This is a genomic window from Lujinxingia vulgaris (assembly GCF_007997015.1).
Classification (GTDB): domain Bacteria; phylum Myxococcota_A; class Bradymonadia; order Bradymonadales; family Bradymonadaceae; genus Lujinxingia; species Lujinxingia vulgaris.
Window position 1 is genome coordinate 113,128 of the sequence record NZ_VOSM01000003.1, and the last position, 114,535, is coordinate 227,662.

94 protein-coding genes and 2 tRNA genes (2 of these 96 running past the window's edge) are annotated in these 114,535 nt (G+C 64.4%); 62 read left to right on the plus strand and 34 right to left on the minus strand.

The window, feature by feature from the left end; genetic code table 11:
• From FRC98_RS07480 to FRC98_RS07560, 17 genes are all read left to right on the plus strand, one after another.
• Positions 1-1,477: the 3' portion of a Kelch repeat-containing protein gene (locus tag FRC98_RS07480; protein WP_146980681.1), read on the plus strand. The gene continues 236 nt to the left of window position 1, outside the view; only the last 1,477 of its 1,713 coding nucleotides appear in the window; its start codon lies off the left edge, out of view; its stop codon occupies positions 1,475-1,477.
• A gap of 126 nt (positions 1,478-1,603) precedes the next feature.
• A complete protein-coding gene (locus tag FRC98_RS07485) occupies positions 1,604-1,786 on the plus strand; it encodes a hypothetical protein (protein WP_146980682.1) in 183 nt (60 codons plus the stop codon).
• Positions 1,787-2,558: 772 nt separating this feature from the next.
• On the plus strand, positions 2,559-3,017 hold the full coding sequence (mraZ, locus tag FRC98_RS07490) for a division/cell wall cluster transcriptional repressor MraZ (RefSeq protein ID WP_146980683.1): 459 nt from the start codon (positions 2,559-2,561) through the stop codon (positions 3,015-3,017).
• 225 nt (positions 3,018-3,242) lie between these two features.
• Complete coding sequence (gene rsmH, locus FRC98_RS07495; protein WP_230467397.1) at positions 3,243-4,208, plus strand: 16S rRNA (cytosine(1402)-N(4))-methyltransferase RsmH; 966 nt, start codon at positions 3,243-3,245, stop codon at positions 4,206-4,208.
• Between the two features lie 11 nt (positions 4,209-4,219).
• Positions 4,220-4,576 (plus strand): cell division protein FtsL, encoded by a 357-nt coding sequence (locus FRC98_RS07500; protein WP_146980684.1) that lies wholly within the window; start codon positions 4,220-4,222, stop codon positions 4,574-4,576.
• Between the two features lie 35 nt (positions 4,577-4,611).
• Positions 4,612-6,681, plus strand: coding sequence for a penicillin-binding transpeptidase domain-containing protein (locus FRC98_RS07505; RefSeq protein ID WP_146980685.1), 2,070 nt, complete (start codon positions 4,612-4,614; stop codon positions 6,679-6,681).
• Between the two features lie 11 nt (positions 6,682-6,692).
• Positions 6,693-8,249 (plus strand): UDP-N-acetylmuramoyl-L-alanyl-D-glutamate--2,6-diaminopimelate ligase, encoded by a 1,557-nt coding sequence (locus FRC98_RS07510; protein ID WP_146980686.1) that lies wholly within the window; start codon positions 6,693-6,695, stop codon positions 8,247-8,249.
• Positions 8,246-9,715: a UDP-N-acetylmuramoyl-tripeptide--D-alanyl-D-alanine ligase gene (locus FRC98_RS07515; protein ID WP_146980687.1), complete on the plus strand. Its 1,470-nt coding sequence runs from the start codon at positions 8,246-8,248 to the stop codon at positions 9,713-9,715. Before FRC98_RS07510 ends, FRC98_RS07515 begins: the two co-directional genes overlap by 4 nt.
• A 3-nt stretch (positions 9,716-9,718) precedes the next feature.
• Entirely contained in the window at positions 9,719-10,858 is a 1,140-nt protein-coding gene (gene mraY / locus FRC98_RS07520) for a phospho-N-acetylmuramoyl-pentapeptide-transferase (RefSeq protein WP_146980688.1), read from the plus strand.
• A gap of 48 nt (positions 10,859-10,906) precedes the next feature.
• The gene (ftsW, locus tag FRC98_RS07525; RefSeq protein WP_146980689.1) at positions 10,907-12,172 is read left to right on the plus strand and encodes a putative lipid II flippase FtsW; all 1,266 of its coding nucleotides are present in this window, start codon (positions 10,907-10,909) and stop codon (positions 12,170-12,172) included.
• A gap of 27 nt (positions 12,173-12,199) precedes the next feature.
• On the plus strand, positions 12,200-13,324 hold the full coding sequence (murG, locus tag FRC98_RS07530) for an undecaprenyldiphospho-muramoylpentapeptide beta-N-acetylglucosaminyltransferase (RefSeq protein WP_146980690.1): 1,125 nt from the start codon (positions 12,200-12,202) through the stop codon (positions 13,322-13,324).
• Between the two features lie 280 nt (positions 13,325-13,604).
• Positions 13,605-14,552, plus strand: a complete 948-nt coding sequence (gene murB / locus FRC98_RS07535) for a UDP-N-acetylmuramate dehydrogenase (protein ID WP_283809648.1) — start codon at positions 13,605-13,607, stop codon at positions 14,550-14,552.
• Positions 14,553-14,558: 6 nt separating this feature from the next.
• The gene (locus FRC98_RS07540) at positions 14,559-15,539 is read left to right on the plus strand and encodes a D-alanine--D-alanine ligase (protein WP_146980692.1); all 981 of its coding nucleotides are present in this window, start codon (positions 14,559-14,561) and stop codon (positions 15,537-15,539) included.
• 73 nt (positions 15,540-15,612) lie between these two features.
• Positions 15,613-16,491, plus strand: a complete 879-nt coding sequence (locus FRC98_RS07545) for a cell division protein FtsQ/DivIB (protein ID WP_146980693.1) — start codon at positions 15,613-15,615, stop codon at positions 16,489-16,491.
• A gap of 124 nt (positions 16,492-16,615) precedes the next feature.
• Positions 16,616-17,848 (plus strand): cell division protein FtsA, encoded by a 1,233-nt coding sequence (gene ftsA, locus FRC98_RS07550; RefSeq protein ID WP_146980694.1) that lies wholly within the window; start codon positions 16,616-16,618, stop codon positions 17,846-17,848.
• A 216-nt stretch (positions 17,849-18,064) separates the two neighbouring features.
• Positions 18,065-19,375: a cell division protein FtsZ gene (gene ftsZ / locus FRC98_RS07555; RefSeq protein ID WP_146980695.1), complete on the plus strand. Its 1,311-nt coding sequence runs from the start codon at positions 18,065-18,067 to the stop codon at positions 19,373-19,375.
• A 70-nt stretch (positions 19,376-19,445) separates the two neighbouring features.
• Positions 19,446-20,228 (plus strand): RNA methyltransferase, encoded by a 783-nt coding sequence (locus tag FRC98_RS07560; protein WP_146980696.1) that lies wholly within the window; start codon positions 19,446-19,448, stop codon positions 20,226-20,228.
• Between the two features lie 12 nt (positions 20,229-20,240).
• Here the strand turns inward: FRC98_RS07560 and FRC98_RS07565 are convergent, their stop codons facing one another.
• Positions 20,241-20,579 (minus strand): hypothetical protein, encoded by a 339-nt coding sequence (locus tag FRC98_RS07565; RefSeq protein WP_146980697.1) that lies wholly within the window; start codon positions 20,577-20,579, stop codon positions 20,241-20,243.
• A 140-nt stretch (positions 20,580-20,719) separates the two neighbouring features.
• On the opposite strand from FRC98_RS07565, the gene FRC98_RS07570 reads away from it, so the two are divergent.
• The 5 genes from FRC98_RS07570 (at position 20,720) to FRC98_RS07590 (ending at position 27,863) form a co-directional block, all read left to right on the plus strand.
• Positions 20,720-22,207 (plus strand): hypothetical protein, encoded by a 1,488-nt coding sequence (locus tag FRC98_RS07570; RefSeq protein WP_146980698.1) that lies wholly within the window; start codon positions 20,720-20,722, stop codon positions 22,205-22,207.
• Positions 22,208-22,350: 143 nt separating this feature from the next.
• The gene (gene rpsO, locus FRC98_RS07575) at positions 22,351-22,620 is read left to right on the plus strand and encodes a 30S ribosomal protein S15 (RefSeq protein ID WP_146980699.1); all 270 of its coding nucleotides are present in this window, start codon (positions 22,351-22,353) and stop codon (positions 22,618-22,620) included.
• Between the two features lie 367 nt (positions 22,621-22,987).
• The gene (gene pnp / locus FRC98_RS07580) at positions 22,988-25,093 is read left to right on the plus strand and encodes a polyribonucleotide nucleotidyltransferase (RefSeq protein ID WP_146980700.1); all 2,106 of its coding nucleotides are present in this window, start codon (positions 22,988-22,990) and stop codon (positions 25,091-25,093) included.
• A gap of 361 nt (positions 25,094-25,454) precedes the next feature.
• Positions 25,455-26,438 carry a hypothetical protein gene (locus FRC98_RS07585; RefSeq protein ID WP_146980701.1) on the plus strand — a complete coding sequence of 328 codons (984 nt, stop codon included), beginning with the start codon at positions 25,455-25,457 and terminating at the stop codon, positions 26,436-26,438.
• Between the two features lie 105 nt (positions 26,439-26,543).
• Positions 26,544-27,863 (plus strand): hypothetical protein, encoded by a 1,320-nt coding sequence (locus tag FRC98_RS07590; protein WP_146980702.1) that lies wholly within the window; start codon positions 26,544-26,546, stop codon positions 27,861-27,863.
• A 111-nt stretch (positions 27,864-27,974) separates the two neighbouring features.
• On the opposite strand, the gene FRC98_RS07595 is transcribed toward FRC98_RS07590, so the two are convergent.
• Positions 27,975-28,901 carry a PDZ domain-containing protein gene (locus FRC98_RS07595; protein ID WP_146980703.1) on the minus strand — a complete coding sequence of 309 codons (927 nt, stop codon included), beginning with the start codon at positions 28,899-28,901 and terminating at the stop codon, positions 27,975-27,977.
• A gap of 94 nt (positions 28,902-28,995) precedes the next feature.
• On the opposite strand from FRC98_RS07595, the gene FRC98_RS07600 reads away from it, so the two are divergent.
• The 6 genes from FRC98_RS07600 (at position 28,996) to FRC98_RS07625 (ending at position 34,435) form a co-directional block, all read left to right on the plus strand.
• Positions 28,996-30,411 carry a cytochrome c biogenesis protein CcdA gene (locus FRC98_RS07600; protein ID WP_146980704.1) on the plus strand — a complete coding sequence of 472 codons (1,416 nt, stop codon included), beginning with the start codon at positions 28,996-28,998 and terminating at the stop codon, positions 30,409-30,411.
• 260 nt (positions 30,412-30,671) lie between these two features.
• Positions 30,672-30,902, plus strand: a complete 231-nt coding sequence (locus tag FRC98_RS07605) for an FmdB family zinc ribbon protein (protein ID WP_146980705.1) — start codon at positions 30,672-30,674, stop codon at positions 30,900-30,902.
• A 158-nt stretch (positions 30,903-31,060) separates the two neighbouring features.
• Entirely contained in the window at positions 31,061-32,953 is a 1,893-nt protein-coding gene (gene dnaK, locus FRC98_RS07610) for a molecular chaperone DnaK (RefSeq protein ID WP_146980706.1), read from the plus strand.
• Positions 32,954-33,125: 172 nt separating this feature from the next.
• The gene (locus FRC98_RS07615) at positions 33,126-34,001 is read left to right on the plus strand and encodes a hypothetical protein (RefSeq protein WP_146980707.1); all 876 of its coding nucleotides are present in this window, start codon (positions 33,126-33,128) and stop codon (positions 33,999-34,001) included.
• 113 nt (positions 34,002-34,114) lie between these two features.
• Positions 34,115-34,186, plus strand: a tRNA-Gly gene (locus FRC98_RS07620).
• A gap of 177 nt (positions 34,187-34,363) precedes the next feature.
• Positions 34,364-34,435, plus strand: a tRNA-Gly gene (locus FRC98_RS07625).
• A gap of 477 nt (positions 34,436-34,912) precedes the next feature.
• On the opposite strand, the gene FRC98_RS07630 is transcribed toward FRC98_RS07625, so the two are convergent.
• Positions 34,913-36,667, minus strand: a complete 1,755-nt coding sequence (locus tag FRC98_RS07630) for a peptidylprolyl isomerase (protein ID WP_146980708.1) — start codon at positions 36,665-36,667, stop codon at positions 34,913-34,915.
• Positions 36,668-37,047: 380 nt separating this feature from the next.
• Here FRC98_RS07630 and FRC98_RS07635 point away from each other — a divergent pair, with 380 nt between their 5' ends.
• Genes FRC98_RS07635 through FRC98_RS07660 form a run of 6 tightly spaced genes read left to right on the plus strand, consistent with a single transcriptional unit; the run spans position 37,048 to position 44,209 of the window.
• Entirely contained in the window at positions 37,048-38,085 is a 1,038-nt protein-coding gene (locus FRC98_RS07635) for a rod shape-determining protein (RefSeq protein ID WP_146980709.1), read from the plus strand.
• Positions 38,086-38,139: 54 nt separating this feature from the next.
• Positions 38,140-38,973 (plus strand): rod shape-determining protein MreC, encoded by an 834-nt coding sequence (gene mreC / locus FRC98_RS07640; RefSeq protein ID WP_146980710.1) that lies wholly within the window; start codon positions 38,140-38,142, stop codon positions 38,971-38,973.
• Between the two features lie 5 nt (positions 38,974-38,978).
• Complete coding sequence (locus FRC98_RS07645) at positions 38,979-39,494, plus strand: hypothetical protein (protein ID WP_146980711.1); 516 nt, start codon at positions 38,979-38,981, stop codon at positions 39,492-39,494.
• Positions 39,495-39,528: 34 nt separating this feature from the next.
• Positions 39,529-41,454 carry a penicillin-binding protein 2 gene (mrdA, locus tag FRC98_RS07650; protein WP_146980712.1) on the plus strand — a complete coding sequence of 642 codons (1,926 nt, stop codon included), beginning with the start codon at positions 39,529-39,531 and terminating at the stop codon, positions 41,452-41,454.
• A 2-nt stretch (positions 41,455-41,456) separates the two neighbouring features.
• Positions 41,457-42,563 carry a rod shape-determining protein RodA gene (gene rodA, locus FRC98_RS07655; protein ID WP_230467399.1) on the plus strand — a complete coding sequence of 369 codons (1,107 nt, stop codon included), beginning with the start codon at positions 41,457-41,459 and terminating at the stop codon, positions 42,561-42,563.
• 11 nt (positions 42,564-42,574) lie between these two features.
• A complete protein-coding gene (locus FRC98_RS07660) occupies positions 42,575-44,209 on the plus strand; it encodes an ABC transporter ATP-binding protein (protein ID WP_146980714.1) in 1,635 nt (544 codons plus the stop codon).
• 21 nt (positions 44,210-44,230) lie between these two features.
• Here FRC98_RS07660 and FRC98_RS07665 read toward each other — a convergent pair whose 3' ends face one another.
• Positions 44,231-44,566, minus strand: a complete 336-nt coding sequence (locus FRC98_RS07665; protein ID WP_146980715.1) for a nucleotide pyrophosphohydrolase — start codon at positions 44,564-44,566, stop codon at positions 44,231-44,233.
• 42 nt (positions 44,567-44,608) lie between these two features.
• Between FRC98_RS07665 and FRC98_RS07670 the strand changes: the two genes are divergently transcribed.
• Positions 44,609-44,941, plus strand: a complete 333-nt coding sequence (locus FRC98_RS07670) for a Rieske (2Fe-2S) protein (RefSeq protein WP_146980716.1) — start codon at positions 44,609-44,611, stop codon at positions 44,939-44,941.
• Positions 44,942-44,944: 3 nt separating this feature from the next.
• Here FRC98_RS07670 and FRC98_RS07675 read toward each other — a convergent pair whose 3' ends face one another.
• Entirely contained in the window at positions 44,945-46,678 is a 1,734-nt protein-coding gene (locus FRC98_RS07675; RefSeq protein ID WP_146980717.1) for an aldehyde dehydrogenase family protein, read from the minus strand.
• Between the two features lie 624 nt (positions 46,679-47,302).
• Between FRC98_RS07675 and FRC98_RS07680 the strand changes: the two genes are divergently transcribed.
• Positions 47,303-48,196: a PfkB family carbohydrate kinase gene (locus FRC98_RS07680; protein ID WP_146980718.1), complete on the plus strand. Its 894-nt coding sequence runs from the start codon at positions 47,303-47,305 to the stop codon at positions 48,194-48,196.
• Between the two features lie 84 nt (positions 48,197-48,280).
• Here the strand turns inward: FRC98_RS07680 and FRC98_RS07685 are convergent, their stop codons facing one another.
• From FRC98_RS07685 to fsa, 3 genes are all read right to left on the minus strand, one after another.
• Positions 48,281-49,114 carry a PHP-associated domain-containing protein gene (locus tag FRC98_RS07685; protein ID WP_146980719.1) on the minus strand — a complete coding sequence of 278 codons (834 nt, stop codon included), beginning with the start codon at positions 49,112-49,114 and terminating at the stop codon, positions 48,281-48,283.
• Between the two features lie 111 nt (positions 49,115-49,225).
• A complete protein-coding gene (locus FRC98_RS07690) occupies positions 49,226-49,780 on the minus strand; it encodes an FxsA family protein (RefSeq protein ID WP_230467400.1) in 555 nt (184 codons plus the stop codon).
• A gap of 60 nt (positions 49,781-49,840) precedes the next feature.
• A complete protein-coding gene (fsa, locus tag FRC98_RS07695; protein ID WP_146980721.1) occupies positions 49,841-50,491 on the minus strand; it encodes a fructose-6-phosphate aldolase in 651 nt (216 codons plus the stop codon).
• A 272-nt stretch (positions 50,492-50,763) separates the two neighbouring features.
• Between fsa and serS the strand changes: the two genes are divergently transcribed.
• A complete protein-coding gene (gene serS, locus FRC98_RS07700) occupies positions 50,764-52,041 on the plus strand; it encodes a serine--tRNA ligase (protein WP_146980722.1) in 1,278 nt (425 codons plus the stop codon).
• 176 nt (positions 52,042-52,217) lie between these two features.
• On the opposite strand, the gene FRC98_RS07705 is transcribed toward serS, so the two are convergent.
• Entirely contained in the window at positions 52,218-54,599 is a 2,382-nt protein-coding gene (locus tag FRC98_RS07705; RefSeq protein ID WP_146980723.1) for an efflux RND transporter permease subunit, read from the minus strand.
• Positions 54,600-54,735: 136 nt separating this feature from the next.
• On the opposite strand from FRC98_RS07705, the gene ruvX reads away from it, so the two are divergent.
• Positions 54,736-55,188, plus strand: a complete 453-nt coding sequence (gene ruvX, locus FRC98_RS07710; protein WP_230467401.1) for a Holliday junction resolvase RuvX — start codon at positions 54,736-54,738, stop codon at positions 55,186-55,188.
• 25 nt (positions 55,189-55,213) lie between these two features.
• On the plus strand, positions 55,214-56,305 hold the full coding sequence (mltG, locus tag FRC98_RS07715) for an endolytic transglycosylase MltG (RefSeq protein WP_230467402.1): 1,092 nt from the start codon (positions 55,214-55,216) through the stop codon (positions 56,303-56,305).
• A gap of 71 nt (positions 56,306-56,376) precedes the next feature.
• On the opposite strand, the gene FRC98_RS07720 is transcribed toward mltG, so the two are convergent.
• The gene (locus tag FRC98_RS07720; protein ID WP_230467403.1) at positions 56,377-56,934 is read right to left on the minus strand and encodes an AgmX/PglI C-terminal domain-containing protein; all 558 of its coding nucleotides are present in this window, start codon (positions 56,932-56,934) and stop codon (positions 56,377-56,379) included.
• A gap of 145 nt (positions 56,935-57,079) precedes the next feature.
• Between FRC98_RS07720 and FRC98_RS07725 the strand changes: the two genes are divergently transcribed.
• Together FRC98_RS07725 and FRC98_RS07730 are read left to right on the plus strand one after the other, a co-directional pair.
• Positions 57,080-58,627 carry a sigma-54 interaction domain-containing protein gene (locus FRC98_RS07725; RefSeq protein WP_146980726.1) on the plus strand — a complete coding sequence of 516 codons (1,548 nt, stop codon included), beginning with the start codon at positions 57,080-57,082 and terminating at the stop codon, positions 58,625-58,627.
• A 19-nt stretch (positions 58,628-58,646) separates the two neighbouring features.
• A complete protein-coding gene (locus FRC98_RS07730; protein WP_230467404.1) occupies positions 58,647-59,972 on the plus strand; it encodes a BamA/TamA family outer membrane protein in 1,326 nt (441 codons plus the stop codon).
• A gap of 16 nt (positions 59,973-59,988) precedes the next feature.
• Here the strand turns inward: FRC98_RS07730 and FRC98_RS07735 are convergent, their stop codons facing one another.
• Positions 59,989-62,208: a lytic transglycosylase domain-containing protein gene (locus tag FRC98_RS07735; RefSeq protein WP_146980728.1), complete on the minus strand. Its 2,220-nt coding sequence runs from the start codon at positions 62,206-62,208 to the stop codon at positions 59,989-59,991.
• A 69-nt stretch (positions 62,209-62,277) separates the two neighbouring features.
• Positions 62,278-62,925 carry a hypothetical protein gene (locus FRC98_RS07740; protein ID WP_146980729.1) on the minus strand — a complete coding sequence of 216 codons (648 nt, stop codon included), beginning with the start codon at positions 62,923-62,925 and terminating at the stop codon, positions 62,278-62,280.
• A gap of 99 nt (positions 62,926-63,024) precedes the next feature.
• Here FRC98_RS07740 and FRC98_RS07745 point away from each other — a divergent pair, with 99 nt between their 5' ends.
• From FRC98_RS07745 to FRC98_RS07770, 6 genes are all read left to right on the plus strand, one after another.
• Positions 63,025-63,570: a hypothetical protein gene (locus tag FRC98_RS07745; RefSeq protein WP_146980730.1), complete on the plus strand. Its 546-nt coding sequence runs from the start codon at positions 63,025-63,027 to the stop codon at positions 63,568-63,570.
• Positions 63,571-63,769: 199 nt separating this feature from the next.
• Positions 63,770-65,548: a hypothetical protein gene (locus tag FRC98_RS07750; RefSeq protein WP_146980731.1), complete on the plus strand. Its 1,779-nt coding sequence runs from the start codon at positions 63,770-63,772 to the stop codon at positions 65,546-65,548.
• Positions 65,549-65,768: 220 nt separating this feature from the next.
• Positions 65,769-66,551, plus strand: coding sequence for a Stp1/IreP family PP2C-type Ser/Thr phosphatase (locus FRC98_RS07755; RefSeq protein WP_146980732.1), 783 nt, complete (start codon positions 65,769-65,771; stop codon positions 66,549-66,551).
• 46 nt (positions 66,552-66,597) lie between these two features.
• Entirely contained in the window at positions 66,598-67,803 is a 1,206-nt protein-coding gene (locus FRC98_RS07760) for a DNA-processing protein DprA (RefSeq protein WP_230467405.1), read from the plus strand.
• A 102-nt stretch (positions 67,804-67,905) separates the two neighbouring features.
• The gene (locus FRC98_RS07765) at positions 67,906-69,060 is read left to right on the plus strand and encodes a pyridoxal-phosphate-dependent aminotransferase family protein (RefSeq protein ID WP_230467406.1); all 1,155 of its coding nucleotides are present in this window, start codon (positions 67,906-67,908) and stop codon (positions 69,058-69,060) included.
• Between the two features lie 96 nt (positions 69,061-69,156).
• The gene (locus tag FRC98_RS07770; protein WP_146980735.1) at positions 69,157-69,792 is read left to right on the plus strand and encodes a hypothetical protein; all 636 of its coding nucleotides are present in this window, start codon (positions 69,157-69,159) and stop codon (positions 69,790-69,792) included.
• 3 nt (positions 69,793-69,795) lie between these two features.
• Here FRC98_RS07770 and FRC98_RS07775 read toward each other — a convergent pair whose 3' ends face one another.
• From FRC98_RS07775 to FRC98_RS07785, 3 genes are read right to left on the minus strand one after another with little or no spacing between them, the layout of a single operon-like run.
• Positions 69,796-70,545, minus strand: a complete 750-nt coding sequence (locus FRC98_RS07775; protein ID WP_146980736.1) for a peptidylprolyl isomerase — start codon at positions 70,543-70,545, stop codon at positions 69,796-69,798.
• Entirely contained in the window at positions 70,542-71,318 is a 777-nt protein-coding gene (locus tag FRC98_RS07780; RefSeq protein ID WP_146980737.1) for a DUF8740 domain-containing protein, read from the minus strand. Before FRC98_RS07780 ends, FRC98_RS07775 begins: the two co-directional genes overlap by 4 nt.
• A complete protein-coding gene (locus tag FRC98_RS07785; protein WP_146980738.1) occupies positions 71,308-71,946 on the minus strand; it encodes a hypothetical protein in 639 nt (212 codons plus the stop codon). Before FRC98_RS07785 ends, FRC98_RS07780 begins: the two co-directional genes overlap by 11 nt.
• A 622-nt stretch (positions 71,947-72,568) precedes the next feature.
• Here FRC98_RS07785 and FRC98_RS07790 point away from each other — a divergent pair.
• Together FRC98_RS07790 and FRC98_RS07795 are read left to right on the plus strand one after the other, a co-directional pair.
• Positions 72,569-75,928: a sigma 54-interacting transcriptional regulator gene (locus FRC98_RS07790; protein WP_146980739.1), complete on the plus strand. Its 3,360-nt coding sequence runs from the start codon at positions 72,569-72,571 to the stop codon at positions 75,926-75,928.
• A 4-nt stretch (positions 75,929-75,932) separates the two neighbouring features.
• Complete coding sequence (locus tag FRC98_RS07795) at positions 75,933-76,757, plus strand: hypothetical protein (protein ID WP_146980740.1); 825 nt, start codon at positions 75,933-75,935, stop codon at positions 76,755-76,757.
• A gap of 65 nt (positions 76,758-76,822) precedes the next feature.
• Here FRC98_RS07795 and meaB read toward each other — a convergent pair whose 3' ends face one another.
• Genes meaB through FRC98_RS07825 form a run of 6 tightly spaced genes read right to left on the minus strand, consistent with a single transcriptional unit; the run spans position 76,823 to position 82,041 of the window.
• Positions 76,823-77,788 carry a methylmalonyl Co-A mutase-associated GTPase MeaB gene (gene meaB / locus FRC98_RS07800; RefSeq protein ID WP_146980741.1) on the minus strand — a complete coding sequence of 322 codons (966 nt, stop codon included), beginning with the start codon at positions 77,786-77,788 and terminating at the stop codon, positions 76,823-76,825.
• Positions 77,788-78,750, minus strand: coding sequence for an acyl-CoA dehydrogenase family protein (locus FRC98_RS07805; protein WP_146980742.1), 963 nt, complete (start codon positions 78,748-78,750; stop codon positions 77,788-77,790). Before FRC98_RS07805 ends, meaB begins: the two co-directional genes overlap by 1 nt.
• 32 nt (positions 78,751-78,782) lie before the next feature.
• Complete coding sequence (locus FRC98_RS07810; RefSeq protein ID WP_146980743.1) at positions 78,783-79,208, minus strand: cobalamin B12-binding domain-containing protein; 426 nt, start codon at positions 79,206-79,208, stop codon at positions 78,783-78,785.
• A gap of 33 nt (positions 79,209-79,241) precedes the next feature.
• Entirely contained in the window at positions 79,242-80,369 is a 1,128-nt protein-coding gene (locus tag FRC98_RS07815; RefSeq protein WP_146980744.1) for an acyl-CoA dehydrogenase family protein, read from the minus strand.
• Positions 80,370-80,384: 15 nt separating this feature from the next.
• A complete protein-coding gene (locus FRC98_RS07820) occupies positions 80,385-81,170 on the minus strand; it encodes an enoyl-CoA hydratase/isomerase family protein (protein ID WP_146980745.1) in 786 nt (261 codons plus the stop codon).
• Positions 81,171-81,180: 10 nt separating this feature from the next.
• Positions 81,181-82,041: a 3-hydroxybutyryl-CoA dehydrogenase gene (locus tag FRC98_RS07825; RefSeq protein ID WP_146980746.1), complete on the minus strand. Its 861-nt coding sequence runs from the start codon at positions 82,039-82,041 to the stop codon at positions 81,181-81,183.
• Between the two features lie 196 nt (positions 82,042-82,237).
• On the opposite strand from FRC98_RS07825, the gene FRC98_RS07830 reads away from it, so the two are divergent.
• A complete protein-coding gene (locus FRC98_RS07830) occupies positions 82,238-83,584 on the plus strand; it encodes a serine/threonine protein kinase (RefSeq protein ID WP_146980747.1) in 1,347 nt (448 codons plus the stop codon).
• Positions 83,585-83,586: 2 nt separating this feature from the next.
• Here FRC98_RS07830 and FRC98_RS07835 read toward each other — a convergent pair whose 3' ends face one another.
• Positions 83,587-84,570 (minus strand): NAD(P)H-quinone oxidoreductase, encoded by a 984-nt coding sequence (locus FRC98_RS07835; protein ID WP_230467407.1) that lies wholly within the window; start codon positions 84,568-84,570, stop codon positions 83,587-83,589.
• 95 nt (positions 84,571-84,665) lie between these two features.
• Between FRC98_RS07835 and FRC98_RS07840 the strand changes: the two genes are divergently transcribed.
• Together FRC98_RS07840 and FRC98_RS21400 are read left to right on the plus strand one after the other, a co-directional pair.
• On the plus strand, positions 84,666-85,964 hold the full coding sequence (locus FRC98_RS07840; protein WP_146980748.1) for a CBS domain-containing protein: 1,299 nt from the start codon (positions 84,666-84,668) through the stop codon (positions 85,962-85,964).
• 95 nt (positions 85,965-86,059) lie between these two features.
• Positions 86,060-86,206 (plus strand): hypothetical protein, encoded by a 147-nt coding sequence (locus tag FRC98_RS21400; RefSeq protein WP_230467408.1) that lies wholly within the window; start codon positions 86,060-86,062, stop codon positions 86,204-86,206.
• A 3-nt stretch (positions 86,207-86,209) separates the two neighbouring features.
• Here the strand turns inward: FRC98_RS21400 and FRC98_RS07845 are convergent, their stop codons facing one another.
• The 3 genes from FRC98_RS07845 to FRC98_RS07855 are packed head-to-tail and all read right to left on the minus strand — an operon-like array spanning position 86,210 to position 89,020.
• Positions 86,210-86,896 (minus strand): deoxynucleoside kinase, encoded by a 687-nt coding sequence (locus FRC98_RS07845; RefSeq protein WP_230467409.1) that lies wholly within the window; start codon positions 86,894-86,896, stop codon positions 86,210-86,212.
• A gap of 59 nt (positions 86,897-86,955) precedes the next feature.
• Positions 86,956-88,161, minus strand: a complete 1,206-nt coding sequence (locus tag FRC98_RS07850) for an MFS transporter (RefSeq protein WP_146980750.1) — start codon at positions 88,159-88,161, stop codon at positions 86,956-86,958.
• Positions 88,139-89,020 carry a hypothetical protein gene (locus FRC98_RS07855; protein WP_146980751.1) on the minus strand — a complete coding sequence of 294 codons (882 nt, stop codon included), beginning with the start codon at positions 89,018-89,020 and terminating at the stop codon, positions 88,139-88,141. The genes FRC98_RS07850 and FRC98_RS07855 overlap by 23 nt, the downstream gene beginning before the upstream one ends.
• Positions 89,021-89,298: 278 nt before the next feature.
• Between FRC98_RS07855 and lon the strand changes: the two genes are divergently transcribed.
• Complete coding sequence (gene lon / locus FRC98_RS07860; protein ID WP_230467410.1) at positions 89,299-91,695, plus strand: endopeptidase La; 2,397 nt, start codon at positions 89,299-89,301, stop codon at positions 91,693-91,695.
• A gap of 93 nt (positions 91,696-91,788) precedes the next feature.
• Here the strand turns inward: lon and greA are convergent, their stop codons facing one another.
• The 4 genes from greA to FRC98_RS07880 all read right to left on the minus strand — a co-directional run bounded on the left by greA (position 91,789) and on the right by FRC98_RS07880 (position 98,542).
• Positions 91,789-92,262, minus strand: a complete 474-nt coding sequence (greA, locus tag FRC98_RS07865; RefSeq protein ID WP_146980753.1) for a transcription elongation factor GreA — start codon at positions 92,260-92,262, stop codon at positions 91,789-91,791.
• A gap of 177 nt (positions 92,263-92,439) precedes the next feature.
• Positions 92,440-95,688 carry a carbamoyl-phosphate synthase large subunit gene (gene carB, locus FRC98_RS07870; protein WP_146980754.1) on the minus strand — a complete coding sequence of 1,083 codons (3,249 nt, stop codon included), beginning with the start codon at positions 95,686-95,688 and terminating at the stop codon, positions 92,440-92,442.
• Positions 95,689-95,810: 122 nt separating this feature from the next.
• Positions 95,811-97,700 carry an alanine/glycine:cation symporter family protein gene (locus tag FRC98_RS21405; RefSeq protein WP_230467411.1) on the minus strand — a complete coding sequence of 630 codons (1,890 nt, stop codon included), beginning with the start codon at positions 97,698-97,700 and terminating at the stop codon, positions 95,811-95,813.
• 248 nt (positions 97,701-97,948) lie between these two features.
• The gene (locus tag FRC98_RS07880) at positions 97,949-98,542 is read right to left on the minus strand and encodes a hypothetical protein (protein ID WP_146980755.1); all 594 of its coding nucleotides are present in this window, start codon (positions 98,540-98,542) and stop codon (positions 97,949-97,951) included.
• 203 nt (positions 98,543-98,745) lie between these two features.
• Here FRC98_RS07880 and FRC98_RS07885 point away from each other — a divergent pair, with 203 nt between their 5' ends.
• Positions 98,746-99,546, plus strand: a complete 801-nt coding sequence (locus tag FRC98_RS07885) for a tetratricopeptide repeat protein (protein ID WP_146980756.1) — start codon at positions 98,746-98,748, stop codon at positions 99,544-99,546.
• Positions 99,547-99,604: 58 nt separating this feature from the next.
• Positions 99,605-100,750 (plus strand): outer membrane protein assembly factor BamB family protein, encoded by a 1,146-nt coding sequence (locus FRC98_RS07890; RefSeq protein ID WP_146980757.1) that lies wholly within the window; start codon positions 99,605-99,607, stop codon positions 100,748-100,750.
• A gap of 94 nt (positions 100,751-100,844) precedes the next feature.
• Here FRC98_RS07890 and trmB read toward each other — a convergent pair whose 3' ends face one another.
• Positions 100,845-101,462 (minus strand): tRNA (guanosine(46)-N7)-methyltransferase TrmB, encoded by a 618-nt coding sequence (gene trmB / locus FRC98_RS07895; RefSeq protein WP_146980758.1) that lies wholly within the window; start codon positions 101,460-101,462, stop codon positions 100,845-100,847.
• Positions 101,463-101,556: 94 nt separating this feature from the next.
• Positions 101,557-102,489, minus strand: a complete 933-nt coding sequence (locus tag FRC98_RS07900; RefSeq protein WP_146980759.1) for an MBL fold metallo-hydrolase — start codon at positions 102,487-102,489, stop codon at positions 101,557-101,559.
• A 224-nt stretch (positions 102,490-102,713) separates the two neighbouring features.
• Here FRC98_RS07900 and FRC98_RS07905 point away from each other — a divergent pair, with 224 nt between their 5' ends.
• The 5 genes from FRC98_RS07905 (at position 102,714) to FRC98_RS07925 (ending at position 107,644) form a co-directional block, all read left to right on the plus strand.
• Positions 102,714-103,499: a hypothetical protein gene (locus tag FRC98_RS07905; RefSeq protein ID WP_146980760.1), complete on the plus strand. Its 786-nt coding sequence runs from the start codon at positions 102,714-102,716 to the stop codon at positions 103,497-103,499.
• A gap of 43 nt (positions 103,500-103,542) precedes the next feature.
• A complete protein-coding gene (locus tag FRC98_RS07910; protein ID WP_146980761.1) occupies positions 103,543-105,405 on the plus strand; it encodes a sensor histidine kinase in 1,863 nt (620 codons plus the stop codon).
• Positions 105,406-105,408: 3 nt separating this feature from the next.
• The gene (locus FRC98_RS07915; RefSeq protein WP_146980762.1) at positions 105,409-106,161 is read left to right on the plus strand and encodes a DUF72 domain-containing protein; all 753 of its coding nucleotides are present in this window, start codon (positions 105,409-105,411) and stop codon (positions 106,159-106,161) included.
• Between the two features lie 107 nt (positions 106,162-106,268).
• A complete protein-coding gene (locus FRC98_RS07920; RefSeq protein WP_146980763.1) occupies positions 106,269-106,883 on the plus strand; it encodes a hypothetical protein in 615 nt (204 codons plus the stop codon).
• A gap of 2 nt (positions 106,884-106,885) precedes the next feature.
• Complete coding sequence (locus FRC98_RS07925) at positions 106,886-107,644, plus strand: SDR family oxidoreductase (protein ID WP_146980764.1); 759 nt, start codon at positions 106,886-106,888, stop codon at positions 107,642-107,644.
• Positions 107,645-108,225: 581 nt separating this feature from the next.
• On the opposite strand, the gene rarD is transcribed toward FRC98_RS07925, so the two are convergent.
• From rarD to FRC98_RS07940, 3 genes are all read right to left on the minus strand, one after another.
• Positions 108,226-109,143 carry an EamA family transporter RarD gene (gene rarD, locus FRC98_RS07930; RefSeq protein ID WP_146980765.1) on the minus strand — a complete coding sequence of 306 codons (918 nt, stop codon included), beginning with the start codon at positions 109,141-109,143 and terminating at the stop codon, positions 108,226-108,228.
• A gap of 186 nt (positions 109,144-109,329) precedes the next feature.
• On the minus strand, positions 109,330-110,493 hold the full coding sequence (gene moeB, locus FRC98_RS07935) for a molybdopterin-synthase adenylyltransferase MoeB (protein WP_347342157.1): 1,164 nt from the start codon (positions 110,491-110,493) through the stop codon (positions 109,330-109,332).
• A gap of 100 nt (positions 110,494-110,593) precedes the next feature.
• Positions 110,594-113,467, minus strand: a complete 2,874-nt coding sequence (locus tag FRC98_RS07940) for a HEAT repeat domain-containing protein (RefSeq protein WP_146980767.1) — start codon at positions 113,465-113,467, stop codon at positions 110,594-110,596.
• A gap of 112 nt (positions 113,468-113,579) precedes the next feature.
• On the opposite strand from FRC98_RS07940, the gene FRC98_RS07945 reads away from it, so the two are divergent.
• Both FRC98_RS07945 and FRC98_RS07950 read left to right on the plus strand, forming a co-directional pair.
• Complete coding sequence (locus FRC98_RS07945; protein ID WP_146980768.1) at positions 113,580-114,218, plus strand: Maf family protein; 639 nt, start codon at positions 113,580-113,582, stop codon at positions 114,216-114,218.
• Positions 114,215-114,535, plus strand: the beginning of a protein-coding gene (locus FRC98_RS07950; protein ID WP_230467413.1) for a YggS family pyridoxal phosphate-dependent enzyme. It continues 408 nt past the right edge of the window; the window shows 321 of its 729 coding nt (coding positions 1-321); the start codon lies at positions 114,215-114,217; the stop codon falls past the right edge of the window. Before FRC98_RS07945 ends, FRC98_RS07950 begins: the two co-directional genes overlap by 4 nt.

Consider the following 114,535-nt stretch of genomic DNA (forward strand, 5'->3'; position numbering starts at 1 on the left):
GCAGAGTACCTTTGATTTTGCCGCCGGCAGCGCGTCGATGCCCGAGATCACGTACGGGGAGCGACTGCGACTTGATTTCGAGGTCTTTGACGCCTCGAACAACCTCCTGGCCGCCGGCGCCACGCCGATCTTCACTTTCCAGGCCGGTAGCCCGCTGCGCAACTTCCGCGCGATGGTCGCGCCGGTCGATGAGGCATCGCCAGTGGGCTCGCTGATCCTCGATAGCGAGACGCAGCAGACCCAGTTTGTGCAGAGCGCCTTTGATTACCGTGGTGAGACGCGCGACTGGCTCGGACGCATCGGCCACGCCTCGGCGACGACCTCCGATGGCGAAGTGCTCATCGTCGGTGGCGGTAACCCGGGCAGCTTCTATCAGCCCTTCACCACCCCGAACCTCACCGAGGTCTATGACGACATTCAGGTCTTCTCGCCAGTAACCGGCTACTTCACCAGCCTGGCTCAGGATGACGCCGCTGAAGCCGTCGGTGTGCTCGGGCGCGATAAGTTGGCCGAGCCCCGGGCCTTCCACACGGTGACGCCCCTGGGCGATAAGCGCTATCTGGTTGCGGGCGGGTTCACGTTGCGCGATGGCGTGGTGCGACCGGTTGACTCGCTGGAGCTTATCGACCTCAATGAAGCACCCGGAACTCGGGTTCGCAGCATTGTCGACTTCAACGGCAATGCGATTCGCCTGGAGACGCCTCGTGCGCACCACACCGCAACTCGTCGCACCTCCGACGGTGCGGTGGTGATCGCCGGCGGGCTCGGCCGCGACAACGCGGTGCTCAATACCTTTGAGGTGGTCAATGTGCAGGCCGCTCAGGTGAGCTCGGGCCTGCAGATGACCGACGCGCGTGTGGGGCACTCCGCGGTCTTGCTCCGAGATGGCCGCACGGTGTGGCTGGCCGGTGGCCGCAGCGCCAGCCAGGTGCTCTCAAGCTCCGAAGAGATCGTACCCACCGAGGCCAGCTCGGTGACCACCGAGAGCGTGCCGCTTAATATGGCGCGCTTTGGCGCCTCGGCCCGCCGCATCAGCAGCGGGGGAGGGGACCTGGTGATTGTGATCGGCGGTTTCACCGGCCTGACCGATGGCGGCACGGCCAACTTCGAAGTGGGGCGGCCGCAGCAGGGCCAGATGCTCAGCGAGAGCACCTGGCGCATCAATCAGGCACGTGGTGGGGCGTCTCTGGTGGAGCTTCCCCAGAGCGGCGACCTCCTCCTTGTCGGAGGCATTGGGCCGGGCCGCGAGCACGTCAGCAACGCCGAGCGCCTCGTCTTCCAGGGGCTCACCGCCGTGCCGCCCTTCAACGTGAGCCTGCTGGGCGATTTGCACCAGGAGCGCTTCGACGTCACCGCCGATGTGACCTCCAACGGACGCGTGCTCATCACCGGCGGTATGAGCCGCACCAACAACAACGTCGCGCGCCACGATGCCGAGTATTTCAACGCTTACGACCCGGTTCGTCCGCCCCTCTAAGTGCCGTGCAGAGTTGACGGCGTCATCGATGCCTGTTAGCTCATCCGGCCTGCCTGACCCGTTCTCCCTCGCTTATGGCGCGGGAGACGCCCACAGCCCAGTGCTATAGATTTTAAGGAGATTACCATGGCTGAAGAGACCACCAACGCGCCCGCCGAAGGCGAAGCCACCAAGCTCAGCGGCGAAAAGATCATGTGCTTCGTGTCCAAGCAGATGGTCCCGATTGAAGATACCGTCGAGCTGGAAGTGCAGGAGCACAAGAAAGTTCGCGTGCTTCCGAAGTACATCAAGTACGACCAGGACGCCTGAGGTTTGAGAGCGGCGCATCGCGGCGCTCCCATCCTTAAAGCCCGCCTCCCATCAGGGAGGCGGGTTTTTTTGCTCTGATGCCACGTCATCCCCCCTGTGGCACGTCATCCCCCCTGTGGCACGTCATCCCCCCTGTGGCACGTCATCCCCCCTGTGGCACGTCATCCCCCCTGTGGCACGTCATCCCCCCTGTGGCACGTCATCCCCCCTGTGGCACGTCATCCCCCCTGTGGCACGTCATCCCCCCTGTGGCACGTCATCCCCCCCGTGCCACGTCATCCCCCCTGTGGCACGTCATCCCCTCTGTGCCACTTCATCCCCCTCGTGCCACTTCATCCCCCAGGTCCGATGGTGTGAGGCGCCGCGGCGAGCTGCGTGATGCGGTGGGTGTACGCCGGGTTGTTTGTGGCGATGGGATTGGATCCCACTCTTCCTTCCCACCTTCTCCCACAGATCGCTTTTCGGTCTATGGCGGACAGTGTTGAAGTTCCGTGTAGTTGGGTTAAGTTGTTGTTTTTTAAGGGGTATTTTGGTGTTATTTGCATGGGTGTGGATCGTCGATCGGCCACGTTTTATGCGGGTGAGCGCGTCAAATACTTTTCTTGACGGGGGATCTGCCCACCCCTATAGTGGCCTCAGTGGGATGAATTCCCATCCGGTGGCACGAGGTGGTGGAGCACGGGTTGACCGGCACGCGCCAGGGACGGCGCAGCCGGTGTTGAGATGGGTTCCATGGATGGAGTGTGGTTGGTGATGTGAGCCGGGTGTCGCGATGTTTCGAGGTCAGTACGAACACACGATGGATGGGAAGGGGCGTATCAGCGTCCCGGCTCGCTATCGTGAGGTGCTGGCCGCTAACGATCCGACCGGCGAACATGCTGACCGCCTCATCTTGACGCGCACCTTCGAGCAATGCCTGGTGGTCTATCCCATGGACAAGTGGTTGGCCTTTGAGGAGAAGGTTCGTTCGCTCCCTCAGTTCAACCCCAACGTCCAGCAGCTCAAGCGGGTCTACATTGCCGGAGCGGTTGAGTGCTCCATCGACAGCCACGGTCGGCTGTTGGTGCCGCAGGCGATGCGAGATTTCGCGCAGCTCGATCGTGAGTGTGTCTGGGTGGGTCAGCTCGACACCGTCGAGCTCTGGTCGCGGGCCAAGTGGGACGGCGCAGTCGAAGACGCGCTGGAAGACCCCCAGGCGCTCTCCGCGGCGATGTCGGAGCTTGGTCTTTAAGGTCAGACCTTCGTCTTAACGCTCAAGGATGAGCGGACCGCGCATTGAGCGAGCGCGCGGTAAGACTCAGGGATGAGAAGGCCGGGAGCTTCATGGATGAAGCATGGGTTGTGGCGCTCGTGAGAGCTCCGCGGCTCAACACGCCCAGGGAAGGGCGAGCCGTCCCGGCTTCAGGTGCAGCCGACGACGTGGCGGCGTCAGTGTTTGCAGTCAGCGAGGTCGCCAGTGTCGTCCAATTCTTACGCCAGTGATTACCACGCCCCGATTATGGTCGAGGAGGTGCTGCACTGGCTCGATGTCAAACCCGGGGGCTTCTACGTCGACGGGACCGCCGGTGGAGGCGGTCATAGCGCGGCGATCCTCGATGCGAGCGCCCCCGATGGGCGTCTTATCGCCATCGACCGTGATCCCGAGGCGTTGAGCACCGTGCGCGCGCGTCTGGCCGAGAAGGCCGGCGAGCGCCTGACGCTGGTCAACGCCAACTACTCCCAGGCCGCCGAGATCATCGCCGAACGTGGCGAGCGTGCTGACGGATGGCTGGTCGACGCCGGGGTGAGTTCGCACCAGCTCGATGAGCCTTCGCGCGGCTTTAGTTTTCAGCAGCCCGGCCCGCTGGATATGCGCATGGGCCCGGATGTGCCCACGCTCGCTGAGTACCTGGAGTCGACCTCCCGCGAGGAGCTCGCCCGGGTGATCAAAGTCTACGGTGAGGTGCGAGGCTCGTGGGGTGTGGCCGGGGCGATCCTCGGGGCGTTCTCCCGCGGGGAGCTCAAAACCACGACCGATCTCGCCGACCTCGTCGCCGCTAAGCAGCGCGGGGGCTCGCGAAAGATTCACCCCGCCACGCTCGTCTTTCAGGCGCTTCGCATCGCGGTCAACCGCGAGCTTGAGCACCTGGAGGCGGCCGTGCGCCAGATCCCAAAGGTGGTCAAGCCCGGCGGGCGCGCGGTCTTTATGAGCTTTCACTCGCTCGAAGACCGCATCGTCAAACACACCTTCCGAGAGCTTGCCGATCCGTGCACCTGCCCGCGCGATTTTCCGCGCTGCGCCTGCGGCAAAGAGCCGCTGGTCGAGGTGCTCACCCGTCAGTCGGTCGTCGCCGGCGACGAGGAAGTTCAAGCAAACCCCCGCGCCCGAAGCGCGCGCTTACGCGCGCTTAAGGTGTTGCCCCATACACACAGCGACGTGTGATCAGGAGTTGTATGAAGTCTCATATCATTGGCGCGCTTCGCGATCTTATGGAGGTCTCCAAAGTGCTGGTGCTCGTCGGGGTGCCCGGCGCGCTCTTGCTCTTTCACGTCTGGCAGGAGTATCAGATCACGCAGACCGGCTACGCCATCGCCGAGGTGACCGAGGAGCATCGCGAGCTGCTCGAAGAGCATAAGCGGCTGACCGTGGAGGCCAGCATGCACGGTCGCGCTGATCTTGTGGCGCAGACCGCCCGCGAGCAGTTCGGGCTGGAGCCGGCGCGCCCCGAACAGGTCATTGTGATCGACCTCGAAGCCGGCGATCTTCAGGAGCACGCAGCGCTCTTTGACGCGAGCACCGCCACGCGCTGAAGTTCCGATCTTAGGCTGCCGCCTGGAGCACGACGATGGAGCACATCAATGAGCCGCGAGAGCGCTTCTGGCTGAAGGCGCGCTTTTTGATGGTGGGGGTCTTTTTTACGCTGGGTTTTGTGGCCGTGGCCGGGCGCGTTTATTACCTGCAAACGGTCGAGTCGGAGAAGTTGCAGGAGCGCGCGGCGATCGAGTGGAACCGCGAGGTCACCAAACAGGCGCGTCGCGGTGATATTGTCGATCGCAACGGCGCCGAGCTGGCCGTCTCCGTCGAGGTTCCCAGCATTCACGCCAACCCCCGACGCATTGAGAATCCGGAGCGGGTTGCGCGCCAGCTGCAACCTCATCTTAAACTCAGTTATGACGATTTGGTCGCGCGCTTAAGCCGCGACTCGAGTTTTGTGTGGCTGGAGCGCCAGACTCGCCCGAGCGCCGCCGAGGCGATCCGCGGCCTGGACATCGCCGGGGTGCATATCACCCGCGAGTACAAGCGTTATTACCCCCTGCGCGAGATCGCCGGGCAGCTGGTGGGCTTTGTCGGCATCGACGGGCAGGGGCTCGAGGGGCTGGAGCGACAGCTCGACCGCACCCTGGCCGGCGGAACCTACGAGATGCGCGTGACGCGCGACGCCAGCGGGCGCGCGATGCTCTTGAGCGATGCGCCCCAGTTCGGAAAGTTCGAGGGGCACAGCGTCAGGCTGACCATCGACGAGAAGATCCAGCGGGTGGCCGAGCAGGCACTCGCGGACCAGGTCAATGAGTTTGAAGCCAAAGGCGGCTGGGCGGTGGCGATGGACGTGCGCACCGGCGACATCCTGGCGCTGGCCAACACCCCGGGCTTTGATCCTAACCGTTTTCGCCATCATACCAGCGCCGACTGGCGACTTCGTTCGGTCACCGACACCTTTGAGCCCGGCTCAGTCTTTAAACCTTTTGTGCTCGCCGCGGCACTCCAGGAGCAGGCCACCACCCTGGACAAAGTCTACGACATTGAGGACGGGCGCCTGCAGATCGGCCGCAATATGATTCGCGACACCAAGCGCCGCGATGAGCTCACCGCCGCCGAGATCATTCAGGTCTCCAGTAACGTCGGCTCCTACAAGTTGGCCCAGGAGATCGGCAAAGAGTCGCTCTACAACTACATTCGCGCCTTTGGTTTTGGTCAGCGCACCGACGTGGGACTTCGCGGTGAACAGCCCGGGCTTGTGTGGCCGGCGGATCGCTGGCCGGAGATCACCTTTGCCAACGTCTCGTTCGGGCAGGGCTTGACCACCACGCCACTTCAGCTGGCGGCGGGTACCGCGGCGCTGGCCAATGGCGGGCTTTTGATGAAGCCCCGCATCATCGACGCGGTGCTCGACCGCGATGGCAATATTGTTGAGCGTGAAGAGCCCACGCTCGTGCGACGCGTGGTCTCGGAGCAGGTTGCCGAGCAGGTCTCCTGGGCGATGTCGCTTGTCACCATTGAGGGAGGTACCGGCACCAAAGGCGCCATCCCGCATGTGACGGTCGCCGCAAAGACAGGCACCGCCCAGAAGGTCAACCCGGAGACGCGCCGCTACGATCCGGATATGTGGATCGCGGGTTTTGTGGGCTATGCCCCGGCTGAGGCCCCCGAGGTTGCTGTGGTGGTCTTTATCGATGAGCCCCAGAAGACCCACTACGGGGGAACGGTGGCCGGCCCGGCCTTTGCGCGCATCACTGCCGAGGCGCTGCGCGTGCGCGGGGTGATGCCTCTTGCGCCGGACGCGCGTTTTCAACTTCAGGAGGAGCCTCCCGAAGCGCTCGCCAGCCAGGCCGCCGCGCCGGCGCCCCAGCACGTGGTGACCCTGCCGACGATGCGCGTCCTCGACCCGACCGACGATGAGGTCGCCGAGGGGCAGCTGCCCAACTTCACCGAGTTGACGCTGCGCCAGGCTATCGATCGTGCCCGGGAGTTCGGCTTTGTGCCCGAGGTCACCGGTTGGGGGCGCGTCATCAACCAGGACCCGCCGCCGGGCACGCCCCTGGAAGAAGTCGCTGCGCTCAACCTTGCGCTTGCGCCCGGCGGAAGGCATGGGATGCTCGCCGAGGAACCCTCGGCAGGTGGACGAGATCAGCAGTGAGGTCGGCGTCAATGAAGTTGAACGAAGTTCTTACAGCATTGAGAGAGCAGGGCGTGCGGCTGCGCAGTGGCGCAGCCGATGTCGCTCTGAGCGCGGTGACGCAGGACTCCCGTCAGGTGGCCCCGGGCACGCTCTTTGTAGCGGTGCGCGGGGAGCGTTTTGACGGGCATGCGTTTGTCGAAAAGGCCATCGACCAGGGGGCCTCCGCGGTACTCGTCGATGAGGGGTTTGACACCTCGGCGCTCTCAGGCCCGGTGCTAAGCGCGCCGGATACCCGCGCCATTCTTGGACATCTGGGCGCCACTTTTTACCGACATCCCTCCCGCGAGCTCGACGTGGTCGGTGTGACCGGCACCAACGGAAAGACCACCGTGTCGTATCTGGTGGAAGCCATCGCCCGCGAGGCCGGTCGCGAGGTCGGCGTGATCGGCACGATCAACAACCGCTGGAAAGACAGGGTCGAGCCCACCGTCAACACCACACCGGACGGGCTGGCGTTGCACCGGCGCCTGCGGGAGATGGCCGACGACGGCGTCGATCTTGTGATCATGGAGATCTCCAGCCACGGCCTTGCCCTCGGACGCGTCGACGGGGTGGCTGTGGACGTGGCGATCTTCACCAACCTCACGCGCGACCACCTCGACTTTCATAAGACGATGGAAGCCTACCGCGACGCCAAACGCCTGCTCTTTACCCGGGTGTTGCCCGAACGTCTGGAGGTTCGCGGCGTGCCGGGGGAAGCCATCATCAATACCGACGATGACGAGGGGCAGGCGTTGGCGGCGATTTTGAGTGACGATCCTCGCCTCAAGGTGACCACCTACGGCACCACCGCGCCGGGCAAAGATGATCTGGTTAACACCACCCAGCTCCGGGCGACCCTCGTGCAGATGCGCATCGACGGCACTTCGCTGACCGTCGCGTCCTCCGATGCAAACCTCCGCATTGAGACCTCCCTTCACGGGGAGTTCAACGTCTCCAACATCCTCGCCGCCACCGGTGCGGCCCGCGCGCTCGGGCTGGCCGACGAGGCGATCGCCGCAGGGCTCCGCAACCTCTCCGGGGTGCGCGGGCGTCTGCAACGCGTCGAGGGCCCCGAGGGCACCCCGGCGGTCTTTGTCGACTACGCCCATACTCCCGACGCGCTAAAGCGGGTGCTCGAGACCCTGCGACCGATGGTCGAAGGAAAGCTCCGCGTCGTCTTCGGCGCCGGCGGCGATCGCGACCGCGACAAACGCGCCCCGATGGGCCGCATCGCCTCCGAGCTGGCCGACCACGTCATCATCACCTCCGACAACCCCCGCTCCGAGGCGCCCGCGGCGATCATCGCGCAGATCGAAGACGGCGTGATCTCCCGCGAAGGGCTCGAGGTTCAGACGGAGGTGGACCGCCAGGCGGCGATTGAGATCGCGGTCGGCGACGCGGCGCCCGACGATGTTGTGCTCATCGCCGGCAAAGGCCACGAGACCTACCAGGAGATTGCCGGGGAGCGCCGTCATTTCGATGACGCCGCCCTCGCTGCGACCGTCCTTAAAACCCGCAGACCGGCGGCCAGGGGGAAGTCATGAGCACGCTTCGAATATCAACCTGGACCCTCGAGAAGATCGCAGAGCATGCGGGCGCGACGCTGCATGGCCCGAGCGATGGTGACGTGAGCGGCGTCAGCACAGACACCCGCTCCATCGCTCCCGGCGCGCTCTTTGTGGCGCTGCGCGGCGAGCGTTTCGACGGTCATGGCTTCGTACAATCGGCCTTTGAGCGGGGCGCTGCCGCCGCGCTCGTCGACGCCGACTGGTGGAATGCCAACGCCGAATCGCCAGCCGGGCACATCCTCCTGGTCGTTGACGACACACTTGAGGCCCTCACGCGTCTGGGCCACGCCCTCTGGCAGGAGGCCACCGCCGGAGGCATGCAGACCGTCGCCGTGACCGGCTCCAACGGCAAAACCACCACCAAAGAGCTGCTCGCTGCGCTCTGGTCGACCCGGGGCAAAGTCTGGGCGACACCCGGAAACTTAAACAATCACATTGGGGTTCCGCTCACCCTCTGCGCACTCCCCGAGGACTGCGACCACCTGATCTGCGAGATGGGCGCCAATCACGTCGGCGAAATCTCCCAGCTTGTGCGCCTGGCGCCGGGCTTTGCGCGGGTGATCACCTCGATCGGCAGCGCGCATCTGGAGGGGTTTGGCTCGATGGCGGGCATCCGGCGCGGCAAATCTGAGATCTTTGAGACGGCCGACGGCGACACCCACGCCATCTTGCCCTTTAGTGAAAAAGATAAACTGATACTTGAGGGTTTTCCCGGGAAGGTCTGGACCTTCGGCTCCGAGGAGGGCGCGCGGGTGCGCGTGATAGCGCTGCGTGAGCATGCCCCCGGCGAGCCTCCGGGGATGGACGTAAGTCTTGAAGTTGATTCTAGAAAGCTCAGCCTGTCACTTCCGCTCCTGGGCATGCACAATGCGACCAACCTCGCCGCGGCGCTGGCCACGCTGGCGGCTGGCGAGGTTGAGCTTGATGAGACGCGACTCAACGAGGCGCTCTCCCGGCTGATTTTGCCCGGCGGACGTTTTCGCCAGCTCGTGGTCCGGGGTGTGCACATCCTGGATGACGCCTACAACGCCAACCCCTCCAGCGTGCGAGCCTCAGTGGAGGCTTTTGAACGCTGGGCCACGTCGCGCCACTGCGAGGGCCGCTTTGCGGTGCTCGGCGAGATGCTGGAGCTGGGGGAGGGCGCCGGCGATGCCCACGCCGAACTTGCGCGTTGGGTGGCAGCCCGTGAGGCGATCGACGGGCTGGCCTTTGTGGGCGGTTTCTCGGAGCGGATGGCTCAGAGCGCCCTTAAGGTGCAGCCGGAGCTCGATGTGCGCGCCTTCAGTAGCATCACCGATGACCTCATCGCGTGGGTTGGCGCTCGCAAGGGCGGGGCGGTTCTGCTCAAAGGCAGCCGGGGCGGACGCCTCGAAACGATCGTCGACGCTCTTACGAACGACCCCGCGTCTGGCCGGCCGGGCCCATACTCCAGCGAGGCATAAGCCATGCTTTTTGAACTCTTCTTCATGCTCAAAGACGAATTCACCTGGCTGAACGTCTTTCGTTACGTCAGCTTCCGGGTCGTCGCCACGATGCTGACCTCGCTGATGGTCAGCTTTCTGCTTTACCCCTGGTTTATCCGAAAGCTGCAGGCCCAGCAGATTGGCCAGGTCATCCGCGATGACGGACCTCAATCCCACTTCAGCAAAGCCGGCACCCCGACGATGGGCGGGGTGCTCATTCTCTTCGCCGTCGTCGTCTCCACGCTTTTGTGGGCCGACCTCAAAAACCCCTATGTGGGCGTGGTGCTGGGGGTGACGGTCTGTTTTGCGGTGGTCGGATTCTTCGACGACTACATGAAGATCCGCGGTCGCTCCAGCGCCGGACTCAGCGGCAAGGCTCGCCTGGGCATTGAGTTCGCTGTGGTGCTGGCGATGATGCTCGTGATGTTTAAGAGCAACGTTTTTAGCTACTCCACCGAGCTTTACCTGCCCTTTGTGAGCACCGAGAAGTTCAGCCTGACGCTGCCGCTGTACGTCTATGTGCCCTTTGCGATGCTCGTGATTGTGGGCACGGCCAACGCCGTCAACCTCACCGACGGGCTCGATGGCCTGGCCATTGGACCTGTAATCATCGCCGCGGGCACCTTCTTGATCCTGGCCTGGAGCACCGCCACGGTGCTCCATTACACCGAAGTTGTGGACGGCGTTCAGGTCGTCTCGCGTTTCGATGTCGCAAAATACCTGATGATCCCGAAGGTGGAGGGGGTTCAGGAGTTGGCCATCTTCTGCGCGGCCATCATCGGCGCGGGGGTGGGCTTTCTCTGGTACAACTCCTTCCCGGCACAGGTCTTTATGGGCGATGTGGGAAGTCTCTCGCTGGGCGGCGCGCTGGGCACCCTGGCGGTGGTCACCAAACACGAGCTGCTCTCGACCATCATCTTCGGCATCTTCCTGGTGGAGGCGCTCAGCGTCATCACCCAGACCACAAGTTACAAGCTCACCGGAAAGCGCGTCTTTCGCATGGCCCCGATTCATCACCACTTTGAGATGAAGGGCTGGCCGGAACCAAAGATTATTGTGCGCTTCTGGATCATCGCCATTATGCTCAGCCTGGTGGCGCTGGCGAGCCTGAAGCTGCGCTGAGCAGCGCCAGCCTTTGTTGTTGAACGACGCCGTGGCCACGGAGGGCCCATGTCGAGCGATCTTCTCTCCAACCTGACTCGCCGGGCGAGTGGCGAAAGCCGCGATAGCGTTGCCGGCCACAGCGAACGCCGCTGGGATATCTGGCTGCTCTTCTTCGTAGGGGCGCTGGTGACCTACGGGCTGGTGATGCTCTATTCGGCCAGCGCCGTGATGGCCAGTCAGCGCATGGCGGCGCACAACGTGCTCCTCTGGAGCCAGACCCAGCGTGTGGTGCTCGGGGTGGGGCTTTTGATCTTCGCGCTGCAATTCGACTACCGCTGGTACAAGCGCCTGGTCTACCCGATCCTGCTGGGCACGGTGCTCCTGCTGACCCTGGTAGCCATCCCGGGCATCGGGGTGGTGCAGAACGGCGCACGGCGCTGGTTTAGCCTGGGCGGGCTCTCCTTTCAGCCGGCCGAAGTGGCCAAGCTCACCGCCGTGATCTTTATGGCCTACTCGGTGAGCAAAAAAGCCAAACGAATGGGCTCGTTCACCATCGGGTTTTTGCCCCATCTGGTGATCATTGGACTTATGGTGGGGCTTTTGATGCTGCAGCCTGACTTCGGCAGCTCGGTGATCCTCATCAGCATGATGATGCTGCTGCTCTTTGTGAGCGGGGCGCGCTTCTCTTACCTGCTCGTGATGACCCTCTGCGGGGCGGGGCTGGCCTATGTGGCGATCAGCAACAGCGAGTATCGCATGAAGCGCATCCTGGCCTTCCTCGATCCGTGGAGCCACCGCCAGGACATCGGCTACCAGATCAGCGAGTCGCTCATCGCCATTGGCGCCAGCGGGCTCTCCGGCCGGGGGCTGGGGAACGGAGCCGGGAAGCTGGGCTATGTGCCCGAGCTCTGGAACGACTTCATCGGCACGATCATCGCCGAGGAGCTCGGTTTTATCGGCGTGGTGGTGTTGCTCTCGCTCTTTATCGGCATGCTCTGGCGCGGCTACCGGGTGGCGTTCAACGCGGTTGATCCTTTTGGCATGTACCTGGCGTTTGGCATCACTTCGCTCTTTGCCCTGCAGGGGATGGCCAATCTCTTTGTGGTCACCGGCATGTTGCCCACCAAAGGGCTCACCTTGCCCTTCGTGTCCTTCGGGGGCACCTCGATGATTATCAGCCTCTTTGCGATCGGCATCGTGCTCAACATCTCGCGCAATGAGGAAGATACCTGGGAGCGCGAGCGCGATCTTCGCGCCGCGCGCCGTGAAGAGCGCCGCTGGGAGCGCAAGCGCCGCAACATCCTCAAGCGCCGCGATGATCTTCGAAGCTAACTCGCTCACTGATGCACGGAACTCCTCATGACATCTCATTCGCAGACCCCTCCTCATCTGGTGATCGCCGGAGGCGGCACCGGTGGTCACCTCTTTCCCGGGGTCGCCGTGGCCCAGGCGTTTGAGCGCCTCGCTCCCGGGGCGCGCGTCACCTTTGTGGGCACGGAGCGGGGCATTGAGGCTCGCGTCATCCCGAAGCTGGGCTACGATCTGGAGCTCGTCGATGTGGTGGGCCTTAAGGGCAGCGGGGCGCTGGGGCTTGCGCGAGGGCTCGCGCGCCTGCCTCGAAGCGGTCTTCAGGCCCGAGGCATCGTCAAGAGGTTGGCCCCCACTGCGGTGGTGAGCGTCGGGGGCTATGCGGCGGGGCCGATCACGCTGGCCGCCGCGCTCAGCGGTGTGCCCGCCGCGCTGATGGAACAAAACGCCATCCCGGGGCTCACCAACAAGCTCCTATCCCGGGTGGTAGACCACGCGTTTTTGACCTTTGAAGAGAGCGCCGAGCATCTCGGTGGCGTCTCGCACTCGGTGCCGGGAAATCCGGTGCGTGAAGAGCTGCTGACGCTGGCCCGCACCTTTACCTACGAGCCCCCGGCGGCTGCGGGGCCCTTTCGCGTCCTCATCATCGGCGGCAGCGGCGGGGCAGGGAGCTTCAACGAACACCTCCCCGGGTGGTTTAAGGCGATGGGGGCTCTGCAGTCGCGCCTTGAGGTGCGCCACCAGGCCGGTCGCAATCGCGCCGATGCGGTGCGCCCGCGCTACGAGGGCTTTGAGGGCAAGGTCGTGGTCGAAGAGTTCATCGATGATATGGCGGAAGCCTACCGCTGGTGCGATCTTCTGATCTGCCGGGCCGGCGCCACCACCATCGCCGAGGTTCTTAACCTGGGCCTCCCGGCGATCTACGTTCCCTTTCCCCAGGCCGCAGATGATCATCAGCGCTTCAACGCGCGCTCGGTGGTCGAGGCCGGCGCCGGCGTCATGCTCGACGACTCCGAGTTGGGATCCGAGCGATCCGTTAACCTGCTCGCCGGCCTGATGCGAAACCCCGAATCGCTCGGTCGCGTCGCTGCAGCGGCGCGCCGACGAGGACGTCCGGACGCCGCAGAGACCATCGCGAGCGCTTTGCTGGCCATGGGACGCGGTGAACTACCCTGAACGGGGCTTAAAGTAATACTTTTGAGGCAAGATTTCAGGCCTAAGAACCCTCTTGAGGGTCGCCTGAAAATCTGAATTTTTGCTTCAGGTCTTTCGTGTATCGTATTGAAAATTAAGGGGAAATTGTGTGGCAAAGAACGGGTTGCGACGCCTGCGTGCTCGTGTATTCTTTGCCTCGTCTTAAAGGCGGAACCTACGAACACACCAACGACGGGCGGCCACGCTGAGCGAGTACAAAACCATAGCCTGGCAGCACCCGTCAGCGCCGCTGGACGAGCGTCTGGAGCGTTTTGCCAGCGAGGCTCGCCAGAGCAGCGTGAGCGCCGACGAGCCTCTTTATCGTCGCTCGTCGTTGCGCATCGGTGGCGCGGCCAGGCGTTTCGTAGAGGTGGGTTCTCTCGAAGATGCGATGCTCTTGCTTGCGGCGGTCGGGCCTGACTGGCGCCGCCTGGTCTGGGTCGGGCTCGGAAGTAACACGCTCTTTCCCGACGAGGGCATCGACGGCGTTGTGGTTCGCATGAGCGGAGAGCTGGCCACCTGGCAGCTTGACGCTTCGAGGGCAACGGTCGGAGCCGGCGCGGTGAACGCGCACCTTGTGCGTGGATTGCTGCGCGAGGGTTGGGTAGGCGCGGAGTTTCTCTCGCTTATCCCGGGCACCTTCGGCGGTGCCGTCGCGCTGAATGCAGGCACCCGCGAGCGTGAGCTCTCGGAAGTGCTGGAGAGCTGCACGCTGGCTCGCGTCGACGAAGAAAAGGGCGCCTGGCACGTGGGAACGTACCCGGCCTCCGAGTTGAAGTTGAGCTACCGCCATGCCGGTCTAAGCGACGGCGATGTGGTGCTCAGCGGAGTGTTAAAGGTGGAGCGCGGCGACGTCGAAGAGGCGAAGTCGCGGGTGCGGCAAGACAAGGAACGTCGCAATCGCACCCAGCCCTACCGCCTGGCCAGCGTCGGCAGCACCTTTGCGAACCCGCAGGGTGATTTTGCCGGCCGCCTTATCGAGGCCGTCGGGCTTAAGGGACACCGCGTTGGCGGAGCGCAGATCAGTGAGCTGCACGCCAACTTCTTTATCAACGCCGGTGACGCAACGGCGGCCGACTTCATCGCCCTGATGGCGTTGGCCCGACACCGGGTACGAGAAGAGTTTGGAGTGGAGCTTCGCCCGGAGGTCCGCTTCGTCGGGTTTGACGGGTGGGCGCAACTTATCGAGCAGGAAAAATCGCTAAGGTGAACACGGATGTTCAGCGAGCTTGATGTCACAACATTTCGGGGAAAGCCCGTCGGTGTCATTACCGGCGGCGACTCGCCAGAGCGCGAGATCAGCCTGAAGACCGGCGCTGCGTTTGAGCAGGCGCTGCGCGCTCGCGGCTACGAGGTCACCGTCTACGATCTGGCCACCGACGTGGCGCGTCTGGTGGGCGATAAGCCGGCAGCCGTGATCATCGGAAGCCACGGGGGGCTTGGCGAAAACGGCTCTCTGCAGGGTCTGTTGGAGTGCGTGGGGATTCCCTACACCGGAAGTGGGGTGCTGGCCTCGGCGTTGGCGATGGACAAGGCACGGGCCCGCGAGGCGGTTGCGGATGTGGGTGTGCCGGTCGCACGCGGCCTGGCGCTTCGCATGGGTGACATCGGCAAAAGCGATGCACGGGAGATCGTAAGCCGCATCGAAAATGCAGGGCTGCAACTTCCGATTGTCGTCAAACTCAATGACGCCGGCAGCAGCTTCGGCGTGGCCATCTGCAACACCTCGGAGGAGCTGCAGGCGGCGGTCAGCGATCTTCGCACCCACCTCAGCGATGATCCGGCCTCGGCGCTTCTGGTCGAAGACTATATCGAAGGCCCCGAGTACACCGTGGGCTTCTTTGGTGAGGTGTGTCTGGGCGCCATTGAGATCACCGCCGCGAAGACCTTTTACGATTACGAAGCCAAGTACCAGAGCCAGCAGACGCGCTATGACGCGCTGGAAGCGGGGCCGCTGCACGCGCGCCTCGAAGAGCTCGGGCGCCTGGCGTATCACGCGCTGGGGTGCCGGGGCGTGGCTCGCGTGGACTTCAAAGGGGATGTGACCACCTCCCAGGGACGTTTTCTGGAGGTCAACACCATCCCGGGGATGACTGCCACAAGCCTCGTGCCCAAGATGGCCGCGGCTCAGGGTGTGTCTTTTGAAGCGCTTGTGGAGTTGATGCTCTCCGGCGCAAGACTCGATCGCCGTCGCTAGGCAGCGTTGAGACTTCGACGTTACGCAGGTTGTGTTGCCGCATCGATTGCGGCGGATGTTGTGGGAGTAGGTAGTGTTTCAGAGACGTGCACATAATCGGCGAAAGCCGAGCCGGGAGCAGCGCGCTGCCAGCCGTAAAGAGACGGCATGGCTCTGGGCGCGTCGCCTGGGCACGTCGCTGGCGGTGATTGCCGTGGGCCTGGGGCTGCCCTACCTGGTGCTTCAGGGCTACAGCCACACCATGCAGAGCGAGTACTTCCAGGTGAACTACCTCGATGTTGAGGGGCTCAACTACCTGGAGGAGCGCGAACTTCTCGAAGCCGCCGAGCGCATCGCTGGCGAGAACATCCTCAACGTCGATCCGCGCCGCATTGAGAGCGCGATGAGCGGGCTTCCTTTCGTGCGCTCAGTCGATGTGGAGCGCCGCCTGCCCGACCGTCTGCGCATCACGATTGAAGAATACGAGCCCGCAGCCCTGATCGCCGATGAGGGGATCTGGCTTGCGGATACCCGTGGTGAGGTATTTCTGGCGATGGACAGCGCCCGTAGCATCGAGGGGCTCTGGGACCTTCCGCTGGTGACCGGGCTGACGCGTGCCGACCTCGTCGAAGATGAGGCCCGCCAGCGTCTGCTTGAGGCGCTCTCGGTGTGGGAGCTCTACCACGCGATGGAGCTCGATGAGCAGCAGCCCTTAAGCGAGCTGCACCTCGACGCGGCGCTGGGACTTTCCCTTGTGACCGCCGAGACGGGCACGGAGATTCGGTTGGGCTGGGGCCGCTGGCAAGATCGCCTCAGCCGATTGAAAGTCGTTCAGACCTCGCTGATTCGGCGAGGGATGGACGCGGAGTATGTGTTGATTGACCAGGAGCGCGACTTGAGTCGCGTGACTGTGGGGCCGCGCACCGAGCCATGGATGCGCGAGGACGCGGCCTCGACCGGATCGTCGCCATAGGCGTGGCGACGACCGCTTGTAAGATGTGATGGACGTTCGTTTGTAGATGTTTCTGGACTCGTGATGGTCGCTACGTGGGGTGGCGAGGGCACGGGGTTCGGGCCGAGACCAGGGAAGGTGCGGTATGGCGAATCGACGAAATGGTGAGATTGTTGTTGGGCTTGATATCGGGACGACCAAGATCGCCTGCATCATCGGCGAGGTGACTCCCGAGGGGATCGATGTCATCGGGATCGGCTCGCACCCCTCCAAGGGGATGCGAAAAGGCGTGGTCATCAACATCGACGCCACGATCAACTCGATCAAGAAGGCCGTGGAAGAGGCCGAGCTGATGGCCGGCTGCGAGGTGAACACGGTGCACGCCGGCATCGCCGGGGGCCACGTGTTGGGCTTTAACTCCCACGGCATCGTGGCGATCAAAGACAAAGAGGTAAAAGGCGGCGACCTCGATCGCGTGGTCGATGCGGCCCGCGCGGTGGCCATCCCGATGGATCGTCAGCTCCTGCACGTGATCCCGCAGGAGTACATCATCGACGAGCAGGACGGCATCAAGGAGCCGCTGGGCATGACCGGCGTGCGCCTGGAGGCCAAGGTCCACATTGTGACCGCCTCGGTGACCAGCGTTCAGAACATCGTCAAATGCGCCAACGCCTGCGGTCTCAATGTGGCCGACATCGTGCTGGAGCAGCTCGCCAGCAGCGAGGCGGTGCTCGGCTCCGATGAGAAAGAGCTCGGCGTGGCCGTGGTCGACATCGGCGGGGGCACCACCGACATCGCCATCTACAGCCAGGGCAGCCTCGTGCACACCGCGGTGCTCTCGGTGGGCGGCAACCACCTGACCAACGATATCGCCGTGGGCCTTCGCACCCCGATGGCCGAAGCCGAGCGCATCAAGCAGCGTTACGGCTGCGCGATGACCGGCAAGGTCAGCGCCGAAGAGACCATCGAGGTGCCCTCGGTGGGCGGGCGTCCCCCGCGGATCTTGAGCCGCCAGATCCTCAGCGAGATCATCGAGCCGCGCGTCGAAGAGATCTTTGCCTATGTGGCCCGCGAGATCAAAGAGTCGGGCTGTGAGGATCTTATCTCCGGCGGGGTCGTGATCACCGGCGGCACCACGCTGCTGGAGTGCATGCCGGAGCTCGCCGAGGAGGTCCTCGGGCTGCCGGTGCGACGCGGTGTGCCGCGCAACATCGGCGGGCTGGTCGACGTGGTGCGAAACCCGAAGTTCGCCACCGGTGTGGGCCTTGTGCAGCACGGCGCCAAGGCCCCCGAGCGGCTGCCCTTCGGCGATAACAACGGCAACCTCTACCAGCGCCTCACCACCCGCATGCGCGAGTGGCTCGCCGAGATGTTCTAAGTCGCTTGCTGGCCACCGGGCCCGGTGCTATCGTCGCGCGAAGTCTCAGCTTTATGTGGAAACAAGGCGCGGGGTACCACCGTTGTTCGTTGGCAAGAAGAGGGCGCGACGACCAAGTCCGTCCTTGCGGTAAGCGCGCCTTGAGGCGTATCATCTGCGCCCGCCCACGGGTGGGCGCAGATGTTCAGTTCTGACTCAGGAGTCCAGGGAAAAGGTATGCTCGAGTTCGATGACGCCGATGTCTCAAACGCGGCAAATATTAAAGTGATCGGCGTGGGTGGGGGAGGTGGCAACGCCATCAACACGATGATCACCGAGGGGATCTCCAGCGTGGAGTTCATCGCGGCCAACACTGACCTGCAGGCGTTGGAGACCAACCTCGCCACGGTCAAAATTCAGCTTGGCGGCGCGCTGACCAAAGGGCTTGGCGCCGGCGCCAACCCGGACGTCGGTCGCAACTCGGCGCTCGAAGACCAGACCCGCATCGCCGAGGCGCTCAAGGGCGCCGATATGGTCTTTGTGACCGCCGGGATGGGCGGTGGCACGGGTACCGGTGCGGCGCCGATCATCGCGAGCATCGCCCGCGAGCAGGGCGCGCTGACGGTCGGCGTGGTCACCAAGCCCTTCCAGTTCGAAGGGCGCCGCCGCCGTCGCTCCGCCGATGAGGGCATCCGCAACCTGGCCAGCGCGGTCGATACGCTGATCACGATCCCTAACCAGCGCCTGCTGGCGATCGCCGGCGAGCAGACCACGATCCTGGAAGCCTTCAAGAAGGCCGATGAGGTGCTGCTGCATGCGGTTCAGGGGATCTCCGATCTCATTACCGTGCGTGGTCTGGTCAACGTCGACTTTGCCGACGTGCGTACGATCATGACCGGCAAGGGGCTGGCGCTGATGGGCACCGGACGCGCCTCCGGCCCGACCCGCGCCCTGGAAGCCGCCGAGATGGCGATCTCCTCGCCGCTGCTCGAAGATGTCTCGATAGAGGGCGCCACCGGCATCCTCGTCAACATCACCGGCGGCGTCGACATGACGCTCACCGAGATCAACGACGCGATGATGCTCATCGAGCAGGCCTCGCACGAAGACGCCAACATCATCTTCGGTAACGTCATCGAAGAAGATATGCGCGATGAGCTGATGGTGACCGTCATCGCTACGGGCTTTGATAAGCCGCGGGCCGAGAGCTCGGACTTCAGCGAGATGAGCCGTCGTCGCGAGTCGACCACGCGTCAGTCGGCCCCGGTGGCCGCTGCTCCCCGTCAGGCTGAGCCGCCCCGTGCGCCGGCCCCCGTGGAGGAAGAAGAGGTGGTTGAGAGCGTGCCTGCGCAGCGCGGCGCGCCCGCCTACCAGAGCAGCCCGCGTTACGATCGCGGCGCGCAGGACTCGGTTACCGAACGTCGCGCGTCCTTCCTGCGCTCGAACACCGGCAGCCATGCGGTTCCCGGCGGGTTGAGCGCCACGGAAGAGGAAGAGATCGATACGCCGACCTTCCTTCGCAACTCGCGTCGCCGCAACGACTCCTGATCTTCGGGCGACGCGGTCGCTCCAAGCCCGCTCTCAATGGGAGCGGGCTTTTTTTGTCTTCGAGAACGCTATGACGAGTCTTACTGAGAACGTGTCCGTGGTGCTGGTGGAGCCCCAGGATGACATCAACATCGGCAACGCCGTGCGCGCCTCCAAGAACTTCGGCATCGAGGACCTGCGCCTGGTGAACCCGGCGCATGCCGATCGCGATCGCATTGCTATCAGCGCCCCGCGCGCCCACGAGACGATCGACCGCATGGGGCGTTTTGAGACGCTCGATGAGGCGCTCGATGATTGCGTGATGACCGTGGGGCTGACCGCCCGGGCGCGCTCGGCCCACTGGCGGGTGGTGGAGCCGGAGCAGGCCGCCGCCGAGCTCATCGCCGAGGCCGCAAAGGGCCGCCGCGTGGCGATGCTCTTTGGGAGGGAGGACAGCGGGCTTCCGAACAGCGCGCTCGATCGCTGCCAGGCGGTGGTCACGATCCCCACCAACCCGGATTACAGCTCGATTAACCTGGGCCAGGCGGTTTTATTGATGGCCTGGGAGGTGTCCCGCGCCGCCCGAAAGATGCAGGCCGGCGAGGTGGTTGCAGCGCCGGTGAGCGCCCCGCAGAACGCGTGGCACTCCGAATTTGAGCCGGCGCCGATGGCCGGGCTCACGCGGATGTTCGGTCAGGCCGAGGCGGCGCTCGAAGCCATTGAGTTTGTGAAGGGCAGCAGCAACGATCACATCATGCGCAGCCTGCGATCGGTGTTTCTGCGCGCCCGCCTCGATACCCGCGAGCTTGCGATCTGGCACGGGATCTTCAAAGAGATCGTGGCCTACATGCGCCGAAAGGGCATTGAGCCCTGAGCGTCATGAGCTTCAGTCAGCCGAGAAGCAATAGTCCGTCTCGGCCTGACCGCCGGCCTCGTAGCAGCGATGGCCCTCACGGCAGGCGTCGTCGCTCTCGCAGCTCTTAAGGCAGAAGCTGGTGTGGCGGTCGAGCACCACGCAGGTCGACTCATCGGGGCATTCGCCCGGGCGACAGCCGCGCACCGTGCAGATGCCACCTTCGACGGAGAGGTCGCAGCGAGCCCCGGAGGGGCATTCGTTGTCGGAGGCGCACTCCGAGCCGATCTGCGGCGCGCAGCCGACGAGCAGCAGCAATGTCAGGGTGAGCATGGCCGGGAGCACGCGCGTCTTTGGGAAGAATGAGAGCATGGGGCAACGTTCTGGCTGGAGTTCAGGTGGGCGCGGCGCGCTGAGGCTGGCAGGATGCCAGCGACCGGGTCGTTCTACCGCCGCATCGAGATGCTGACAAGATGAAGCCAGGCAGCACAAAGAGAGCAGGAGGGATGCTCGTGGGGGTCTCTGCCTCGGTGCTTACGCATCTGCTGGCAGCGGCAGCGCTGGCCTGGGTGGTGGTTCCGCCCCCGGAGGAGCCACCTGAGGAGGAAGCCGTCGAGGTTGTGCTCGAGGAGTGGGAACCTCAATTCGATGAGCCCGATGCCGACCTTCCGCCAGAAGATCCTCCCCCGCGCGAGAATCCGCCGCCGGAAGAAGAAGTTCCTGCCCCGATCGAGCCTGTGCTCCCTGAAGAGCCGCCGCCCGAAGAAGAGCCCGAGGAAGAAGAAAACGACGAGTCACCGGAGCCTCCAAAGCCCACCAACGAAGCGATCGCTGTGGAACTGCAGAACCCCGAGCCGGCCGACGAGGAGCCTGAAGACGCCGAATTTGTCGCCGAGGTCGCCCAGAGCACCGATGTGCAGATGGTCGCCAGTGAGACGACGCTCGAAGATGCCGAGCCTCCTGAGCCCGAAGAGGAGGCCAGCGCCCCGGAGCAGCAAGCTCCGCCGGATGCGCCGGAGTATCTTGCCAGCGAGAGCGAGGTCACTGACGAGGACCTGGAAGGCGCCCGCGAAGATGAGGGAGCGGAAGATGCCGCCATCGCCCGGGCGGAAGAGCCTTCGAACATCGACAGGGAGGCCAGCGCGCCGGCGTCGCAGGCAGCAAGCGCGCCGAAAGAAGATGTCGCGCCTGAACGTGAGCCGCCAGAGCCGTCGTCGGACGAGATCGCCATGAGGTTGCCCGCCGAAGAGCCCGCCGAGGCGCCGCTTTTTCCCGAGCGTACCGCCGAGTCGGCAGACGCGCCCGAGTCTCAGGAGGAGCCGCCCGTCGCCCCTCAACCCGAGCCGGAGTCTGCCGGTGTGGCCGATGAGACGCTGGGGCCGGCGCGCCTTTTCGGGCGAGATATGAAGGCGTACCAGGAGGTGTTTGAGGAGAGGGATGCGGAGCGCGCCGAAGAGATCGCCGACGCGCGCGCCTCCCAACGCCGGCGCTTGCTCAGCGGCTGGCAGGGCGACAGCGCGAAGTTGCGCGCCAGTCTGCAGAACTTCGTGCCCCATATTCAGGTCGGGAATCACACCCAGGTCAACGCCGCATCGGCCGCGCACGCCACGATGATCGCGCGCATGCACCGGCGCTACATTCATCCGCAGTGGGCCGAGGGTTTTGTGCGTCGCATCGAATCCGATCTTCCCGTCTGGGATCCGCTCAACAACCTCGAGCTGATGGCTCGCCTCGAGATCGTCATCGACGCGGAGAAGGGGGAGGTGGTGGATGTCGTTCGCCTGGAGAGCTCCGGCAATGAGTTCTTTGATGGCCAGGCGATCATCGTCGCCTGGAACGTCACCTCGGTCTCGCCAGTGCCCGAGGAGGTGGTCAGCCACGATGGCCGTGTCTACATCCACTGGGAGTTTGCGCGCGGGCCCAGACTCTGCGGTACCTTTGGCGCGCGGATCTTCAAGCTGACGGAGCCCGGGGCCGAGCGCCAGCTGGAGTCGCCTTGAAGCCCTTGCGAGCTTGACTTTAGGCCGGGGCGCCCCTAGTGTCCCGCGCCGTACGCAGCCTCGGCCTACTCTCCATGGGTGGGTTGCCGGGGAGTTGATGCGTACCGGAGCAATTCATTTTACTTTTGACCATAAGGAACCCCATGGCCCTGCATCCGGATCGCAAAGCGGAGATCATTGAACAGTTCAAGCGCGGTGAAGGCGACACCGGCAGCCCCGAAGTTCAGGTGGCGCTGCTGACCAACCGCATCAATGAGCTGCAGACCCACTTTGAGAGTCACAAGCACGATCACCACTCGCGTCGCGGCCTGCTTAAGCTCGTTGGCCAGCGTCGCCGTCTGCTTGCGTACCTTCGCAAGACCGACGTCAACCGCTACCGAGAGCTGATTCAGGCGCTCGGCCTGCGTAAGTAAGACCTTTTGCCCCCGCTGAGATGGCTCGGCGGGGGCAATTTCGTTACGAGCCTGAGTCGACACGACGATTCAGGGAGAGGACAACGACGACGTTGGCTTCGATAGGGTAGCCTGTAACAGGCCCCCTCAGCGCAGATTGAGCGTTGGTGAGTCCTGTTACATGCTACGCAATCGCGCCCTACCAAAGTTGTTCGAGTCCCCCCGTCACATTGTTCTCGACGATGCTCTGGTGTCCACTCGCCGGCCCGTAGGCCGGGGCAGGGTGCCAGGGTTCATCTGCGGGGCAGGGCTCAACGGGCTCGTTTTTTGAACTACCGCAGCGCGGGGATCGGCCCTGTGTGCGGCGACAATGTTTGAGGAGAAAGATATGGCGATTATTCGTGAAGGCGCAAAGTTTGGGGACCGTGAACTGATCATCGAGACCGGCCGCATGGCCCGTCAGGCCAACGGCTCGGTGGTGGTGCAGTACGGCGATTCGATGGTGCTCTGCACCGCGACCGCCGGTGGCGAGCGTCCCGATCTGCCCTTCTTTCCGCTGATGTGCGACTACGTCGAGAATATGTGGGCGGCGGGCACCATCCCCGGCGGCTACTTCAAGCGCGAAGGCAAGCCCAGCGACAAGGCCGTGCTCAGCAGCCGCCTGATCGACCGCCCCTGTCGTCCGCTCTTCCCCGACGGCTACATGAACAACACCCAGCTTATCGCGTGGGTGATCAGCGCCGACCGTATCCACGACACCGACATCCTGGGCATCACCGGCGCCTCGACCGCGCTGATGATCAGCGACATCCCCTGGAACGGCCCGGTGGCCGGCGTGCGCGTGGGCCTGGTCGATGGCAAGTTCATCGCCCACCCGAGCTTCGAAGAGCGCGAGCGCTCCTCGCTGGATCTGGTCATGGCGATCAGCCCCACCGCCGTGGTGATGGTCGAAGGTCTGGCCGATGAAGTTCCCGAAGACGTGATGGTGGAAGCGCTTGAGTTCGGCCGTGAGTCCGTCCAGGACGTGCTCGACCTGCAGCTGAAGCTGGCGCGCTCGATCGGCAAAGAGAAGATGGTCGTCAACGTCACCAAGCGCGACGACGCCATCGACAAGGCCGTCAAGAAGGCTGCCGGTACCAAGCTCAAGAAAGCTCTGGCGGTGGCCGACAAGCTCGAGCGTTATAAGGCGCTCGATGCTCTTAAAGACGAGATCGTCGCCAAGCTCGAGAAGGACTACCCGGAGAACCTGGGCGATGTGAAGGACGCCTTCGGTGATCTTAAGAAAGACGTCGTGCGTAAGGCGACCGTCAAAGACAAGATCCGCATCGACGGCCGTGGTCCCAAAGATATCCGCCAGATCACCTGCGAAGTTGGCGTGCTGCCCATGGCTCACGGCTCGGCGCTCTTCACCCGCGGTGAGACGCAGGCGCTTGTGACCACCACGCTGGGCACCGAGCGCGACGCGCAGCGCATCGATACGCTCGAAGGCGACATGACCCGCAACTTCATGTTGCACTACAACTTCCCGCCCTTCTGCGTGGGTGAGGCCAAGCCGCTGCGCGGCACCTCGCGCCGCGAGACCGGTCACGGGACGCTGGCCGAGCGCTCCATCTCGTCCTCGCTGCCCGATCAGGCCTCGGAGTTTCCCTACACCATCCGCATCGTCAGCGATGTGCTTGAGTCCAACGGGTCGAGCTCCATGGCCAGCGTCTGCGGCGGCAGCCTCGCGCTGATGGACGCCGGTGTGCCGGTCAAGCACGCCACCGCCGGCATCGCCATGGGTCTTATCAAAGAGGGCGACGACCTGGTCATCCTCAGCGACATCCTCGGCGATGAAGACCACCTGGGTGATATGGACTTCAAGGTCTGTGGCACCGAGAAGGGCATCACCGGCTTCCAGCTCGATACCAAGATCGAGGGGCTGAGCAGCCAGACGATGGTCGACGCGCTGATGCAGGCCCGTGAAGGTCGCCTGCACATCCTCAACATCATGAATGAGGCGCTGAGCACTCCGCGCAAAGATCTGGCGGCGACCGCCCCGCGCATCCTCACCATCCAGATCCCGGTCTCCGAGATCGGCACGATCATTGGCCCGGGCGGCAAGACCATCCGCGCCATCCAGGAGACCACCGGCACCACCGTCAACGTCAGCGACGACGGGACCGTGCGCATCGCCTCGACCGGTCAGGCCGCGGCCCAGCAGGCTATCGAGATCATCGAAGGTCTCACCGAGAAGCCCGAGGTCGGCAAGATCTACCTGGGTACGGTTAAGACGGTCGTGGACTTCGGCGCGTTCATCGAAGTGCTCCCGGGCGTCGATGGCCTCTGCCACATCTCGGAGCTGACCGAGGGTCGCGTCAACAAGGTCGAAGACGTGCTGCGCGAAGGCGATGAGTGCCTGGTCAAGGTCATCGCCGTCGACAACCGCAGCGGCAAGATCAAGCTCAGCCGCAAAGAAGCGCTGGCTGAGCGCGGCGAAGACGCCGGCGAGTGATGCGTGACGCGAAGGAGGCTCGACGCTCCTCGCTGATCGGCATCATTGCGTGATTAAAAAAAGCCCGCACCGACCTCCCCGTCGGTGCGGGCTTTTTTACGTTGAGCGACGTTCACGATGGCGTCCTGATGCGCCGAGGGTGACTATCGTGGTGGAGGCCGTCGTGTTGAGCGCAGCACAGGTCGGCGACCGGGTGAACTTTAGAACTCTTCGATGAATCGACGGTGCAATCCCCCCGTCAGACCCGGGACGCCTCGGTGGTGCGGGTTGTTGAGGCCCGGGCCATTTGATAGTTTGAGCGCGTCGACGTCGGCGCGCCATCAGGCCGCGGCGTCTCTTCAATCTCCGGTGGAGGATTGCGATGCGAAAACTCAGTTTCCTGGCCATGCTCACCTTTGTGTTGCTCGCGTTCTCGTCTCAGGCCACGGCCGAGGAGGGGATCGCCGGGATGCTCGGGGCGATCGAGTGGGGCGACAGCCGCGATGAGGTCGTTGAGAAGTTGCGCGAGCAGATGATCCAGGAGGTGCGCGACGATGAGAGCCTGCGAGGCGACCGGGTGGCCATGCAGCGTGCGCGCCAGCGGGCGCTCGACCGCGCTCGTGCCGTCGAAGACAGCCACACCCCGCTTCGAGGTGCGCGTACCGGCTACGAGGTCAGCATCATCTCCGGGGAGTTCAATAAAGATAATAACGAGGAGCTTCTGCGCGTTCGCGACGAGGTTGCCCAGCGCTACTACCTCTTCGTGGACGGCAAGCTCTACCGGGTGGTCGTGGCCTACAACAGCGACTATGTCGAGAACGTGGGCTTTGAGACCTTCCTGGCGCAGGCCAGTCGCCGCTACGGTCGCGCCGTCTCCTCGGATTACGGGGAGGTGTTTGGTGAGGAGGTGCTGGTACGTGCAACCTGGGAAGACCGGGATTCGGAGCTGCGCGTGGAAGATAAGCGCGAGTTTTTTGGGACCTTCGCCATGATCTTCAGCGACCGCAGCATGCTCTCGGAGCTGCGTGCCGCCAACCGCCTGGCGACAGGTGAGCAGGCTCAACAGGCCGAAGTCTCCGAACGGGTGCGTGCGCTGCAGCGCTCGGAGGCCGTCGATCGCCACGCCGGCGCGGTCGACTCGCTGCTCGGCGGCGATACCACCGTCGATCTTTCGGCGGGCCGGCCTGATTACAGCGAAGAAGACGCTGCAGCGGCCGAGGCTCAGGCCCGTGCCGAGGCCGAAGCCCGGGCCGAACGTGAGCGCGAGGAAGAGAAGAAGAAAAAGAAGAAGAAAAAGCGTCGTCAAGAGCGTACCGACTTCAGCGACCTGGAAGCCGGCGGTGGCGACGACCTGATCATTTACTAAAGCCTCGACGCTCGCCACACTGGCGAGCCATCGATGCGATCCTCGCGGGCCGGGGCTGCAAACGCGGCGCTCGGCCCGTGGTGTATCAACCTCTGGAGTTATGTGATGACCTTTTCGAAGTCCCCGAGATTGCAGCGTTCCACCTCGAACTACCGCGCCGGAGCGCTGGTTGCGGCCGGCCTGGCCCTGGGAAGCCTGATGGCGTGTGGGGGAGATGAAGATCCCTTTGCTGAGTTGGAGCCGGCCGCGCCGCTTTCCCTGGATAAGTCGCAGATCGGCGTGGGCATCCACCACGGCGATGCGCTGGCACTGGCCGCGAACCGCTCGGAGTCGGTGGAGGTGGTCAACGCCACGGCGGCGCACGGCCTGTTGCGGGTGAAGTCCTACGATGAGATCGCCACGGTTGTTGGCGAGTACCACGCGCACCCCTTATCGCGTTTTGAACCGCGCGACGCCAACGCGTTCCCCACCAGCGGTACGCCTGCCGGGCGTCTGGCGGCTCGCGCCGATGATCTTGTCGCGGAAGTAGACCTGGCCGGTCAGGAGGCCGAGGTGGAGCTCGTTTCCGAACTGAGCATTGTGGTGGACTTCTGGCGCGAGCGCGGCGACTGGCTGGTGCGCTGGGATGGTCTGCTCAACCAGGGCACCAACATCGAAGGGGAGGGCACCTACGGGTTCACGCGCCAGGAGATGGTCGACGATCTCATCGCCGATCTTACGGAGGTCGCCGAGACCCATCAGCCCACCTGGATCATTGTGGGCGACGCGATGGATGGTCTTCTGGCCGGGCCCGACGGGGAGCCCATCTCGGAGGCCGAGTTCGAGGCGTTTGAAGACTTCTTCGGACAGGCGGTCGACGCCATCAAAGAGGCTTCGCCAGAGACGAAGGTGGCAGCCGGTTTCCACTGGGAGAACATCACGGGTGTGATCGCGGCGCGCTACGCCGATGGCGAGGTTGACGAGGCGGCGATCGACCAGGCCTTTGCCGAGGTCGTGCTTCCCTTCGTCAATGCCGGTGATGCCGTGGCGCTGCGCAGCTACGCGGTGCCCCAGGATATGGTGGAGTCGCACTACCAGTATCTGCGCCGCATTGAAGTGCGCCACGGGGTGACCAAGCCGGTGGTGATTTACTCGGCGTCGAGCCCCATCAGCTCGCAGACGGCGTATGCGCAGCAGGCCAACTACTTCACGCGTCTGCTCGAATACATGGGCGGGGTGAACGTGGAGCTTCTGGCCTGGGAGCGACTCACCAACATCGACGGCGTCGACACCACCGACCAGACGATCATGGGACGTTGCCGCACGCTCACCAACCCGGAGAACCGCGTGGTGGTGATGGAGCAGAGCCGCTGCTTCGACGGGCTCTTCTCGCTCTTTCGGCCCAAGGCGGTGATGGATCTGCTGAGCGCGCAGGCCGCTGAGTGAGACTTTTTGAGTAAGTGAAACATGCCGAAGGCCGCGCGTTTGCGCGGCCTTCGGCGATCTGGATGTGCTTTTGCCCGGCGATGCTCCGCCGGTTCCGGAGGTGCTGCGCGCTCAGGGCGACGTGTCGCCGGGGTCGGTGTTGGGGCGCTCTTCGGTGGCCGTATCTGGCGAGTCCGTTTTGCGGGACTCCGCGGCCTCCGGTGAGGCGGTTGGGGCGTCGGAGGAGGGAAGCGCGCGCGAGAGGGCTTCCTCGATGCGATCGATCTCGTCGACGCCAAAGGCCACCTCCAAAACGCGGCCGTCGGCACCGACCAGCGCGTAGGTAGGGAGCGCGCGCACCAGAAAGGCCTCTGTGAGCGCGCGGTCGGTGTCGAGGTAGACCGGGGAGTGACGCGCGTCGTTGCCCTGGAGGTAGTCACGAACGACCGCGGGCTCCTCATCGCTGATGGTGAGGATGGTGAGGCGCTCATCGTAGCGTTCCGCGATGGCGGCGATACGCGGCTCGGCCAGCTTGCACGCCTGGCACCACGTGGCCCAGAAGTCGAGGAGGTAGGGTTTGCCATCCAGGCTTTCGGCTGGAAGCGGCGCGCCATCTGCGGGCTGAAGTTCGTGGGCGGGAGCGGCAGCGCCCACCAGGTGGCGGCGCGCGACCTCATCGGGGGTGGGGGAGGCGGGCAGCTGCAGGCTGCGCGTTAAAACCTCTTCGCCGCGCCGCACGGTGATGTCGACGGTGGAGTTGATGCGCTTTCCCCGCACGAGTGCCAGAAGTTTGCCGGCGGTGCGCACCGGCTCACCATCGACGGCGATGACGCGATCGCCCTGACGAAGCTCGGCCTGATCGGCCGGTGAGGTGCGCAGCACAAGCTCGACCTCCACGCCGGTGCCGTCGCTTGCGCCCAGGATGATCCCCAGCCAGGGCCGGGCCAGTGGCCGGGCAAACTCCGACTCCTGGGCAAAGGCCACAGGCGCCGTGAGGCTGAAGGGGGCCAGACTCAAGACGATGAGAAGGAGGCTTCGGCGGAATAGCTTGGTGTTCATAGGATTTCTGCTCTAGGTTCGGCCAGCGCGCCCCTTAGTATCATGCTGGCGAGGCGGTCGCGAGGTTGCCGTGAGATGAAGAAGACGAGCGAGAATGCCGATGTGTTCAAAGGCGAAGTTACACAGGGTCTGGGTGGGGTTGAGTCTGCTGGTGGCGCTGGCGTGGCCTGATCTGGTGTATGCCAGCGAGGGAGCTGCGGTGGCGCCCCGGTGGCCTATGCTTGCCGCCGGGGGGCTTCTGGTGGTGGCCGGCATGGCGTTGATGACCCTGCGCCGCGCCTGGTTTGAGCTGTCTTCTCGCGCAAAGGTCTGGCGCGTGATCGGTGTGACGCTCGCCGGGGTCGGGTTCTACGCGTTGACCTTCGGGGTGACCGAGCCCCCGCCCGGCGGGGAGCGTGTGGGCTGGATCACCTCGTACTCCGAAGCTCAGGCGCTTGCCCGAGCCCAGAATCGCCCGATCGTGCTCGACTTTACTGCCGACTGGTGTCTGGCCTGCGGGGAGATGGAGCGGGAAGTTTTCGAGCACCCGCAGGTGCGCCAACGCCTCGAAGAGGAGTTTGTTACCCTGAAGCTCGACTATGAGGCCGGAGACGCCGAGACAATTGCGGCCATTCAACGCTTTGAAGTGTCAGGCCTGCCTCGAATCGCGTTTGAGAGCCCCGATGGGGAGTTCCTCCGCGGCCCCAGCTTTGAGGGTAAGCTCGGTGTGGAGGAGTTCAACGAGCGCCTGGACGCAGCGATTGAGGGGCGCGACGCGGGCTCCGAAGGGTGGCTCTCCGACGCGCTCAAAGAGCGCGGGCTCTGGGCGGTGTTTATGCTGGTCTTCGGAGCCGGGGTGCTCTCGAGTTTTGCGCCCTGTGTCTATCCGCTGATTCCCATCACCATCGGTGTCTTCGGCGCGCGGCAGGCCGCCACGCGGCGAGAGGCGTTTTTACTCAGCCTGACCTACGTATTCGGCATCGTGGTGACCTATTCGGTGCTCGGAGTGATGGCGGCGAGTCTGGGGACGGTGTTTGGCGGATTCTTGCAGCACCCGGGGGTGCAGCTGGGCATCGCGCTGCTCTTTGTGGTGCTGGGGCTGGGCACGCTGGGCGCCTGGGATATGCGACTTCCCGGCGGGCTGCAGACGCGTCTGAGCCAGGCCGGCGGGGCCGGCTTCGGCGGTGCTTTTGTGATGGGGCTTGTGGCCGGGGCGATTGCTGCGCCCTGCATCGGTCCGGTGGTCGCGGGCATCCTGGTGTACGTCGCTCAGCAGGGCGATGTGCTGCTGGGCTGGTCGTTGCTCTCGATCTTCGCGCTGGGTCTGGGGCTGCTCTTTCTGGTGCTTGGCACCTTCTCCGGCCTTATTCAGCGGTTGCCGCGCGCCGGCGGTTGGATGGAGGGCAGCAAAGCGGTCTTCAGCGCGGTCTTCTTCGGGCTGGCCCTCTTTTATGCGCGTCTGGCGCTGCCGGTGCTGGTTACGCAGACCGAGCGGATCTGGTGGGCACTCTCCAGCGCGCTGGTAGGCTGAATCAATTCTCCTCTACGTCCGGTCGCAGGTGGGGCAGGGGCCGATGCGCGACCGGCCGGAATCAATGCTTGACGCTTGGTGACCTGTGTATACCTTGGGCGCGATCTGGCCCGGTCGTGCCTGTCATCTGGCAGTGTGATGGCGAACGTCACACGAATCGAAGCGGGTCACCCTCATCCAAACTGGCGCAAGCTCGGGCGCGTTGTCTGCGTTCCACAAAGAGGCTTGCGCGAGCCTGAGCTATCAGGAGGTAAGAGCTCATGCCTATCTACGAATACCGTTGCGCCGGCTGCGGCCATGTTTTCGAAGAGATCCAGCGTTTTTCGGATCCCGATCCGGAGGCTTGCCCCAAATGCGGGAGTCCGCAGGTCGGGCGGATGATCTCGGCCAACTCCTTTCAGCTCAAGGGAGGGGGCTGGTACGCGCAGGACTACGCCGGCTCCTCTTCGTCGTCCTCGAGTAAGCCTTCGGGCGGCGGGGGCGAGGGTTAGAGAACGCTTACTGAAAAAACGTTTGGTGATGAATGAAGTGTGCCTAGGATTGGCGCTGACAGATGAAGAGGGCCAAAAAGGCCGTCGGCTCGCACGCTGAGGTGACGGGCGGTGGCCGGGCCCCACGGACCTATTGTTCCAGCTTAAGGAGAACCAAAATGGGCAAAATGATCGGAATTGACCTGGGTACGACCAACTCGGTTGTGGCAGTGATGGAGGGCAAAGAGCCCAAAGTGATCGCCAACCAGGAAGGTTCGCGTACGACTCCCTCGGTGGTTGCGTTTGACGACAAGGGCGATGTGCTGGTGGGCCGCGTGGCCAAGAACCAGGCGATCACCAACCCGGAGAACACCATCTTCTCGGTGAAACGCTTCATGGGCCTGAAGTTTAAGGAGCTCAAGAACGAAGCGGATCGCGTACCTTATAAGGTCGTGTCTTCGGATAACGGCGACGCGCACATTGAGCTTCGCGGCAAGAAGCTGAGCCCGCCGGAGATCTCCTCGAAGATCCTGATGAAGCTTAAAGAGGCGGCCGAGAGCTACCTCGGTGAGTCGGTCACGGAGGCTGTGATCACGGTGCCGGCGTACTTCAACGACGCTCAGCGTCAGGCCACCAAAGATGCCGGCCGCATCGCAGGTCTCGACGTCAAGCGCATCGTTAACGAGCCCACCGCCGCGGCGCTGGCTTACGGTCTGGAGAAGACCGAAGAAGAGCTCATCGCGGTCTTCGACTTCGGTGGCGGTACCTTCGATATCTCCATTCTGGAGGTCGGCGAGGACGTCGTTGAGGTGAAGAGCACCAACGGTGACACCCACCTCGGTGGTGATGACGTTGACCAGGAGATCATCGACTGGCTCATCGCGGAGTTCAAGAAGGACACCGGCATCGACGTCTCCGGCGACAAGATGGTGCTCCAGCGCCTCAAGGAAGCTGCTGAGAAGGCCAAGATCGACCTCTCCAGCGTGCTGGAGACCGACATCAACCTTCCCTTCCTCACCGCGGACCAGAGCGGGCCGAAGCACCTCAACATCAAGCTGAGCCGCGCGAAGCTCGAGGCGATGATCGAGCCGATCATCGACCGCACGCTTGAGCCCTGCCGCAAGGCCCTGGAAGACCGCAACCTCAAGGCCAGCGATATCGATGAGGTGATCCTTGTCGGTGGCTCCACGCGCATCCCGCTGGTGCAGAAGAAGGTTGCCGACTTCTTCGGCAAAGAGCCCCATAAGGGCGTGAACCCCGATGAGGTGGTGGCCCTCGGCGCGGCGGTCCAGGCCGGCGTGCTCAGCGGTGACGTCAGCGACATGCTGCTGCTCGACGTGACCCCGCTCTCGCTGGGTATCGAGACCAAGGGTGGCGTGATGACCACGCTGATCCCGCGTAACACCACGATCCCCACCAAGCGTAGCGAGGTGTTCAGCACGGCCACCGATAACCAGACCTCGGTGACGGTGCACGTGCTCCAGGGTGAGCGTCCGATGTCGGGCGACAACCGCACGCTCGGGAAGTTCAACCTCGACGGCATCCCGCCGGCTCCTCAGGGTGTGCCGCAGATCGAAGTTGTCTTCGATATCGACGCCAACGGCATCGTGCATGTCTCGGCGAAGGATAAGGCCACCGGCAAAGAGCAGAAGATTCGCATCGAGTCTTCCAGCGGCCTGGCCGATGATGAAGTCGAGAAGCTGGTGCGCGAGGCCGAAGAGCACCGCGAGGACGACAAGCGCAAGCGAGAGCAGGCCGAGCAGCGTAATAAGGGCGAGGCGATGGTCCACTCCGCCGAGAAGACGCTCAAAGAGTTCGGCGATAAGCTCGACGCCGAGCAGAAGAGCGAGATCGAGGGCAAAGTGGAGGCGCTTCGTAAGGCCATCGACGCCTACGACGATGCCGCGATTGCCTCGAGCATCGAAGAGCTCGAAGCGCTGATGCACAAGGCGGCCGAGAAGATGTATGAGGCGACCGGTGGCGAAGCGCCCGGTGCCGACGCCGGCTCAGACACGAAGGGCGGCGATGATGACGACGATGTCATCGACGCTGAGTTCGAAGAGGCGAAATAATCACGGCGAGTACGTGATTGCCTGGAGGTAGGCGCCCCTGGCGCTCTACCTCCCCTTCGGGCTACAGAAGCCGGCGAGGTGATCCTCGCCGGCTTTTGTTATAGTAGGAGAGGCCGTTAGGATGCGTTTCCGAGCAAGACCCTCGAGTCTGTGAGTTGCTGGAGTAGCAGGTATGAGCACGAAGAAACCCAACACCGGTAGAAACGGTGCGGTGGAAAGTCACCAACTTGACGATGGCGCCTTTGAGCTTGTGGTCGATGAGGTGAGCACAGCGTCGGCCAGGGCCGCTGGAGGCACCAGCACGTCAAAGAGCGCTCCGAAGGAGGGAGGGGGCAGAGGCAAGCTCCTGGCACTTGGTGGCGTGGCGGCGCTCGGGATCGGTGCGGTTGTCGCAGCGACTATGATGTTCGGTGATACTGCGGAGCCCGGCAAAGACGACGTGGAGCTCGAGGAGGTTCCGTCGTTTCGCCCCTACGAGGGCTCGGGGGCGGTGGCTGAGCCTTCTCCAGAGCCTCGGGTTCGCGAGCGCCGGCCATCGCAGGGCTGGGAGGTCGAAGAGCAGGGCGATGAGCTCCTGGTCAACGGTGAGCCGGCTGAGGCGGATTGGCGCATCACGGAGAGGGATGTCATCGGCAAGGAGATCGATGGAGAGCGGATCATCGCCGACTCCAAGGGCGAGCCGATGTCCAAGATCGAGGCCGAGATTCGTGCTCAGAAGATGGTCGAGTCGATCGACAACGCTGAGTATGAGTTTGAGCGGCGCGGGCGAATTCGCGATGCGCTCAACTCCCGCATTATGGTGCCCAGCCGCGAAGGGATTGGACGCGTGGAGCTGGCTCCCGGCGTCACTCTGGGGGAGGAGCTGCAGGAGAAGCTGATCCAGCGTTACGGTAGAAGTGGGGGGGCGCTCAAAGGAAGCTCGGAAGAAGAGGTGATCGTCGAAGACGAGGAGTACTACGACGACCTCGATGAAGCGTATGACGAGGAGTTTTACCCGGAAGACGAGGAGTACCTTGAGGATGAGGCGTGGGAAGATCCGACGTACTGAAAGAATGACGCGCTGAGTCATTATGCGTCATTTTTGTGCGAAAAGCTGTTGACAGCATTCACGCTCTGACTTAAAAACCTCCTCGTTGTCGCCGAGGTGGCAGCGACTCCCAGGCGGGAGTAACTCAGTGGTAGAGTGCAACCTTGCCAAGGTTGAAGTCGCGGGTTCAAATCCCGTCTCCCGCTCTAAGAAAGCCCCGAATCGCCAAAAGCGATTCGGGGCTTTTTCGTTGTGCGGCCCGTCGCAGCGAGGCATTTGGGCGAACTCGCGAAGTGATTATTTTTGCAGAAAAGTGTGTTGACACCTTTGTCCGGTAGCTCTATAAACCTCCTCGTTGTCGCCGAGGTGGCAACGACTCCCATGCGGGAGTAACTCAGTGGTAGAGTGCAACCTTGCCAAGGTTGAAGTCGCGGGTTCAAATCCCGTCTCCCGCTCTAAAAAGACCCCGAATCGCGAAAAGCGATTCGGGGTCTTTGCGTTTCGGAACTTTCCGTCCATGCGCTCTTCTCAGCGGTGGGGTGCACGCGAAACGCGGTGGCTTTCCTGGCCGTCTTTGGTTGAGGACGCTTATAGGGCTGTGGGGGCTCCAGGTGCGTCTAGATGGCCGATTGGGGAAGTTGGGTGCAGCCGGGCAAGGGAAGTGGACAGAGCTGCTTAGCGTGGTCCCGGTGGCGTCCCAGGGAGGGCGCGGGGAGAGGGGGGCTTGTTGGTCCGCATGAGTTAGGGAGGTAGGGGAGGGCGAGTGGCTTAAGGGGGTGCTGGTGGGCATCTCCACGCTGTCGTGCCGTGTGCCGGGGCGTGCAGGTCGCGTGGTATGGATTCGGTTGACGTTGAAGGGGAGCGGGCTGTGGCGCGCATAAAAAAGCCCCCGACCCAGTGTGGGGCGGGGGCTAATTTTTAAAGCGCCAGGGTCAGTTCGCGGCGCCAACGAGGTCGGCCAGCGGGTCATCCTGGGTGATCATGGTGCGGACCTTCTCGGCGGCGGGGCTGGACTTCTCGTAGAGCTTGATGGTGCCGTTCTCCAGGCCCTCTTCCAGTGCGGCGTCGACGTAGTGGCCGGCGCTTTCAAGCGGATTGACGAAGAGGAAGCGCCAGGGGCCGAGGAACTCGGAGACCTTTTCAGCGCGCAGCTCCGAGGAGATTTCGGCGCGGGCGTCGGCTTCCAACTCGGCGGCATCTTCGCGCTCCTTGAGGCGGATGACGGCCAGGGTGTTGTCGACGCGGGCGACGCGGGGGAGCAGCGCATTGTCTTCGGAGAGGTTGAAGGTCTCGGTGAGAAGCTCGGTGTTCTGGCCGAGTTTGGGGATCTCGTTCCAGCTGCGGCCGAAGTTCATGCCGGCGAGCTGGGCGCGGAACATCGCCGGGATCTGCTGCCCCTCTTTGTTGAACATGCCGGTGGTCTCGACCGAGAGGCTGTTCCAGAGAGCGGCTTCGGTGCTCGGAGCTTCGCTGCCTTCGGTTTCCGCGGCGACTTCGGCCTGGATGGCGGCCAGCGCGTCTTCGAGCGAGCTGTTATCGGCTTTGGCGCGGGCGTGGAGGCGCTGAGCCATCTGAGCGCCGCGCTGGTCGACGAGGTCTTCGCGGAGCAGGGTGGAGGCGATGTCGTTCTGCACCTCGCTGAGTTCGGGCACGCCGGCTTCTTCGCGCTCTTCGACTTTGACGAGCATGCGGGCGAAGTCGGTCTCGACCTCGCGGACTTCGCCGACCTCGGCACCCTCGATCGCGGAGGCGATGGCGGCGTCGAGGTTTTCGGGGGTGGTCCAGTCCATCAGGCCACCCTGGCTGCGGGCGTAGTCTTCGGAGAGTTCGGTGGCCACCGCGGCGAAGTCTTCGTTCTGCTCCATGACGCGGGTCTTGGCCTGCTCGTAGCGGGCCAGGGCGTCGGCGTCTTCGGCGGCTTCGGCCGGCTTGGTGATGTAGATGCGGCGAATGCGAACACGCGCGTCGGTCTCAAACTCTTCGCGATTTTCTTCGAAATAGGTCGAGATGCGCTCGCCGTTGTTGGCGACGAACTCGGCGATGGCCTCGTCGCTGAGATCGAGGGCTCCGGCCAGGGTCTCCTGGGAGAACTTCACAAGTTCCAGGTTGATGCGGGTGTTGCGGAGCTCATGGAGCTCCGCCACTTCAGCCGGGGCGACGATAACCTGCATGTCGAGCATGGCCAGGTATTTGCGGGCGAGGAGCTCGCGGCGCTTGAAGGCCTCATAGCGCTGAAGGGGCACGCTGAGGCCGAATTTGACGTAGCGCTCGTAGAAGGGGCCGTCGAACTGGCCGGTGCGGCCGTAGCTGCTCAGGAACTCCACGTTGCGCGAGCCGTCGGTGATGTACTCGGCGAACTCTTCATCGCTGACACGCAGTCCGGCGTCTTCGGCGCGGTCGGCGAGCAGGTAGATGGCCAGCACGGCTTTGAGCGCGGTGGCCTGCTGCTCGTAGTAGGTGTCGTCGAGGGTCGTGGAGCGGTTGGCGCCGTAATAGCGGTTGTAGATGACGTTGACATCTTCGGTGAAGATGTCGGTGCCATCGACGCTGGCCATGAGCGCGCGGGAGCCCGAGGGGCGGCAGCCGTCGGCGGGAGCGCCGAAGAAGACCGCGAAGACGACGATCAGCAGACCGACGAGGATGTAAGAGAAGCCGCTTTTGGTGGAGCGGCGCATTTGATCGAGCATGGGGAAGTAACTCCTGCGACAATTCTTAACGAGGGCCGACGGCGCGCTCGTGTCTCCAGGACAAGGCGCGCGCACCAGTGCAGGTGGAATCAATGCCTGGTGCAATAGGTTCAATTCCGCCGGGCGGCTCAAGGCGGGGGATGTTAACGAGTCGGGATCGGGTTGGCAAGCTCGCCGCACTCGCGATGAGGTGGCCTGTAACGCGATGTAAAATCGCTATGAAAGCGGGCTATCGCGAGGGTGTGACGGTGGTCTTTTCGCTTGTGTTACTTTAACGATCTTTGTTAGCAGACGAGCTGCTTACGCGCCGCATCCAGGGCGCGGGTCGACTCCCACGTGGCGGGTCGACCGTCGAAGCACGTCACCTACAGGAAAGGCGCATGTTCAACAAGCTCCTCGGCCTCTTCAGTGATGATCTGGCCATCGATCTGGGCACGGCCAATACCCTTGTATATGCCAAGGGCAAGGGCATTGTGTGCTGTGAGCCGTCGGTCGTGGCGGTGCAGCGCGACGCGCGCGGGGGAAAGCGCGTTAAGGCGGTGGGGCGCGTGGCCAAAGAGATGCTGGGGCGCACGCCCGGGAGCATCGTGGCGATTCGTCCGATGAAAGACGGCGTGATCGCCGACTTTGAGATCACCGAGGCGATGCTGCGCTACTTCATGGGGCGGGCGCATAACCGTCGCAAGCTCTACTCACCGCGGGTCATTATCTGTGTGCCCTACGGCATCACCGAGGTGGAGAAGCGGGCGGTGCGCGAGTCAGCGCTTCAGGCAGGTGCGCGCGACGTGTACCTGATCGAGGAGCCGATGGCCGCGGCGATCGGGGCGGGGCTTCCGATTGCGGAGCCCTCCGGCAATATGATCGTCGATGTCGGCGGGGGTACGACCGAGGTGGCGGTGATCAGCCTCTCGGGCATCGTGTACTCGCAGTCGGCGCGCGTCGGTGGCGACAAGATGGATGAGGCGATCATCCAGCACATGAAGCGAAAGTATAACCTGCTCATTGGCGAGCGGACCTCGGAGATGATCAAGTGCACCATCGGCACCGCCTACCCGACCGAGGAGGTGATGACGATGGAGGTTAAGGGGCGAGATCTGGTTGCAGGTTTGCCCAAGACGCTTGAGGTCAACTCCGATGAGATCCGCGACGCGCTGCAGGAGCCGATCAACGCGATTGTTGAGGCGGTGCGCATCGCGCTGGAGCGAACCCCGCCCGAGCTGAGCGCGGATATCGTCGACAAGGGTATCGTGCTTGCGGGCGGCGGCGCGCTGCTCAAGAATCTGGATATTCTCATTCGAGAGGAGACCGGTCTTCCGGTGCTGATCGCCGACGATCCGATGTCGGCGGTGGTGCTTGGAAGTGGCCAGGCGCTCGATGAGATGGAGCTGCTCAGTGAGGTTGCCGACCACTCGTATTGATGCGTGTGGTGGAGCCTCTTCGTCCAATTCCTTCATCGAAAGCGAGAGCCCCGGATGTTGCTCGCATGGCTTGAACATCATCGTCGCAAGGTTGTGGCGATGGCGCTGTTGTTGGTGCCGCTGGTGATGTTCGCGACATCAGCGGGGGCGACGCCGGGCCATGAGGTCGGCGCGCCGGCGCGCTATGCGGCGGTGCCGATGGGGTGGGTTCAGACGCAGATCAGCGCGATGCTCGGTGTTACGGGCTTTTTCGGGGGAGCGGGCAGTGGCGAGCTTCGTGAGGAGAACGAGCGGCTTCGCCAGGAGGTCGATCGGTTGCGCGAAGAGAACACGCGCCTGATCGGTGTGCTGCAGGAGAACGGGCGGTTGCGGGAGCTCGTGGGGTTTCGCGAGCAACATCCCGAGTATGAGCTGATTCCGGCGCGTGTGATCGCGCGGGATACCTCTCCGTTTTTTCGTGTGTTGAAGGTTCAGATCACCACCGACGTGGAGCTTAAGCCCCGGATGCCGGTGGTGAGCGCGCAGGGCGTGGTGGGTCAGGTGCACCAGGTCTTTGAGGGCTATGCCGACGTGGTGATTGTGTCGGATCCGCGCAGTCGCATCGATGTGGTGAGCCAGCGAAACCGGGCGCAGGGGGTGGTTGAGGGGTTGGGGCATGAGCGCGACTATCAGGGGCGCATCTCGTACCTCTCGGAGCGCGATGAGGTGGTGGTGGGCGATGTGATGGTGACCAGCGGAATGGGCGGGATCTTTCCGCGGGAGCTTGTGGTGGGGACGGTCTCGGAGGTGCAGGCCTCGCAGAGGGGGCTCTTTCAGGAAGCGGTGGTGGAGCCCTCTGTGGACTTCTCGCGGCTGGAAGAGGTCTTTGTGATCGCCGGGGCGGAGTAGCCAGGATGTCGACTCTGATCGTGGTGATGGTGGCCTGGCTGATGCTTGTGGCCCAGGGGGCGATCGGTGGCTGGTTCGGGGAGTGGTTGGTGCCCCAGCTGGCGATATCGGTGGTGGTGTATCTGGGGCTGGAGCGGACGATGGTGGCCGGGGGTGTAGCGTTGCTGCTTTTACTCTGGCCGATCGAGTGGCTGGTCGGTGGCGTGGGGGGGATCTACAGCCTGGGGCTTGTGGCGGTGTTTTTTATGATGCAGCTCTTTCGGGGGAGGGTGCAGGGGAGTTGGGGGCTGTCGCGGGGAATTGTGGCGGCGCTGGCGACGCTTGTGCATAGCCTGGTGATGCTGCTGGTGCTCACGCTCTCGGAGTCGGGTGAGGGGGTGATGGCCTCGATCGCCTGGCAGATGTGGACGAGCTGTGTGGCGACGGCGCTTGCGACCCTTGTGGTGGGGCGTGTGCTGGGACGTCTGGATCGTTTGATGGATCCCCGGCGAGGGCGTAACGTGTTGGAGTTCCGGTCCTGAGGCCACTGGCGAGGACCGATGCACAGGCAGGTAGATGGGATTAGGCGACCTTCCAACACGGGGGAGGCACGGTGAGCTGGCGGAGTACGGCGCGCGCTACGGCTGGACGCTGGTACTGGTGCTGATGGCCTTTGGCATCATCGCGCTGCGGCTGTGGCAGATTCAGGTGATCGAGGGGGATCGCTACTACCGCGCCGCCACCGAGAACATCATTCGGCAGGTGGAGGTGTCGGCGCCGCGCGGTCGGATTCTCGATCGCTACGGGGTCGCGCTGGCGGAGAATCGCCCCTCGTTTGATGTGTATATGGTGCCGCATATCTTCCGGCGCCACGCCGACGAGGAGGCCTACGCGCTGCTCAAGCGTTACATGAACCTTTCGGAGGCGGAGCTCGGGCGGATTCGCAAGAGCGTGGAGTCGAATCGCGGCGAGGTGCTGCTGCGGCGCGATGTCCCGCGTCTGGAGGTGGCCCGTCTGGAGGAGGATCGGCTGCGTCTTCCGGGGATTGAGGTTCGGGCGACGGCGCACCGGCATTATCCCCTGCACCATGTGGGCGGCCACGCCGTAGGCTTTGTGGCCGAGGTGGGACGCAGTGAGCTTCGCGAGCTGCGAGCCTATGGCTACCGTCCCGGCGACCGGGTGGGGCGGATGGGGCTGGAGAGCGCCTTTGAAGAAGTGCTTCATGGTTCGCCGGGGTTGGACCGCGTGGTGGTCGACGCCCGCGGTAACCGCCAGGGGGAGTCGCAGACGCGTTTTCTGATCGGGGAGTACCAACGCATTGAGCCGGTGGCCGGTCGAGATGTGGTCTCGACGCTGGATGCCGACCTGATGGTCATCATCGATGAGGCGATGCGACGCCATGCGGCCGGTGCGGTGGTGGCGGTGGACCCGCGCGATGGGGCCGTGCGGGGGCTCTACAGCAAGCCCCACTTCAACCCGAACGCCTGGTCAGGAAGGCTCTCGGCGATGGAGAAGATGCGCAGCGATAACGACCCCTTTAAACCGATGCTTGATAAAAGCGTGAGCGCCTACTTCCCCGGGTCGGTTTATAAGATCGTGGGGACGTGGGCAGCGCTGCACGACGGAATCTATGAGCCTCATGATGAGGTGGATTGTCCGGGCTACTACCACTTCGGCGGGCGGCGCTGGCGTTGCCACAAGCGGGGCGGGCACGGCGATGTCGATGCGTTTACGTCGATGGCAATGTCGTGTGACGTGTATTTCTATCAGCTGGCCGAAGAGATGGGGATGGATCGGATGGCGGAGTTCGCTCGGCGCTTCGGGTTTGGGGAGCGGACGGGGTTGCCGATTAATCATGAGTCGGCGGGCCGAATCCCGGACACGGAGTGGTACCGGCAATACGGGCCCGACGGGTATACGCGGGGGATGGACTTGAACTCGGTGCTGGGGCAGGGCGATACGCTGACGACGCCCCTGCAGGTGGCGATGGCGTACGCGGCGATCGCCAACGGTGGGGACCTCTACTATCCGCGGATGGTGGAGGAGATCCGCAATCAGAGTGGCGAGGTTGTGTTTGAGTACGAGCCGCGGGTGAGGAAGAAGGTGGGGATTGATGAAGAGTCACTTGAGGTGTTGCGCCGCGGGTTGTGGATGGGGGTGGAGGACGATATGGGGACGGCCTCGCATGTAAAGCTGGAGCATAGCGAGGTGGCCGGAAAGACGGGTACCGCGCAGGTGGCGAAGATCGGGGCGGTGCGGGTGGCGAATAGCGATAAGGAGATTCGCCTGAGGGACCACGCCTGGTTTGCGGCGTACGCGCCCTATGAGGATCCGGAACTCGTGCTGGTGGTGTTTCTGGAGCACGCCGGTCACGGGGGGGCGGAGGCGGCGCCGGTAGCCATGGAGATCTTTGATCGTTACCTGACGCGGGATCAGGAGTTTGATGCGCTGGAGGTGCGGTTGGGGAGCACGCCCCTGGAGAGTGTGGGAGGGGCGCGATGAGGATGGGAGCAAAGACAGGTGGCGCGGCGCTCATCGAGCGCATCGAGTGGCCGCTGGCGATCGTCGTCATCCTACTCGCCGCGCTCGGTCTCTTTAATCTACGCAACGCTTCGCTCAACTCGCCGGCGTCTTTCCACCTGGCGCAGGCGGTCTGGTATATGGTCGGGGTGGGAGCGATCACGTTGGTGACGTTGATCCACACGCGCTTCTTTCAGCGCTGGGCCTATGTGGGGTTTGGGGCGGTGGTGCTGCTGCTGGTGGCGGTGGCGCTGTTCGGGACGGAGCTCAACGGATCGAAGCGCTGGCTGAACTTCGGGGCGTTTCTGGTGCAGCCCTCGGAGTTGTTGAAGCTGGCGGTGATTGTGGTGACCGCCCGTTATTTTAATGATCGTAATAAGGAGGGGAGCTATTCGCTGCGGGAGCTTGTGGCGCCGACGGCGATTGTGCTCTCGGGGGTGTTCTGGGTGTTTAATCAGCCGGACCTGGGGACGTCGCTGGTGATCCTGGCGATCTTCGGGACGATGGTGCTCTTTGAGGGGGTGCGCTGGCAGAGCGTTGTGGCGCTGGCGGTGGCCGGGGTGATCGCGCTGCCCTTCGGGTATGCGTTCGGGTTGAAGGAGTACCAGCGCGATCGGGTGATCTCGTTTATGAACCTGGATGCGGATACGCACGGGCAGTCCTGGCAGGTGCGTCAGTCGATGATCGCGTTTGGTTCGGGGCGAGTGTGGGGGAAGGGGCATGAAGAGGGCACGCAGATCCAGAAGGGTTTTGTGCCGGAGCATGAGAATGACTTCATCGCGGCGAACTGGGGCGAGGAGCGTGGCTTTGTGGGGATGCTCTTGTTGCTCGGGCTGTACTTTGCGTTTATCGCGGCGGCGCTCAATGTGTCTCGCAAGGCCAGGGATCGCTACGGAGTGTTGGTAGGGGTGGGGGTGGCGGCGCTTTTCTTCTGGCATACGGTGGTCAATCTGGGGATGGTGACCGGGATGTTGCCGGTGGTGGGGCTGACCTTGCCGATGCTCAGCTACGGGGGGAGTAGTCTGTTGACGATGATGGTGGCGATTGGGTTGCTCTTTAATGTGAGCTTTCACCGGCCGTCGTACGGGTAAGGGAGTGGGCAGTGGCGGAGCAAAGTGAGGCGACGGAGGAGCGCGAGAACCTGCTCTTGCCCGGGGAGGCACGCTGGGAGGGGGAGGATGGCGAGCCGATCATCGAGCTTGTCGATGTGTATAAGAGTTTTGGGGAGGATCACGTCTTAAAGGGGCTGAGCCTGAAGGTGATGCCGGGGAAGATCACGATCATTATCGGGGCGTCGGGCTCGGGTAAGAGCGTGTTGATCAAGCATATGAACGGGTTGTTGAGGCCGGATAAGGGGAGTGTGCGGCTCTTCGGGCAGGATGTCTCGGAGCTCGGTGATCAGGCGCTCGACCGGTTGCGCAAGCGGGTAGGGACGATGTTTCAGAACTACGCGCTCTTCGACTCGTTGACGGTGCGGGAGAACGTGGCCTTTGCGCTGGTGGAACACGGGGCGATGGCGCGGGCGAAGGCCGAGGAGCTGGCGGAGACCATTATCAAGGAGCTGGATCTGGGGCATGCCCTGGACCAGTACCCGGCGACGCTCTCGGGGGGCATGAAAAAGAGGGTGAGTCTGGCGCGGGCGATCGTGTCGAACCCCGAGGTGGTGCTCTTTGATGAGCCTACGACCGGGCTTGATCCGGTGATGATGGAGTTCGTCGATAAGCTCGTTGAGGAGATCACGCATAAGTACCAGCTGACCAGTGTGCTGATCAGCCATGACCTGGCGACGATCTTTCGGATCGCCGACCAGGTGGCGGTGCTGGCCGACGGTCAGATCATCTGCGTGGGCCGGCCGGAGGAGATTCGCGAGAGCGAGGACCCGCGGGTGCAGGAGCTGATCGGGGGGAAGGCGAAGTCGCAGATCGAGGTGCACGCGTCAGATGATTCCGAGCAGGCCGAGATGATCGTGCGGATGGAGGGGGTGCATAAGGGGTGGGGTAATAATCAGGTGCTGCGCGGGGTGGATTTTGAGGTGCCCACCGGCAAGCTGACCACGCTCATCGGGGGTTCGGGGTCGGGGAAGAGCGTGATGATGAAGCACCTGCTGGGGTTGCTCAAGGCCGACCGTGGGACGGTGGAGGTGTTTGGCCAGGATCTCTCGAAGCTGAGCGAGGGGGAGTTGCGGGAGTTGCGCACGAAGGTGGGGATGCTCTTTCAGCATGCGGCGCTCTTTGACTCGATGAGCGTGCGGGAGAATGTGGCGTTTCCGCTGGTGGAGCGGCGCGTGTGCAGCAGGAAGGAGGCGCACGAGCGCACGGACCGGCTGCTGGATCAGCTCAAGCTGATGGATATCGCCGAGCAGGTGCCGGTGCAGATCTCGAGCGGGCAGCAGAAGCGGGTGAGTCTGGCGCGGGCGCTTGTGACGGAGCCGCAGCTGTTGATTTACGACGAGCCGACCACCGGTCAGGACCCGATCATGTCGTTGTATGTCGAGGAGATGATCATGGAGGTCCAGGAGAGCTTCGACGTGACGAGTATCGTGATCAGTCACGATATGGCGTCGGCGTTTCGCACCGCAGACATGATCGCGATGTTGCATAAGGGGGAGATCATCGCCTGCGGGCCACCTCAGGTCATCGCGGACTCGGAGGATGAGCGGGTGCGCAACTTTGTATACGCCGCCGATGTGGCGGCGCAGGAGCGTGAGGCGGCGTCGCGGCGTGAGGGCGGGGGGTGAGTCCTGGGCGGAGGCCGGTGCTCAGGGTTCGCGCGGGGTGAAACGCCCGGCGTCGCGGACGTTGTATTTTTTAAAAACCTGGTTGAGGGCCTCGTCGAGATCGATGTCGAGGGAGTTTGCCAGGGCCAAGATCACAAAGAGCATGTCAGCGAGCTCTTCGGCGGGGTCTCCTTTGCCTTCGGTGGACTTGGGGGGCTTGTCGCCGTGGAGGTGGTTGATGGCGCGGGCGAGCTCTCCGAGCTCTTCGGTGAGCCTGGCGAGGTTGGAGAGGGGGCTGAAGTAGCCCTCGTCCCACTGGTTGATCCAGGCGTCAACTCGGGCTTGTAAGTCGGGGAGGGTTGGGGGAGTTTTCTTCATGTGAGTTCTGAGGGTATCGAAGGAAAGCGTTAAGGAGTCGACGTGGCTGGACCGATCGTAGAGGCGACGCGTTATGTGGACGTGTCGGATGTGGAAGCGGTGAAGGAGGGGGAGGGGACGATTGTGTTTGTGGGGGTGAGGCGTCTTGCGCTGTTTCGGGTGGGGGATGAGGTGCATTGCATTGAGAACCGCTGCCCGCACGCCGGCGGGTTTCTGGGGCTGGGGCGAGTGGAGGGGTGTCAGGTACGGTGCCCTCGGCATGACTGGGCGTTTGATTTCACCACGGGAGATTGCCTGAGCGACCCCCGCTACGACGTGCGGCGCTATCCGGTGCGCGTCGAGGAGGGCCGGGTGCTGGTGGGCGTGGCGGAGTGAAGCTTAGCCTCGCAGTGCCTGGGTGAGGACGCCGGCGAATCTGGCCAGGCCGGGGTTGAGCTCGAAGCGGGTGAGGCGCTCGGCGATTTTCGCGGTGTTTTTGGTGGTGACGAACCAGGGGGGCTTAGGGAAGGCCTTGAAGGGGCCGCGGATGACACTTTTCTGGGGTTTGTCGAAGAGGAAGGTGTTGTGGACGACGCCGATGCCGGAGCCGATGTCCTGGTAGGTGTGTCCGGGGAAGGCGCCCCAGGGGGTGACGCCGAGGCCGTAGCTGACGGCGGGCCAGTGGTTGATGACGACGCTGCCGTAGCGCAGCTCAGAGATGGCCTGCTCCAGCGCGGCGGCATCTGCGCGCTGGGTGCGCGGGTCGATGAGGATGGAGGCGCTGAGTGTGCCCCAGAGGCGTTCGTTGCAGAAGTCGGTGGCGCGTTTGAGGAACTCGGAGGGGGAGGAGGCGTCGAGGGAGGTCTCGCACATCACGCCGCAGAAGGACTCGGTGGTGAAGCAAACATTGTCGGTGTCGTCGGCGGGGACGTTGGGGATGAGGCCCCAGGGGAGGACGCCGCCTTCGCGGGGGCCGAAGAGTTCGGCCTGGTCGTTGGCGTTGATGAAGGTGTCGAAGCGTTCTTCGGCGCCGGGGTAGTAGGCGAACCGTTTGTCGATGTCGCTGAGCACGCTGCGGAGCTTGTTGAGGAAGGCCTCGCGCTGGGGCCAGTCCTTCTGCGTGATGAGGACGCGGGCGGCGTTGCAGTTGAAGCCGCCGTTGTTGGCGAGCTGGGTGACGACGTTTTCGGCCTGGAACTGAAGCTCACTCTCGGACCAGGTGCCGGGGGTGACGATGATGGGGCTAACGTTGCCGAGCTCGCTGGTGATGCGTTTGTTGAGGAGAGGCTCGTCGTTGGCTTTGCGCTTTTCCCCTTCGGGGCCGGTGCCGTAGACGATGGCGTCGTGGGTGAGGTCGCTGCCGGTGATGTGGATCTCATCGACGGTGGGGTGGTGGCAGAGGTAGGCGCCGACGTCGGCGCCGCCGTAGGCCATTGCGAGGAAGCCGCGTTCGATGAACTCGGCGAAGGCCTCTTCGATGAAGGGGCCCAGGTAGTCGTTGACCGGGTTCATCTTGAGGATGCAGACCTGGCCTTCCGCAAAGAGTTTGTAGACGACATCGAGGGGGCCGATGCTGGCGACGTTTCCGGCGCCGAGCACCAGGGCGACGTGGCCATCGGGGAGGTCCTGGTCGTAGAAGCTGGCGGTGTGGCTGGCGAGGTTTGAGGGGGTCACCTCGGGTTGCATCCAGACTTCGGCGGTGAAGCCCTGGTACATGAGCTTGTCGAGGGTTCCCAGGGGGAAGACGTCGACGATAACCTGGCCGTCGTGGCGGGTGCGTAGGGCGCCGTTTTTGAGTTGGGGTTTGCCGTGACGGTCGATGTCTTCGAGGGTGTCGATGAGCAGGCGCAGGTTGCGTGCGGTGATCACGGGGCCGCCCAGCCACTCTTCGCCGGCCAGGGGGGAGTTCTGGGGGATGCGCTTGGCGCGCAGCGCTGCTTCGACCTGTCGGGGGGCGACCTCGACGGTGCGCTCCAGCAGTCGGCGAGCCATGGCGATCTTTTCAGATAGGGGGAGCCTGGCCCAGGTGTGGCGGTTGTCGTGCAGGGTGTTGAGGTGCGCATTGAGTTGCGCGGCGTTTGCGGGGGCAGGGGGCGTGGTCGGGGCAGGCGTCGTGGAGGTGGAGGTGGCCATGGCGGTCTCTGGGTGTGGGAGCGCTGCGTTAAAGGGCGCGAGTTCCGTGGTAGTGGGGAGAGGTTAGGACGGAAATCCTGGCGAGGCAACGGGCTCCGGAGTGGAGGTCGCCGGGAGGAGGGCGGTGCGTGTGTTTGTGGTCGGCTGGCGGTGAGGTGGGAGGGGGAGGCAAGGGAGAGGCGAAAGGTCGGGGGGCGGGTGTGAAGTTGAGGGGGGGACGGTATACCTCGGATGAGTGGTTATCCCTCATTCGGGGGCATGTCAGAGGGGTCCGGGTGAGGGTCGAGTGCCAGCCGGAGGGGTGTGAGAGGGGTCCGGGTGAGGGTCGAGTGCCAGCCGGAGGGGTGTGAGAGGGGTCCGGGTGAGGGTCGGGTGCCAGCCGGAGTATAGGAGGGTGGAAAGCGCCGAGGGTTGAGTGGCAGGTGGTGTAGTCGGCCAGGGGTGAGCAAGGGGGGGAGGTCCGGATGGCGGGGATGGGGAGAGGGGCAGCGCGAGTGGCGAGTATGACCATCGTTGTTCGGGGCGGATGAGGCGCTTCCGGTGAGGAGGGTGATTCTTTATAGTGGGACGCATAGATGGAGAGAGAAGCGCCGTGAGACGGGGCGATGCGAAGGGAGTGACGTGATGCGAGTATTGTCGGCAGGCTATTGCACACTGGATCAGATCGGGGTGGTCGAGTCGCGGGGGAGAGGGGAGACGCGCAGGGAGCTGTCGACGTTTTCGGTGCAGGGAGGGGGGACGGCGGCGACCGCGGCGGTGGCGCTGGCCAGGTGGGGCGTCGAGGTGGGGATGGTTGGGGTGGTGGGAGATGATGAGCGGGGGGCGCAGATCGAGCGGACGCTTACGGCGGCGGGGGTGGAGACGCGGCATATGCTTCGGCGTAAGGGGGGGATCAGTCAGTTGACGATGGTGCTTCTCGATGCGGAGGTGGGGCGGCGGCTCTATGTGACGCCGGGCAATGTGGCGCCGCTGGAGGAGGGGGAGGTTAGCGAGGGGATGCTGGAGGGGGTCGATCTGCTGCTGCTCGACGGGGCGTATCCGGCGGCGCAGTTGGCGTTGGCCCGGAGTGCGAAAGCGCGGGGTGTCTCGGTGGTGGGGGAGCTTAAGCGAGGGGGGCGAGCGGTGGCGGAGATGTTGTTGCCCTGGCTTGATGTTGTGGTGACGTCGGAGCGTGTGGCCAGCGATTTGACGGGGGTGGGGGCGTTGCAGGGGATCTGCGAGGGGTTGTTGAAGCGAGGGCCGCGAGTTGCGGTGGTGACGCTGGGGGAGGAGGGGGCTGCGGGGATGGGGGAGGATGGGGAGTTGTTGCGAGAGGAGGCCAGCTCGATTGAGGAGGTGGATGTTACGGGGGCGGGAGATGTGTTTCTGGGTGCGGTGACGTTGGGGGTGGGGGAGGGCTGGCCCTTGTGGCGAGTGCTTCGTTTTGCCAACGCCGCGGCGGCGCGGGCCTGTGAGGGGCTCGGGGGGCGCAGTTCGATTGGTACCCGGGAGCGGATTGAGGCGATGATCGAGGGGTAGTTCTACGATCGGATGGACGTGAAAACGCAAAAAGCCGCCCCCGAAGACCGGGGGCGGCTTTTTGTCAGGAGCTATGGCGAGGGCTCAGGAGCGTTTGGAGCGACCGCCACGGGAGCGTCCACCGCGGCTGGAGCGACCTCCGCCTTTGGATCCGCGGCGACCGCCACCCTTGGAGCCGCGGCGTCCGCCGCCGCCTTTGGAGGAGCGACCGGAGCGGCCGCGTCCGGAGCCGCCCTTGGAGGGGCGTCGGGCGCGGCTGGATGCCTGTTGTTCGACGTCGCCGATCTGGACGGCCCAGAACTCGGCGTTTTTGAGGGCGTCGACGAGTTGTTTCTGGGTGCGGATCTCGTCGTCGAAGAAGGTAGCGAAGCGTCCGACGGCGTCGAGGTCGTCGGAGGGGTCGGAGCCGCCGATGGTGCCCAGGCCCATGAAGGTGGCAGCTTCGAGGGCGAAGTTGTTCTGGAGGGCGCCGACGCGGGGGGTGAAGACTTCGACGGCGCTGAGGCGGTCGAAGGTGAAGATATGATCGCCCATGTTGAAGGGGATCTCGAGATCGTAGGGTCGGGCCGCGATGGTGACGCCGTTATGCTTGTCGAAGAGCTGCATGACGGCTTCGGCGGCCGGGGTGGTCATGTAGGTGATCGCGCGCCACTCTTCGGCCAGGTAGAAGGCGTCGACTTCGGGGACAAAGCCCAGAAGGATGCCGCGATCGGTGGGGATCTCGACGCCGATGAAGACGTTGAGATCGGGGAACTCGTCTCGAGCAAGCGCGAGGATGTCGGCGCTGCGAGCGGTCGAGAGGGTCTCACAGAAGGCGACGGCGTCGAGGCCTGAGTCGCGGGCTTTTGTGAGGATCTGGCGGGGGGAGAGCTTAACACCTTCGGAGATGTCCGACTTGGCGTGGAGATCAATCAACATAAATCAAAGCCGTGTGTGCGGTCCGTCGGCGTCGACGAGGGCGCCGAGAGGTAGGGTTCGTCATTGCGCTGTGACGCAGTGCATGCAGCCTCTGGGCGGCAAGGTTTCGGGTCAGCGCTGTCGAGGCAGGCTAGCGTCAGAGTCGTTGTCTGTCGAGTCTCCGGGGCGATCCGGGGTGATATCGATGATGTCACCCTGGTCGGCGCCACTGAAGGGGGATCGGGAGGCGTGGGAGCCGGGGTCGAAAGGGGAGCCGCCGAAGACGTTGGAGGACTGAGAGATAAAGAAGGTGGAGGTGCCGCTCTCCAGGGCTGCTTTGAAGCGGGCGCGGATGGCGTTTTTGAGGGGGCGTCGCAGGGCGGGGATCAGGAGGATGAGGCCGGCGACGTCGGTGAGGACACCGGGGGTGATGAGGAAGACGCCGGCGATGAAGACGGCGAGTCCATCGAGGAGGCTGTCGGCGGGGATTTTGCCCTGGCTTAAGTCGCTCTGGATGGCGTGCCAGGCGCGCAGGCCTTCGAGTTTACCGAGGACAGCGCCGAGCAGACCGGTGGCGACGACCAGGCCGATGGTGGGCCAGAGGCCGATGAGCTGGCCCAGGGGGATGAGGAGGGCAAGCTCGATGAGGGGGATGACGGTGAAGAGGAAGAGCAGTTTGAGTAGCACGATGCCTCTCAGTGGGGCGGCGCCAGCGTTGGTGGGGGCTGGCGCCGCCGCGCAAAAGGATCAGGCCTGCGGGACTTTCTCCCAGTCTTTAAGGAACTTCTCCAGGCCGATGTCGGTCAGGGGGTGTTGGAACATCTTGTCGATGATGTTGAAGGGAATGGTGGCGACATGCGCGCCCAGGAGTGCGGACTCGGCGACGTGTCGGGGGTGGCGGATGGAGGCCACGAGGACCTGGGTGTGGATGTTGGGGTAGTTGGCGTAGGCGGCGACGATCTCTTCGATGAGGTCCATGCCGGACTGGCCGAGGTCGTCGAGGCGGCCGATGAAGGGGCTGATGTAGGTGGCGCCGGCGCGGGCAGCGAGCAGGGCCTGGTTGGTGGAGAAGCAGAGGGTGACGTTGACGCCGATCCCCTCGTCGGTGAGCGTTTTGCAGGCCTTGAGGCCGTCGGGGGTCAGGGGGATCTTCACCACGATGTTGTCGGCCCAGCTGGCGAATTCGCGGCCTTCACGGATCATGCCTTCGGTGTCGGTGGCGGTAACCTCGGCGCTGACCGGTCCGTCGACGAGCTCGCAGATCTCGAGGATGACTTCTTTGAAGGGGCGACCACTTTTAGCGATGAGGCTGGGGTTTGTGGTGACGCCGTCGAGGATGCCGAGCTGGGCGGCGGTGCGGATTTCGGAGGTGTCAGCGGTGTCGATGAAGAATTTCATAGGGCTCACTCGGTCAAGGGGTAGACACAAAGGGCGAAGAGAGACGCAGGCTCCCTAACATTGAGGGGCTCGCGGGTGCAAATTGACTCGGAGTCCACCGGCCTTGTTCTGACGTAGGGATGAACAAGGTGGGGAGCGATGCGATTCCCCCGGAGGGAGGGGCTGGCGAGGCTGGAAAAGCGCGCGGGCGATGTGCTATTCGGACGCGACGATCTTAGAGCGCGAGCCCTCGCGGTCGCTCTCCCTGTTTAAGCACCCAAGAGGCCTTCACCATGCTGGATATTAAGTTCATTCGTGAGAACGTCGAGACGGTCAAGGAAGCAGCGCGCAACAAGCGCTTCGACGTGGATATTGACCGGTTGTTGGAGCTGGACGAGCGTCGTCGCGATCTGATGAGCAGCTCTGAGAAGATCCGGGCGCGTCGCAACGAGGTGGCCCAGGCGATTCCGAAGGCGTCTAAGGAAGAGCGTCCGGCGTTGATCGAAGAGGGCAAGCAGCTCAAGGAGGATCTGGCGAGCTATGAGGAGGAGCTGGTTGAGGTGCAGGCGGCCTATGAAGGGCTGCTGCTGATGGTGCCCAACGTGACTCTTCCGGAGGTTCCGATCGGGGAGACGGATGAGGATAATGAGGTGATTCGGCATGTGGGCGAGCCGCGCACCTTTGATTTTGAGCCTCGGGACCATGAGGAGCTCGGCGAGCTGCTGGGGATCATTGATAAGGAGCGGGGGATCAAGGTGGGCGGGGCGCGCTCGTATGCGTTGCGCGGGGCCGGGGCGCTCTTGGAGATGGCGGTGATGCGGCTGGGGATGGACCTGATGGTGGAGCGGGGTTATGAGCCGATCATCGGGCCGTTGATGGTCAATGAGAGCGCGTTGGTGGGGACGGGGTTCTTCCCTTATGGCAAGGAAGACACGTACCACCTGGAGAAGGATGATAAGTACCTGGTGGGGACCAGTGAGGTGATCCTGGTGAGCCTGAATGCCGATGAGATCCTGGAGCAGGACTCATTGCCGCGGCGTTATTGCGGGTTTTCGCCCTGTTTCCGTCGGGAGGCGGGGAGCGCGGGGCGGGATACGCGGGGTGTGTACCGGGTGCACCAGTTTACGAAGGTCGAGCAGGTGATCATCTGCGAGGCCGATGAGGCGAAGTCGCGGGCGTTGCACGAGGAGTTGCTGGGGAACTCGGAGGCGCTGATGCAGAAGCTGGAGCTTCCGTATCGGGTGGCGCTGGCATGCACTGGCGAGATCGGGCTGGGGCAGGTGCTCAAGCATGAGATCGAGACGTGGATGCCGTCGCGGGGGATGTACTCGGAGACGCATAGCTGCTCGAGTCTCTATGACTACCAGGCGCGTCGCAGCGGGATTCGTTACCGCAATGAGGAGGGGCAGATGCGCTACTGCTACACGCTCAACAATACGCTGGCGGCGAGCCCGCGGATCCTCATTCCGATCCTGGAGCATTATCAGAATGAGGATGGGTCTGTGACGGTGCCCGAGGCGCTGCGTCCGTATATGCACGGTATCGAGGTGATTCGGCCGAAGGGGGCCTGAGGTCGAGCCGGGAGGGGGGAGGCCGTGGGCCCGTGTTGAGGTTGGGTCTGCAGCATCACGAGTGAGAGCACCGCGTGCGGCGTTGCAGCGCTATGACCATGCTTATGCATGGTCTGCGTTGCGCGCACTGCCCACGGTGCTTTTTTTCGTTCGAGGGGGTCCGCAACTCGCCGGGGTCAGGTTGTGGTGATGAGCTGCTTTCGCACTTTGAGGGGGAAGCGGCCGAGCACCAGGTAGAGGAGCACCGGGAGGACGATCAGGTCGGCCAGGAGGGCGCCGGCGATGGTCATGGCGGTGAGGGTGCCGAATTGTTGGGTGGGGACGAAGTCACTCAGGGTGAGCACGCTCAGGCCTATCAGGAGAAGGACGCTGGTCAGGAGGATGGCGCGTCCGGCGCCGAAGTAGGTGTTGAGGATGGCTTCTTTGAGGGAGTCGGTGCGGGGGAGCTCTTCGATGAAGCGGGCGAAGAAGTGGATGGAGTCATCGACGGCGATGCCCAGGCTGATGGCGAAGATGATGATCGTGGTGGTGTTGATATTGATGCCGGCCATCCCCATGTAGCCCAGGGTCATGAGCAGGGGCAGGGCGTTGGGGAGGAGGCTGATGATGCCGATTTTGATGGATCGGAAGACCAGGGTGAGGAGCACCAGGATGATGCCCATGGCCAGGAAGATGCTGACGATGAGGTCGCGGATGAAGGAGTCGAGGGCGGCGGATGCGACGTAGGCGTCACCTGTGAGGCGGTAGGTGATGTTGGTCTCGAGGGGGAAGAAGTCTGCGAGGTTGGCGTGGAGTTCTCTGGCGAGCTTGAGGTTGGCTTTGGCGCCGGCGTCCCGCACACGGAGGAGGATGCGGGCGTTGCGGTAGTCGCTGGTGACGAAGGCGTGGATGCCGGAGCGTGAATCGGGGGCGTCGGCGATGAGGAGGAGGAGCTGCTCGACCTGTTCGGGGGTCTCGGGGAGGAGGTTGCGTTGTTCGGGGTCGCCGGTGAGGGCGGCGCGGGCGGCGCCGAGGTAGTCGAGGGGGGATTCGGTGCTGAGCACGATGCTGTGGAGGGCGGCGGATTGTTGGAGGAGTGCGATTCTGGAGAGAACGTCGGGGTCTTTGAAGCGGTCTCGCTCGGGGGACTCCAGACTGATCTCGATGGGGAGGATGCCGCTTAAGTCCTCCTCGAGGGTCTGGGTGGAGACGAAGGTGGGGTGATCTTCGGAGAAGACTTCGAGGATCTTGGTGTCGATGACGACGTTGGAGGCCTGGGCGATGAGGGTGCCGCTGGCGAGGAGTGAGATGGTGAGCACGGTCCAGGGGCGGGCGAGGAGGGCTTCGCCGGCTCGCATCAGGAGGCGTTCCAGGGCGGGGATCGGGCGTGGTGAGGTGGGGGAGTCGGGGGAGGCTTGAATGCGGCGCGCGGGGCGCATGAAGCTGAGACCGGCGGGGAGAAAGAGCATGGTGGCGAGGTAGGCGAGCATCACGCCGCAGGCGGCCTGCCATCCGAAGTTGCGGAGGATGGTGGTCTCGGCGCTGAAGAGGCTCAAAAATCCCACGGCGGTGGTGCCGGTGGTGAGGAGGCAGGCCACGCCGGTGTGGCGGATCATCTGTCGGATGGCCTCGGAGTGGGAGCGTCCGGCTTCGACCTCCTCGGCCTGTCGGGTGAGCATGTGAATGCTGTCGGAGATGCCGATGACGAAGATCAGGGTGGGGAGCACATTGTTGATGATGTTGATGGGGTAGTCGGTGAGGACGAGCATCGCCATGGTGGTGAGTAAGGCGATGAGGACGGTGCCCAGGGGAAGGATCACACCGCCGGGGGAGCGAAAGAGGAAGATGAGGACGAGGAGGTAGATGAAGGCGGTGAGTGGGACGAAGATGAGTTGTTCGTGACGCAGGCTGTCGACGATCTCCACGCGCAGGGGGGGGACGCCGGCGAGTGTGGCGGTGGTGTTGGCGGGGAGTTCGTAGAGGGCGAGCTTTTCGGCGACGCGCTCATTGAGGGTGCGCAGGTCTTTGACGTCCTGGAAGCGGGTGTTGATTCGGGCGGCGACGATGGCGCTGGAGGAGTCGAGGCTGATGAGGCGGCCGGCGATGAGGGGTTCATCGAGGGCGAAGTCGCCCAGTTCGCGAGCCTGGTCGGCGCTGACCGGGGGGGCCTGGAAGGGAGACGGGGCGTTGGCGAGCTGGTTAGAGAGATCGCCGAGGAAAGGCTCGGAGCTGAGACTTTCGGGGCGCGGGATGGCGATGGTGGCCAGCGACTGGGCGTCGACGATGTCTTCGACGCGGCGAAGTTCGTAGGTGAGGTCGCGGATGAAGGAGACCACCGGCGGGGCGAGGACGTCGGGGGCTTCGATCAGCACGATGATGAGGTTATCTTCGCGACCAAAGCGTTCGGCGAAGGTTTCGCGGTAGGAGGCGTCGTCGCCGCGGCCCTCGAAGAGTTGTTGAGGGGTGAAGTTGAAGTTGATGCGGGGGGCGAGTGCCAGGCTTGCCAGGGTGATGAGGGCGAAGGCGATGATGGTGGCCAGGCGGTGTTTTAAGACGAGCGTGGCGAGTCGATCGAACATGGGGTAAGTCCCGGTCAGGAGCGCGCGGTGGCGAGGGGGAGGGGAAGGCAGACGCCGGGGCGAAGATTACTACCGTGGGGCCGAGGTCAACAACCGGGCCACAGGGCGTGTTAAAGCGGCGATTGAAGGAGTGAGGATGATAGCGAAGCGCATGTTGGGAGTGGACGTGGGGACGCGGCGGGTGGGGGTGGCAGCGAGTGATCCGCTGGGGACGATGGCGATGCCGGTGGAGACGATTGAGGTGAAGGGGGTATCTGGGGCGGCGCAGCGGTTGGTGGAGCTTGTGGTGCAGTACGAGGCGGGGGTGGTTGTGGTGGGGTGGCCGTTGGATATGCGGGGGCGAGAGGGGGTCGCGGTCGATCGGGTGCGCAAGTTTATGGGAGCGTTTGAGAAAGCGATGGTTCGGGAGGGGCGTGAGGTCGAGGTGGTGCGTTGGGATGAGCGGCTGACCACGACGGCGGCGGAGCGAAGTTTGATTAAGGCCGATGTGTCGAGGCAGCGACGCAAAGAGGCGATCGACCAGGTTGCGGCCTGCCATATTCTGCAGGGATACATGGACCGCCTTCGGATTGAGGCGGAGCGAGGGTGAGGCGATGAGCGCGGCGAGGCGACAGGTGAAAAAGGCGAAGGGCGGGGGAGGTGGCTGGGGGAGGTTCTGGCGCTGGGTTGCGGCGCTGGCCGGGGCGGCATTGATTGTGGCGGGGGCGGCTGCGGCCGGGGTGTATGTGCATTATCAGAAGGTGATCTCGCGGCCGGTGTTGGAGGAGGGCGAGACGCGCACGCTGGTGATCCCGGAGGGGACGGCGTGGCCGGGGGTGGTGAGCCGGGTGGCGGATGCGGGGCTTGTGGAGCCGGCGCGGTATTTTGATCTGTGGGGGCGCCAGAGTGGGTTGGCTCATGAGGCGAAGGCGGGAACCTTTCACCTGGCCGGTCCGATGAGTCTGGAGGAGCTAGCGGCCGTCGTGCGGCGTGGCGGGTTGGCGGAGGAGGTGGCGGTGACCATCCCGGAGGGGTGGACGATCTTCCATATCGCCGATCGCGTTGAGGCCATCGGGCTTGCTAGCCGTTCGGAGTTTCTGGAAAAGGCGCGGGATCCTGCGTTGTTGGAGGAGCTCGGGATCGAGGGGGAGAGCGTGGAGGGGTACCTCTTCCCCGATACCTATCGCTTTCATCAGGGGGCGTCGGCCGAGGAGGTCATCCGTCGGCTGCACGCCAGGTGGGAAGAGGTGATCTCTCCGCTTGTGGACGTGCACGGCCCGGCGCTGGAGGCGTTGAAGTCCAGTTACGGGTTTACGCTTCATGATGTGGTGATCATGGCCTCGCTGGTGGAGCGCGAGACGGGCGTGAAGAGTGAACGGGAGCGGGTGGCGCGGGTGTTTTACAACCGGCTTGACCGGGGCATGCGTCTGCAGACGGACCCGACCTGTGTCTACGGGGCGGAGACTTATCGGGAGGTGCCGCATCCGCGCTATTGTCACGACAAACTTAACCGCTACTCCACCTACGTGATCGATGGGCTGACGCCCGGGCCGATCGCGAACCCGGGGCAGGCGTCGATTCTGGCGGCGCTCAAGCCCAGTGAAGATCCGGAGGATCTGGCGTTTCTGTACTTCGTAGCGCGGCGCGATGGGCAGGGAGGGCACCACTTCTCGAAGACGTACCAGGAGCATCGGGAGGCGATACGCAAGTACTTGCTCGGCAAGTGAGCGTGGGAGGGCGCTGACGGGACGGAGGAGGCCCGGCGCGATGAGCGCCGGGCCTCGGGGAGTAACCCGGGTTAGCCCTGCTCGGCGCGGAAGGGCAGGAAGAGTGCTTCAAAGCGGACCACCGAGATCTGGGAGGTCTCGGGGGCGGGGAAGCGCCACTTCTTCAATTCGCCGGTGACGCAATCGGCAAGGGCTTCGCTGTTGGTGTAGTTGTCGCGTGTGACCGCGGCGATCACTTCGCCGGTGGAGCCGGAGACCGTGAATTGCAGGGAGAGTTCACCACGGACATCAGGGGTTTTGTCGAGCACGCGCTGGTAGCAACGCTGAAAGGCGGAGCGTTCGTTGGTGATGCGGGTGCGGACGCTGCCTTCGTCGATTTTACCCTGGAATTGCAGAGTGTCGGTGATGGGGTAGGCCATCGCGTAGACGTCGTCGGAGCCTGACGACGAGGGAGGAGCGGGCTGTGCGTCTGTGGAGGCGCTTGCGAGGTTGAGGCGCTCCAGACCGTCCGCGCTCTGGGAGAGGTAGAGGTAGAGACCGCCGGCGCCGGTCATCACGCCCAGGGTTCCACAGAAGATGGCGATGAGAATGACAACCAGGGGGCCGCAGCCTGAGGATGAGGTGCTCATAGATGGCTCGTTGGGAAGTGTCTGATGGGAAGACGGAAGGGCGCGAAAGCGGGGTATTCCAGGGTCGCGGCCTTTGTTATAGTCGCGGCGAAGCCGACACAAGATCATTTGATGGGCGAACGAAAACCCGAGGCAAGTGGCCGAGATGAGTAGCATCGTAGACTGGAACGCGTTGAGCCTCAACGCAGCGGTAGGAGAGCTGGCGGCGCTGCTGGGTGAGAACCTGCAGGTGCGCGTGGTGCTTGTCAGTGGATCCGGAGAGGTCGTGGAGTTGGGCGGAACGGGACGTGGGGATGCCACGCTTTTCGACGTGTTTGCCGACACCCGAGGGCGCTGGGGAAGCGAGTCGGAGCGGGTGACCTACGCGCAGACGGTGCGCAGCTGGGTGCAGGCGTGTCAGGAGGTCGACGAGGAGGTGGGGCGGGTTGTGGTCGACAGCGCGCCGGGGTTTTGCGCGCACCTCTATCCGTTACGCTATCAGGGGGAGCGGGCGGCAGTGGTCTGCGCCGGCTTTGTGAATGCCGAGAGTGCTGCCGGTGCGTTGGAGTCGATTCGAGCGGTGCTTCCGCGGCATGTGCTTGAGGCGATTGAGAGCGGGGAGGGCCCTCGGGTGCCCCAGCTGGGAAGGGAAGACCGGCGTTGGATGGATCGTATTGGCGAGCGTATTGCGCAGGTGATGACGTTGGCCTTGAGCGATGAGCAGGCACCGACCTATGAGCCAGGGGCGCAGCGCTTTGCGGGGATGCTCGGAGCCAGTGAGCCGATGACTCGTCTCTTCGGGCAGATCGAGCGGGTGGCGCGGACCAACTCCACGATTCTGGTGACCGGCGAGAATGGGACAGGCAAGGAGCTCGTGGCGCGTGCGGTGCATCGGCATAGCCGGCGACGTGATGAAGCGTTTGTGGCGGTGAATTGTGCGGCGATCCCCGGTGACCTGATCGCCAGTGAGCTCTTCGGGCATGTCAAAGGTGCCTTCTCCGGGGCGCATCGCGATCGGGCGGGGCTCTTTGAGGCGGCCAACCATGGCACGCTCTTGCTCGATGAGATCGGCGATATGGAGCCGATGCTGCAGACGAAGTTGCTGCGGGTGCTTCAGGAGGGGACGTTTCTGCGGGTGGGGGATAACCAGGTGAGAAAGGTCGATGTGCGGGTGATCTGCGCCACGAACTGCGACCTGGAGGCGATGGTCGCACGGGGGCAGTTCCGCCAGGATCTCTACTATCGTATTCGCGTGATCGAGCTGAAGATTCCGGCGTTGCGAGAGCGGGGTGATGATGTCGAGTTGCTGGCGCGCCATTTTCTGAGCGCGACGGCCAAGCGACATGGTCGCGGGGTGAAGCGCTTTAGCGATAGCTGTATGACTTACCTGCGGCGCTACAAGTGGCCGGGGAATGTGCGTGAGTTGGAGAACGAGATTGAGCGTCTGGCGATCCTCTCGGGTGATGAAGAGGTGATCGATGAGACCTGGCTGAGCCGCCGCATCACAGGGGAGGTGGAGGCGACGCCGGTGGTCGACCTCAAGGGGTACAACCTGCCGGAGGCGATGGCGCTGCTGGAGCGGCAGATGATCGTGGAGGGGCTGGAGCGCACCGGCTGGAACAAGACGCAGGCGGCAAAAGACCTGGGGATCTCTCGTCGGAATTTGATTCGCAAGGTTGCTCAGTATGCGTTGGAAGACGACCGGAATGGCTAAGGGACGAACATCAAGGGGGTTGGTCGCACTTTGTGCGCTGGTCTGCTTCGCGTTGGGCGGGCAGGCGCAGGCGCAGGAGGCGGCGGACGCCCCGGGGGGCGGGGAGTACCGGGTCGATGCGATTGTGATCGAAGGGTTGTTGCGCACCCGGCGCTCGGTCATCGAGCAGGAGCTGCTCTTCGGGGAGGGCGACCGCATCAACCAGGCGCAGCTCGATGAGAGCGTGCAGCGGTTGCGAAATACCGGATTGTTTCGGGCGGTGACCGTCGACGTTGTGGATACCACGGTGGCTGCGGTCGGCGGCGTGAACTCGCATGTGGAGTCCGGTCGCCTGTTGCGGGTGCGGGTCGATGAGCGCTGGACCCTGCTGCCGAACTTCCGCTTTGGGCGCGGGGGTAATGACGTTGAGTTGATGGTGGGGTTGCAGGACGCCAACCTCTTCGGGAGTTATCTGCAGCTGGGGGGGAGCTTTCACCGCCTTGCCGGGGTGAACTCGTACTCGTTGTGGTTCCGGGACCCGCGGTTTCTGTCGCGGCGCCAGGCCCTCTTTGTCGAGGGCTCCCTGGGGAACCGCGTTGATGCCGTCTACGATATCGAGGGCAACCTCGACGGCGGCTACTCGTTGTCGAGGCGATATTTCGGGAGTTCGCTGGAGAGGGAGTGGCGTCGGTGGCTGAAGACCGGGGCCTACCTCTCGTTTTCCGATGATTCGTTTAGCTACAGCCGAATCGGAGAGACTCGGCGTGCGGCGCAAGAGGCGCGAGGCGGGTTGCCCGAGGCGATGCAGACGTTGACGCTGGGAGTGTCGACGTCGTTCGGAAGACTCGATAGGGATAGCTACCTGCGCGACGGGACGCTGCTGAGCTTAAGGCTCAACCAGAGCTTTCACTTTGGTGGGCCGCAGGATCGCTCGAATCGATTTGAGGCGAGTCTGCTGCAGTTCTGGACGCTTCCGTGGCGCTCGAATGTCGGGGTGCGGGCGATTCTGGGCTTTAGCGACGTGCAGGCCGAGCATTTGCAGTTCAGCGCGGGGGGACTCAGCGGGCTCCGAGGGACGGTGAATATGCGCTACCGCGGGCAGAACTACTGGTTGCTCAACGCGGAGTATCGCATTCCCTCCCTCGATCATCGCTGGCTGGTGCTGCAGCATGTGGCCTTTGTGGATGCAGTCGGAGTGACGCCTTATCCCGACCAGGTTCTGGGCGCCACGGCGGTGACGACCGGCGTCGGAGTGCGACTGCTCTCCCCGAAGATCTATGGTCTGATTGTGCGCGTCGACTACGCGTTTCCGATCGCGGGGGCTGACGGCCCCGGGTTGAGCTTCGGGGCCGGGCAGGTGTTTTGAGCCGGAGCTGAAGGGCTCAGCGTGCCGGGTTGGCGATGCGGGCGTCGAGTTCAGTCTGGCCCTGCAGCCACTGGTAGGCGGCGTAAGTCCCGATGACGCGCTTGGAGTAATCGCGGGTTTCCAGGAAGGGGATATCTTCGACCCAGAGGGCGATCTCGTCGTTGGGCTGGCGGCGGAGCCAGCCGCCGATGCGACCGGCGCCGGCGTTGTAAGCGGCGGCCATGAGAACGGGGTGGCCATCCAGGCGGTCGGCCAGGGTGAAGAGGTGGTCGACGCCGACGCGGATGTTGACCTCAGCGGTTTTCAACTTTTCGGGGGTGGCGCGGCCTTCGATGTCGCGGTCGTGGTCGAGGGCGGTGGCGGGCATGAGTTGCATCAGGCCGTGGGCACCGGCCCAGGAGACGACATCTTCGATGAAGCTGGATTCCTCGCGCATGATGGAGGCGGGGAAGCCCGGGTGAAGGTCGATGTCGGGGGCCTGTGCACGCTCGGCCTCAACGGCCTGCGCGATTGTTGCCTGGAAGGGGTTTGGCCAGGCCACATGCCAGCGGGTGACGCGCCCTTGACGCGGCAGCGCCCAGGGGCGACCGGGTACGGAGCGTCGCGCGATGTTGTGGCTCAGCGGGAAGCGCTCCGCTTTGTGGCAGAGGGCGGCGAGACGCCAGCGCTCGGTTTCGGATGGCGAGACGTTTTGCTGGCGGGCGTGTTCGTATTCGCAGGCCCCTTCGAAGTGGTCTGCGGCGGCCAGGGTGGCGGCACCGGAGCCGGGGAAGTCGCCTTCAAACCAGGCCACGCGGCTGTCTTCGGCGTCGGGGGAGAGGGGCTCCGGGGTGAGCTCCATCTCAAGAAGGCGCAGGTGGGCCAGGTAGCCGTAAAAGCTAAAGGGATACATGACCCATGCGCGCTGGAGGTAGCGCTCGGCAAGCGCGGGACGATGGAGCTGCCGGTAGGCCTGGCCCACGAAGTACTCGAGGCGTCCCTGGCTAAAGTACTGGGCGTCGCGCTCGGGCAGGTCCAGGGCGGTCACGGCGTTGGTAAAGCCTTCGAAGTCACCGTTGCGGTAGAGGGCCTCATGGGCCTCCCAGACGAGCTCGTGGACCATGTCGCCGTCGGGGTAGTCCTGGAGCGCGCGGGAGAGAAGTTGAAGTTCGTGTTGATGGTTTCCGCTCTGGCGCGCGACGCGTGCCAGGTAAAAGAGGGCGTCGTCGGCGTGGGTGCGTTCGGGGTAATCTTCAAGGAGTTGTTTAAAGAAGCGTTCGGCGTCGTCGAGGCGGCCGCGGTGGTAGTTGCGGTTGCCAACGGCGTAGAGCGAGCGGACGCGCTCGTCTTCGTTGGCGTCGTCGGTGCAGGTTTCGACCACGCTGCGGTAGAGCTCTTCGGCGCGTTCCGGCTGGCGAAGTCGAAAGAGGGTGCGAGCGAGTCGAAAGTCAGCGCGGCAGCGATCGATGGCGTTGAGCGCGCTGCGGTCGATGGCGTCAAGTTGAGCGCGGGCGTCTTCAAAGCGTACCGCTGAGAAAAGTCGGTCGGCGCGCTCTCGCCGCGAGTCCGCTGATGGGGTGAAAGCCAGCTGCTCGAAGGCGTAGTCGTGCGCGGCGTCGATGCAAATGGCGTAGGCCTTGTCGGCGAGTTGATCGCGTGCGGCGGAGTCGGCCGTATCGAGAAGCATGGTGACAAGCCATGGGCAGACTTCGTCGGGATCTTCGTGACGCAACATAGCGTCGGTGTGCTGCGGGGAGGGCAGTCCGTTGCGTTCGGTCTCAATGCGAACGAGCGAGAATGCGCCGCCGGTGAAGCCCCTGGTGAGGGCTCCGCTTTGCAGCACTTCGTCGATGAGGGTGCTGTCGACACCGAGGTTGAGCTGAGCGCGGGCGGCCTGGGTCCAGAGGAAGTCCTGGAGTTCGCCGCCAATACGCGCGGCCTGCGCGTAGTGCTGCGCGGCCTGGTGCCAGTCTTCAGCGCGCTCGAAGGCGTAGGCGGCTTTGACAAGCCAGGGCTGGCGCTCTTCGGCCGTCTCCAGGGCGTTAGCGTAGGCGGTGAAGTGCCCGGCGGCGTTGAGGTAGTCGGCGTTGGCCTGAGCATCGAGACCTGCCTGGCAGGTCTCATCGGAGCATTGGATCGGGGGGATGTTCTGATCGATGAGATCGTCGCCGGCCGGGGCCGGTTCGCAGAAGGCAGTCGACGCCCAGAGCGATGTGCCGAGGGCAAGACAAATAGTAGAGAGGCGCTCGAAGATCATCGTGTGCTCGGCCGGTGAAAGTCGCTGGATTATAAGGTGGGCGGTGCCGGGGCCCGTCTGGGAAAGATCCTAGAAGATGAGCCCGTTGGTGCGCCAGGCCAGTCCGAGCAGTGCGGCATGCTCATGTGCCCGGGGCTGGTCGACGCCCGTGCGAAGGGTCGTCCAGGTGCGGCGGTAGGTGGCGGTGAGCCAGATTCCCTGGCCGCGGTTTGCGCGGGTGATGGGGAGGTCAAACCCTGCCCCGACGCTTCCGGCAAAACCAAAAGCGGGGCCGTCTTCGGGGCCGGTTGCCAGCTGAGGGCCAAACCCGAGTTCAAGATGCAGGGATGCGAGGAAGTGGCTGAGAAGCCCCTCGCTGAGCAGGGTCAGGTAGAGTGGATGGAGGTTCAGGGCCAGGTGAAGGGCGTGGACCGGCCCCGGCTCGACATCGCCCAGTGGCGAGAGACGGTAGGCCAGTCGTACGTCCCCAAGATAAAGCGGGAAGGAGCTGCGAAAGGCGACTTCGCCACCGAGGCTCTCGCTGAGCTCGGGCGTTGTGGAGTTGATCGAGCCGCGCAAACTCCACTCGGAGAAGGAGCCGTTGAAGGGGCGATCGCCCTCGCCGGGCAGGGGCTCTTCCTGTGCGGCCAGGGGGGCGCCGGCCGCGAAGACGAGCGCAAAGAGGAGGGCCGCCAGCGCCTGTCGGGCGGCGGAGGGTTGTCGTGAGGCAGGATTCATTTTAAGTTGCGCTGGTGTAAGGGTGTACTTTAGCATCAGCGGCCAAATGAATTGCCGCCATTTCGCGGCGAATTCTGGCATACGAACATGAGGGAGTAAATGTTTCTTCGGACGCACAAAGGCATCGCGCTGGTCGCGTTGGCCTCGCTTAGCCAGATGGCCTGTTACAATACCTACACCATCAGCAACCAGGAGCTCGCCAAGCTGGAGAGCTCGGTGGAGCCGGTGGAGGTGGTGGAAGTTAACGCGAACTGTCAGCCGACCGGTTCTGCCTCGTTGGGCATGGACGGGCAGGCGCTGGCACAGGCGGCCGCTGAGCCGGGTGTCGAAGAGACGGCGACCGACGCGGGTGCTCAGGATCCCAACTGCATCGTGGTGCCGGTGTCGACGGTCAACGCGTTGACCGTGCTCACGACCGATGGGACGCGCGAGCGCGTGACGCCCTTTAACTTCGTGATGGATGATGTGCAGTTGGTCTCTCCGGAGTACGACCTGCTCATCGAGCTTGATAACGTCGACGGGGCAGAGGTGCGCGAGTTCAGCACCTGGAAGACCGTGGCGACGATCGCCGGTGTGAGCCTGGTGGCCGTGGGTACCTTCGTGGGTATCAGCCTGGTGGCGCCGGACGAGCAAGGCTTCCAGTAGGTCTTCGTCTGCGCATCGCGCAGGCAGATTGCGCAAGTTAAAGAAGCTCGATCACGTCTCGTGGTCGGGCTTTTTTGCGTGGGGAGCGGGCAGGCGGGGCGTTGATCTTCGGATCGGGGGGTGTTAATTTGAGTGGCCATTCTATGTGATTGAAATGCCTCAAATTCATTCCACGACGTATCGGTCGAGGGAGATCCTGATGAACGTGTCGAGACGCTGGTTCAGCCTTGCAGGCGTATGTCTGTTTTCCATGCTCGTTGCGGCGTGCGGTGAGCCCGGGTTGTCTGCCGGAAACGGTGATCCCCAGGATGAAAATTATGACGGGCCGCGTGCCACCGACCGCTACTTTATGGTGCCGGCTGGTGAATCGACGATCTGGGGTGAGGTCACCGGTGAGGTGGAGGTTAAGGTCTTCGTTTATGACCGATTCTCCGGTGAGCCGGCCGTGGGGCAGGAAGTCACCTTTGAGGTGATGGGGACGCAGGCCAATCCGCCGCACCTTCAGGCGCGCGCGGCGGTGACCGATGAGGCGGGGGCGGCGAAGGTTCGAGCCTATTTCGGAGTGGATGCTGGCAGTTGGACGGTGCGCGCTGATCACGCCTACGCCAACGCGGTGAACTTCACGCTGGAGTCGACGCCGGTAGAGACGGGCAACCTGCGGGTGCGCGTGGAGAACAGTGCGCCGACGATCATGCGTCTGGGTAACATCGATGTGAAGGTGTACCGCGAGGATGTTCTCAACTGCGATTATTTTAGCCCGTACGGCCAGAACGGGGTGACGCCGCTGACGGAAGGCAATGTGTCTTTTGCCGGCGAATCGATCGACTTTGAGGGGCTGGGCACGCGGAACCGTTATGTGGTGACGGCGGTAGCGCGAGGGGAGCGCGGGCAGATTGCTGCGGGCGGCTGTGTCAACGCGATTTCGGTCTCGGCGGACACGACCTCCGAGGTGGAGCTGCTCCTGCAGCTGGTGCCGCTGAACCCGGTGGGGCGCTACGATGTGGTGAGTTTCTGGGATTTCACCGAGGCGATTGCCGATAGCGGCGCGGCCGGGGCGGTGATCGTGCGGGTGCTCAACGTATTCGAGAACCCGGGCCAGGCGATCTACGATGAGATTATTGCGCTGATTGCGAACCTCGTCGGAGGCATTATCAGCGCGGCGATCGATACCTTCCTGGACCTGACGAACCTCGATCAGGCCTTCCAGAACATGATCGACTCGTTCATTGAGGATAATGAAGTCTTGCGCCAGATTCGCGATGCAGGACGCGATCTTCGTGATGTGGTGGCGAACCTCCAGGTGCATAGCGAACTTTCGATCGGCAAACTCGACTCCAACTATACGTTTAGCGGGCAGGATAACTGGACCGGGCTTACGCTCTACTGGCGTTGGGATTGCGCTGATAACGCGCCGGCGGATTGTGGTGCGATTGAGCTTGTGCCGGAGGCCGACGGGCAGTTTGCTGATCTCGGGCTGCTGAGCTCGAACTGGACCGGCCAGGTCGTTGCCTACGATCAGCTGCAGATCAATCGGCACCCTGTGAGTCTGCGCTACGGGCGGCTTATCATTTATGTGCTGAACGATGTGATCTTGCCGCGGCTGACCGATGGAAACGCTACCAGCATGTCGGAGGCGTTTGCGTACTGGATCGGGTGTGATGACCTGGCGAACAGCATCATTCCGGGCGGAGAAGTATGCGCTGCGGACTATTGCCTGCAGGCGACGACCGTGGCCAACTTCTGCGATAGCGCGGTAAGCACGATCTTCAGCTTCGCGGATATGATGGTGCGCGGGTTGGAGTTTGATATGGGGCTTCAGCTTGGCGGCAGCGGTACGTTGATCGAAGAAGACAGCGACGGGCTGGTCGACAAGATCGAAGAGGGGCTCTTTGACGGGTTCGTGCAGGCCAGCGATGGGGGGCAGTCCTCGCCCTTTACCGCGACCTTTAGCGGGGTGCACCGTCTTTCGGGGGAGTGATGTTGAGAAGTCGGGGGGGGAAAGTTGCCACGCGGCGCGCGAAGCCGTACAACATGTTGCGCGGTGTGAAAGAAGCGAGCCGTGGCGAGCGTTTAGAGCGAAGACGACGTGGGCGCAAAGGGCGCTCGAAGTCGCCGTGAGACGCGGGCGTGCCAGGACTTAGGGTAAGAGAGAACTGGCCGCTGCCCCGCGTTGTCCAGCGACCATGGAAGGAAGGTAGATGAAGCTAATCTGTGCCGGGATTACAGACGTCGGCTGCTCACGCGAGCATAACGAAGATGATTTTTACCTCTCCGATGGAGACGAAGCGCTTTGCATCGTCGCCGACGGGATGGGAGGGCATCGCTCCGGTGAGGTCGCCAGCGCGATGGCGATCAAGGCGATCGTTGAGTATTACCGGGAGACGATGCCGGAGAAGGTCAACGGTTACCGTGGCGAGGAGGCCGGTGAGGGCGACGGCGCTCGCGATCTTGATGAGCTGCGTATTCACGAAGCGCTCAAGATGGCCAACCGCGCGGTGTTCGAGGCGGCCGAGTCCGATGAGGCGTATGAGGGCATGGGAACGACGATTGTCTCGGCCTACTTTACCGAAGACGGTGTCTACCTTGCCCACATCGGCGACTCTCGGGCGTATCTTTACCGCGAAGGGACGCTGGAGCAGGTGACGCATGACCACTCCCTGGCCAACGAATACGTGCGGATGGGAATTCTGGCCAAAGAGGACGTGGAGTTTTTCCCCTATAAGAACGTGATCACGCGGGCGTGTGGTCTGACCGATGAGGTCGAGATCGACGTGCAGTTCCATGCGATGAAGCCGGGCGATATGTTTGTTTTCTGCTCGGACGGCCTCTCGGATATGGTGCCGGATCGCGACCTGGTGAAACTTTTGGATAAGGACGAAGATCTGGAGGTTCTCTGCCAGCGCCTGGTGGATCAGGCCAATGAGAACGGCGGATCGGACAATATCACGATCATTCTGGCGCGTGTGGTTGACGAGGCGTAAGCGCGCGGTGGCGCCCGGGGTAGGGGGCGCCTTTTGCGGGGGTACGATGAGCGACAATTCGGGGAGTGAGGCGTGGTCGTTGTTGAGCGCGGAGGAACGAGGTGCGCGTGCGGCGTTGAGCTGGATCGCGCGCTTGAAGGCGCGCGACGTGGCGAACATTGCCGAGGTGCATGACGGCGATGTGGCCGGATGGTGGCGCGAAGGGGCGCCGGTGTGCACCGAGCTGGAAGCACGTTTGAGGGAAGGGGCGCGTCGGCGCGTGGAGGAGCTCGACGTCGGGCCGGCTGAAGCGCTGGAGCGGATGGCGGGGTGGTCCGGGCGAACGCTCTGGCGTGGTGATGACGATTATCCCGTGGGGCTGGAGAGTCTCCGAGATCCGCCGCTCTTTTTGCGCGTGCTGGGCGGCGTCGACGCGCTTCACCGGCGCGCGGTGGCGGTTGCGGGCTCACGGCGGTTGCGACCGCGCGATACGCCGGTATCGCGGGGGCTTGTCGAGGCGATCGCGTCGGCGGGCTTTGGTGTGATCAGCGGGGGGGCGTTGGGGGCGGACGCTCTCGCGCATGAGGTTGCGCTGGAGCAGGGTGTGCCCACGGTGGTGGTGTTGCCGGGTTGTCTTGAGGAGCCGACGCCGGCGGCCAATCGAGAACTCTTTGAGCGCGTGGTGGAGGCAGGAGGCACGCTGGTGAGCGAGTACCCGCCGGGCCAGTCGGTGCGCGCGTACCATTTTGCGCGTCGTAACGAGCTTATCGCCGCGATGTCGAAGGGCGTGCTCGTGCTGCGTTCCGGGCGAAAGGGCGGGACGATGCTGACGGTAGAGGCGGCCGAGCGGCTCGGACGCCCCGTCGCAGCGGTACCTGGAGAGCCCGATGACGAGCTGTGTCGAGGATGCTTCGATGCGATCGGGCGAGGCGCGAGGTTGGTGGCCGATCGGGAGGATCTTCGGGCGTGGTTGGAACTTCGACCGATGGAGGTGGCGTCATCGCCTCGCGCCCGGAGCCCCAGGGCTGCGGTGGGACAGGCGCAGTTGCCGCGGCTAGCACCTCTGCCATCTTCACTGAGCGAGGAGGCCCGCGTACTTTTTGCGGGCGCCCGGAAGATCGCCGGCGATGATGCCAGCGTCTCGGTGGATGCGCTTGCCACGGAGCTTGTCTGGTCGATGCCCCGTTTGCTCGGCGCGCTGCTGGAGTTGGAGCTCTGCGGCGCCGTGCAGAAGTTACCCGGCGCAGAGCGCGTGCGCCTTCTCTGCGCGTGAGCGCATGTGCGCCGGAAGTCGATGCGCGCCTTGATAGCGGCTTCGACCCCTGCGATAAGTCACCCGGATAATGTGCGGCCCTGTTGATGTTGAGGTGAGATGATGGCTGGAAAACGACATTTGCTGGCTCCCGGACCGACGCCGGTTCCGGAGGCTGCGCGTCTGGTGATGGCGCGCGAGTTGATCCATCACCGGGGGCCCGAGTTCAAAGTGATTTTTGAGGAGGTCCGAGCGCGGTTGCAGTGGATCTTTGAGACGGAGTCCGACGTTCTCAGCCTCACCTGCAGCGGCACCGGTGCGTTCGAAGCTGCCATGATCAACTTCACTCGCCGCGACTCTACCATCGTGTCGATCGGCGGCGGAAAGTTTGGTGAGCGCTGGGCCGAGGTTGCGCGGGCCTATGGGATGAAGGTGGTCGAGGTGCCTGTGACCTGGGGGGAGAGTGTGACCCCTGACGCGCTGGCTGCGGTGCTTGAATCGACACCGGAGGTCGCGATGGTGACCGTCTCGGCCAGCGAGACATCTACCGGGGCCTGGCACCCTATTGAGGCGCTTGCGCAGGTCGTGCGCGATCACTCCGAGGCGCTTTTTGCCGTCGACGGTATCACTGCGGTCGGCGTGCAGCCGATTCCGATGGATGCATGGGGTATCGACGTTCTGGTCAGCGGTTCGCAGAAGGCCTTTGGCGTGCCTCCGGGGCTGGCGTTTGTCGCGGCCAGCGAGCGGGCGTGGGAGCGCTACGCGCAGAGTGACCATCCGCGCTACTATTTTGACCTGGGCCGAGAGCGCGACGCGCAGCGACGCCAGCAGACGGCCTTTACGCCGGCGATCTCGGTGATTCTGGCGCTTAACGAGGCGCTCAAGTTGATGGAGGAGGAGGGGCGCGAGGCGCTCTATGCTCGCCATGAGCGTAACGCGCGTGCGGCGAGGGCCGGGGTTGAGGCGTTGGGGCTACAGCTCTTTGCGCGCAGCCCGGCCAACTCGGTGACTGCGGCGCTCGTGCCCGAGTCGGTCTCCGGTAAGGCAGTGGTGCGAGCCATGCGCGAGAGCTACGGAGTGACGATCGCCGGCGGGCAGGGTGATTACGCCGACCGACTGGTTCGTATCGGCCACATCGGCTTTTTCGACGGCAGTGATATGCTGATCGCGATGAGTGCCCTGGAGCGTGCGCTCGCTGACCAGGGGCTGGACATCCCGTTCGGGAGTGGTGTGGCGGCGGTACAGGGCGTGCTGGGCGCAGCTGGCCGCGTGGGCTGAGCCGAAGTATGCGGGCGCAAGGGCGTTGTCCACGGAGGGCCTGAACGACCTTTCGGGGGCGTCGGGCCCGAACCGCAGTACATGGAGAGAGCAGGCATGGCAAAGAAGCAGCAGGATGGCGATGATCGTTCGCGCGAGGTGCCACCGGACTCCGGGGAGACGGTGATGGAGGAGGAGCACCTCTATGAGAACTGGGATGAACTCTCGGCGGACGCCGAGGAGGTCTCCAGGCTCGGTAAGGCGCTGGAGGGCTTGCTTCCGGATATCGTAAAACGCGGTCTGGGCGGGTTGGTCAGCGAAGATGGCATTCGGTCGGTGGTGACCGATAAGCGTCTCCCGCGTGAAGCTGCGAGTTTTATCGCGACCCAGGTGGACGCTACGAAGCGCGAGGCGCTGCGGATCGTGTCGAAAGAGATCCGCCTTTTTCTGGAGAACGTCGACCTCGGCGGGGAGCTGACCAAGATCCTCACGAGCGTGAGCTTTGAGGTGCGCACCCAGGTTCGCTTTGTGCCGAACGACGCGGCGGTCAAGCCGAGCGTGCGCAATAAGGTGAGCGTAAAGCGCGAGCGCGGCGACGACGAGGTCGCGGAGAAGGAGGAGGAGGTCGCCGCATCGGGCGAGGAAGAGGAGCGCGCGCGGGCTCGCGGAGGGCGGCGATGGAGCCGGCTGCGGGGGCGAGGCGCCGAGGAGCGCGAGGATCGGGACGACGCCTCGGACTCCGAGGACGCGTGAACGCTATTCGGCGCGTCGTTCGATGACGACCTGAAGAAGAAGCACGTCTTCGGCAGGGCGATTTTCGGGATCTGCGGGCATATGTGAGATGGCGCGAATGGTCTCGAGATCGCTGCACCGACCAAACACGGTGTGGCGGTCGTCGAGGTGTGGTGCCGCTGTCTCAGTGATGAAGAACTGGCTCCCGCCGGTGTCTGGTCCGAGGTTCGCCATGCTCAAGGTGCCGGGGCGGTCGTGGCGAAGTTCCGGGTGAAACTCATCGGGGATGGCATAGCCCGGGCCGCCATAGCCGGTGCCCGTCGGGTCGCCGCCCTGGATCAAAAAGCCCGGGATCACGCGATGAAAGCGCTGTCCGTTGAAGAAGGGGATGCCGGTGACGGAGCGGTCGGTCTGAGGATCGACGTAGGCTTTGAGGCCACGCGCCAGGCCCACAAAGTTGGCGACGGTCAGCGGCGCGCGATCCTCGAAAAGTTCACAGCTGATGCTGCCCTGGGAGGTCTCGAGGATCGCCACTAGCTGGCCTGATGAGCTCAGGTCCCGGGTGTAGCGAAGCGCGTCGTCGGGCGTGGGAGGCGTGCGGGCGCTCTCAGGAGCGTCGGGCGGAAGCTCTGACGCGGGGCTGGACGCCTCGCTGTCGGGACCCGAAGTTGGCCCGGGGGAGGGCTGCACCGCCGGGCTCGCGCATGCGCAGACAAGCACACCCGAGAGTAGGCCGGCCAGAGCATGCGCGGAGTAGGGAAGTCGATGGATCATTGCAGCGGCGAACAGATGGCAGTGACGTAGTCGAGCATACGGCCGGCGCGGCCTTCAAGGCCCGTGACCACATGGCCGGGCGGGCACTTGAGCGAGAAATGCGTGCCACCGCGACCGCCAGCGCCGTCGAGGACCTGGCTGTTGGAGCCGATCTTATAACGTGCGCTGGCCTCATGGGCGTTGGGGTCGGCGATATGCTGGCCCAGGCGCTCCAGCGCAAGGTTGGAGAGGCGTTCGATCTCTTCGACCGTCAGCTCGCCCAACGCGTCGGCGCTCTCGGCGATGACGGCTCGCTCGGCCTCGATCGCGCGATCGGCGACTTCGGCACGGGTGATGCGGCTGTCAGCACCTGCTTCTTCGCCTGGTCGGCCAGGACGGGCGATCGTGATGCGGTCACGCAATAACTCGCCCTCACCGACCAGGACTACACCGAGCCACCGCTGCCCGTCGACCTCGCGCGCGCGCAGAGTCTCCTGGCTTCCCAGCGGCACCTGATAGCGCCCCTCGATCACCGAGACGTAGTGGCGCTCGGTCCACATCGGCTCGGCGGCCATGCCGTCGCGGTAGAGGTGAAACTCCAGGGGGAAGACGCCGCTGATCGGGGCACCGCTTTCATCTTGAAGCAGGCCGCGGTAGCGGATCTCGACGGCGTCGGGGAGCGCACGCCGAAGGCTTTCGTCTTCGGCGTGCGCCACACCGGTGGTCATGCCGGTTGCGAGCACCGACAGGACCAGGGCGTTACGAGTAAATCGGGTGAGGCGTTCAGATAGCATCGAGGGGGTTCGCTACAAGTTTGATGTTGATGGTGAGCTTCACCTTGGCGCTTCCACGCGGCGGGAAGGGCTGGCCTTCTTCGATGCGCGGCTGGCTGGAGGGGAGGGCGGCGAACTGCAGGCTCTTAAAGAGCTCGCTGGAAGCCTCCAGGTTCTCTTCAACAGCCGGAGCGCGACCGCTGGCGTCTTCGCCGGCGGTGGTCGCCGGAATGGTGGTCAGCAGCACGGTACCAGCATCTTCCGGGCTCGTCGCTTCGAGGGGACCGACGTAGATGTCGATGCTGGGCAGCTCGAAGTTAAGATCGTTTTCGGTGATCTCGTAGTCGATGCTGGTGATCTCCACCGAGCGCAGGCGCTCGCCAATCCCCTGGAGATCATCGTTGCCGGAGGCCTCGACGATGTCGACGGCGATATCGAACTCGATCGGGTCGAGTTCAACGGTCTCCGGCGCGGGCTGAGGCTCGGCGTCGCAGTCGATATCCGGGGGGCAGAGGGCGTCGGCGTTAACCTCGAAGTCGAAGGGAATGCCTTCTTCGTAGGTGATCGTGGCGATCTCCTCATCGAGGAAACCACAGGCCAGCGAGGAGGCGCCGAGGGCAGCGATGAGAAAAAGGGTGGGGCGAGTCATGGTAAGCCTCATTGGGAAGTCAGACGTTGAGCACAAAATGTAGCATGTTCATTCCTAGCAAGAAGCGAGCACCGATCACAACAGCGAGGTGCGCGAAGTGTTCCCGGGCGCATGAAATGGCGCTGATTTGGAGTCTGGGCGCCTGTGCGCTATACTGGGAGGTCGAAACGGGATGAACCCCGCGCAGTGAGGCGGGCGAGGAGCACCTGGATGCAACGTGATGAACAAGTGTCGGTAGATTCAAATGAGGCGACCACTCTGGACAGCGACGCGCTGTTGGAGTCGGGGCGTCAGAACGTGGTGCATTGCACCGGGGTCAGCGAGGGGGCGCTGCGCCGAGGGGAGGGTGCGATTCGGGAGAGTCTGGCCCGGCGAGGTTGGGAGTATGTGGTCTGCGACGCCCGTCAGGTCGAGCCGTGGCGAAGCGCGTTGCAGCAGGCGCTGGGAGCCTGGGCACATGCCTGCGGTGAGGCTTCCGAGCGTGCCGACGTGGAGTCTCAACTCGACACGCTCTCGTTGCTGATGCGCATGCAGCCTGGTGAAGGCCCGGCGGAGCGCCAGCGCATGGTGTGCGACGCAGTCGTCGGCGTCAGTGAAGCGTTGACGGCCTTGCGCCCCGGCGGTGCTGCTGGTGATGGCCCCGGAGCGTCTGACCGCGCTAGAGCGTGCGGGTCTGCGTGCGCTGATCTCCTACCATCTGCAACGACCGCTGGAGTTGCCGGGGTCTGCGGCGCGACAGGTTGTGGTGGCGCTCGTCGGAGACGTCGAGGCGCTGGGATCGGATCTGGACGTCGTCACTGTTGATATGAGCGGGGGCTCTCGGGAGCGCACACAGCGGTTTTTGCAGGACGATCGTGTGCTGGAGCGTGTGCTCTCCAGCACGGGTGGTTGCCCGGAGCGGCTGGAGGCGATGTTGGCCTCGCTGCCCGCGACGGCCGGCGAGCTTGCGACCCTGCGCGTGGCGCGGCTCTCGACGACGGCGCGCACGCTGCTGGAGGCGTTGGCGCTGGCGGGGCGCGAGCTCGAACTCAGTTTTCTCGATGGGATGGTTGAGCGTTCCATGTCCGAAGCATTGCGCGAACTGCGGGAGGGCGGGCTGGTGCAGCGCCGTGTCGACGCGGGCAGTGTGCAGCTGAGCGTGGCTTCCTCCGAGGTCAGCGCCGCGGCGGTGGCGTCGATGCCCGAAGCTCGCCGGATGCAGGTTCATGCGGCGCTTGCCCAACGCGCGCTGGCGTGCAGTTCGCACGGCGACTCCGGTTTTATCGCGCACCACGCGCTGCAGGCTGGCGAGCGCGAGCTGGGCGTGCGCTTCGGCCTGCCGGCGGCCCGCCAGATGATGCAGTGGGGCCGATGGGATGAAGCTCGTGCGCTCGTCCATCGCCTGCTTCTTGAGACGCTTGAGGATGAGACGCAGGCCGAAGTTCATGAGCTGGGGGCAGCGCTGGCCGAAGCTCGAGGGGACTGGCTTGAGGCGATCTCGCACTGCGGCAGACTCAGGCGTTACGCCCGTGAGCGAAACGACCGGGTTATTCTGGAGATGCGGATCGCGTCGTTGCTGGTGCGCCTCGGCCGTCCGGAGTTGGCGCGAGGGCGTTATCAGGTCGCCGAGCGTCACCTGCAGGCGATCTCGGAGCAGGGACAGGATGTTCGCGTTCTTGAGCTAAAACTTGAGCTTGGAAAGGGCGACGTCGCCTACCAGCTCGGTGAGCACGAGGACGCCGCAGCATGCGTCGCGACGGTCCTTCAGCGGAGTGAGGCGCTGGCGGCCGAGCACGTCGCTGAGGTTGTGGTCGGCGCGCATAGCCTGCATGGGAAGGTGCATCTCTTTCGCGGCGAACTGGACGGGGCCAGCCAGGCGTTTGCTCAAAGCGCGTCGCTCGCCGGTCAGCATAATCTGCCGGCGGAGGTCGCTCGTGCGGAAGCGAACCTCGGGGTGGTCGCGGTGCAAAAGCGTGACTACGACGAGGCCGAGCGTCGGCTGCGGCGCGCGTTGGAGCAATCCCAGGCCGGGCTGGCCAGCGTCTCGCGACTGAACTGCTGGCTCAACCTGGGGATCGTGCACCAGCGGCGCAGCGAGTACGGCGAGGCGCTCTTGTGTTTTGAGCGCTCGCTTCGCGCGGCGCAGGCCGAGCGCCATGAGGTGGCCTTTGAGGTGGCCTCCCACAACCTGGTGACGCTCCTTCAAGATCTGGGCGCATTTGCGCCGGCCTGGGAGTTGGTTGAGCGCCTGGAGCAACGTCCGGTAGTCTCGGGGCATTTTGCGGGCCGCTGGTCGGCGATGCTGCGAGGACAACTGCTGCTCGACCAGGGGCGCCTTGATGAGGCCGTCAGCGAGCTTGCACGCGCCGAAGAGGCGCTCTCGGCGGCCCCTCGCCTCTACGCGGTGGAGATGCGCCTGCGTCGCGCCGAAGCCTTGATGTTGCTGGGGCAGCGAGAGCGCGCGCGTCAGGTTCTCGATGACGTGCGCGTTGAGGGTGATGCGCAGAGTGAGGCGTTGTATCGCAAGGTCACGGCTCGTTTGATGGAAGGGCGTGAGCGCGCCGAAACGCTCAAGGATGTGGTGGGTGACCTGCGTGCCCTTGGGCTTTTTCGAGACGCGATTGATGCCAGCGTCGCGTGTGCCGAAGCCTGGGAGGAGGCCGGTGAGCGAGACCGGGCGATGCTCGTGGTCGAGCGGGCGCTGGCCGACCTGCGCGAGCGCGCGAGTCGGGTGCCCGAGGCGTATCGAGCGAGTTTTTATGCGGTGCCGGTGCATCGACAGCTCGTGGAGCTTTTTCAAACCTTTGACGGTCAACTTCCCGAAGATGTGGTCGTGCCGGCGCAGCAGGTCGTGGTCAGCGATGGCGAGGTTGCGCCCCAGGATGATCCGACCTTCCTCGCCTGGCGCGCGCGCTACTCCGAGATGATCGGGCGGGATGCGCGTTTGATGCAGGTCTTCCGTTCGATTGACAGGGTGGGGCCGGGGGAGACGACCGTTCTGCTCAGCGGGGAGTCGGGAACCGGTAAAGAGCTCGCGGCGGCGGCGATTCATCGCCAGAGCCCGCGCGCGTCTCAACCCTTTGTGAAGGTGAACTGCGCGGCGTTTGTGGAGGAGCTCTTGCTCAGCGAGCTCTTCGGTCATGAGAAAGGCGCGTTCACCGGAGCGATGCGCCAGAAGGAGGGCCTCTTTGAGGTCGCCGACGGCGGGACGCTTTTTCTCGATGAGATCGGTGATATCTCGGCGAAGACGCAGGTGGCGCTCTTGCGGGTTCTTCAGGAGGGCACGTTTGAGCGCGTGGGCGGCACCGAGACGCTCAGTGTCGATGTGCGCGTCGTCGCCGCGACCAACCGCGACCTGGAAGAGCTTGTGGAGCGGGGACTCTTCCGCCTTGATCTTTATTACCGGCTGAAAGGCTTTGTGATCGAGCTTCCGGCGTTGCGTGAGCGGCGCGAGGATATCCCGCTACTACTCGACCATTTCGCGACGAAGTTCAGCAAGGATGGTCGGGCGCCCGCGTTTGCTCCCGAGGTTGTGCAGTTTCTGGCGCGCTACCGCTGGCGGGGTAATATTCGCGAGTTGGAGAACTTCGTGCGAAGCGTGCTTCTCTTTGTGGAGGGCGAGCGCGTGGAGATGCGTCACCTCGATGAGTTTGGCGACTTTTTTGCGAGCGCCGAGGTCGATGAGACGCTGCCCGAGATTTCGATTGCGTCACGGCCAGCGGAGCCGGTCGGTGGTGTGCCGCAGGCCGGTGGGGAGGTGCTCAGCCCCGAGGCCTTTGTCGATCCGGAGGAGGCGCTGATTGAGCAGATCGTCGCCGACGGTCTCTCGTTGAGCCGCCTCAAGAAACGACTGGAACACGAGTGCATCAAGCGAGCGTTGGAGGAGACCGGGGGCAACATCACCCGGGCTGCAGAGATTCTTCAGCTGAAACGCCCGCGTTTGAGTCAGATCATTAATGCGTCGCCGGAGCTGACGGCGCTTAAAGAAGAGCTGGTAGGGTGAGGCTATGAAAAGACGACTTCTGGCAATGCTGATGTTGAGTGGCGTCATAGCCTGCGGAGAGGCGGCGCCTGACGCTCAAGGAGAACATTCGCCGGTTGATGCGCGAAGTCAGGCGGCGGTGGTGACCCCCGAGTTTCGGCTCAGCGGGATCGGGGAGCTCCCCGAAGAGCTGATCCTGGAGGAGGTTGGACTGACGATCACCGAGATTCGCCTGCAGCCGGTCATAGGCTCGGAGGTCGCGTACTCTACGACGCAACCCTTTGGTCTGAGTTTTGATCTTTCCGAAGGGGAGACTGCGATTCGGGGGCACGCGGTGGAGTTTCCTCAAACCGGCCGTTATCTGGTCAGCGTGCGACTGGAGCCGCTGAGTCCGGAGGAGCGCGATGTGCTCAACGAGGAGGAGGGCCTGGACCTCCCGGTGGGAAGCCTGGAGCTCAACGGCCTTGTGCGTTACGGCGATAGCGCGATGGGGAAGGTCGGCGGCGAAGACGAGGATGGCAACCCTCTGCCGCTTCCCTTTGAGCGCACGCGCGCCTGGACGATCGATGAGAGCTGGACGCCCTTTCATTACGAGAGTCAGCGGGCCATCTTTTTTGCGCTCTCCAATGTGGAGCTGAGCCCCGGAGAGCAGACCCTGGTGTTCAACTTTGACTTGAACCAGTGGGCTATCGGGGCGCTCGACCCGATCGTGAGCGCGGTGGAGACCATCGGCTCGCAGGGGCGTCCCGGTGAGGTGATCGACATCAGCCCGTCGTTGGATGAAGGGGCGCTGGGCACCGAGGCGATGGTGCGCGCTGCGTCGGTCTCGACGATGCCTTCCGCGTTGTAAAACGCCGCTTCGTAAGCGTAAAAAAACCATGAGCCCCGGAGGTTTTCTCCGGGGCTCATGGCGTTTCAGGAGGACGCTTTGAGGATGGCCTCAAGTACCTGGTCGGCAGCGGCGTAGGGGTTGGTCTGCCCGTCGACGAGGCGTGTGGCGAGCTCTTTGATGAGGTCGGTCTGCGCGGCGTGTTGAAGGCGTGCGTGAAGCTCGGTGCGCGCAATGAGGGCGATGAGGTGTTCGGCGCGCTCGCGTCGGCGCAGCTCCAGCGGCGCGGACTCCTCCAGCCACTCGCGGTGCTCGAAGATGGTCTCGACGAGAGTCTCCACGCCTTCGCCCTCGCTTGCCCGGGTGGGGCAGATCTGCGGGAACCAGCTCTCGGCGTCGCTGCGCGCCTGGCGGTGCAGGGCGAGCATAGCGCGGATCTCGCGCTGAAGTCGGGCGTGCCCGGCGACGTCGCTTTTGTTGAGGGCGAAGATGTCGGCGATCTCCATCAGGCCCGCCTTATCGGCCTGCACGTCGTCGCCGAGGCCGGGGACAAGGACCACCACGCTGGTGTCGGCCAGGCGCACGATATCGACCTCGTCCTGACCGACGCCGACGGTCTCGACGATGATCCAGTCGAAACCCATCGCGTCGAGCACCTGGACCATCGCCGGCGTGGAGCGGGAGATGCCCCCGAGGTTGCCGCGGGTGGCCACCGAGCGGATGAAGACGCCCGGGTCCATCGCGTGCTCTTGCATGCGCACGCGGTCGCCCAGGATGGCTCCTCCGGAGAAGGGGCTTGTGGGATCGATGGCCACGCAGCCTACGGTCTGGTCGAGGGCGCGAAGGCGGGCAATGAGGCGGTTGACCAGCGTCGATTTTCCCGAGCCCGGGTTGCCTGTGACGCCCAGGATGTAGGCGTTGCCGGTATGCGGGGAGAGGCGCGCCAGGACCTCGCGGGCGGCCGGGGCACCGTCGTCCACAAGGCGCATCAGGCGTGCGGCAGCGCGCGGCTCACGGTTGAGGATGCGCGTGGCGAGGTCGGCGGATGTCATCAGCGCAGCTCCCAGAGGTCGAGGGTGGAGAGCTGGACCGCGTCGCGGAAGTGGCGCTCCACGGGGTATTCGCGGGTGTAGCCGTAGCCGCCGTGGATTTGCAGAGCTTCGTCGGCGACCTTAAAGGCGCATTCTTTTGCCAGGCGCAGCGCCAGGCGGCTGTCGCGTGGCGAGGCGGTCAGGCAGGCGCGGTGGGTGAGCTGGCGGGCGGCTTCGACCTCGGTGGCCATCGTCGCGAGCTTAAACTGGATGGCCTGAAAGCCGTGGAGGGGGCGTTTGAACTGGTGGCGTTCATCGGCGTAGGCCAACCCCAGGCGAAGCGCGCCGGCGGCGATACCGACGCCGACAGCTGCGAGCAGGGCGCCGGTGCGGATGTAGGCCTCGCGGTCGAGGGCGGGGTCCTCCACGAGAAGATCGTTTTCGCCCGATGTGCTCAGGGGCGCTTGCGATAAGGCTCGCAGGCCGGTCGAGGGGGAGCGGCTCTCCCCCCCCAGCTCCGAGAGAACCCAGCGGGCGCTCCCACCATCGAGCTCATGGCTGACCTGGTGGGTGGCGCCGGCCGGCGCCATGTTGATCGTTTCGGGCACGCCTCCGGCGCTCGTCGCCTGCCAACCTGCGCCGGCCAGCGAGCTTCCGGCGGCGATGGCGTCACGCAACGGGTGCTGGCCTGCGGCCAGCGCCGGGACCACCACCGCGTTGGTCAGCGCCACGGCGCAGGCCACCGACGCGTCGCGCGCGGCGAGCTCCTCGATGGCCAGCGCGCCGGTGAGCAGATCGAAGCCTGCGCCGCCCTGGGCCTCGGGCACCGCCAGGCTCCACAATCCGAGGTCGGCCAGCGTTGTGGGCCAGGCGCTCTGCGGGGAGTGGTCTCGGAGCGCGGCGTCGGAGCTGAGGCTCTCGTCGGCGAAGCGGCGCACCGTCTGGCGCAGGATCTGCTGATCTTCGGTGATCTGGAAGTTCATAACGACTCGACTGCAGAGGAGGCCGGGGCGGCTCAGGCGTTTTTGCGCTCACATTCCTGGCGCACAAACGCGATGACTTCGGTGGTAGGCGTGCCCGGGGTGAAGATCGCGCGCACGCCGGCGGCTTTGAGCTCGGCGATGTCCGGCTCGGGGATGATGCCGCCGCCGAAGACGAAGATGTCGCCGGCGCCTTGCTCGTTGAGCAGGCGCACGACCTCGGGCATCAGCGTGTTATGCGCGCCGGAGAGGATGGAGAGCCCCACGCAGTCGACGTCTTCCTGGATGGCGGTGCGCACGAGCATCTCCGGGGTCTGATGAAGACCACTGTAGATGACCTCGAAGCCCGCATCGCGCAGCGCGCGGGCGATGACTTTGGCGCCGCGATCGTGGCCGTCGAGGCCGGGCTTGCCGATGAGCACGCGGTAGGTTGTGGGATGAGGAGCGTTGGCGTCGGACATAAGACAACACCTTTAAGGGGTAAAGCGGGGCGCTCAGGCCGCGCCGTTTCGGATCAAATCACGGGCGATGACAACGCGCTGGATCTCGCTGGTTCCCTCGTAGATGCGGGTGACGCGCGCGTCGCGTACGAGTTTGGCCAGCGGGTGGTCGTAGGCGGCGGCCGCCGGACCGACCAGCGCCAGGCACTGACGCGCGACCTCGTTGGCGACCTCCGAGGCCATGAGCTTGGCCATGCTGGCCTCGCGCGAGAAGTTGCTCGATCCGCTCTCTTTGAGCCAGGCCGCGCGCAGGGTGAGCTGTCGGGCAGCTTCCACGCGGGCGTGCATCATCTCGAAGGCGTCGGCGCTTTGCGGGTGCTTGCCCACGCCGGCTTCTGTGGCGAGCTCCAGCGCGGCGTCGGCGATGCCGATGGACTGGCTGGCGATGCCGATACGGCCACCATCAAGCGCCATCATCGCGATGCGAAAGCCTTTGCCGAGCTCACCGAGCACCGCATCGGCTGGGATGAGTACGTCGTCAAAGGCAAGGGAGACGGTGTTGGAGGCGTGCTGGCCCATCTTCTCTTCGGGCGGCCCCACCGAGATGCCTTCGAGCGTCGGGTCGACGATGAAGAGGGAGATGCCCGGATCTTCGCCATCGACGCTGGTCTGGGCCCAGACGAGGAAGACGCCGGCGTAGGCGCCGGAGGTGATCCAGGCCTTGGTGCCGTTGATGCGCCACCCCTCGGAGGTGCGGGTGGCGCGGGTGAGCATGCCGGCGGCATCCGAGCCGCTGCCGGGCTCACTGAGGCAAAACGACCCGCTGGAGAACTCACCGGAGGTCATCTTCGGCACCAGCTCCTGCTTCTGCGCGTCGGTACCGAAGTAGGCCAGAACCTCACCGACCATATTGTTAACTGCCATGGTGACGGCGACGGCCGGGTCGGCTTTGGCCACGGCCTGCACGGCCAGGCTGTAGGCGACGACGCCGGCCTCAAGCCCGCCCAGCTCAGCGGCGATGTTGACGCCCATCAGCCCGGCGTCGGCCAGGCGGCGAAGATCGTCGAGCGGGAACTCGGCGCTGGCGTCGCGGAGGAGGGCGCGCGGGGCGATGTGTTCGCCGCAGAGCTCGCGGGCGCGGGCCTGCACGTCACGTTGGGTCGGGGTAAGTTGCAGGTTCATGCAGATTCCGGCGCGTTAGCGCCCCTCGTAGGTGGGGGTGCGCTTTTCGAGAAATGCCGCCATGCCTTCGGCGCGGTCGTGGGTGTTCCACAGTCCGGAGAAGGCTTCGACTTCTTTCTGGTTGGCCTGGTCGATCGGAAGATCGCGGCCCTGAACCATCGCTTGTTTGGCGGCACGAATGGCCAGCGGGCCGCGTGAGGCGATGGTGCGCGCAATCTCAATGATCGCGTCGAGGAAGCCCTCCAGCGGGAGCACATCAAGCGCGAGGCCGTAGGCCAGGGCGTCGTCGGCCGAGATGGTGCGGCCGGTGAAGAGGAGCTCTTTGGCGCGCTGCCAGCCGATGCGGCGGCCCAGGCGCTGGGTGCCGCCAAAGCCCGGGATGATGCCCAGGCCGACTTCGGGAAGTCCGAGCCTGGCCTTCTCGCTGACATAGATGAGGTCGGCGGTCAGCGCGAGCTCCAGCCCGCCGCCGAGCGCAAACCCGTTGACGGCCGCAATCACCGGCACCGGCAGGTTGCTCAGCTCGCTCATCGCGCGGTGGCCCAGGCTGGAGAACTCGTAGGAGGCCTCTTCGCTCATGTCGGACATCGCGGCGATGTCGGCGCCGGCGACAAAGGCGCGGCCCTCACCGGTGAGGACGAGCGCGCGCAACGAGGCGTCGTCTTTGAGCGAGAGCGCCGCCTCATGAAGGTCGCTGAGCACCTGCGCGTTGAGCGCGTTGAGCTTGTCGGGTCGGTTGACGGTCAGGAGGGCGATGCCCCCTTCAAGCCGCTCGAGTTTCAGAGTTTCAAACGTCGTCATCTCCCCTCCTTTAGGCGTTGTAGTTGTAGAAGCCGCGGCCGCTCTTACGGCCCAGCCAGCCGGCGTTGACGTAGTTACGCAGCAGCGGGCAGGGGCGGTACTTGCTGTCGCCCAGGTCGTTGTGCAGGACCTCCATGATCGCCAGACACGTGTCCAGGCCGATGAAGTCGGCCAGGGTCAGCGGGCCCATCGGCTGGTTGGTGCCGAGCTTCATGGCGGTGTCGATGTCTTCCACAGAACCCACGCCTTCCATCAGGGCGTAGACCGCCTCGTTGATCATGGGCATGAGGATGCGGTTGACGATAAAGCCGGCGTAGTCCTGAGCGAAGACGGTGGTCTTGCCCATCTTCTCGGCCACCGCTTTGACCGCCGCGCTGGTCTCATCGCTGGTGGCCAGGCCCTCAATGAGCTCGACGAGCTTCATCAGGGGGACCGGGTTCATAAAGTGCATGCCCACGACTTTGTCGGGGCGCGTGGTGGCGCCGGCGATCTGCGTAATGGAGATGCTGGAGGTGTTGCTGGCGAGGATGGCATGTGCGGGCGCGATCTCGTCGAGCTTTTTGAAGAGGTCGAGCTTGATGGAGAGGTTCTCGACGATGGCCTCAATGATGAGGTCGCTCTTGGAGAAGTCTTCGATGGAGGTCGTGGTCGTGATACGGCCAAGGGCCTTGTCGCGATCGTCGGCGCCCAGGCGCTCTTTGCTCACGAGCTTGTCGAGGCTTTTGGTAATCGACGCGACGGCTGCGTCGAGCGCGTCCTGGTTAAGGTCGGAGAGGATCACGTCAAAGCCGGCCACCGCGGCCACCTGCGCGATGCCGTTGCCCATCTGACCTGCGCCCACCACACCAATCGATTGAATCGTGCTCGACATACGTCCTCCAGCTAAAAAGTGTTGGCAGATTGCCTGGTTGATTGCCCCGCGCTGCGGTGCTCGCCGATTCGATAGCATGGCGAGTTTTAAAGGGTCAAATCACCGCCCCTTGACTGGCTGGTCAGCGCCGGTGGGCTGTGCGATAGTCAGGGCACGAATCTTTCTGCGCTGAGTGACCTTGAACACGGGTTTCTGGATGGCCATATGCCCGAACTGTAAGACCAGGGTGGAGCAGCTTTTTGCGCCGTGTCCCTCGGGCGACGGCTTTTTTGCGATCGAGGAGGCTGAGCACGCAAGCCATCCCGATGACCGCCTGCTGGGGCGGCGCATTGGCGAGCGTTTCATCGTGGCGGCGATCCTGGGCAGCGGGTCGATGGGCTACGTCTATAAGGCGTATCAGGCGCAGGTCGATCGCATGGTGGCGCTCAAGGTTTTTCATGCCGACAAGGTTGAAGGGACCTTAATGGGGCAGCGCACCGCGAGCTCCACGGGGCCCGGCGGCCAGGATCGTTTCGCGCAGGAGGCGCGGGTGCTGGCCAAGCTCTCGCATCCGAACTGCGTGACGCTCTACGACTTTGGGGTGAGCGAAGATGAGCGATTTCTGTACATCGCCATGGAGCACGTCGCCGGGGTCTCGCTGCGCAAGGCAGTGCGGCGCGGGCTGAAGATCGATGCGATCCTGGAGATCGTGCGCCAGATGTTAATGGCGCTGCGCGAGGCGCACTCCCTGGACATCGTGCACCGCGATTTGAAGCCGGAGAACATCATCCTCTCGTACCGGCGCTCCAGCGATGAGCAGATCGTCAAGGTGCTCGACTTTGGCATCGCCAAGCTCTTGCAGCAGGATCCGCAATCGGCGCGCACCGCGGTGGGCCTGCTCTTCGGGACGCCGGCGTATATGAGCCCGGAGCAATGCCGGGGGGAGTCGGATATTGGTCCGGCCACCGACATCTACGCGCTGGGCTGCATGCTCTATGAGCTTGTGTGCGGGAAGTTGCCCTACGTGTCGAAGTCGCCGCAGGAGATGGTGCGCATGCATCAGCTGGAGCCCATTCCTGATCTGGAGCCGCGGCCCGGGTTGAAGGTGCCGGCGGGGCTGGAGACCTTTGTGCGCACGTGCATGGCCAAAAACCCCGGTGATCGTTACGCCGACGCTCATGCGGCGCTTGGTGCGTTTGAGTCGCTGGCGGGTAAGGCGTCCGGCCAGGCGTTGCGGGTGGGCACACCGGAAGGCTCCGCTCGAAAGGGGCGAGTGATGGTGCCGGGCGATCGCATCATCGGCAATAACGTCGATCCCACCGTCGATCGCGCCGCGCCGGCGGGGCTCTCGGCGCGTGCGATCAGCGCGCAGCCTGCTGCGGCTCCGACCGATGGCGTGCGCGATACGGCTCGTGGTGAGGTGGGGGGAAAGAAGGCTTCGTCGCGCTCGATTGCGGCGATGTTGCGCCAGGGGAACAACGCGCTTGTGCTCATCGCGCTCAGCGTGGTGCTGATCTTTTGCGCGCTGCTCTTTACCTACATCTACCTCTCGACGCGCGGCTAAGCTCAGCCTGTGACGCTCAGCACGATCTTTCCGGTGGTCTGGTTTGTGGCGAGCAGGCGGTGTGCCTCATCGGCCTCTTCGATGGGGAGGATCTTCTCGATGATGGGGCGAAGCTCTCCGCTGAGGACGTGAGGCCAGACCCGGGCTTTGAACTTACGGGTGATGGCCTCTTTTTCGGCGAGTGTGCGGCTGCGCAGGACCGATCCTTTGAGTTGCAGACGTTTCATCAGAAGGCGGCCCAGCGAGAGCTCGGCGCTGGCACCGCTGAGGAGGCCAATGATCACGAGACGTCCGCCGGTGGCGAGGCTTTGCAGGTTGGCGTCGAGGTAGTCGGCGCCCACCGGGTCGAGGATCACGTCGACGCCCTGGCCCTCGGTCCATTCGCGGACGACGTCTGCGAAGTTTTCGGAGCGGCGGTCGATGGCGCGCTCTGCGCCTAACTTCAGGATGGTGTCGAGCTTGGAGGCGCTGGCGGTGCCGATGACCGGGTTGCCAGTGAGGGCGCAGAGCTGCAATGCGGCGGTGCCCACGCCCGAGGCCGCAGCATGAATCATCGCGCGTTCGCCAGGCTTAAGATCGCCTTCGAGGTAGAGGTTGAGAAAGGCCGTGTAAAAGACCTCGGGAAGCGCGGCGGCCTCGTCCATGGAGAGGTTGTGGGGCAGGGACAAGAGCAGTGAGGCTGGCGAGGTCACATACTCGGCGTAGCCTCCGCCGGTGAGCAGGGCGCAGACGCGATCGCCCACGTCAACGCCCTCGACGCCTTCGCCCAGCTCGACGACCTCGCCGGCGGCTTCCAGCCCCATAATGGTGCTGGCGCCCGTGGGGACCGGGTAGCGCCCGCGCGCCTGCAAAAGATCGGCGCGGTTTACGGCCGTGGCGTGCACCTTGATCAGAACCTCGCCGGCCGCGGGCCTGGGGCGGGGATGTTCGGTCCAGATGAGCTGCGGGGAGTCGGCGGAGGTGTCAACGGCGATGGCGTTCATCATAGCCTTGCTCACATGCGAGAGGAGTTTAGTCTGGGCGGGCCTGACGAGCAGACCATGCACACCTTAGAACGAGCTACAACTCAAAGGGAGACTTCATGCGTGTGGTGATCACCCACAGCAACGCCGATTTTGATGCGCTGGCAACCTTGATCGCGGTCACGCGACTCTGGCCCGACGTGCGAGCCTGCCTCGCCGGACCGGTCAGTCCCTCGGTAAAGCGGTATCTGGCGCTGCATAAAGATAGCCTTGAACTGACGACGGTAGATGCGCTGCATGGCGAGGCGATTGAAGAGCTGATCGTGGTGGATACGCGTTCGTTGAGCCGGCTGAAGCCTTATCAGGCGCTCATGGAGCAGGCGCAGCGGGTGGTTGTATTTGATCATCACGCTCCTTCTCAGGACGACGTGGCCGCGGATGTGGAGGTGATCGAGCCGGTGGGGGCGTGTGTCACCCTGATCTGCGAGCGTCTGGAGGAAGAGGGGGGGGCGCTGAGTGTGGGCGACGCGACGTTGATGATGCTGGGGCTCTATGCCGACACCGGGAGGCTTTCGTTCGGCAACACCAGCGCGCGCGACATTCTGGCGGCGGCCTATTTGCGAAAGCAGGGCGCGCGTCTGGAGGTGGTGAACCGCTACCTGCAGCAGGAGTTCAGCGCCGATCAGCAACGCCTTCTGGTGGAGGTGATGGGTTCGGCCCGGGAGGTCGAGCGCGAGGGGTTACGCCTGGCGCTGGCCAGCCATGTTGGCGAGGCCTACGTCAAGGGCGCGGCGGTGGTGGTGGAGCGGGTGTTGCAGCTGACCGGGGTCGACGCGCTGGTTCTGGTGGCGCAGCAGACCGGCTCGAAAGTTGTGCAGGTGATCGCGCGCAGCAACACACGCCACCTGGATGTGGCCACGTTGATGGGGGCGTTCGGGGGAGGTGGACATCCGGCCGCAGCCGCAGCGAAGATCAAACCCGGCGATGCGGACGAGGTGGCGTCGGCGATCTTTGAGAAGTTGCAGAGTTGGCCGGTCGACCCGCTTGATGTCGCCGACGTAATGAGCTCCCCGGTGCAGACCGTGGCGCACGATACGACGCTCAAGGAGTTTCGACGCTGCCTGGAGCGCTGGGGCGTGCATGGCATGCCCGTGGTGCGCGATGGCGAGGTGGTCGGCGTGGTGTCGGGGCGCGACGTAGAGCAGGCGGCCAGGCGCGGCGATTGGGAGATCCCGGTGGCCGGCTTTATGAGTCAGCGGGTGATCAGCGCCTCGCCAGACGAGCCGCTCAGCGAGGCGCTCAAACGGATGACCGAACACGACATTGGCCGACTGCCGGTGCTTGATGAGGGCGCGCTGGTGGGGATCATCTCGCGGAGCGACGCGCTGCGTCGGCTCTACAGTGACGATGCCGAATAGGCTTGCGCCCGATCGCTACGCTTTTATACCTTGCCTCTTCACCTTGAGCGCGTCCGTCGCGCCTATCACGCCCGAATTGCAGTCAGGAGATGTTCATGGCCCCCAAGCGTCGCCGTAAGAAAAAAGAGAGCGCCCAGCGTCACCGCGAGGCCGAGCAGTCCAAAAAGTTCATGATGTTGCTGCTGGTGCTCGGTGCGCTCTTTTTGCTGGGCTTTATCGTGCTGCAGCTCGTCGCGGGCTGAGTCTCAGTCCGTCTCCGATTCCATCGAGAGGGGGAGCTCTTCGTTGGGAGCGAGGTCGCGGTTGATGAACTCGGCGACCTCGCCGAGGAAGCGTTTGCGCTCCTGGCCGCTGCGAAAGTCGCGGCTGGTCACATCGATCTCCAGCACGTCGAGGCCGTACTTGCGGCGCGCGACCTGGGCGAAGGTCTCGTAGTAGCCGTTGAGGCCGCGCAAAAAGTCGCTGGTGATGCCGCGTTCTTCTTCGCGACCGCGCTCGGCGATACGTTTGAGCAAGACGCGGGTATCCGGGGTGTGCAGCAGGATGACCTTGTTGGGCTGGCGGATCGAGTGGTTGAAGCGCTTGAAGAAGTCGAAGTAGAGATCCAGCTCATTGTCGGTCATATGCCCCAGACCGTGCAGGTATTTGGCAAAGATCTCGGGGTCTTCGATCAGCGTGCGGTCCTGGACGCAGGAGGCGCGCATGCGATCGATCTGGCCGTGGTGCTCAACCCGGCGCAGCAAGAACTCCATCTGTAGCGTGAAGCTCCAGCGGGTCATGTCGCCGTAGTAGTTGCGCAGAAAGCGGTTGTCGACGACCGGCTCATGGAAGAGCTCACAGCCAAAATGGCGTGCGATGATCTTGGCGGCGGTGCTCTTTCCGGCGCCGATGTTTCCGGCCAGCGCGATGAAGTGACGGGGGGCAGTGGTCATGTTCAGCTCAGCATTCACAGGGGAAATCATTGCCTGAATCGGCGGCAGTGTAGCCGGGGTCAGGGGTGATGCAAGAATGTGGTGGCATCGCGGTGCAACCATCGCCAGGCGGCCAGAAGGCCGATGAGTGCGGCGACTTCCAACCACCCGGCTGCGGCAAAGGTTCGGGAGGCCGGGGCCACGTCGAGAAGAACGCCGCCCAGGCCCGCGCCCAGCGCGCCCCCCAGCCCGAAGACCACAAGGTAGAGCGCGCCCTGGCCGGTGGCGCGAACCTCCCGCGGAATGCGACGATCGAGGATCGCCATCATCGCCACATAGAAGGCGCCGTAGCTAAAGGCGTGGCCGAGCTGGGCCGCGAGCAGCACGGGCAGGCTCGTGGTGGTCGCGGTGATGAACCAGCGCAGCGCTGTCAGCGCGATGCTCAACGCGAAGAGGGGCAAAGGTGCGATGCGTTTGAGCAGACGCGGTGCCATTGCAAAAGCCACGATCTCGGCGGCGATGCCCACGCCTACGGCCAGTCCGGGGCTCCAGGCGGGAAAGGAGCGCTCTTCACAGAGGAAGACCAGAAAGAGGTTGTAGGGCATCTGGGAGGCCCAGTGCAGCGCGGCGATGGCGAAGATCACCACCAGCGGTGCGCGCCACAGCTCTTTAAAGTGGCTCCAGTCGGGGCGAGGACGGGCTCGGCTGCGTTCACCTTTAGGAAGTCCGAGTGTGGCGAGGGCGGTCAGGGCGGTCGCGATCACCAGCGCCCAGGGCGTCATCGCCGCGATCTCAGCGTGGGAGTGGTAGACGCCGAGAGCAGCAGCGCCGAGCGCCGCCAGGCCAAAGCCGGCCGAGCCGAAGGCGCGTAGTCGAGAGAACCCCTCGGTGCCGGCCGCACGCAGCGTCAGCGCATCGATCAGGGGCAGGGCACATCCGGCGGTCAGCGCGTAGGCGACCAGCACGCTCAAAAGCGCCAGCGGCGCGGACACAAAGGGGAGGGCGGCCACGGCCGCGACGCCGCTGACAAGCAGGGCGCGGGTGGTGGCGGTGAGGCGGTCCTGTCGGTCGGCCAGCGTGGCCCAGAAGGGGCTTGCGACGCTCTGGGCGATGGTGCGCGCGGCGAAGATCGTGCCGATCATCGCCCCGCTCAACCCCAGCGCCTCAAAGTGGCGAGGGAGGTAGGTAAAGATGAGCACCGTGGCCAGGCTCGTGGCGTAGATCAACGCCAGCGCGCCGGCGCGCGCGCCCCCCAGCTCGTGGTCAGCGTTGAGGGGGGAGGTCATGAGGCTCGAGCTCGCGCAGACGCGCGGCCATCTCGGGCAAGGATTCGACCAGGTGACGCAGCAGGTAGCTCTGCATCACAAACGTGGTGGAGAAGACCAGAAAGTGAAGATGCGCATCGCCCAGCCCCGGTACAAAACGCGTCAGGCTGCGCTGGCGCTCGCCGGAGCGATCCAGGCGTTGGGAGAGATCGCGCAGCGTGGAGGAGGCGCGATGTGTTGCGGAGGGCTTCGCCGCGTCGAGTTGCTCACCCAGGGCCATCTTCGCCAGGGTACGAAAACGCTCGGGGATCTCGGCGTGAGCGATGTAATCCTGACGGGCGGCGACCGTGCCGGAGGCGGGGGCCGGCTCGTCGGTGGTGAGCTCGGTGAGGCTGACGAGAAGTTCGAGAAGTCGTTGGCCGGCGCGGTCTTTAAGTCGCTCGACCTCGTCCATGCCCCAGGTCTCGGAGGCCTGTGGCGGCGCAAATGGGGAGAGGAGGGCTGCGGCACGGGTGATCGCCTCCAGGAAGGCCGGGTCCTGGAACATGGGGCTGAGCATCAGCCGCGTCATCACCGCCTCGCGCCCCTCACGGGCGTCGAGCCAGTCGAGGTACTCGAAGAAGAGGGCGGCGTTGGGGTCGAGGGCAAAGCCACGCTCCATACCCCACTGAGCGAAGCGGGCCAGTGCTCCTTGAATGGCGGTGATCTGCTCCGGCTGGATCATCTCATGGGCAAGGCGCTTTGCGATCTTCTGGCCGGCCTTCTGCACGCGGGCGCCCATCTTTCGGGCACCGATCTTTCCGACTCGCCCCAGCGTGCGGACCGCACGGGGGGCGGGGATGCGCGTGAGAAGACCCCTGTCCTGGGAGTTGTCATCCATAAAAAACTCGCTGCCTCAGAGAGGTCGAGGGCGCTGCGGGCACGTCATTTGCTTTGCGATCTGGAAAACGTGCCTAGAGTTGGCGCGTCGTGGATGCGCCTCCCGGCTGGCACGCGAAGGTTGACGCCATCGCGCTGGCGCGCCAAAAGGGAGGTGCACGATGTTAGCCACGGGGCAAGTTGTCAACGAGCGAGCCACGCTCAAAAGAGTGGACGCCTCGGATCGAGGCCCAGGATAAAAATATGTCGCAAGAACAAGAAAGCACTCCCCAAGAACCGATGGAAAAGAACCAGGATCTGGCGCTGTTGCCCTTGCGCAACACGGTGCTCTTTCCCCAGGTGGTCGTGCCCCTTGCGGTGGGCCGCCCCAAGAGCGTTCGCCTGATCGAGGACGCGGTCAAAAACGAGAAGCCGATCGCGGTGCTCACCCAGCGAAACGCCGACACCGACGATCCGGTCGCCTCCGATCTCTATGAGATCGGGACGGTCGCCCGCATCCTCAAAGTGGTGAAGATCGCCAACGATAACTACAGCGTGATCATTCAGGGGCAGAAGCGCATTCGCCTCAACGAGATCACTCAGGAAGAGCCCTACTTCATCGGGAACTTCGATGTGCTCGAGCCCGAAGCGGAGCTCAGCGCGGAGCAGCAGGTCGAGATCGAGGCGCTTTTCCTCAACCTGAAGAGCACCGCCAAGCAGGTCGTGAAGTTCATCCCGGAGATGCCCAAAGAGGCCTCCCAGATGGTCGACGGGGTCAACGATCCCGGCCAGCTCTGCGACTTCGTGGTCGCCAATATGGAGAACACGCCCGAAGAGAAGCAGGCCATCCTGGAGACGGTCGATCTTAAGGAGCGTCTCACCAAGGTGGTCACGCTTCTGGCGCGCCAGCTGGAGGTGCTGCGGGTCAGCGACAAGATTCAAAGTCAGATCAAAGAAGAGATCGACAAGAATCAGCGCGAGTACTACCTGCGCCAGCAGCTCAAGGCGATCAAAGAGCAGCTCGGTGAGCTCGATGGGGAGGGCGGCGACCTCGAAGACATCGCTCAGGCGATCGAAGAGGCGAATCTTCCCAAAGAGGTCGAGGAGGTCTGCCGCAAGCAGATGAACCGCCTGCGCATGATGCAGCCGGCGTCGAGCGAGTACGGTGTCACGCGCACCTACCTGGAGACGCTGCTCGACATCCCCTGGAGCAAGTCCACCGAGGATAAGCTCAACATCCAGGAGTCGCGCACGATCCTCGATGAGGATCACTATGACCTCGATAAGGTGAAGAAGCGCATCATCGAGTACCTGGCGGTGCGCAAGCTCAAGAACGACATGAAAGGGCCGATCTTGTGCCTGGTGGGCCCTCCCGGCGTGGGTAAAACCAGCCTGGGGCGCAGTGTGGCGCGGGCGCTCGGTCGCAAGTTTGTGCGCATCAGCCTGGGTGGCGTGCACGATGAGTCCGAGATTCGCGGGCACCGTCGCACCTACGTCGGCGCGCTCCCCGGACGGATTGTGCAGGCGCTGCGTAAGGCCGGCACGAACAACCCGGTGTTCATGCTCGATGAGGTCGATAAGATCGGTCGCGACTTCCGAGGTGATCCTTCGGCGGCGCTGCTGGAGGTGCTTGACCCGGCGCAGAACCACAACTTCTCCGATCACTACATGGAGGTGCCGGTCGATCTCTCCAACGTGCTCTTTGTGGCGACGGCTAACCAGCTCGACACGATCTCGGCGCCGCTTCGCGACCGTATGGATGTGATTGAGATCCCGGGCTACACCGCCCAGGACAAGCACCACATCTCGCGCCAGTACCTCATCCCCAAAGCGCTGGAGTCGCACGGGATCACCGAGGAGAACCTGCGCATTGACGATGAGGCGCTCGACATCATCATCCGCAACTACACCCGCGAGGCGGGCGTACGTAGCCTGGAGCGACGCATCGCGGACATCGCGCGTGGTGTGGCGGTGAAGGTTGCCGAGAACCTGGGCAAGTCCGAGGAGGAGAGCCAGGAGATCAGCGTCACGGTCGAGCCTGATGACATCGCTGACTACCTGGGACCGGAGCGCTACCAGTACGAAGTCGCGCAGCGCACCTCGTCGCCCGGCGTGGCCACCGGCCTTGCGTGGACGGCTGCCGGCGGCGACATCCTCTTCATCGAGTCGACGCGCATGCCGGGTAAGGGTGAGCTCGTGCTCACCGGACAGCTGGGCGATGTGATGAAGGAGTCGGTGCGTGCCGCGCTGAGCTACATCCGCAGCCGCGCTGAGGATTACGAACTCGCGCCGAACTTCATGCGCGAGAACGACATCCACATTCACGTGCCGGCCGGCGCCATCCCCAAAGATGGTCCTTCGGCGGGTATCACGATGTACATCTCGCTCTTGAGCCTCCTGACCGGCGTGAAGGTACGCAGTGATGTGGCGATGAGCGGTGAGATCACGCTGCGCGGCAACGTGCTCCCCGTGGGGGGCATCAAAGAGAAAGTGCTCGCTGCGCACCGCTCTGGCATCAAGCGCATCATCCTGCCGGCGCGCAACAAGAAGGACCTGATGGACGTCTCCGAAGACATCCAGAAAGAGCTCGACTTCCACTTCGTGGAGCACGTCAGCGTGCTGCCGGAGCTGGTCTTTGAAGAAGGGACGTGGACCATCGGTGGCGAGAAGGCTTCCGGTGAGGCCAGCGCTGAATAAGCTCCCGGTGAAGAGGCATAGAAGAGCATAACTAAAAAAGGCCGCCCGATGAGGGCGGCCTTTTTTATGGGCGGTGCAATCTGCCGGCGATGATCAACGGAACTCGACTTCCATGATCTCCACGACGCGGTCGCCGCCCGGAGCTTTAATGACCGACTCGTCGCCGACGGTTTTTCCGATCAGCGCGCGAGCGATGGGGCTGGCGTACGAGATCTTGAGCTCTTTGATGTCGGCCTCATCGTCGCCCACGATCTGGTAGGTCTTCTCTTCGTCGGTATCCAGGAAGAAGACGGTGACGAAGGCGCCGAAGATCACGCGGTCGCCGCTGAGCTCATCGGTGTCGATCACCTGGGCGTGGGCGAGTTTGCCTTCAATCTCGCGGATGCGCCCCTCGACGAAGCCCTGCTTGTCTTTGGCGGCGTGGTACTCGGCGTTTTCTTTAAGGTCACCGTGCGCACGGGCTTCTTCGATCTCCTGGACGATGCGCGGGCGCTGGACTTTTTTGAGGTTGTCGAGCTCTTCGCGAAGTTTGCGATGGCCATCGACGGTCATGGGGATCTTTTGCATGGGTTGCCTCATGAGCAGCAGGACACGAGCGCTCGCGTCCAGAGACGTGGCGCTGTGCCTTAGAAATAAATGCCCCCATCGTGGCGAACCAGGATGGGGGGCGGCTTGTCTGAAAGAGTCGCGATGCGCCTCGGCGGCGTGTCGCTCAGGTAAGTATGGGACAGCCCGGCAAATAGATCAACGGGCAGTCTGGGGGGCGTGAAGCTCCTGAATGGAGTGCACCGTGGGGGAGGCTTTGGCCAGGGCACCCAGCGCGCCGACGGCGCCGCGCGCGGCGGCCAGGGTGGTGAAGTAGGTCATGCCCAGCTGCAACGCGGCGCGGCGGATGGTGCGGCTGTCGTGCACCGCCTGACCGCCGACGGTGGTGTTGATGACGATGTCGACCTCCCCGTTGATCATGGCGTCGACGATATGAGGCTGGCCTTCGCGCACCTTGTTGATGGGGGTGACCTTGAGGCCGTTCTGAGTGAGGTAGGCGGCGGTGCCGCGTGTGGCCAGAAGGTTAAAACCGAGCTCACTCAGGCCCCGCGCCACCGGCACGCTGGCCCATTTGTCGTCGTCTTTGACGCTGATGAAGACCGTGCCACCGGTTGGCGGCGCGTTGCCCGCGCCAACCTGGGCCTTGTAGAACGCCATCTCGTAGCTGGGGTCGATGCCCATGCATTCGCCGGTGGAGCGCATCTCCGGGCCCAGCAGGCTGTCGACTTCGGGGAACTTCGTGAAGGGGAAGACGCTCTCTTTGACCGAGAAGAACGTCGGGACGCGCTCCTCGGTGAAGCCCAGCTCCTCCAGCGACTCGCCGAGCATGGCGCGGGCGGCGATCTTGGCCAGCGGGCTGCCGATGGCTTTGGAGACGAAGGGGATGGTGCGGCTGGCCCGCGGGTTGACCTCAAGCACGTAGACGTTGCGGTCCTGGACGGCGAACTGCACGTTCATCAGCCCGACGATGTTGAGCTCTTTTGCCAGGCTTAAGGTCTGCTCACGGATCGTGCGCAGCACCACCTCGGGCAGGTCGTGGGAGGGGAGCGCGCAGGCGGAGTCGCCGGAGTGAACGCCGGCCTCTTCAATATGCTCCATGATGCCGCCGACCACGGCAAGCGTACCGTCGCTGACGCAGTCGACGTCGACCTCGACCGCCCGGCTCAGGAAGGTATCGAGGAGCACCGGGTTGTCGGGCGACTCGGATTGCGCGCGCAAGAAGACCTGCTCGAAGCTCTGAGCATCGTAGACAACTTCCATCGCGCGTCCGCCGAGCACGTAGCTGGGGCGTACCATCATGGGGAAGCCGAGCTCGGAGGCAGCCTTCTGGGCCTGCTCCCATGTCATGACGGTGCGGGCGTCGGGCTGCTTGAGCTCGAGCTTTTCGACGATGGCGTTGAAGAGCTCGCGATCTTCGGTGCGGTCGATGGCCTCCGGAGAGGTTCCCAGCACTTTGATGCCGAGCTCGGTGAGGGCCGCGGCGAGTTTGAGAGGGGTCTGGCCACCGAACTGAAGGATGACACCTTCGGGTTTTTCGATGTCGATGATGGCCAGCACCGTCTCCAGGGTCAGGGGCTCAAAATAGAGGCGGTCGCTGATGTCGTAGTCGGTGGAGACGGTCTCCGGGTTGCAGTTGACCATGATGGTGCGATAGCCGGCCTCGCCAAGCGCCATCACCGCGTGCACCGCGCAGTAGTCAAACTCGATGCCCTGGCCGATGCGGTTGGGACCGCCGCCCAGGATCATGACTCCGGGGCGATCATCGGGTTGCGACTCGCAGCTGCCGGTCTCAAAGCTGGAGTAGAAGTAGGAGGTGACCGCCTCGAACTCCGCCGCGCAGGTGTCGACCTGCTTGAACGTGGGTGTGACTCCGATGGATTGGCGATGCTCGCGCACCTCGCGCTCGGTGCGACCGAGGATGCGGGCGATGTCGGCGTCGCCCAGACCGTAGCGCTTGGCCAGGAAGATGTCTTCGTCGGCCGGCCAGCTGCCGGCGGGTGCGGCGCTTAAGAGCTGCTCGACTTCAACGACCTGCTGGAACTGATCGAGGAACCAGGGGTCGATGCGCGAGTGCTGGTGGACGGTCTCAAGGGAGAGGCCGCGCCGCAGGGCTTCAAAGACGTACCAGGGTCGCCGCGGGGTGGGGCGGCGAAGGTGGGGCGCGAAGAACTCTTCGATCTGCACCGGGGTGGCGTCGTCGGCCGGCAGGTCGATGTCGGCGAAGAGTCCGCTGTCGCGCTGCTCCAGGCTTCGCAACGCTTTGAGGTAGGCCTCGGGGAAGGTGCGGGCGATGCTCATCGCCTCGCCGACCGACTTCATCTGCGTGGTGAGCGTGTCGGAAGCGTCGGGGAACTTCTCAAACGCAAAGCGCGGGATCTTGACCACGGTGTAGTCGAGCACCGGCTCGAAGGCCGCCGCGGTCTTCTGGGTGATGTCGTTGAGGAGCTCGTCGAGGGTGTAGCCCACCGAGAGCAGCGCGGCGATCTTGGCGATGGGGTAGCCGGTGGCCTTGCTCGCAAGCGCCGAGGAGCGGGAGACGCGCGGGTTCATCTCGATGACCACGCGGCGGCCGGTCTGGGGGCAGACGCCAAACTGGATGTTGCAGCCGCCGGTCTCCACGCCGACGGCGCGGATGATGCGGATCGCATCGTCGCGCATCGCCTGGTACTCGCGGTCGGTCAGGGTCTGAATGGGCGCCACGGTGATGGAGTCGCCGGTGTGCACGCCCATCGGGTCGACGTTTTCGATGCCGCAGATGATGACGACGTTGTCGTTGCTGTCGCGCATCAACTCAAGCTCGTACTCCTTCCAGCCGAGCAGGCTCTCGTCGATGAGGACTTCGCCCGTGGGACTCTGGGAGAGGGACCACTTGACGTATTCGGCGAACTCTTCGCGGTTGTAGGCGATGTTGCCGCCGCTTCCGCCCATGGTGAAGGAGGGGCGCAGGATGGCCGGGAATCCCACGCGGGCCTGGATTTCCCAGGCCTCATCGAGCGAGCGGGCCACACCGGCGGCAGGCTGGTCGACGCCGATGGCGCGCATGGTGTTGGCGAACTCCTCGCGATCTTCGGCGCGGGTGATCACCTCCGGTTTTGCGCCGATGAGCTCCACCCCCAGGCGATCCAGGGTGCCGTCTTCGTGCAATGACATCGCGATGTTGAGCGCGGTCTGCCCGCCCATGGTCGGGAGCACGGCATCGGGACGCTCTTTCTCGAGCACGCGCGTGACAAACGCGGGGGTGAGCGGCTCGATGTAGGTCGCGTCGGCCAGCTCCGGGTCGGTCATGATGGTGGCCGGGTTGGAGTTGACCAGGATCACCCGAAAACCCTCCGCGCGCAGCGCGCGGATGGCCTGGGTGCCCGAATAGTCAAACTCGGCGGCCTGACCGATGACGATGGGCCCGGAGCCCAGGATGCAGATCGACTTCAGATCGTGACGGCGTGGCATGGCGCACTCCTCAAACGCGTGTTGCGGGGCAAAATCGGCCCCGGGACGCGCGGACTATGCCAAAACCCACCGTCGATGCAAAGCGCCTGTGCGCTTCCATCGCCTCGCCAGCGGAGCTCTGCTCAGACGTCGAACTCGCCAGCCTCCAGCCGATCCCAGTAGGAGATGAGCGCGGCACGGATTTTTCCGGAGAGCAGCACCGCGCCCAGGACGTTGGGGAAGGCCATCGAGAGGATCATCAGGTCGGAGAAGTCCAGCACGTTGCTCAGGCTGGAGACCGAGCCGAGGAAGACGAAGAAGAGGAAGATCACCCGGTAGATCATCGAGCTGTTCGCGCCGAAGAGAAAGCTCCAGCAGCGCTCGCCATAGTAGGACCAGGAGATCATCGTGCTGAAGGCAAAGAGGATGACCGCGATGGAGAGGATGTAGGGGAACCAACTGATGACGGTCTCAAAGGCCGCCGAGGTCAGCGCGACGCCTTCCAGGCCGGCTGTGGCCGGGTCAGCGTAAACGCCGGTGATGACGACCACGATGCCCGTCATAAAGCAGACGACCAGGGTGTCGATCATAGGCTCCAGGAGTGCGACAAAGCCTTCGCGTACGGGCTCTTTGGTGCGGGCAGCGGAGTGGGCGATGGCGGCCGATCCCACGCCGGCCTCGTTGGAGAAGGCGGCGCGCTGGATGCCGACGATGAGCACGCCGACCAGACCGCCCAGGCCGGCCTTCGGCGCAAACGCCTCCCCGATGATGATGCCCACGGCGCGGGGGATCATCGTGAAGTTGCTCAGGAGGATGTAGAGGGCTGCGGCCACGTAGATCACGCACATCGCCGGGACGATCTTCGAGGCGACTTTGCCGATGCTCTGAATGCCGCCGATGATGACCATGCCGACGAGCAGGGCGATGACGATGCCGTAGATCCAGCTGCGGGGCTGAACACCGCCGGCGACCGGAGCCTCATTGAGGGCGTCGACGCCGACGGGGTTGGTCCAGTTGACCTGGCGGCCTTCGACCCGCGCGAGCTCCAGGGTGGAGATGGCGCCGGCGGCGACGTCGAAGCGGTGTCCGGCGTCGGCGGCCACGACATCGAGCGCCAGCGTCCAGCGGCCGTCGTCGCCGCGCGTCCAGTCAGCGGTGCTGACGTCGAGGCGCTCGGCCGGGTTGAAGTAGAGGACGTCTTCGGTCTCAAGGGGGGAGGGCGCCGAGAAGCGTGCCAGGTGGCGGGCGTAGTCCATTTCCATCGGGGCTTCGCTCACCAGCGTGACTTCACCGCGGGCGCGCTCGCCACCGAACCAGGGCACCAGGTTGGCCATCGCCGCAAAGCTCTGGTTGGCCTGGAACATGTTGCCCCCGCCAAAGGAGCCGCCGATGCAGAGCACCGCGAAGATCACCGAGAGGTAGCGGCCGAGCACGGGCCGTCCGATCTCGGCCAGGCCGTCGCGCAGGTACACCATCGGGCCGCCCTGGACGGCGCCGTTCGCGTCGACCTTGCGGTACATCTGGCCCAGGGTGCACTCGGCGAACTTGCTGGTCATGCCGAAGATCGCCGCGGCCATCATCCAGAAGACCGCGCCCGGCCCTCCGATGCCAACCGCAATGGCAACGCCGGCGATGTTGCCCAGCCCGACCGTGGCGGAGAGGGCGGTGGAGAGCGCCTGAAAGTGGGTGACTTCCCCCGGGTTGTTGGGATCGTCGTATTTGCCGGCGACCACTTTGACGGCGTGGCTGACGCCGCGCAGGTTCACAAAGTCGAAGCGGAAGGTGAAGAAGATCGCGCCACTGATAAGCACGAGCACCACAAGCGGAATCTGATTGAGGAAGGACCAGATGCCGGCGAGCAGACCGGGGACGGTGCCGAAGGGAATGGCAGCCATGGCGGAGACAATGAGGCCGAAGCGCTGGTCGATCTTGTTGAGGTCGCCGCCGCTGGAGACACCGACGGCGACGCTGACCAGGATGATCAGCCCGATGATGAGGGCGTAGCGCTGAGTAGGCTTCAAAAATGGCTTCATGGGTGACCTTCGCGAGAGTGCGCACGTGACACCGCGTCGACGGTCAGCTCTTCTCGCTTCTGGAGAAGATCGGACACCCGGGCTGGACGTCTGCCCGGCGAGGGCGCGTCCGCACAGTCGCTGTCGACCGCGGTGCAGAAAAACCGGAATGGACCCGATGGTTTATCACCGCCGGCCGTGATCAGGCAACCTCGCCAGCGCGTCGGGCTGCCGGGCGAGGGTTGAGGGTTTGTTTTTGAAGTGATTGTTTAGAAAGTTCTGAAGTGCCACGCGAAGTATGCGCGTACGCCGGCGTAAAGAGGAAAGTTCTGGGGGGCGGTCATCGGTGCATGGATGTCGAAGGCCACCCCCAGCGAGCGTGTGCGGCTGTAGCGGTAGTCGGCCCCCAGGGTGGCGCGCAGGCCCAGGCGCTCGCCATTCGGGGCGCGCTCGGAGGTCGGGCCGGTGGGGTAAAAGACGCCGGCCAGGCCCACGTAGGGGATGTAGGTGAAGACGTCGAGGGCGTAGCGCGCCTCCAGGGCGGCCGCGCTCACCACGAGGCTCTGGAAGCTATCTTCGCCCTCGACCTGAGCCGGGTGGTAGGAGGCGGAGAGGTCGACGCCCACCTTCCAGAAGTCGCCGAGCTGCAGGTTGGCGCCGAGTTGCAGCCCCGGCCCCCAGCGGCCCAGAGCGGAGGGCGCCGGGGCCAGTGTGTTGTTGAGGCCGGCGCCAGCCCAGAGCTGGCCCTCCCAGGCGTGCGCCTCGTCGGGGGTAGGGAGTGTGGTGAGGCCCCACGCGATGATCGTGAGAAGAAGGGCCAGAGTCGGGGAAGAGGAGCGAGGTTTGCTCCGCGGTTCGAGCATGCGATGGGGTCCAGTTTAAAGGGGAAGCGAAGCGCCTGCGGGGGCGTGTGGTCTGCGTTGACACCTTATGGTGCCCTGCATATAGTCCGCACCCATTCGTTTCCGGCGACGCCCGAAACGAGAGCCCGAAGAGGCCTCGTGGGTACGGATTCCCGAGGTTGCGCGCGGCGCGATTGAGCGGGCTCAGGTTAAGGAGAGAAGAGATGGCGATCAAGATTAAGAAGCAGGGTGAGGCACCCGAGCAGGAAGGCCTCGACGAGATGGAAGCTGCCGCCGCGCTGGGCGCTGGCAGTGGCGATGATCTCGACGCATTTGAGCGCACCACTTTGCAGGCTACGGCCTGGATTGAAGACAACCGCAGCGTGGTCTTCGGCGGCATCATCGCCGTGGTCGTGGCGGTGCTGGGCGTGATTCTGGGGCTTCAGTACATTGAAGGGCAGCAGGTTGAGGCCTCCAGCCGGCTCAGCAAGGGCCTGGCGGCCTATGAGTGGTACGTGGAAGGCTCGCCGGAGCTTGAGGCGATCCGCGCTCAGGAAGGTCTGGCCGAGCCGACCAACATCTTCGAGACCGAAGAAGAGAAGTGGCAGACGGTTTACGATGCTGCTGCCGCGACCCTTGCTGACTTCGACCGCGGCCCCATCGCCGCAGATGCGCGCCTGACGCAGGCCGCTGCGGCTTTCCAGCTCAATAAGTTGGAAGAGGCCGAAGGTCTCTACCGCCAGGTACTCGACGGTGAGGCCAGTGACGCGATGAAGGTGATGGCGCGCGTGGGCCTTGCCAACACCCTCTCGGCGCTTGAGAAGACCGATGATGCGGCGGCTGCCTGGGACGCGGTGGCTGAAAATGCTCCGGAGCGCGCGCAGTTTGCGCAGTATGAGAAGGCGCGCATGCTGGACCGTGCCGGCCAGGCAGATAAGGCCAAAGAGCTCTACCACAAGATTCTGGAAGACGATCCCGAGTTTACCTTCAAGTCGGAGATCGAGCGCCGCCTGGCGACGCTTTAAGGCATCGCTGGCAACGACGAACGACGATTCTCGAAGTGAGTAAGCGGACGTGACCAAAATGACCTTTAAGGTTGGGCGAGCGTGGCTGGTGGCCGCGCTCGTGTCGTTTGTAGGGGGCGGCTGTGCGATGCAACCCGCCCAGCCCACCGGGCTTGACTCGGTGGGGCAGCCTACCGCGCGTGTGAAGGTAGAGTGGCGGGTGCCGCTCTCCTCGGATCGGCCCTGGGAGATCAACCCCCGGGAGTTCGGCAAGCCTGTGCTCGCGCCCGGTGGTGATCTGGTGGTCGGGGCCAGCGATGGCTACGTCTACCGGGTGCGTGCCGATACCGGTGAGTTGGTCTGGTCGAAGGAGATTGGCGGATCCATCGACGCGCCGGTGGCGTTGGTCGACGGCTATGTCTACGCGGCCAGCAGCCAGGGAAGTCTGCATAAGCTGAGCTGGGAGCGTGGTGAGGAGATCTGGCGAGCCGACGGGCGCAGCGCCTTTGAGGCGCAGCCCGCTGTGAGCGATGGGCTGGTGGCGGTGACCGACAGCGCCGATGTGCTCTACGTCTTTGATGCGGTGAGCGGGGAGCTGGTGTGGGACTACCAGCGTCGTCAGCCAGACTTCTTCACTATTATGGGTGGTGGGACGCCGGTCTTTTCCGGGAACCGCATCTTCTGCGGCTTTGCCGACGGGCATCTCGTCTCGCTCTTTTCGGACAGTGGCGAGGTGGAGTGGACAGCGAACCTGGGTGACGCGTCTCAGGAGTTCGGGGATGTGGATCTTGCGGTGATCGATGACGGTGAGCTTCTCTACGCGGTCTCCTATGCCGGGGGCATCTACGCGGTGGAGAAGTCCAGCGGCGCGTTGATGTGGCATCAGGATATCGAGAGTGTGGCCGACCTGATCATGCAGGGGCCCTGGCTCCTGGGAGTCTCGGCCACCGGGCATGTGTTTGCGCTCTCGAAGAACGACGGTGAGCCGGTGTGGCGCTTTCGGATGCCCGAGGGGCAGTCGCCGGTGGCGTTGAGCACGACCGGGCCGCTGCTCAGTGTGGCGACGGCGTCGGGGCCGCTTTACCTTGTGCGCACGCGCGATGGTCGCCCGGTGACGCGGTGGAACCCCTCGTCGGGGTTTCAGCGGGCGCCGGTCTATGACAGCGTGCGCGGTTATACGCTGTCGAACCGCGGTTATCTCTACGGCTACCGTCTGGCCTATTGAGGCGTCGGCGTCCTGAAGGGATGCCCGATAAAAGAAAAGCCCGCCGCGCGTTTGCGCGGCGGGCTTTTTTTATGGAGCAGCGTGGCGCTGAAGGTCAGCGTCGCACGTAATACAGTGTGTGAACCGGGATCCCTTTGCGCAGGATCTTGACCTCCCGGGTGGTCCGGGGGAAGGGCTCAACGGGCATCTCTTCAAAGGGAAGATGTTCAAACTCGGGGTGGGCGTCGAGCACTTCCCGGAAGTCGTCGGCGAGTGTGCCCACATCGGTACGAAGCCAGAGCGTTGCACCCGGGTGCATCTTTGAGGCGAAGAGGTCCAGCGTCTGCGGCTGGATGATGCGGCGTTTGCGGTGACGCTTCTTCCACCAGGGGTCGGGGAAGAGGATGAAGAGCTCGGAGAGCTGCCCTTCTTCCAGGAGGATGGGGATGGCCATGGTGGCGTCGGCCTGCAGAAGATCGGCGTTTTTGACGCCGTGCTCCAGCAGGTTTTCTTTGCCAAAGTCCACGTACTTTTTGCGCCACTCAATGCCCAGGTAAAAGCGCTCCGGGTGGCGCTGGGCGAGCTGGCGCAGGAAGTTGGCGCGATTCGAGCCGATCTCCAGCGAGACGCGCTCCGGGAGCGGGCGCTCGACGGCGAATTGGCGGATGCGCGTGAGCATACGATCGTAGTTCTCTTCGATGACGTCATCGAAGCGAAGCGACAGGTCAGCCACGGGGTAACCTCAGCAAGTGGCAGAAGATCAGCGGGGAGAGGTAGGGCGGTGGGCCTCGCTGGCGCGAGGCACCTTCGCCAGAGGGTGTGGACTTTTAGAGCGCGACCGTCAAGCCGTCTCGGGCCGCAAAGGACTCGGCGAAGTGGCTCTTACCAAGCGCGTCGATGGCGTCAAGATCCTCGTCGGTGCTCTTCGGGTCGTGATGGAAGAGACACAGTCGCTTGACCTGAGCCTGTCTGGCGAGCTCCGCGGCGATGGCCACCGTGGAGTGTCCGTAGCCCTGGGTGGGCGCGGGCATCGAGGTGTAGTGGGCCTCGGTGTACATCGCGTCGTGCACGATGAGGTCGGCGCCCCGGGCGAACTCCGCCAGGCGGCGGTCGCCGTGGACGTAGCCCTCGGTGTCGGTGGCGTAGACAAAGGTCCTGGAGCCGGCGATGACCTTGTACATGTTCACGCCGGACTTGGGGTGGTTGTAGCCGCGCAGGCAGTGAACCTCCATCTCAACCTCACTCGGGTCGGGGCGAAGATGGGCCTGGCTCGGGTGGGTGGCGCGCACGAGCAAAGGCTCGGGGCGGTCGCGCAGAAAATACACGCGATCGACCTCGCCGATGTCGTAGAAATGCTTAAGCGCGGTCATCTCGTTGAGGGCCACCGGGTAGTATGGCGAGCGAATGAGGTCGTGGATGGTCTCCTCAAAGCTCTGCTGGCTGCCGTAACGCGGCCCGAAGAGGTGCAGGGTGGCGTTCGGAATATAGACCGGCGGGAAGTAGGGCAGGCCGATGAGATGATCGAAGTGGGTATGCGAGAAGAAGATGCTGGTATGAATGGGCCGGTCGTTGGCAAAGGCATTTTTGACCAGGTCACGACCGTATTCGATGATGCCGCTACCCGCGTCGAAGATGATCTCGCGATCGCCGGCGCGAACACTCACACAGGAGGTGTTGCCGCCGTAGCGCGTGAACTCCTGGCCGCAGACCGGATAACTTCCACGAGAGCCGTGAATGGTGACAGAGACGTCGGAGGTCATGGTACAGACTCGAGCTGCGAGGGGGGGGAGCGCGCAAGATGGATATCGTCAAGGGATGACGGGATGACGCCGAACTATAGCAACGGGCCAAAAATAGCGTCAAGAAGGGCGAGCGTAAGGGGGCGAATGAGGCGGGGGAAGTGCGCTGTGTTCGCAGAAGTTGACTGGCGGGTCACGTGCGCATGGAGCGATGGCGTGGGGCAGGGTGAGAAAGGGGGGCGGCGTTGATCGCATGGATGGTGGATGCGCGCGGCTGGCCAGCCGGTAGCGCGATGATCGGGGCGGGCGTGTGGGTGATGTTCTGGCTGTGGTGGCAGGGGCTGGGGAGGGCCGGTGAGGCGCCCGCACTGCGGCTGGCCAGCTTTGGGGCTGTGATGGCCGGGGGGCTTGCAGGAGGGCTGATTCTTGGAGCGTGGTTGGGGGGAGGCGCGTCCTCGCTGGGAGCGCTGCTGGGCGCCGGGTTGGTGGGAGGCGCGGCCTGGTGGCGCTGTGACGATGCGCCTCGCCGCGCCCGTTGGTTGGCATCAGCGCTCGTGGCCGGTTTTGCGGGCCTTGCGGTCGCGCGTATCGGGTGCGTGTTTGAGGGGTGTGATTTTGGCGCGATGGTGCCCCTGGGAGAGGGGATGTGGGTGCAGCATCACGTGCGCGGTACGGCGGCGTGGGAACTTCAGGTGCTCTCCGGCGATTTGAGCAGCTCGGCGGCGTGGAGCAGGCCCACACGCCCCTTTGCACCGCTGATGGTGCTGGCGTTTGGGCTGGGAGCGGCGGCGACGGCGCTGGTCGAGCGCGTTGCGGGAGCGGACTCCTTTCGGGTTCCCGCTGTGGGGAGCCTGACGCTGCTCGTGGTCGCGTTGATTGAGCTGTCGCGCGCCCCGGAGAGCGTCACGCGTTGGCTGGGGGCGGTGCCGTGGAGCGTCGCGCTCTATGGCGCCGGCGCGCTTGCGCTCGCGTTGCTCGCGCTTACGTGGTGGCGAAAAGACTGTGCGGCGCATAGGATAGCGCGGCAGTGAGCGGGCTCGACTACGGGCCAGTGGCGTCGGCTAAGAGGCTGAGATGAAAGACGTGGTGATGGTGGTGGATCCGGAGTTTGGGCGAAGTACCGTCGAAGGTGCGCGCCAGACGATGGCGTCTGCCGGGCTGCGGGTTGAGCTGGTCTCGTCGTCGGAGCTTCGTGTTGGCGAGGTGCGCGCCGAAGCGGTGATCGTGCCGACGCGCTGCGCCCCGGCGCTGCGCGCGCTGGCGGCGTTGCGGGAGTCGGAGCAGGCCAACTTCGTGCTGCTCGCTACGATGGCCCCCTGCGATCTGGCGAGTTTCGCCGAGCTGCGCGACCTTTCGCTCGACGGCGTCGCGCTCGAAGATGAGAACCTTGGCAGCGACCTTCTGCTGCGCATTGAGCTTGCGCGCTCGCAAGAGCCCGATGCGCGCACCGCCGTGGAGCGCTACCGTCAGCTGGAGCGTGAGTGTCGCGACCTCCTGGGCTTAATGACCTTCTCGCCAGCAGCCAGCGCCGCCGGCGATGCGGACGAGGTGCTGGGCTCGATGATGAATCTCTGGCATGGCGTGTGTGCCGCCGGGTACATGGCCTACTGGGAGTGGCGGGGTGGCGAGGCGCGCTGGGAGCTGATGGCGGAGCTCGCCGCCGGCGCCATGGTGGTCAAGCCGGGGCGAGAGGAGCTCCCTTCAACGCGCGATCCGGAGAACGCTTCGGAGCGCGTGCGGCTTATTGAGGCGCCGGAGCAGGACGCCGCCTTTCTGCGCTGGGCGCCTTCATGGAACGCGGCCGCCCGTGGTGCGCAGGGGCGCGCCGCGCTGGTGCACGTCGCGACCTCCGCCTCGGCGCGCGGGCTGCTGGTGCTCGGCGACCTCGCCACGCGCCCCACGCCTTTGCTCGCGCGTGAGGCGGTTCTGCGCTCGCTGGGCTCACAGCTCGGTGCGGCGCTCACGCGGGCGCAGCATCATAACGAGGTCGAGCGCGCCTATGAGGAGCTTAAGAGCACCCAGCGCCAGCTTGTGCACGCGGAGAAGTTCGCGGCGATGGGGCTGCTCTCCGCCGAGATCGCCCACGAGATCAACAACCCGGCCAGCTTTGTGATCTCGAATTTGAGCGTTCTGGAGGATTACAGCTCCTCGATCACTGAATACATCGAAGAGACCGAGAAACTTACGCTGGAGCGTGCGCCCCTCGTCGCCCTGGAGCTTCGCGCGCTGCAAGAGCGCCTGGAGATGAAGTACATTCTCGGAGATCTTAAAGAACTTCTTGAGAGAAGCCTGGCCGGGATGCAGCGCATCCACCAGATCGTGCGCGATCTTCGTCTTATGGCCCACGAGGGCCCCCATGAGCCGGGCTGGGTACAGCTTGCGCAGCTGGTGGACGGGGCGCTGACGCTGGTGCGCCACGAGGGCAAGAGGCGGGCCGAGATCGATGTACGTCTGACAGACACGCCGGCGGTGTACACCGATGCAAATCGGTTGAGTCAGGTGATTCTCAATCTGGTGATCAACGCGCTGCAGTCGATTGACCCCGGCGCTCCGGATGAAAATCGGGTGGTCATCGACGCGGTGGTCGACGAAGAGGCCGATCGTATCGCGCTGCGCATCGCCGATACCGGCAGCGGCATCGCGCCGGAGGTCCTGGAGATGATCTTCGAGCCTTTCTTCACCACCAAACAGCCCGGCACGGGCACCGGCCTGGGCTTATCGATCTCGCGTGATCTGGTGCGTAGCTTAGGAGGAGAGCTGCGCGTGCAGAGCTCGCCGGGGCAGGGCACCACGATGGTCGTGGAGCTGCCCATCCGCGCGCCGAAGTTCAAAAAGCCCGAGCGTATGGGCGAGAGCGGCACCTTTGAGCTGCCATCAAGCGATGAGATTGAGCTGGCTCGCCAGCGCTGGCGCGCCGCCGCTCATCCGGAGGAGTAGGTCATGACGCAACCAGGTCGCGCGCTGATCGGAACCTCGGGCTGGTCTTACGATGATTGGGACGGCGTTTTTTATCCGCGCGGTGTCAGCGGCACCGAGCGCCTCACCCACTACGCCACGCGTTTTAAGACGGTGGAGATCGACTCGACCTTTTACGCCATTCCCTCGCGCAGCACCGTGCAGGGATGGTACAGCCGCACCCCCGACGACTTTATCTTTTCGGCCAAGTTTCCGCGCTCGGTGACCCATGAGGCGCGCCTGGTTCACGCCGGCGAAGACGCGATGCGTTTTGTGGAGACGATGAGCGAGCTTGGCGAGAAGTTAGGGGTGCTGGTCTTGCAGCTTCCGCCGAGCTTTTCGATCGAGGAGTTCGATGCGCTGGCTCGCTTCTTTGAGGGGCTTCCCGACGGGTACGCCTACGCGGTGGAGGTGCGTCACCGCTCCTGGCTGGTCGATGAATTTGCCGACCTGCTCAAGCGCTGGCGTGTCTCGGTGGTGCTCACCGACGGGGAGTATCTGGAGCGCTTCTGGCGGGTGACCTCGCAGATTTGTTACATCCGCTGGCTCGGGCACTGGAAGGCGTTTGAGCATTTCGACCGGGTGCAGGCCGACCGCAGCGAGGAACTCAGCTGGTGGGTGCCGCGCATTCAGCATTTTGTCGAGCGCGGGGGCACCGTGCTGGGCTACGTCAACAACCACTTCTCCGGTCACTCGCCGGCCACCGCCGATCAGCTCGTCGAGATGCTCGCGCCCTGAAGGCGTGAGAAAGCCCCGGCAAGCGCGCCGGGGCTGATTGACAGCGCGCGGCCGGCTGGGGCATACCAACGGCGGTCTTCGCTCGCCAAACAACCGAGGGTTTCACGATGTCCGTTGCCAATGTGTTTGAGTTAAACAAGTGTCTCGACGACTGCATCCGCTACTGCGAGGAGCACCCGGAGCGCCAGCACAGCGCGATGTTCGGGTCGCGACTCAAGAAGGTGCGCGCCAACTTTGAGGAGGCGCTCAAGTCCACCGACCGCCAGTTCACCCAGTGGCGCATGGAGAGCCGCGACGACAAGCTCGCCTGGAAGCATCTGGCCAAAGAGCTGCGCCTGACCCAGGACAAGCTCGCTCAGGTCGGCGCCGTGGGTTACGACCCGGAGCGCGTGATGTACTGGTCGACGAAGCTGTTGATCGACGCGGTCAACGAGATGATCGCCTACCTCAACGAGCGCGCCGATCAGATCGACTTCGCCTCGGGGCAGGCGGAAAAACTCGAGCGCATGATGGACAAGGCCACCGGTGAGGCCAAAGAGGAGAGCTCGGCCTTTTCGAACTACCAGCGTTTTGCCACGCTGCGCTCCGACGCGTTCAGTGATGTGGCCGACAGCCTGAGCAGTTTCCGCCAGGTGCTGCGCCGCGAGCTCGGCAAAGAGAACGCCGACTATCAGTCGATCCGCTGGCCGCTCACGCTCTCTCCTGATGAGACGGTGCTCTGAGCATGAGCGATCTTTTTGAGATCCAGGGGAGTGTGGCGTTGGTCACCGGCGCGAGCCGGGGCATTGGCCGCGCGTGTGCGCGCCAGCTCGCACAGGCCGGGGCCATCGTCTACGCGTGTGCGCGCAGTGAAGAGGCGCTTGAGGAGCTTGCCTCGGAGTGTGAAGGCGTGCGCGCCTGCGTGCTCGATCTCCGCGATGAGGTGATGGTCGAGGCGCTGGCCTCCGAGATCATGGAGGCCCACGGGCGCCTCGATGTGCTGGTGAACAACGCCGGGGTGCTCGGCCCGCGCGCCACGCTCGACCAGACCGGCGCCGAGGCCTTGCGCGAGGTGCTGGAGGTCAATGTGGTAGGGGCTTTCAATGTGCTCAGCGCGAGCTATCCGGCGCTTCGCGCGGCGAACGCTCCCAGGGTGATCAACCTCTCATCGAGCGTGGGGCGAAAGGGGCGCGCGCAGTGGGGCGCGTATTCGATCTCGAAGTTCGGGATGGAGGGGCTCAGTGAAATCGCCGCCGACGAGCTTGGCGAGGATGCGGTGGTGGTCACGCTGAACCCGGGCGGCACCGCCACCGATATGCGGGCCGAGGCGTATCCGGATGAAGATCCCGACACGCTCCCCTCGGCCGACGACGTGGCGCAGACGATCGTGTTGCTGACCCGGCAGCTCCGCGCCGAGCATAACGGAGGGCGCTTTAGCAGCCGTGCGCTCTTCGATCTGGCGAAGGCGTCGCCGCAAAAGGCGGTGGAGCTTCCGACCGATTGACGCGTCGCCCCCCATGATTGCAGCGAAGCATGAAGGCTCATCCGACATGAAGGCTCATCCGAGAGGGTGGGTCTTTTGTTTTGGGTTCGCGAAAGGTTCGTGATCCCGTTGAGGCTCTGGCGGGTGGCATCCAGTGCCAGCGTTGACCCCCTGGAGGCCCTGGCGTGTGGCATCGCATGCCAGCGTTAGCCCCCTTGAGGCCCTGGCGGGGGGTATCGCATGTCAGCTTGAGCCCCCTTGAGGCCCTGGCGTGTGGCATCCAATGCCAGCGTTAGCCCCCTTGAGGCCCTGGCGGGGGGTATCGAATGTCAGCTTGAGCCCCCTTGAGGCCCTGGCGGGGGGTATCGAATGCCAGCTTTAGCCCCCTTGAGGCCCTGGCGTGTGGCATCCAATGCCAGTGTTGACCCCCTTGAGGCCCTGGCGTGTGGCATCCAGTGCCAGTGTTGACCCCTTGAGGCCCTGGCGGGTGGCATCCAGTGCCAGTGTTGACCCGTCCCGGCGCCCCGTTCGGGGTATGTTTGTCGCGGTTTCAGGCCCCTCGCCCTGCAGCGTTCGCGATGCCTGTGCCTGGGACGAACGACTCAGCCGGCGCCCGGGGGAATGAGGCGGCTTCGGCGGGCGCGGCGGTTCTGAATGAGGCCCTCGGTCGTGAAGACCACAAGGCCCAGCCAGATAAAGATAAAGCCCACGAGACGCGTCAGGGTCAGGGGTTCGTGGAAGATCAGAACACCGATGAGAAACTGGATGGTGGGTGCCAGGTACTGCATCACCCCGATGACCGTCAGCGAGAGGCGGCGCACCGCGGCGGCGAAGAAGAGGAGCGGCATCATCGTGGCTGCGCCCGCGCCGATGAGCAGAAGCTGCGTGCTCAGCGGGCCGCTCAAGAGGTGGCCTTCACCGCTCCATTCCCAGAAGAGCATAAAGCCCAGCGCGGGCAAAAAGAGCAGCGCGCTCTCCAGCGCGACCCCTTCGATGGCCCCCTGGCGGGCTTTCTTTTTGATGAGCCCGTAGATGGCAAAAGAGGCCGCCAGGCTCAGCGCAATGAGCGGGAGCTGGCCGTAGACCACCGTCAGGTAGACCACGCCCAGTGCGGCCAGGCCGATGGCCATCCACTGGCCGCGGCGAGGCCGCTCATTGAGGATGAGCGCGCCGAGCACGACGTTGATGAGCGGGTTGATGAAGTAGCCCAGCGCCGTCTCCACGATGTAGCCGGCGTTGACCGCCCAGATGTACATCCCCCAGTTGAAGGCCAGAAAGAGCGAGGCGGCCAGGTAGGTCAAGAGCGTGCGCGGGGTGAGTTCGCGCACCCAGGCCCAGCGCCCGCGCACGCCGAGGATGATGGCGACAAAGCCCAGCGACCACACCATGCGGTGCGAGAGGATCTGCATCGCCGGCACGTGCTCCAGGTACTTCCAGTAGAGGGGAAAGAACCCCCACATCAGGTAGGCGCCCAGGGCAAAGCCCAGGCCGCTGCGTAAGGTGCGTTCTTCGTGGGACATAGTCGTGGAGGGGGAAAGCGGGAGGGGGCACAGGAGGTGCCATAAGACGGCGCCGGGGAAGGCGGCCAGGAGAGGGGGCAAGCGCCCGTGGCAACGCTTAGATGCGCGGGAGGGAAGTTGGCAACAAAAAAATGCCCCGGCGACACAGCGGTCGCCGGGGCATGGAGCGATCGAACGAAGCGCGTGTTAGCTCACGTTGCAGAAGACCTCGTAGTCGATAAAGCCGTTCCACTCGGCGTTTTCGCCGCAGAGGGCGCACTCCGGATCGCGGCGCAACTTGAGCTCGCGGAACTGCGTTTTGAGCCCGTCGAAGGTCAGCAGGCGGCCGGCCAGCGGCTCACCGATACCCACGATGAGCTTGATGACCTCAATGGCCTGCAGCATGCCGATGACGCCGGGGATCACGCCGAGCACGCCGGCCTCCTGGCAGCTCGGGGCGAGCTCGGGGGGCGGGGGCTCGGGGTAGAGGCAGCGGTAGCAGGGGCCCTGGTGGGGCACAAAGGAGGTGGCCTGCCCCTCAAAACGGTAGACCGAGCCGTGCACGTTGGGGATGCCCAGGCGCACGCAGGCGTCGTTGACCAGGTAGCGCGTGGCGAAGTTGTCGCCGCCGTCGACGACGACGTCGTAGCCCTCGAAGATCTCCAGGACGTTTTCGCTGCTCAGCCAGGTCTGGTGGGTGTGAATCTCGACGTCGGGGTTGAGCGCCTTCATGCGAGCTTTGGCCGACTCGACCTTGGGCGTGCCGACGGCCTCGTCGGTGTGCAGGATCTGGCGCTGGAGGTTGGAGCGGTCGACCACGTCGCTGTCGATAATACCGATGGTGCCCACGCCTGCCGCCGTCAGGTACATGGCCACCGGGCTTCCCAGAGCGCCGGCGCCGAGCAGCAGCACTTTGGCGTCGATGAGCTTGCGCTGGCCCTTCTCACCGATCTCGGGGATGACCAGGTGGCGGCTGTAGCGGGTGAGCTGCTCGGAGGTCATCGCTTTGGGGATATGCACCGGGTAACCCGAGCGCTTCCAGGCGGTGAAGCCGCCGGCCATCGATTTTACGTCGGTGTAGCCCAGCTCTTCGAGCGAGCGGGCCGCCAGCGCCGAGCGCGTGCCGCCGGCGCAGTAGAGCACGATCGGGGTGTCGCGTTTGGGCACAGCCGTCTCGATCTTCAGGTCGAGCTGGCCGCGGGGGATGAATTCGGCGCCTTCGATATGGCCGTCGACAAACTCTTCGCGCTCGCGCACGTCGATGATGACGGTGGGGTCGTTGGAGGTTTGCAGGGCGCGCACCGCGTCGCTGTCGGTCTCTTTGATCGTTGCTTTTACGCGCTCAATGAGCTCGTCAAATGTAGCCACAATGAACTCCTGAAATGGCATGGGTCGTGGGGCGAGGCATCAATTTCCGGGGGGTGAACACCGGGGCTCGCCAGGTTATTCATACTTCGGGGGTGTGGATTGTTCAACGGTTGGATTTTTCGTCGGATAGTCGCCGTTTTTCGCGCTCATCGAGGGCGTCGCGGAACTCCTGGATGTCGTCGCCGGCGTCGTCGATGGCCACGCGCGCCTGGATCTGAGCCAGCGTGTCGCGAAGCTGGGGGCGGAGCGGGCGCGGCAGGGTGGTGGCGAGCTCCTGGAGCTCTTCCACGAGCGTGGGGTCGGCGAAGAAGGCCAGCGCCTGCAGGGCGGCGATGCGCAGATCTTCGGGGGCCTCATCATCGACGACGAAGGCCAGGAGGTTGGCCCGGCCTTCCGCCGATCGACGCGTGCCCATCGCGTTGAGCGCCTGGCGCCGCAGCTCGCCGGCAAGGGAGGGATCTTCGGTGAAGGTCGCCGCGACGGTGGGGTGGGTGCCGCGGGCGATGTTCAGAAGTTCGGCGTCGATGTCGGGACCGTCGTGCATGCCGAGCATGCTCACCAGCTGGCGCAGCACCGAGGCGCGCAGGCCCGGAACGGCCATCGCCTGGTCAATGGCCTGGCGCGAGACGGGCCGGCGGTGGTGGCGAAGGGCGCGTAACGCCACCGGCACCCGCTCCCCGTTGGGGTGTTCGACGAGCAGGCGCTCCAGGTAGGGGAGCGCCTCGGGGTGGGCGGAGGCGGCCAGCACATCGAGCCCGCGATGAAGGCCGGTGTGCCAGCGCTCGCGCTCGACGTAGTCGATGATTTCCGGAGTGGAAGGCGCGGCATCGTCGCGGGCGCCCAAGGCCCCGATGGCGGCGATGCGCACGTCTGGCGAGTTGTCTTGGAGTGCGCCGGTCAGCGCCTGACGGGCCTCATCGCCGGGGTAGCGGGTCAGGGCGCCGGCGGCCGCAGCTCGAATAAGGGGATCGGGATCCTCGACCAGAAGATCGCTTAGATGCTCGACGCCCTCGGGGTGCAGGAAGTAGCCGAGGGCCTCAATGGCCCGCAGGCGGTGGCGTCGAACCTGGCTGGTGCGCGCCAGATCGAGGAGGGCGTCGACGTCCTCCAGCTCGCCAGTCTCATGGGCGAAATCGCGCCGGGCGATCAGGCCGATGGCCTGCAGCGTGTCTTCGGTGGTCGGGGAGTCTGGCGAGACCTGCGCCGCATCGATCAGGCGGGGGAGCATCGCCACGCCGCCGGCGGCCACCGCGCGCACGCGCTCATTGCGGAGCCGGTCAGGGCCCTGGCCAAAGGTGTCAATGAGCCGCCCGAGCTGGATCAGGGAGCCGAGCCTGCCGATCAGCCGCACCGCGTCGACGTATTTACGTTCGGTGGGGTCGAGCTGGTCGAGGAGATCGAGGAGCGGGTCGGCCGCGCGCGCGCCGTGGGCGGCGATGGCGCGCTGGGTGGCGCGGTAGTCGGGGGCGTCGGTGTGCACGCGCTTCAGATGCGCCATCAGCGTGGGGACAGCCTCGTCGGACGGGAGGCTCGCGAGCATGGGCACCGCGCGGTCGCGGGCGGTGGGGTCGTCGCCGCGCAGGACCTCATCGACGGCGGTGATGGTCGCCGAGGGAATGCGCGTGGTCATGCGCGATAGCTGGTCGCGGCGCGGGGCCTGGGGCTCCAGGACGACCTCGTGGACGATGCGGCGGGCGGTCTCGTCTTCGGTGGGGGCGTCGACCGTTGAGGTCAGCGTGAGCTCGGAGATGGCCACCGAGCGCCCCAGGCGGCGGCGCTCAGCCTCCGGGGCCTCGGCCATCGCGCCGGGCTGCGAGTCCAGGATCATCGCCGAGAGGCAGTTCGTGTAGACCGGCTCGGGAAAGGTCACGGTGAGCCCGCCGGATTCAAAGAGGTCGTCTGTAGATACGTCGGGAAGCGCGACGCGGAAGCGCAGCCCATCGCTCAGCCCGATGAGCAGCTCGGTGGGGCGGGCGTAGCTCTCGAAGTGGTCGCGGGAGCGGCCGTGGCCGGGGAAGATGTGCAGGCCCCGGATGGGCACGGCGGTGGTGACGTTGGCGCTGACGTATTCGCCCACTCCGCCCTCGCCAGAGCCTTCGATCCACGCCGTCTTAAGGTCGGCGTCGCCCAGCGAGATGGGACGCGCCGGGAGGCCGCCGACGGGCGCGCCGCGCACATCACTGCTGGCCAGCGCCCAGCTGAAGATATTGGCGGTCAGCGGTATCCGGTAGGCGCGCTCGGGGAGCGTCGCCTCCAGATCGATGGCCTGCTCAAGCTGCAGATCGATGCGGTCGCCGGCGACAAAGCGCCCCTGGTCGGGATCGAAGATCTCAAAGCCGCGATCTTCTTCTTTTTGAAGTCCGCAAAACGAAGGGCCGCGAGTTCTGTCGGCGCGTACCAGCGTGGTGGTGTCGGGGGCGTCCTCTGGCGAGAGCTGTCGAAACCCGAGCGAGGCGCCGCCATCGAGACGGGTGTATTCACCGCGGCCGATCACGCCGCAGCTCCAGCCGGTGGAGCTGTTGGCGCGATCGACCCACATCGCCACCTGGTAGACCGGCGGATCGAGGGGGCCGCGCTGGTAGTCGGCGCGGGCCTCCAGGATGATCGCGTGACCGGTCGAGGTGAGTTTTCGGCTCTGGATCTCGAAGATGTAGAAGTTCTGGCCGACCTCCCGGGGGAAGGTCGTGCGGCAGATCGCGGAGGTGCGCCCGGGGCCCCCGGCCAGCTCCACGTTCCAGATACGTTCGTCGGCGTCGGCGCGCTGGTAGATGTTGAGCTGCAGCGCGGGTCGACGCCGCTCCAGCTCGATGGTCTCGCTGTGGCGCTCGATGCGCTCGGGGGCGCTGATCTGCGCGCTCACGGGCTGTGCGCCCAGCGCGATGAGCGCGCTCGTCAGGAGCGCGCTTGCTGCGGGGGCGCCGCGCAATATCGGCAGAACTCGGAGAGGGGAGGGCGCGCCAGAGGGCGACGTGAACATGAACGATCCGTGGCTTGGGTGCTCGCGCCGGGGGGCCGGCGATTTTTTGACACCCCGCCGGGGCGCTCTTACCGTCGGGGCGGAGTTGGTTTACGCGTTATCAGGACGTCGCATGGACATCATCACCAAAAGTTCTCCCCGGGTCGTGCTCGCCAGTGGCTCTCCTCGCCGCCTGGAGCTGATGCAGCGCCTGGGCTTTGAGCCGCTTGTTTACAAGAGCGACATCGAAGAGGTGCCCCGCGCCGGGGAGTCGCCCGAAGCATATACTCTGCGACTCGCCAGGGAAAAGGGCGAGGCTGTGGCCGATGCGCTGGCCGGCGACAGTGAGCTTCCCGGGTGGGTGCTCTCGGCGGATACCATCGTGGTGTTGGATGGCGAGATCCTGGAGAAACCTGCCGATGAGGCCGACGCCCGCGCGATGCTCGCCAGGCTGGCCGGCAACACACACGAGGTCATCACCGCCTACTGCTGGACCTGGCGCGCGCCGGGGCAGCCCGCTGATGCGCGCGTCTCAAAGGCCGTCGCGGTGCGCGCTGACGTGTGGATGCGCGAGCTCACCGAGGATCATATCCGTCGCTACGCCGCCAGTGGCGAGCCGATGGATAAGGCCGGAAGCTACGGCATTCAGGATCTGGGTAGCACGCTGGTGCGACGCATTGAGGGCTCCTACTTCTGCGTGGTGGGCCTGCCGGTCTGCGAGGTTGTGGAGACGCTGGAGGAGCTCGGTGGCATCCAGGGGTTCCCGCTATGAGTGCTTCCTCTGACATCGATGTTGATGTGCTGAAGTCGCGTCTTGAGGAGGTGGAGGCCCGCATCGTCGCGGCTTGCGAGCGGGCGGGGCGCCGGCGAGATGAGGTTACGCTCATCGCCGTAAGCAAGACCCACCCGATCGAGGCGATTGAGGCGCTGGCGGAGCTGGGTGTGCGTGATTTTGGCGAGTCCTACGTGCAGGAGTGGCAGGAGAAGGCCGCGGAGCTCGAAGAGAGCGTGCGCTGGCACTTCATCGGCGGGCTGCAGTCCAACAAGGCGCGTTTTGTGGCCGGGGAGGTCGCGCTGATTCATTCGGTC

What these genes read in the sequence shown, in the direction of transcription:
- FRC98_RS07485 (WP_146980682.1), top strand. Translation starts at nt 1,604, where the DNA reads ATGGCTGAAGAGACCACCAACGCGCCCGCCGAAGGCGAAGCCACCAAG.
- mraZ (WP_146980683.1), top strand. Translation starts at nt 2,559, where the DNA reads ATGTTTCGAGGTCAGTACGAACACACGATGGATGGGAAGGGGCGTATC.
- FRC98_RS07500 (WP_146980684.1), top strand. Translation starts at nt 4,220, where the DNA reads ATGAAGTCTCATATCATTGGCGCGCTTCGCGATCTTATGGAGGTCTCC.
- FRC98_RS07505 (WP_146980685.1), top strand. Translation starts at nt 4,612, where the DNA reads ATGGAGCACATCAATGAGCCGCGAGAGCGCTTCTGGCTGAAGGCGCGC.
- FRC98_RS07510 (WP_146980686.1), top strand. Translation starts at nt 6,693, where the DNA reads ATGAAGTTGAACGAAGTTCTTACAGCATTGAGAGAGCAGGGCGTGCGG.
- FRC98_RS07515 (WP_146980687.1), top strand. Translation starts at nt 8,246, where the DNA reads ATGAGCACGCTTCGAATATCAACCTGGACCCTCGAGAAGATCGCAGAG.
- mraY (WP_146980688.1), top strand. Translation starts at nt 9,719, where the DNA reads ATGCTTTTTGAACTCTTCTTCATGCTCAAAGACGAATTCACCTGGCTG.
- ftsW (WP_146980689.1), top strand. Translation starts at nt 10,907, where the DNA reads ATGTCGAGCGATCTTCTCTCCAACCTGACTCGCCGGGCGAGTGGCGAA.
- murG (WP_146980690.1), top strand. Translation starts at nt 12,200, where the DNA reads ATGACATCTCATTCGCAGACCCCTCCTCATCTGGTGATCGCCGGAGGC.
- FRC98_RS07540 (WP_146980692.1), top strand. Translation starts at nt 14,559, where the DNA reads ATGTTCAGCGAGCTTGATGTCACAACATTTCGGGGAAAGCCCGTCGGT.
- ftsA (WP_146980694.1), top strand. Translation starts at nt 16,616, where the DNA reads ATGGCGAATCGACGAAATGGTGAGATTGTTGTTGGGCTTGATATCGGG.
- ftsZ (WP_146980695.1), top strand. Translation starts at nt 18,065, where the DNA reads ATGCTCGAGTTCGATGACGCCGATGTCTCAAACGCGGCAAATATTAAA.
- FRC98_RS07560 (WP_146980696.1), top strand. Translation starts at nt 19,446, where the DNA reads ATGACGAGTCTTACTGAGAACGTGTCCGTGGTGCTGGTGGAGCCCCAG.
- FRC98_RS07565 (WP_146980697.1), bottom strand. Translation starts at nt 20,579, where the DNA reads ATGCTCTCATTCTTCCCAAAGACGCGCGTGCTCCCGGCCATGCTCACC.
- rpsO (WP_146980699.1), top strand. Translation starts at nt 22,351, where the DNA reads ATGGCCCTGCATCCGGATCGCAAAGCGGAGATCATTGAACAGTTCAAG.
- pnp (WP_146980700.1), top strand. Translation starts at nt 22,988, where the DNA reads ATGGCGATTATTCGTGAAGGCGCAAAGTTTGGGGACCGTGAACTGATC.
- FRC98_RS07585 (WP_146980701.1), top strand. Translation starts at nt 25,455, where the DNA reads ATGCGAAAACTCAGTTTCCTGGCCATGCTCACCTTTGTGTTGCTCGCG.
- FRC98_RS07590 (WP_146980702.1), top strand. Translation starts at nt 26,544, where the DNA reads ATGACCTTTTCGAAGTCCCCGAGATTGCAGCGTTCCACCTCGAACTAC.
- FRC98_RS07595 (WP_146980703.1), bottom strand. Translation starts at nt 28,901, where the DNA reads ATGAACACCAAGCTATTCCGCCGAAGCCTCCTTCTCATCGTCTTGAGT.
- FRC98_RS07600 (WP_146980704.1), top strand. Translation starts at nt 28,996, where the DNA reads ATGCCGATGTGTTCAAAGGCGAAGTTACACAGGGTCTGGGTGGGGTTG.
- FRC98_RS07605 (WP_146980705.1), top strand. Translation starts at nt 30,672, where the DNA reads ATGCCTATCTACGAATACCGTTGCGCCGGCTGCGGCCATGTTTTCGAA.
- dnaK (WP_146980706.1), top strand. Translation starts at nt 31,061, where the DNA reads ATGGGCAAAATGATCGGAATTGACCTGGGTACGACCAACTCGGTTGTG.
- FRC98_RS07615 (WP_146980707.1), top strand. Translation starts at nt 33,126, where the DNA reads ATGAGCACGAAGAAACCCAACACCGGTAGAAACGGTGCGGTGGAAAGT.
- FRC98_RS07630 (WP_146980708.1), bottom strand. Translation starts at nt 36,667, where the DNA reads ATGCTCGATCAAATGCGCCGCTCCACCAAAAGCGGCTTCTCTTACATC.
- FRC98_RS07635 (WP_146980709.1), top strand. Translation starts at nt 37,048, where the DNA reads ATGTTCAACAAGCTCCTCGGCCTCTTCAGTGATGATCTGGCCATCGAT.
- mreC (WP_146980710.1), top strand. Translation starts at nt 38,140, where the DNA reads ATGTTGCTCGCATGGCTTGAACATCATCGTCGCAAGGTTGTGGCGATG.
- FRC98_RS07645 (WP_146980711.1), top strand. Translation starts at nt 38,979, where the DNA reads ATGTCGACTCTGATCGTGGTGATGGTGGCCTGGCTGATGCTTGTGGCC.
- mrdA (WP_146980712.1), top strand. Translation starts at nt 39,529, where the DNA reads ATGGGATTAGGCGACCTTCCAACACGGGGGAGGCACGGTGAGCTGGCG.
- rodA (WP_230467399.1), top strand. Translation starts at nt 41,457, where the DNA reads ATGGGAGCAAAGACAGGTGGCGCGGCGCTCATCGAGCGCATCGAGTGG.
- FRC98_RS07665 (WP_146980715.1), bottom strand. Translation starts at nt 44,566, where the DNA reads ATGAAGAAAACTCCCCCAACCCTCCCCGACTTACAAGCCCGAGTTGAC.
- FRC98_RS07675 (WP_146980717.1), bottom strand. Translation starts at nt 46,678, where the DNA reads ATGGCCACCTCCACCTCCACGACGCCTGCCCCGACCACGCCCCCTGCC.
- FRC98_RS07680 (WP_146980718.1), top strand. Translation starts at nt 47,303, where the DNA reads ATGCGAGTATTGTCGGCAGGCTATTGCACACTGGATCAGATCGGGGTG.
- FRC98_RS07685 (WP_146980719.1), bottom strand. Translation starts at nt 49,114, where the DNA reads ATGTTGATTGATCTCCACGCCAAGTCGGACATCTCCGAAGGTGTTAAG.
- fsa (WP_146980721.1), bottom strand. Translation starts at nt 50,491, where the DNA reads ATGAAATTCTTCATCGACACCGCTGACACCTCCGAAATCCGCACCGCC.
- serS (WP_146980722.1), top strand. Translation starts at nt 50,764, where the DNA reads ATGCTGGATATTAAGTTCATTCGTGAGAACGTCGAGACGGTCAAGGAA.
- FRC98_RS07705 (WP_146980723.1), bottom strand. Translation starts at nt 54,599, where the DNA reads ATGTTCGATCGACTCGCCACGCTCGTCTTAAAACACCGCCTGGCCACC.
- ruvX (WP_230467401.1), top strand. Translation starts at nt 54,736, where the DNA reads ATGATAGCGAAGCGCATGTTGGGAGTGGACGTGGGGACGCGGCGGGTG.
- FRC98_RS07720 (WP_230467403.1), bottom strand. Translation starts at nt 56,934, where the DNA reads ATGAGCACCTCATCCTCAGGCTGCGGCCCCCTGGTTGTCATTCTCATC.
- FRC98_RS07725 (WP_146980726.1), top strand. Translation starts at nt 57,080, where the DNA reads ATGAGTAGCATCGTAGACTGGAACGCGTTGAGCCTCAACGCAGCGGTA.
- FRC98_RS07735 (WP_146980728.1), bottom strand. Translation starts at nt 62,208, where the DNA reads ATGATCTTCGAGCGCCTCTCTACTATTTGTCTTGCCCTCGGCACATCG.
- FRC98_RS07740 (WP_146980729.1), bottom strand. Translation starts at nt 62,925, where the DNA reads ATGAATCCTGCCTCACGACAACCCTCCGCCGCCCGACAGGCGCTGGCG.
- FRC98_RS07745 (WP_146980730.1), top strand. Translation starts at nt 63,025, where the DNA reads ATGTTTCTTCGGACGCACAAAGGCATCGCGCTGGTCGCGTTGGCCTCG.
- FRC98_RS07750 (WP_146980731.1), top strand. Translation starts at nt 63,770, where the DNA reads ATGAACGTGTCGAGACGCTGGTTCAGCCTTGCAGGCGTATGTCTGTTT.
- FRC98_RS07755 (WP_146980732.1), top strand. Translation starts at nt 65,769, where the DNA reads ATGAAGCTAATCTGTGCCGGGATTACAGACGTCGGCTGCTCACGCGAG.
- FRC98_RS07760 (WP_230467405.1), top strand. Translation starts at nt 66,598, where the DNA reads ATGAGCGACAATTCGGGGAGTGAGGCGTGGTCGTTGTTGAGCGCGGAG.
- FRC98_RS07765 (WP_230467406.1), top strand. Translation starts at nt 67,906, where the DNA reads ATGGCTGGAAAACGACATTTGCTGGCTCCCGGACCGACGCCGGTTCCG.
- FRC98_RS07770 (WP_146980735.1), top strand. Translation starts at nt 69,157, where the DNA reads ATGGCAAAGAAGCAGCAGGATGGCGATGATCGTTCGCGCGAGGTGCCA.
- FRC98_RS07775 (WP_146980736.1), bottom strand. Translation starts at nt 70,545, where the DNA reads ATGATCCATCGACTTCCCTACTCCGCGCATGCTCTGGCCGGCCTACTC.
- FRC98_RS07780 (WP_146980737.1), bottom strand. Translation starts at nt 71,318, where the DNA reads ATGCTATCTGAACGCCTCACCCGATTTACTCGTAACGCCCTGGTCCTG.
- FRC98_RS07785 (WP_146980738.1), bottom strand. Translation starts at nt 71,946, where the DNA reads ATGACTCGCCCCACCCTTTTTCTCATCGCTGCCCTCGGCGCCTCCTCG.
- FRC98_RS07795 (WP_146980740.1), top strand. Translation starts at nt 75,933, where the DNA reads ATGAAAAGACGACTTCTGGCAATGCTGATGTTGAGTGGCGTCATAGCC.
- meaB (WP_146980741.1), bottom strand. Translation starts at nt 77,788, where the DNA reads ATGACATCCGCCGACCTCGCCACGCGCATCCTCAACCGTGAGCCGCGC.
- FRC98_RS07805 (WP_146980742.1), bottom strand. Translation starts at nt 78,750, where the DNA reads ATGAACTTCCAGATCACCGAAGATCAGCAGATCCTGCGCCAGACGGTG.
- FRC98_RS07810 (WP_146980743.1), bottom strand. Translation starts at nt 79,208, where the DNA reads ATGTCCGACGCCAACGCTCCTCATCCCACAACCTACCGCGTGCTCATC.
- FRC98_RS07815 (WP_146980744.1), bottom strand. Translation starts at nt 80,369, where the DNA reads ATGAACCTGCAACTTACCCCGACCCAACGTGACGTGCAGGCCCGCGCC.
- FRC98_RS07820 (WP_146980745.1), bottom strand. Translation starts at nt 81,170, where the DNA reads ATGACGACGTTTGAAACTCTGAAACTCGAGCGGCTTGAAGGGGGCATC.
- FRC98_RS07825 (WP_146980746.1), bottom strand. Translation starts at nt 82,041, where the DNA reads ATGTCGAGCACGATTCAATCGATTGGTGTGGTGGGCGCAGGTCAGATG.
- FRC98_RS07830 (WP_146980747.1), top strand. Translation starts at nt 82,238, where the DNA reads ATGGCCATATGCCCGAACTGTAAGACCAGGGTGGAGCAGCTTTTTGCG.
- FRC98_RS07835 (WP_230467407.1), bottom strand. Translation starts at nt 84,570, where the DNA reads ATGATGAACGCCATCGCCGTTGACACCTCCGCCGACTCCCCGCAGCTC.
- FRC98_RS07840 (WP_146980748.1), top strand. Translation starts at nt 84,666, where the DNA reads ATGCGTGTGGTGATCACCCACAGCAACGCCGATTTTGATGCGCTGGCA.
- FRC98_RS21400 (WP_230467408.1), top strand. Translation starts at nt 86,060, where the DNA reads ATGGCCCCCAAGCGTCGCCGTAAGAAAAAAGAGAGCGCCCAGCGTCAC.
- FRC98_RS07845 (WP_230467409.1), bottom strand. Translation starts at nt 86,896, where the DNA reads ATGACCACTGCCCCCCGTCACTTCATCGCGCTGGCCGGAAACATCGGC.
- FRC98_RS07850 (WP_146980750.1), bottom strand. Translation starts at nt 88,161, where the DNA reads ATGACCTCCCCCCTCAACGCTGACCACGAGCTGGGGGGCGCGCGCGCC.
- FRC98_RS07855 (WP_146980751.1), bottom strand. Translation starts at nt 89,020, where the DNA reads ATGGATGACAACTCCCAGGACAGGGGTCTTCTCACGCGCATCCCCGCC.
- lon (WP_230467410.1), top strand. Translation starts at nt 89,299, where the DNA reads ATGGAAAAGAACCAGGATCTGGCGCTGTTGCCCTTGCGCAACACGGTG.
- greA (WP_146980753.1), bottom strand. Translation starts at nt 92,262, where the DNA reads ATGCAAAAGATCCCCATGACCGTCGATGGCCATCGCAAACTTCGCGAA.
- carB (WP_146980754.1), bottom strand. Translation starts at nt 95,688, where the DNA reads ATGCCACGCCGTCACGATCTGAAGTCGATCTGCATCCTGGGCTCCGGG.
- FRC98_RS21405 (WP_230467411.1), bottom strand. Translation starts at nt 97,700, where the DNA reads ATGAAGCCATTTTTGAAGCCTACTCAGCGCTACGCCCTCATCATCGGG.
- FRC98_RS07880 (WP_146980755.1), bottom strand. Translation starts at nt 98,542, where the DNA reads ATGCTCGAACCGCGGAGCAAACCTCGCTCCTCTTCCCCGACTCTGGCC.
- FRC98_RS07885 (WP_146980756.1), top strand. Translation starts at nt 98,746, where the DNA reads ATGGCGATCAAGATTAAGAAGCAGGGTGAGGCACCCGAGCAGGAAGGC.
- FRC98_RS07890 (WP_146980757.1), top strand. Translation starts at nt 99,605, where the DNA reads ATGACCTTTAAGGTTGGGCGAGCGTGGCTGGTGGCCGCGCTCGTGTCG.
- FRC98_RS07900 (WP_146980759.1), bottom strand. Translation starts at nt 102,489, where the DNA reads ATGACCTCCGACGTCTCTGTCACCATTCACGGCTCTCGTGGAAGTTAT.
- FRC98_RS07910 (WP_146980761.1), top strand. Translation starts at nt 103,543, where the DNA reads ATGAAAGACGTGGTGATGGTGGTGGATCCGGAGTTTGGGCGAAGTACC.
- FRC98_RS07915 (WP_146980762.1), top strand. Translation starts at nt 105,409, where the DNA reads ATGACGCAACCAGGTCGCGCGCTGATCGGAACCTCGGGCTGGTCTTAC.
- FRC98_RS07920 (WP_146980763.1), top strand. Translation starts at nt 106,269, where the DNA reads ATGTCCGTTGCCAATGTGTTTGAGTTAAACAAGTGTCTCGACGACTGC.
- FRC98_RS07925 (WP_146980764.1), top strand. Translation starts at nt 106,886, where the DNA reads ATGAGCGATCTTTTTGAGATCCAGGGGAGTGTGGCGTTGGTCACCGGC.
- rarD (WP_146980765.1), bottom strand. Translation starts at nt 109,143, where the DNA reads ATGTCCCACGAAGAACGCACCTTACGCAGCGGCCTGGGCTTTGCCCTG.
- FRC98_RS07940 (WP_146980767.1), bottom strand. Translation starts at nt 113,467, where the DNA reads ATGTTCACGTCGCCCTCTGGCGCGCCCTCCCCTCTCCGAGTTCTGCCG.
- FRC98_RS07945 (WP_146980768.1), top strand. Translation starts at nt 113,580, where the DNA reads ATGGACATCATCACCAAAAGTTCTCCCCGGGTCGTGCTCGCCAGTGGC.